Annotated in this window: 110 protein-coding genes, 4 tRNA genes, 1 pseudogene and 1 riboswitch (2 of these 116 cut by a window edge); of the genes and pseudogenes, 72 read left to right on the forward strand and 43 right to left on the reverse strand. The window is 38.2% G+C overall.

Features of this window, described 5'->3' with window-relative positions:
- From R2R28_RS02995 to R2R28_RS03040, 10 genes are all read left to right on the forward strand, one after another.
- On the forward strand, window positions 1-183 hold the 3' portion of the coding sequence (locus R2R28_RS02995; protein WP_316824230.1) for a Gfo/Idh/MocA family oxidoreductase. 1,272 nt of this gene lie to the left of the window's left edge; the window shows 183 of its 1,455 coding nt (coding positions 1,273-1,455); its start codon lies beyond the left edge, outside the window; its stop codon occupies window positions 181-183.
- Between the two features lie 112 nt (window positions 184-295).
- Window positions 296-1,378 carry a Gfo/Idh/MocA family oxidoreductase gene (locus R2R28_RS03000; RefSeq protein ID WP_316824231.1) on the forward strand — a complete coding sequence of 361 codons (1,083 nt, stop codon included), beginning with the start codon at window positions 296-298 and terminating at the stop codon, window positions 1,376-1,378.
- Between the two features lie 200 nt (window positions 1,379-1,578).
- Window positions 1,579-2,271, forward strand: a complete 693-nt coding sequence (locus R2R28_RS03005) for a YafY family protein (protein ID WP_316824232.1) — start codon at window positions 1,579-1,581, stop codon at window positions 2,269-2,271.
- 72 nt (window positions 2,272-2,343) lie between these two features.
- Entirely contained in the window at window positions 2,344-2,796 is a 453-nt protein-coding gene (locus R2R28_RS03010; protein WP_316824233.1) for a DUF1569 domain-containing protein, read from the forward strand.
- A 7-nt stretch (window positions 2,797-2,803) separates the two neighbouring features.
- Window positions 2,804-3,388: a YdeI/OmpD-associated family protein gene (locus R2R28_RS03015; protein ID WP_316824234.1), complete on the forward strand. Its 585-nt coding sequence runs from the start codon at window positions 2,804-2,806 to the stop codon at window positions 3,386-3,388.
- Window positions 3,389-3,831: 443 nt separating this feature from the next.
- Window positions 3,832-4,659 (forward strand): hypothetical protein, encoded by an 828-nt coding sequence (locus R2R28_RS03020; protein ID WP_316824235.1) that lies wholly within the window; start codon window positions 3,832-3,834, stop codon window positions 4,657-4,659.
- Window positions 4,660-4,662: 3 nt separating this feature from the next.
- The gene (locus R2R28_RS03025) at window positions 4,663-5,895 is read left to right on the forward strand and encodes a hypothetical protein (protein WP_316824236.1); all 1,233 of its coding nucleotides are present in this window, start codon (window positions 4,663-4,665) and stop codon (window positions 5,893-5,895) included.
- Between the two features lies 1 nt (window position 5,896).
- Window positions 5,897-6,817: a glycosyltransferase family 2 protein gene (locus R2R28_RS03030; RefSeq protein WP_316824237.1), complete on the forward strand. Its 921-nt coding sequence runs from the start codon at window positions 5,897-5,899 to the stop codon at window positions 6,815-6,817.
- Window positions 6,814-7,977 (forward strand): phenylacetate--CoA ligase family protein, encoded by a 1,164-nt coding sequence (locus tag R2R28_RS03035; RefSeq protein ID WP_316824238.1) that lies wholly within the window; start codon window positions 6,814-6,816, stop codon window positions 7,975-7,977. The genes R2R28_RS03030 and R2R28_RS03035 overlap by 4 nt, the downstream gene beginning before the upstream one ends.
- Window positions 7,978-8,080: 103 nt before the next feature.
- A complete protein-coding gene (locus R2R28_RS03040; protein WP_316824239.1) occupies window positions 8,081-9,112 on the forward strand; it encodes a S41 family peptidase in 1,032 nt (343 codons plus the stop codon).
- A 68-nt stretch (window positions 9,113-9,180) separates the two neighbouring features.
- Here R2R28_RS03040 and R2R28_RS03045 read toward each other — a convergent pair whose 3' ends face one another.
- Window positions 9,181-9,489: a helix-turn-helix domain-containing protein gene (locus R2R28_RS03045; RefSeq protein WP_316824240.1), complete on the reverse strand. Its 309-nt coding sequence runs from the start codon at window positions 9,487-9,489 to the stop codon at window positions 9,181-9,183.
- A 146-nt stretch (window positions 9,490-9,635) separates the two neighbouring features.
- On the opposite strand from R2R28_RS03045, the gene R2R28_RS03050 reads away from it, so the two are divergent.
- Complete coding sequence (locus tag R2R28_RS03050) at window positions 9,636-10,379, forward strand: SDR family oxidoreductase (protein ID WP_316824241.1); 744 nt, start codon at window positions 9,636-9,638, stop codon at window positions 10,377-10,379.
- Window positions 10,380-10,582: 203 nt separating this feature from the next.
- On the opposite strand, the gene R2R28_RS03055 is transcribed toward R2R28_RS03050, so the two are convergent.
- The 5 genes from R2R28_RS03055 to R2R28_RS03075 form a co-directional block, all read right to left on the reverse strand.
- Window positions 10,583-11,056 (reverse strand): DinB family protein, encoded by a 474-nt coding sequence (locus tag R2R28_RS03055; RefSeq protein WP_316824242.1) that lies wholly within the window; start codon window positions 11,054-11,056, stop codon window positions 10,583-10,585.
- 171 nt (window positions 11,057-11,227) lie between these two features.
- Window positions 11,228-11,299, reverse strand: a tRNA-Glu gene (locus R2R28_RS03060).
- Window positions 11,300-11,373: 74 nt separating this feature from the next.
- Window positions 11,374-11,449, reverse strand: a tRNA-Met gene (locus R2R28_RS03065).
- Window positions 11,450-11,831: 382 nt separating this feature from the next.
- On the reverse strand, window positions 11,832-12,845 hold the full coding sequence (locus R2R28_RS03070) for a hypothetical protein (protein WP_316824243.1): 1,014 nt from the start codon (window positions 12,843-12,845) through the stop codon (window positions 11,832-11,834).
- 616 nt (window positions 12,846-13,461) lie between these two features.
- Complete coding sequence (locus R2R28_RS03075; protein ID WP_316824244.1) at window positions 13,462-14,358, reverse strand: IPT/TIG domain-containing protein; 897 nt, start codon at window positions 14,356-14,358, stop codon at window positions 13,462-13,464.
- Window positions 14,359-14,688: 330 nt separating this feature from the next.
- Here R2R28_RS03075 and R2R28_RS03080 point away from each other — a divergent pair, with 330 nt between their 5' ends.
- Together R2R28_RS03080 and R2R28_RS03085 are read left to right on the forward strand one after the other, a co-directional pair.
- Complete coding sequence (locus tag R2R28_RS03080; protein WP_316824245.1) at window positions 14,689-14,910, forward strand: hypothetical protein; 222 nt, start codon at window positions 14,689-14,691, stop codon at window positions 14,908-14,910.
- Window positions 14,904-15,140, forward strand: a complete 237-nt coding sequence (locus R2R28_RS03085; RefSeq protein ID WP_316824246.1) for a hypothetical protein — start codon at window positions 14,904-14,906, stop codon at window positions 15,138-15,140. Before R2R28_RS03080 ends, R2R28_RS03085 begins: the two co-directional genes overlap by 7 nt.
- Window positions 15,141-15,325: 185 nt before the next feature.
- Here the strand turns inward: R2R28_RS03085 and R2R28_RS03090 are convergent, their stop codons facing one another.
- The 3 genes from R2R28_RS03090 to R2R28_RS03100 all read right to left on the reverse strand — a co-directional run bounded on the left by R2R28_RS03090 (window position 15,326) and on the right by R2R28_RS03100 (window position 16,064).
- Window positions 15,326-15,511 (reverse strand): hypothetical protein, encoded by a 186-nt coding sequence (locus R2R28_RS03090; RefSeq protein ID WP_316824247.1) that lies wholly within the window; start codon window positions 15,509-15,511, stop codon window positions 15,326-15,328.
- Window positions 15,512-15,841: 330 nt separating this feature from the next.
- Window positions 15,842-15,913: transfer RNA gene (locus tag R2R28_RS03095), tRNA-Glu, on the reverse strand.
- 75 nt (window positions 15,914-15,988) lie between these two features.
- Window positions 15,989-16,064 (reverse strand) — tRNA-Met (locus R2R28_RS03100).
- Window positions 16,065-16,178: 114 nt separating this feature from the next.
- Between R2R28_RS03100 and era the strand changes: the two genes are divergently transcribed.
- From era to R2R28_RS03120, 4 genes are all read left to right on the forward strand, one after another.
- A complete protein-coding gene (era, locus tag R2R28_RS03105) occupies window positions 16,179-17,075 on the forward strand; it encodes a GTPase Era (protein WP_316824248.1) in 897 nt (298 codons plus the stop codon).
- Window positions 17,076-17,091: 16 nt separating this feature from the next.
- Window positions 17,092-17,598: a TlpA disulfide reductase family protein gene (locus R2R28_RS03110; protein ID WP_316824249.1), complete on the forward strand. Its 507-nt coding sequence runs from the start codon at window positions 17,092-17,094 to the stop codon at window positions 17,596-17,598.
- Between the two features lie 155 nt (window positions 17,599-17,753).
- On the forward strand, window positions 17,754-19,055 hold the full coding sequence (der, locus tag R2R28_RS03115) for a ribosome biogenesis GTPase Der (RefSeq protein ID WP_316824250.1): 1,302 nt from the start codon (window positions 17,754-17,756) through the stop codon (window positions 19,053-19,055).
- 380 nt (window positions 19,056-19,435) lie between these two features.
- Window positions 19,436-19,945, forward strand: a complete 510-nt coding sequence (locus tag R2R28_RS03120; RefSeq protein ID WP_316824251.1) for a GNAT family N-acetyltransferase — start codon at window positions 19,436-19,438, stop codon at window positions 19,943-19,945.
- Between the two features lie 178 nt (window positions 19,946-20,123).
- Here the strand turns inward: R2R28_RS03120 and R2R28_RS03125 are convergent, their stop codons facing one another.
- The 4 genes and pseudogenes from R2R28_RS03125 to R2R28_RS03140 all read right to left on the reverse strand — a co-directional run bounded on the left by R2R28_RS03125 (window position 20,124) and on the right by R2R28_RS03140 (window position 24,332).
- Window positions 20,124-20,630, reverse strand: coding sequence for a GNAT family N-acetyltransferase (locus R2R28_RS03125; RefSeq protein WP_316824252.1), 507 nt, complete (start codon window positions 20,628-20,630; stop codon window positions 20,124-20,126).
- A gap of 127 nt (window positions 20,631-20,757) precedes the next feature.
- Window positions 20,758-21,357, reverse strand: a pseudogene (locus R2R28_RS03130) (short chain dehydrogenase); the annotation flags it as partial.
- 77 nt (window positions 21,358-21,434) lie between these two features.
- Window positions 21,435-22,568 (reverse strand): histidine decarboxylase, encoded by a 1,134-nt coding sequence (locus R2R28_RS03135; RefSeq protein WP_316824253.1) that lies wholly within the window; start codon window positions 22,566-22,568, stop codon window positions 21,435-21,437.
- A 153-nt stretch (window positions 22,569-22,721) separates the two neighbouring features.
- Window positions 22,722-24,332, reverse strand: a complete 1,611-nt coding sequence (locus tag R2R28_RS03140) for a S41 family peptidase (RefSeq protein ID WP_316824254.1) — start codon at window positions 24,330-24,332, stop codon at window positions 22,722-22,724.
- Window positions 24,333-24,521: 189 nt separating this feature from the next.
- Here R2R28_RS03140 and murQ point away from each other — a divergent pair, with 189 nt between their 5' ends.
- The 10 genes from murQ to R2R28_RS03190 all read left to right on the forward strand — a co-directional run bounded on the left by murQ (window position 24,522) and on the right by R2R28_RS03190 (window position 36,117).
- Window positions 24,522-25,325, forward strand: coding sequence for an N-acetylmuramic acid 6-phosphate etherase (gene murQ / locus R2R28_RS03145; protein ID WP_316824255.1), 804 nt, complete (start codon window positions 24,522-24,524; stop codon window positions 25,323-25,325).
- Between the two features lie 99 nt (window positions 25,326-25,424).
- Window positions 25,425-25,991, forward strand: coding sequence for a hypothetical protein (locus R2R28_RS03150; protein WP_316824256.1), 567 nt, complete (start codon window positions 25,425-25,427; stop codon window positions 25,989-25,991).
- Window positions 25,992-26,028: 37 nt separating this feature from the next.
- Entirely contained in the window at window positions 26,029-26,784 is a 756-nt protein-coding gene (locus tag R2R28_RS03155) for a Bax inhibitor-1/YccA family protein (protein WP_316824257.1), read from the forward strand.
- On the forward strand, window positions 26,784-26,957 hold the full coding sequence (locus R2R28_RS03160; RefSeq protein WP_316824258.1) for a hypothetical protein: 174 nt from the start codon (window positions 26,784-26,786) through the stop codon (window positions 26,955-26,957). Before R2R28_RS03155 ends, R2R28_RS03160 begins: the two co-directional genes overlap by 1 nt.
- A gap of 116 nt (window positions 26,958-27,073) precedes the next feature.
- A riboswitch (SAM riboswitch) is annotated at window positions 27,074-27,178 on the forward strand.
- A gap of 168 nt (window positions 27,179-27,346) precedes the next feature.
- The gene (gene metH / locus R2R28_RS03165) at window positions 27,347-31,051 is read left to right on the forward strand and encodes a methionine synthase (protein ID WP_316824259.1); all 3,705 of its coding nucleotides are present in this window, start codon (window positions 27,347-27,349) and stop codon (window positions 31,049-31,051) included.
- Window positions 31,052-31,193: 142 nt separating this feature from the next.
- The gene (gene metF, locus R2R28_RS03170; RefSeq protein WP_316824260.1) at window positions 31,194-32,147 is read left to right on the forward strand and encodes a methylenetetrahydrofolate reductase [NAD(P)H]; all 954 of its coding nucleotides are present in this window, start codon (window positions 31,194-31,196) and stop codon (window positions 32,145-32,147) included.
- Between the two features lie 169 nt (window positions 32,148-32,316).
- On the forward strand, window positions 32,317-33,708 hold the full coding sequence (locus R2R28_RS03175; protein ID WP_316824261.1) for a pyridoxal phosphate-dependent decarboxylase family protein: 1,392 nt from the start codon (window positions 32,317-32,319) through the stop codon (window positions 33,706-33,708).
- A gap of 45 nt (window positions 33,709-33,753) precedes the next feature.
- Window positions 33,754-34,056: a hypothetical protein gene (locus tag R2R28_RS03180; RefSeq protein ID WP_316824262.1), complete on the forward strand. Its 303-nt coding sequence runs from the start codon at window positions 33,754-33,756 to the stop codon at window positions 34,054-34,056.
- Window positions 34,057-34,135: 79 nt separating this feature from the next.
- The gene (locus tag R2R28_RS03185) at window positions 34,136-34,549 is read left to right on the forward strand and encodes a tail fiber domain-containing protein (protein ID WP_316824263.1); all 414 of its coding nucleotides are present in this window, start codon (window positions 34,136-34,138) and stop codon (window positions 34,547-34,549) included.
- Between the two features lie 143 nt (window positions 34,550-34,692).
- On the forward strand, window positions 34,693-36,117 hold the full coding sequence (locus tag R2R28_RS03190; protein WP_316824264.1) for a sugar MFS transporter: 1,425 nt from the start codon (window positions 34,693-34,695) through the stop codon (window positions 36,115-36,117).
- A 122-nt stretch (window positions 36,118-36,239) separates the two neighbouring features.
- Here the strand turns inward: R2R28_RS03190 and thrC are convergent, their stop codons facing one another.
- The 5 genes from thrC to thrA form a co-directional block, all read right to left on the reverse strand.
- Window positions 36,240-37,547: a threonine synthase gene (gene thrC / locus R2R28_RS03195; protein ID WP_316824265.1), complete on the reverse strand. Its 1,308-nt coding sequence runs from the start codon at window positions 37,545-37,547 to the stop codon at window positions 36,240-36,242.
- 81 nt (window positions 37,548-37,628) lie between these two features.
- On the reverse strand, window positions 37,629-38,609 hold the full coding sequence (locus tag R2R28_RS03200; RefSeq protein WP_316824266.1) for a homoserine kinase: 981 nt from the start codon (window positions 38,607-38,609) through the stop codon (window positions 37,629-37,631).
- A gap of 45 nt (window positions 38,610-38,654) precedes the next feature.
- Window positions 38,655-39,293: a LysE family translocator gene (locus tag R2R28_RS03205; RefSeq protein WP_316824267.1), complete on the reverse strand. Its 639-nt coding sequence runs from the start codon at window positions 39,291-39,293 to the stop codon at window positions 38,655-38,657.
- A complete protein-coding gene (locus R2R28_RS03210; RefSeq protein WP_316824268.1) occupies window positions 39,293-39,742 on the reverse strand; it encodes a DinB family protein in 450 nt (149 codons plus the stop codon). The genes R2R28_RS03205 and R2R28_RS03210 overlap by 1 nt, the downstream gene beginning before the upstream one ends.
- A 4-nt stretch (window positions 39,743-39,746) precedes the next feature.
- Complete coding sequence (gene thrA, locus R2R28_RS03215; RefSeq protein WP_316824269.1) at window positions 39,747-42,200, reverse strand: bifunctional aspartate kinase/homoserine dehydrogenase I; 2,454 nt, start codon at window positions 42,198-42,200, stop codon at window positions 39,747-39,749.
- Window positions 42,201-43,223: 1,023 nt separating this feature from the next.
- Between thrA and pckA the strand changes: the two genes are divergently transcribed.
- The 29 genes from pckA to R2R28_RS03360 all read left to right on the forward strand — a co-directional run bounded on the left by pckA (window position 43,224) and on the right by R2R28_RS03360 (window position 69,399).
- Complete coding sequence (pckA, locus tag R2R28_RS03220; RefSeq protein ID WP_316824270.1) at window positions 43,224-44,819, forward strand: phosphoenolpyruvate carboxykinase (ATP); 1,596 nt, start codon at window positions 43,224-43,226, stop codon at window positions 44,817-44,819.
- A gap of 297 nt (window positions 44,820-45,116) precedes the next feature.
- Window positions 45,117-45,947: a MotA/TolQ/ExbB proton channel family protein gene (locus R2R28_RS03225; RefSeq protein WP_025146310.1), complete on the forward strand. Its 831-nt coding sequence runs from the start codon at window positions 45,117-45,119 to the stop codon at window positions 45,945-45,947.
- 79 nt (window positions 45,948-46,026) lie between these two features.
- Window positions 46,027-46,641 carry a biopolymer transporter ExbD gene (locus tag R2R28_RS03230; RefSeq protein ID WP_316824271.1) on the forward strand — a complete coding sequence of 205 codons (615 nt, stop codon included), beginning with the start codon at window positions 46,027-46,029 and terminating at the stop codon, window positions 46,639-46,641.
- Window positions 46,642-46,644: 3 nt separating this feature from the next.
- Window positions 46,645-47,151 (forward strand): biopolymer transporter ExbD, encoded by a 507-nt coding sequence (locus R2R28_RS03235; RefSeq protein ID WP_316824272.1) that lies wholly within the window; start codon window positions 46,645-46,647, stop codon window positions 47,149-47,151.
- 18 nt (window positions 47,152-47,169) lie between these two features.
- Window positions 47,170-47,988 carry a TonB family protein gene (locus R2R28_RS03240; RefSeq protein WP_316824273.1) on the forward strand — a complete coding sequence of 273 codons (819 nt, stop codon included), beginning with the start codon at window positions 47,170-47,172 and terminating at the stop codon, window positions 47,986-47,988.
- 242 nt (window positions 47,989-48,230) lie between these two features.
- A complete protein-coding gene (locus R2R28_RS03245; RefSeq protein ID WP_316824274.1) occupies window positions 48,231-49,130 on the forward strand; it encodes a substrate-binding domain-containing protein in 900 nt (299 codons plus the stop codon).
- 87 nt (window positions 49,131-49,217) lie between these two features.
- The gene (locus tag R2R28_RS03250) at window positions 49,218-50,942 is read left to right on the forward strand and encodes a tetratricopeptide repeat protein (RefSeq protein WP_316824275.1); all 1,725 of its coding nucleotides are present in this window, start codon (window positions 49,218-49,220) and stop codon (window positions 50,940-50,942) included.
- A gap of 82 nt (window positions 50,943-51,024) precedes the next feature.
- Complete coding sequence (locus R2R28_RS03255; RefSeq protein ID WP_316824276.1) at window positions 51,025-51,396, forward strand: NADH-quinone oxidoreductase subunit A; 372 nt, start codon at window positions 51,025-51,027, stop codon at window positions 51,394-51,396.
- Window positions 51,397-51,625: 229 nt separating this feature from the next.
- Window positions 51,626-52,168 carry an NADH-quinone oxidoreductase subunit B gene (locus tag R2R28_RS03260; RefSeq protein ID WP_316824277.1) on the forward strand — a complete coding sequence of 181 codons (543 nt, stop codon included), beginning with the start codon at window positions 51,626-51,628 and terminating at the stop codon, window positions 52,166-52,168.
- Entirely contained in the window at window positions 52,168-52,668 is a 501-nt protein-coding gene (locus R2R28_RS03265; protein ID WP_316824278.1) for an NADH-quinone oxidoreductase subunit C, read from the forward strand. The genes R2R28_RS03260 and R2R28_RS03265 overlap by 1 nt, the downstream gene beginning before the upstream one ends.
- 3 nt (window positions 52,669-52,671) lie before the next feature.
- Window positions 52,672-53,886 (forward strand): NADH-quinone oxidoreductase subunit D, encoded by a 1,215-nt coding sequence (locus tag R2R28_RS03270; RefSeq protein WP_316824279.1) that lies wholly within the window; start codon window positions 52,672-52,674, stop codon window positions 53,884-53,886.
- Window positions 53,879-54,394, forward strand: a complete 516-nt coding sequence (locus R2R28_RS03275; RefSeq protein ID WP_316824280.1) for an NAD(P)H-dependent oxidoreductase subunit E — start codon at window positions 53,879-53,881, stop codon at window positions 54,392-54,394. The genes R2R28_RS03270 and R2R28_RS03275 overlap by 8 nt, the downstream gene beginning before the upstream one ends.
- Window positions 54,395-54,469: 75 nt before the next feature.
- Window positions 54,470-55,837 carry an NADH-quinone oxidoreductase subunit NuoF gene (gene nuoF, locus R2R28_RS03280; RefSeq protein WP_316824281.1) on the forward strand — a complete coding sequence of 456 codons (1,368 nt, stop codon included), beginning with the start codon at window positions 54,470-54,472 and terminating at the stop codon, window positions 55,835-55,837.
- A gap of 62 nt (window positions 55,838-55,899) precedes the next feature.
- Window positions 55,900-56,127, forward strand: coding sequence for an ORF6N domain-containing protein (locus tag R2R28_RS03285; protein WP_316824282.1), 228 nt, complete (start codon window positions 55,900-55,902; stop codon window positions 56,125-56,127).
- Between the two features lie 59 nt (window positions 56,128-56,186).
- Entirely contained in the window at window positions 56,187-56,438 is a 252-nt protein-coding gene (locus tag R2R28_RS03290) for a hypothetical protein (RefSeq protein ID WP_316824283.1), read from the forward strand.
- A gap of 75 nt (window positions 56,439-56,513) precedes the next feature.
- Window positions 56,514-57,524: a 2Fe-2S iron-sulfur cluster-binding protein gene (locus R2R28_RS03295; protein WP_025146330.1), complete on the forward strand. Its 1,011-nt coding sequence runs from the start codon at window positions 56,514-56,516 to the stop codon at window positions 57,522-57,524.
- Complete coding sequence (gene nuoH / locus R2R28_RS03300; RefSeq protein ID WP_132398863.1) at window positions 57,524-58,561, forward strand: NADH-quinone oxidoreductase subunit NuoH; 1,038 nt, start codon at window positions 57,524-57,526, stop codon at window positions 58,559-58,561. The genes R2R28_RS03295 and nuoH overlap by 1 nt, the downstream gene beginning before the upstream one ends.
- 2 nt (window positions 58,562-58,563) lie before the next feature.
- Window positions 58,564-59,067, forward strand: a complete 504-nt coding sequence (locus R2R28_RS03305) for a NuoI/complex I 23 kDa subunit family protein (protein ID WP_025146332.1) — start codon at window positions 58,564-58,566, stop codon at window positions 59,065-59,067.
- 112 nt (window positions 59,068-59,179) lie between these two features.
- Complete coding sequence (locus tag R2R28_RS03310; RefSeq protein ID WP_187592770.1) at window positions 59,180-59,683, forward strand: NADH-quinone oxidoreductase subunit J; 504 nt, start codon at window positions 59,180-59,182, stop codon at window positions 59,681-59,683.
- A complete protein-coding gene (gene nuoK / locus R2R28_RS03315) occupies window positions 59,683-60,012 on the forward strand; it encodes an NADH-quinone oxidoreductase subunit NuoK (RefSeq protein ID WP_316824284.1) in 330 nt (109 codons plus the stop codon). Before R2R28_RS03310 ends, nuoK begins: the two co-directional genes overlap by 1 nt.
- A 13-nt stretch (window positions 60,013-60,025) precedes the next feature.
- On the forward strand, window positions 60,026-61,927 hold the full coding sequence (gene nuoL, locus R2R28_RS03320) for an NADH-quinone oxidoreductase subunit L (RefSeq protein ID WP_410479155.1): 1,902 nt from the start codon (window positions 60,026-60,028) through the stop codon (window positions 61,925-61,927).
- A 20-nt stretch (window positions 61,928-61,947) separates the two neighbouring features.
- The gene (locus tag R2R28_RS03325) at window positions 61,948-63,411 is read left to right on the forward strand and encodes an NADH-quinone oxidoreductase subunit M (protein ID WP_316824285.1); all 1,464 of its coding nucleotides are present in this window, start codon (window positions 61,948-61,950) and stop codon (window positions 63,409-63,411) included.
- Between the two features lie 3 nt (window positions 63,412-63,414).
- Window positions 63,415-64,788 carry an NADH-quinone oxidoreductase subunit N gene (locus tag R2R28_RS03330; protein ID WP_316824286.1) on the forward strand — a complete coding sequence of 458 codons (1,374 nt, stop codon included), beginning with the start codon at window positions 63,415-63,417 and terminating at the stop codon, window positions 64,786-64,788.
- 47 nt (window positions 64,789-64,835) lie between these two features.
- Entirely contained in the window at window positions 64,836-65,489 is a 654-nt protein-coding gene (locus R2R28_RS03335) for a DedA family protein (protein WP_316824287.1), read from the forward strand.
- A gap of 7 nt (window positions 65,490-65,496) precedes the next feature.
- Window positions 65,497-66,048: an inorganic diphosphatase gene (locus tag R2R28_RS03340; protein ID WP_025146339.1), complete on the forward strand. Its 552-nt coding sequence runs from the start codon at window positions 65,497-65,499 to the stop codon at window positions 66,046-66,048.
- On the forward strand, window positions 66,048-67,475 hold the full coding sequence (locus R2R28_RS03345; RefSeq protein ID WP_316824288.1) for a hemolysin family protein: 1,428 nt from the start codon (window positions 66,048-66,050) through the stop codon (window positions 67,473-67,475). Before R2R28_RS03340 ends, R2R28_RS03345 begins: the two co-directional genes overlap by 1 nt.
- An 8-nt stretch (window positions 67,476-67,483) precedes the next feature.
- Complete coding sequence (locus tag R2R28_RS03350) at window positions 67,484-68,188, forward strand: 16S rRNA (uracil(1498)-N(3))-methyltransferase (RefSeq protein ID WP_316824289.1); 705 nt, start codon at window positions 67,484-67,486, stop codon at window positions 68,186-68,188.
- A gap of 122 nt (window positions 68,189-68,310) precedes the next feature.
- Complete coding sequence (locus R2R28_RS03355) at window positions 68,311-68,895, forward strand: DUF4159 domain-containing protein (RefSeq protein WP_316824290.1); 585 nt, start codon at window positions 68,311-68,313, stop codon at window positions 68,893-68,895.
- 3 nt (window positions 68,896-68,898) lie between these two features.
- Window positions 68,899-69,399 (forward strand): acetyl-CoA carboxylase biotin carboxyl carrier protein subunit, encoded by a 501-nt coding sequence (locus tag R2R28_RS03360; RefSeq protein WP_316824291.1) that lies wholly within the window; start codon window positions 68,899-68,901, stop codon window positions 69,397-69,399.
- A 251-nt stretch (window positions 69,400-69,650) separates the two neighbouring features.
- Here R2R28_RS03360 and R2R28_RS03365 read toward each other — a convergent pair whose 3' ends face one another.
- Complete coding sequence (locus tag R2R28_RS03365) at window positions 69,651-71,339, reverse strand: SUMF1/EgtB/PvdO family nonheme iron enzyme (RefSeq protein ID WP_316824292.1); 1,689 nt, start codon at window positions 71,337-71,339, stop codon at window positions 69,651-69,653.
- Window positions 71,340-71,594: 255 nt separating this feature from the next.
- Between R2R28_RS03365 and R2R28_RS03370 the strand changes: the two genes are divergently transcribed.
- The 4 genes from R2R28_RS03370 (at window position 71,595) to ispF (ending at window position 76,006) form a co-directional block, all read left to right on the forward strand.
- Window positions 71,595-72,368 (forward strand): hypothetical protein, encoded by a 774-nt coding sequence (locus R2R28_RS03370; RefSeq protein WP_316824293.1) that lies wholly within the window; start codon window positions 71,595-71,597, stop codon window positions 72,366-72,368.
- Window positions 72,368-74,059 carry an AsmA-like C-terminal region-containing protein gene (locus R2R28_RS03375; RefSeq protein WP_316824294.1) on the forward strand — a complete coding sequence of 564 codons (1,692 nt, stop codon included), beginning with the start codon at window positions 72,368-72,370 and terminating at the stop codon, window positions 74,057-74,059. The genes R2R28_RS03370 and R2R28_RS03375 overlap by 1 nt, the downstream gene beginning before the upstream one ends.
- A gap of 212 nt (window positions 74,060-74,271) precedes the next feature.
- Window positions 74,272-75,465, forward strand: a complete 1,194-nt coding sequence (gene porV / locus R2R28_RS03380; RefSeq protein WP_316824295.1) for a type IX secretion system outer membrane channel protein PorV — start codon at window positions 74,272-74,274, stop codon at window positions 75,463-75,465.
- Window positions 75,466-75,526: 61 nt separating this feature from the next.
- Window positions 75,527-76,006, forward strand: a complete 480-nt coding sequence (ispF, locus tag R2R28_RS03385; RefSeq protein WP_316824296.1) for a 2-C-methyl-D-erythritol 2,4-cyclodiphosphate synthase — start codon at window positions 75,527-75,529, stop codon at window positions 76,004-76,006.
- A gap of 70 nt (window positions 76,007-76,076) precedes the next feature.
- On the opposite strand, the gene R2R28_RS03390 is transcribed toward ispF, so the two are convergent.
- The 10 genes from R2R28_RS03390 to R2R28_RS03435 form a co-directional block, all read right to left on the reverse strand.
- Window positions 76,077-79,481 (reverse strand): glycosyltransferase, encoded by a 3,405-nt coding sequence (locus tag R2R28_RS03390; RefSeq protein WP_316824297.1) that lies wholly within the window; start codon window positions 79,479-79,481, stop codon window positions 76,077-76,079.
- A gap of 228 nt (window positions 79,482-79,709) precedes the next feature.
- Window positions 79,710-80,579, reverse strand: coding sequence for a pirin family protein (locus R2R28_RS03395; protein ID WP_316824298.1), 870 nt, complete (start codon window positions 80,577-80,579; stop codon window positions 79,710-79,712).
- A gap of 60 nt (window positions 80,580-80,639) precedes the next feature.
- Complete coding sequence (locus R2R28_RS03400) at window positions 80,640-81,170, reverse strand: YceI family protein (protein WP_316824299.1); 531 nt, start codon at window positions 81,168-81,170, stop codon at window positions 80,640-80,642.
- A 286-nt stretch (window positions 81,171-81,456) separates the two neighbouring features.
- The gene (locus tag R2R28_RS03405) at window positions 81,457-82,044 is read right to left on the reverse strand and encodes a Crp/Fnr family transcriptional regulator (protein WP_316824300.1); all 588 of its coding nucleotides are present in this window, start codon (window positions 82,042-82,044) and stop codon (window positions 81,457-81,459) included.
- Between the two features lie 12 nt (window positions 82,045-82,056).
- Complete coding sequence (locus R2R28_RS03410; protein ID WP_082458743.1) at window positions 82,057-82,215, reverse strand: FeoB-associated Cys-rich membrane protein; 159 nt, start codon at window positions 82,213-82,215, stop codon at window positions 82,057-82,059.
- 729 nt (window positions 82,216-82,944) lie between these two features.
- Window positions 82,945-84,132: a hypothetical protein gene (locus tag R2R28_RS03415; protein WP_316824301.1), complete on the reverse strand. Its 1,188-nt coding sequence runs from the start codon at window positions 84,130-84,132 to the stop codon at window positions 82,945-82,947.
- 388 nt (window positions 84,133-84,520) lie between these two features.
- The gene (locus tag R2R28_RS03420) at window positions 84,521-85,372 is read right to left on the reverse strand and encodes a glutamine amidotransferase-related protein (RefSeq protein WP_316824302.1); all 852 of its coding nucleotides are present in this window, start codon (window positions 85,370-85,372) and stop codon (window positions 84,521-84,523) included.
- Between the two features lie 7 nt (window positions 85,373-85,379).
- Entirely contained in the window at window positions 85,380-86,480 is a 1,101-nt protein-coding gene (locus tag R2R28_RS03425) for a carboxylate-amine ligase (RefSeq protein ID WP_316824303.1), read from the reverse strand.
- 29 nt (window positions 86,481-86,509) lie between these two features.
- Window positions 86,510-87,565, reverse strand: a complete 1,056-nt coding sequence (locus R2R28_RS03430) for a hypothetical protein (RefSeq protein ID WP_316824304.1) — start codon at window positions 87,563-87,565, stop codon at window positions 86,510-86,512.
- A 102-nt stretch (window positions 87,566-87,667) separates the two neighbouring features.
- A complete protein-coding gene (locus tag R2R28_RS03435; RefSeq protein ID WP_316824305.1) occupies window positions 87,668-88,375 on the reverse strand; it encodes an esterase family protein in 708 nt (235 codons plus the stop codon).
- Window positions 88,376-88,555: 180 nt separating this feature from the next.
- Here R2R28_RS03435 and R2R28_RS03440 point away from each other — a divergent pair, with 180 nt between their 5' ends.
- Window positions 88,556-89,368 (forward strand): alpha/beta hydrolase, encoded by an 813-nt coding sequence (locus R2R28_RS03440; RefSeq protein WP_316824306.1) that lies wholly within the window; start codon window positions 88,556-88,558, stop codon window positions 89,366-89,368.
- Between the two features lie 128 nt (window positions 89,369-89,496).
- Here the strand turns inward: R2R28_RS03440 and R2R28_RS03445 are convergent, their stop codons facing one another.
- On the reverse strand, window positions 89,497-90,174 hold the full coding sequence (locus R2R28_RS03445; RefSeq protein ID WP_316824307.1) for a TIGR02117 family protein: 678 nt from the start codon (window positions 90,172-90,174) through the stop codon (window positions 89,497-89,499).
- Window positions 90,175-90,304: 130 nt separating this feature from the next.
- On the opposite strand from R2R28_RS03445, the gene R2R28_RS03450 reads away from it, so the two are divergent.
- Window positions 90,305-90,766, forward strand: coding sequence for a VOC family protein (locus R2R28_RS03450; protein WP_316824308.1), 462 nt, complete (start codon window positions 90,305-90,307; stop codon window positions 90,764-90,766).
- Between the two features lie 17 nt (window positions 90,767-90,783).
- Here R2R28_RS03450 and R2R28_RS03455 read toward each other — a convergent pair whose 3' ends face one another.
- Window positions 90,784-91,143: a DUF4180 domain-containing protein gene (locus tag R2R28_RS03455; protein ID WP_316824309.1), complete on the reverse strand. Its 360-nt coding sequence runs from the start codon at window positions 91,141-91,143 to the stop codon at window positions 90,784-90,786.
- A 495-nt stretch (window positions 91,144-91,638) separates the two neighbouring features.
- Between R2R28_RS03455 and typA the strand changes: the two genes are divergently transcribed.
- The 6 genes from typA to R2R28_RS03485 all read left to right on the forward strand — a co-directional run bounded on the left by typA (window position 91,639) and on the right by R2R28_RS03485 (window position 98,631).
- Window positions 91,639-93,444: a translational GTPase TypA gene (gene typA, locus R2R28_RS03460; protein WP_316824310.1), complete on the forward strand. Its 1,806-nt coding sequence runs from the start codon at window positions 91,639-91,641 to the stop codon at window positions 93,442-93,444.
- 360 nt (window positions 93,445-93,804) lie between these two features.
- Window positions 93,805-94,365 (forward strand): Crp/Fnr family transcriptional regulator, encoded by a 561-nt coding sequence (locus tag R2R28_RS03465; protein ID WP_316824311.1) that lies wholly within the window; start codon window positions 93,805-93,807, stop codon window positions 94,363-94,365.
- Between the two features lie 63 nt (window positions 94,366-94,428).
- Window positions 94,429-95,007: an NAD(P)H-dependent oxidoreductase gene (locus R2R28_RS03470; protein ID WP_316824312.1), complete on the forward strand. Its 579-nt coding sequence runs from the start codon at window positions 94,429-94,431 to the stop codon at window positions 95,005-95,007.
- A 158-nt stretch (window positions 95,008-95,165) separates the two neighbouring features.
- Window positions 95,166-96,092 carry a lysophospholipid acyltransferase family protein gene (locus R2R28_RS03475; RefSeq protein ID WP_316824313.1) on the forward strand — a complete coding sequence of 309 codons (927 nt, stop codon included), beginning with the start codon at window positions 95,166-95,168 and terminating at the stop codon, window positions 96,090-96,092.
- 177 nt (window positions 96,093-96,269) lie between these two features.
- A complete protein-coding gene (locus tag R2R28_RS03480; RefSeq protein WP_316824314.1) occupies window positions 96,270-97,367 on the forward strand; it encodes a serine hydrolase in 1,098 nt (365 codons plus the stop codon).
- Between the two features lie 220 nt (window positions 97,368-97,587).
- Window positions 97,588-98,631: a hypothetical protein gene (locus R2R28_RS03485; protein ID WP_316824315.1), complete on the forward strand. Its 1,044-nt coding sequence runs from the start codon at window positions 97,588-97,590 to the stop codon at window positions 98,629-98,631.
- Between the two features lie 198 nt (window positions 98,632-98,829).
- On the opposite strand, the gene R2R28_RS03490 is transcribed toward R2R28_RS03485, so the two are convergent.
- The 4 genes from R2R28_RS03490 to R2R28_RS03505 form a co-directional block, all read right to left on the reverse strand.
- On the reverse strand, window positions 98,830-99,390 hold the full coding sequence (locus R2R28_RS03490; RefSeq protein WP_316824316.1) for a type 1 glutamine amidotransferase domain-containing protein: 561 nt from the start codon (window positions 99,388-99,390) through the stop codon (window positions 98,830-98,832).
- Between the two features lie 246 nt (window positions 99,391-99,636).
- Window positions 99,637-100,383, reverse strand: coding sequence for a glycosyltransferase family 2 protein (locus tag R2R28_RS03495; RefSeq protein ID WP_316824317.1), 747 nt, complete (start codon window positions 100,381-100,383; stop codon window positions 99,637-99,639).
- Window positions 100,384-100,386: 3 nt separating this feature from the next.
- A complete protein-coding gene (locus R2R28_RS03500; RefSeq protein WP_316824318.1) occupies window positions 100,387-101,478 on the reverse strand; it encodes a YhcG family protein in 1,092 nt (363 codons plus the stop codon).
- Between the two features lie 98 nt (window positions 101,479-101,576).
- Window positions 101,577-102,857, reverse strand: a complete 1,281-nt coding sequence (locus R2R28_RS03505; RefSeq protein WP_316824319.1) for a glycosyltransferase family 4 protein — start codon at window positions 102,855-102,857, stop codon at window positions 101,577-101,579.
- A 174-nt stretch (window positions 102,858-103,031) separates the two neighbouring features.
- Here R2R28_RS03505 and R2R28_RS03510 point away from each other — a divergent pair, with 174 nt between their 5' ends.
- The 3 genes from R2R28_RS03510 to R2R28_RS03520 all read left to right on the forward strand — a co-directional run bounded on the left by R2R28_RS03510 (window position 103,032) and on the right by R2R28_RS03520 (window position 108,635).
- Window positions 103,032-106,229 (forward strand): S41 family peptidase, encoded by a 3,198-nt coding sequence (locus R2R28_RS03510; RefSeq protein ID WP_316824320.1) that lies wholly within the window; start codon window positions 103,032-103,034, stop codon window positions 106,227-106,229.
- A 119-nt stretch (window positions 106,230-106,348) separates the two neighbouring features.
- A complete protein-coding gene (locus tag R2R28_RS03515) occupies window positions 106,349-107,098 on the forward strand; it encodes a class I SAM-dependent methyltransferase (protein ID WP_316824321.1) in 750 nt (249 codons plus the stop codon).
- Between the two features lie 7 nt (window positions 107,099-107,105).
- Entirely contained in the window at window positions 107,106-108,635 is a 1,530-nt protein-coding gene (locus R2R28_RS03520) for a rhomboid family intramembrane serine protease (RefSeq protein WP_316824322.1), read from the forward strand.
- A 5-nt stretch (window positions 108,636-108,640) separates the two neighbouring features.
- On the opposite strand, the gene R2R28_RS03525 is transcribed toward R2R28_RS03520, so the two are convergent.
- Window positions 108,641-110,092, reverse strand: coding sequence for an alpha-L-fucosidase (locus tag R2R28_RS03525; protein ID WP_316824323.1), 1,452 nt, complete (start codon window positions 110,090-110,092; stop codon window positions 108,641-108,643).
- Window positions 110,093-110,254: 162 nt separating this feature from the next.
- On the opposite strand from R2R28_RS03525, the gene R2R28_RS03530 reads away from it, so the two are divergent.
- Window positions 110,255-110,929 (forward strand): hypothetical protein, encoded by a 675-nt coding sequence (locus R2R28_RS03530; RefSeq protein ID WP_316824324.1) that lies wholly within the window; start codon window positions 110,255-110,257, stop codon window positions 110,927-110,929.
- A gap of 49 nt (window positions 110,930-110,978) precedes the next feature.
- Here R2R28_RS03530 and R2R28_RS03535 read toward each other — a convergent pair whose 3' ends face one another.
- The 7 genes from R2R28_RS03535 to R2R28_RS03565 all read right to left on the reverse strand — a co-directional run.
- Window positions 110,979-111,746 (reverse strand): ThuA domain-containing protein, encoded by a 768-nt coding sequence (locus R2R28_RS03535; protein ID WP_316824325.1) that lies wholly within the window; start codon window positions 111,744-111,746, stop codon window positions 110,979-110,981.
- 40 nt (window positions 111,747-111,786) lie between these two features.
- Complete coding sequence (locus tag R2R28_RS03540) at window positions 111,787-112,221, reverse strand: low molecular weight protein-tyrosine-phosphatase (RefSeq protein ID WP_316824326.1); 435 nt, start codon at window positions 112,219-112,221, stop codon at window positions 111,787-111,789.
- Between the two features lie 155 nt (window positions 112,222-112,376).
- The gene (locus R2R28_RS03545) at window positions 112,377-112,781 is read right to left on the reverse strand and encodes a hypothetical protein (protein ID WP_316824327.1); all 405 of its coding nucleotides are present in this window, start codon (window positions 112,779-112,781) and stop codon (window positions 112,377-112,379) included.
- A complete protein-coding gene (locus R2R28_RS03550; RefSeq protein ID WP_316824328.1) occupies window positions 112,747-113,361 on the reverse strand; it encodes a hypothetical protein in 615 nt (204 codons plus the stop codon). Before R2R28_RS03550 ends, R2R28_RS03545 begins: the two co-directional genes overlap by 35 nt.
- 504 nt (window positions 113,362-113,865) lie before the next feature.
- Window positions 113,866-114,672: a S1/P1 nuclease gene (locus R2R28_RS03555; RefSeq protein ID WP_316824329.1), complete on the reverse strand. Its 807-nt coding sequence runs from the start codon at window positions 114,670-114,672 to the stop codon at window positions 113,866-113,868.
- Window position 114,673: 1 nt separating this feature from the next.
- Entirely contained in the window at window positions 114,674-115,234 is a 561-nt protein-coding gene (locus R2R28_RS03560; protein WP_316824330.1) for a fumarate hydratase, read from the reverse strand.
- Window positions 115,191-115,343, reverse strand: the final stretch of a protein-coding gene (locus R2R28_RS03565; RefSeq protein ID WP_316824331.1) for a hypothetical protein. Its footprint extends 204 nt past the window's final position; only the last 153 of its 357 coding nucleotides appear in the window; its start codon lies off the right edge, out of view — the gene reads right to left on this strand; the stop codon is at window positions 115,191-115,193. The genes R2R28_RS03560 and R2R28_RS03565 overlap by 44 nt, the downstream gene beginning before the upstream one ends.

Genomic DNA, 115,343 nt, shown 5'->3' on the forward strand with positions numbered 1-115,343 from the left:
ATCGCCAATCTGGCCATCAGGGGAACAGATGTACAGCGCAGGGATACAGCAGGCAAAATCAGCTACCCGGGCAGAGACATTAAAATGCTTTGGGATAAGGTAAATATGAAAGTGACCAATTTTGATGAAGTAAACCAATTTGTAAAACGCGAATACCGAAAAGGCTGGAGTTTGGGCGTTTAACTTTAAAACTTTTTAACCTTAACTTTAAAATGGCAAACAGAATGATTTTATGGTTAAAGCTTATTTAGGGCCATTGCATTCAACATTTAAAACATTACAACTTTAACAATAAATGACAGAGATTAAGAATTTAAGGGTTTTAGTGGTGGGCTGTGGTAATATGGGCACATCCCACACCACCGCTTATCATAACTTACCGGGTTTTGAAATATGCGGATTGGTTTCTACTGGTGAAAGCAAAGAAATCCTTAACCAAAAACTAGGTGGGCAATACGATCTTTACTCTGATTTTTACGAGGCGCTGGCTGCTACCAGACCCGATGCCGTTTGTATTTCTACCTATCCCGATACGCACGAAGCCTACGCCATAAAATCATTCGAAAATGGCTGCCACGTATTTATCGAAAAACCTTTGGCCGATACCGTTGAGGGGGCAATAAAAGTGGCCGAAGCCGCGAAAAAAGCCAATAAAAAATTATTAGTGGGTTATATCCTTCGCTATCATCCCTCATGGGAAAAATTTACCGGACTGGCCCGTGAAATGGGGAAACCTTTAGTGATGCGCATGAACCTGAACCAACAGAGCCACGGCCCTAAATGGACCGTGCACCGCAACCTGATGAAAAGTTTAAGTCCGATTGTAGATTGTGCTGTTCATTATATCGATATCATGTGCCAGATGACGCGATCGAAACCCGTACAGGTAAGTGCCATTGGTGCAAGGCTTACCGACGATATCCCCGACTGGAATTACAATTACGGGCAGTTGCAAATCCGTTTCGAAGATGGTTCTATCGGCTGGTACGAAGCCGGCTGGGGGCCGATGGTAAGTGATAATGCCTTTTTTATTAAAGATGTTTTCGGTCCGAAAGGATCGGTATCCATTATGGCCAAAAATGCTGGTGCAGCAGGTAACTCTGATAATATTGATGCGCATACCAAAACCGAATCGATTAAATTACACCATGCCGATTTAGATACTCACGACGAATTCAGCAAAGCTGATGAGTGGATCGATCTGACTGATGAACCCGATCACCAGGAACTTTGTAACCGCGAACAACGTTATTTTTTAAAAGCCATAACAGAAAATATCGATTTAACCAACGCTACTGATGATGCGGTGAACAGCTTAAGGATTGCCTTCGCCTGTGATGAATCTGTTAAAACTGGCGAAATGATCAGGCTGGACTAAATTCTTCCTTACTCAACGGACGTCATTTCGACTGAAGCACCGCGGAATGGAGAAATCTTTTTACGGGTTTCAAAGATTTCTCTAAGATCCATGATGTAGTATACCAGAAAGTCCCGATTTTATGTATCATTGAATCACGAAGTCAGAAATGGGATTGCGCTATGGAAGAACTTCGTTAGTCTTAATGAAAAATCAGAACCATGAACGATAACGATACCAAACGGCTTTCGCGCTTAACCGCAATTTTAACCCAGTTGCAAACGAAAAGGCTTTTAACAGCACCGGAGCTGGCAAAAAGATTTTCGGTTAGTATAAGAACCATTTATCGTGATATTAAGGCCTTAGAGCACGCTGGTATTCCTGTTTTTACCGAAGAAGGAAAAGGCTATCGCTTGATGGAAGGTTACCAAATACCGCCCGTAATGTTTACCGAAAGCCAGGCCAATGCCCTCATTCTGGCCGAACAGCTGGTGTTGAAAAACAAAGATACCTCATTCATTAAAGACTATTTAGAAGCCATTGATAAAATTAAGGCCGTATTGGGGAATAAAGTAAAAGATAAAGTTAATCTTTTAACTGAACGCACCCGTTTTACCCAAAATTTTAATAACGAAAGAAACAGCAATAACCTCTCCGGTCTGCAGTTTGCCCTCACCAATTTTTATGTTACACGGATAGAATATTCCAATGAAGCCAATCAGGTAAGTAACCGTTTAATTGAACCTTTCGCCTTGTTAAGTACGCAAGAAAACTGGTTGCTGGTCGCCTGGTGTCGCTTACGCAACGAATTCAGGTATTTCCGCCTCGATCGGATTAAAAAACTCGAAATGCTTACCGAGCAATTTAATCCCCATAAATTGACGCTACAGGAATTTTTCGATAAAAATCATTAAGGATTTATACCCCTGACATAGGGCTGTCATTTAGCTGCATTAGTTTTGTTGCGTAAACATAAATTAATGAACATGAACAACCTTTTTAATCCGTCCGATACTTCAGCCATTTTAGCGCGGATAGAAAAACTCCAGCCAACTGCCCAAAAGCAATGGGGCAAAATGAATGTAAACCAAATGCTTGCGCATTGTAATGCATCGCTCGAAACCGCCATGGGTTTGCACAATCCCGAAAGACTGGGTTTTGTTGGTCGCTTTTTTGGAAAATTATTGAAACCGAAATTTTTTAGCGAAGTACCCTTTCCTAAAAACGGTGCAACCGATAAAAGTTACATTATAAAAGGCAATCCTGATTTCGAAACCGAAAAAGCAAAGGTAATCAGGCAGATTAAGTCTTTTTTAGCAGGTGGTCCGGCCAAATGCACTAAACATCCACAGGCATTTTTTGGCGAACTTACCCCCGAAGAATGGGCATTAATGCAATGGAAACACTTTGATCATCACTTAAGGCAGTTTGGAAACTAATCAGCAGATGAATCAGGAAAAAGAGATCGAAACTTTTTGTCCGGCAAGCCAGAAAGATTGGAGACAATGGTTAACCGAAAATCATTGTTCAAAACAATCCGTATGGCTTGTTTACCATAAAATAAAATCCAATGTGCCATCAATTTCGTGGAGCCAGGCCGTTGATGAAGCCCTTTGCTTTGGCTGGATAGACAGTACAGCAAAGCGGATTGATGATTATACTTTTATGCAGTTTTTCTGCAAACGCAAACCCAGAAGTGGGTGGTCGAAAATTAACAAAGCCAAGGTTAAACGATTAATAAACGAAGGATTAATGGCTGCAGCCGGGTTCGCCAGTATCGAAAAAGCAAAAGAAAACAATTCCTGGATCATTTTAGACGATGTAGAGGCATTAAAAATACCCAAAGATTTAATTGCCGCCTTTAAAACACAACGTGGATCAATGCCTTTTTTCCTGAATTTAAGTAAATCCGTTCAAAAAAGTATCCTGCAATGGCTTGTACTTGCAAAAAAAACAGAAACCAGGCAAAAAAGGATAAACGAAATAGCCCTGTTAGCCAGCCAGAAGCTTAAACCCAGACAGTTCAGATAGTAACTTGACACTTTGTATGTTTTGAGTTTTTTATAAATTCAAGTAAGTCATGATTGTATTATTAATTATTATATTTTGTAATTAATAAATGTATTTGTGTGTAATTTTAACATGTATTTGATGTATATATTTTTTATTGAAAATAAAGTCCGTATCTATGTGTAACTAAAAAATATCTCATCATCCCAAACATTTAACTGCTCATTAAAATGTAATACGCGCTATCAATGGTTATCCCGATTGTCATCATTTAATTTTTTTATATTTCTGTATATCAATAACTTGATTTTTATTTTGCATGTCGATATTACTTGCCACATCCAATAATTTTATTTGGTAATAACAGACTGATTTTTGTTTTGGCCTTTAATGTGCTTAAAACAAAATAAGAATATTTTAATCTGCATTTATTTACATTTTAATAGACCTTAAACCAAACAATTGTGAAAAATTTATTATCAATCATCATCCCTGTGCTCGAAGGAATGGAAGAATCTCCCTTAAAGCACCAACTTTTAACCTATTTTCCGCAACAGGCAGAACACTTCACCACCATCGAAGAAAGTTTTACTAAACTAACTGCAATTCCTCATGACAGGGAACATCTTAAACCCTTTTTTCATAGCTGGAGCCAAACCAATAATAGTGCAGTTACTGTAGCTGGCTTAAGTAACCGCATAACGATGCTGATCCATAAAAATGCACCTGTACCGGATGAAGCACAGCTTTTTAGATCAGTAGCAAGTTTAAACAGAATTGTGGATGAAGATTTAGCTGTTGTCGGAAAAGTATTGCATTCTGATCTCTTTTATACTATGGCAACCAATACTTGTGGTGATGATGGGTGGTTGTTAAGGCAATACCTTGATCCAAGTGCCCGTGCTTTTAAATATTGGAAAGACCAGAATTCGTTACGAAACAAAGATTTATTGATCGGCCTTTTAACCACATTGGTGCACGAAATTTATACACATGGCGAAGTAGAATTTATATTACCCAGGTTTACGCGTTGGCTGGAAGATGATTTTGGTTTCGATAAAGATACTTTAAAACATACTTTGGCATGGATTACCGTGCACTGTGGCCCCACAGAGAAAAACCATTTCTTTTATGCCGTAAATTCCATCAACTATTATGTTAAGGCCATGGATGTAAACCTGGCCGATTACGACTTAGGCGAAATTGTTGCCGATTATTTGAGTAAAAAAGCAGCAGTAATGGAAACCATTAGTGCAAGTTTAGAGCCGGTGATGGAGGATGAAATTGCATAAACTATGACAGGTGAACTTGTAGAAGGACAAACTATTTGCAGCAGAGATGCTTTAAATGAGTTGCTAATCAAACACCTGGGTGAAATACCCTGCAATGGTTCTGATTCGTTTTCTCCCATTCCTGTTGCCGTAAACCGTAAAGAAATAGCGCGGATGGAAGATTTATGCCGGGTATTGAACAAGGCTTTAACAAGCGTTGTAAATGCCTATTTTAAAGACGACAGGATACGTGCCATTTATAACTTTGATGAGCGGTTGAACAATATTTTGAACATTGCACAAGTACAACCTTACGAAGTTGGGATGTACCGCCCGGATTTTTTACAGGCAGCAGATGGCAGCATCAAAATTTGCGAAATAGGAGCCAGGTACCCCATTAACGGATGGATGTTAAGTTATTACCTTAATGTGATTACTGAAGATAGTGGCTTGCCCTTACTGGATGTAGTTCCTGCGCAGCGTGATTTTGTTGATGCCATCTTTAACCGGTTTAATGCCGCTGAGCCTATTGTGCTTTTGCATGATAAAGAAAAAGGGACCGAGGTATTTTATTTGTTAAATGAGTTTAGCAAACAAGGCCTGGATTACATTTCTGCCAGCCCCGCACAGTTAACCTGCCAAAATGGGGCAGTGATGTTGCATGGTAAACCCGTTAAGCAGTTTATAATGGAAATGGACCGCGAAGAACTGCGCAATTTTGATCCGGAAGTATTGAAGCAAATCATCAGTAAGGGTAACTACTTTAACGATGTACGTACGCTGATCCTGGTGCATGATAAACGCATACTGGCGGTTTTGTTTAACGAAGAAATCATGAAGGATTATCTTACTGAAGAAGATTATCAGTTTTTGCGATCGTTTTTAATACCAACTTATGCCCTGCATAATCCCGAAAAACGGGCAGAAGTAAGTAATTCATCATTAAACTGGGTGTTAAAACGCAATAGTGGGGGTCGTGGTATTGATATGTATATAAAAAATGATTGTGAAGACTCCGTTTGGACTAATATAATTGCCAAACAATGGCAAGCGTATATGGTGCAGCAATATGTGCCTCAACGTTGGTTTAAGTATAACGATGGTACAGCGCAAACACTGATCAACCTGGTAGGGATGTTATTATGTTACAACGACCGCTCGTTTGGTCCCGGCCTGTTCCGTGGTTCTGCAGAGAGTGTGGTTAATGTTCACCAGGGTAGGGGCGTAATTTTTCCCGCAATGATGTCTGAAAGTTAATATGACGCATGCTATCATAATTCCATTATTTAATAAGGCTGCTTATATCAGCCAAACACTTCATTCACTCATCCGGCAAAGTAAACTGCCGGATGAGTTGATTATTGTTGATGATGCCAGCACAGACAAAAGCTTGTCGGTTGCAAAAGATTTTTTGCGTGATCAGTTGTCTGCTTTTGGCAATTGCAGGATACAATTAATTCAACTTAGTAATAATAAAGGTCCAGGTAATGCCCGTAACATCGGTTTTGCTGCAAGCAATAGTGAATTAATCAGTTTTTTAGATGCCGACGACGAATATCATCCAAAGCTGTTGGAAATTGCCGCTAATGCATTCAAAGCACACCAGCTCGATTTTATGGTGCTCAATATTGCATTTATGCCCGGCAATGAAATATACCCCAATCTCGAACGATTAAAAAAGTACATCGAACCACTTGATGCCGATTTGTACCAGGTTAAAAACCCATTAATGGCTGTCAGCTCACCTCATTTTATCATGGGGGTCGGGAGTAACGTGATTACCCAAGGTAAATGGATTGCTGCTCACCAATATATGGCCGGAGCACAATTAAACGAAGGAATTGATTTTTGGTACCGAGTATTAAAGGGGATACTGGATAAAGTGCCCGGAAAAATAGCATTGCAAACCGGATGTTATCTTTATGTAAACGAGGTGCCGGGAAGTTTATCAAGAAAAAATTATACCCATTTTAAGCAGATTGAATTGCCACCGGTAATTTCGCGGTATAGCAACAGTAAAGATAAACACGATCGCCTGTTAATGAGGATGATCGGTAAACGCTGGTACAAACACGCCCTGCAGAATTTAGTATCAAACACTCAAAAAATGCGTTTTGTGTGGCATCATCGCAGCTTTTTGCCTCAATATCTTCGCTCCCTGCTCATCAAAAGATCATGATTAATCCTCTTCTCAGCAACTATTATCAAATTGTAAGGCAATCGGAGCTTTTCAAAACCTATTATCAGGGGTTCGAAGATTATCGGGATGCCCCCATAATGGGTAAAAAAGAATTGATTGCCCAGTTAAACAATCATTTTGATCTCCACAGTCAGGAACAGGGGGTTTATCTGGTGCGTTCCGGCGGATCTACACAAAAGCCATTGGTTTTTCCTGTTGATATTGCAGAAAATCTGGAACAGCGTGCAACACTTGCAGCCGCATTAAAATCTGCAGGAATATTTATTCCAAAAACAATTGCCCTTAACATGTTTGGGTATATGGATATGTACCGCACAGCTGCCATTATGGACGATTTGCTGGAAAGGTGCAGTGCAACAACCTTAGTAGCCAGCGCCGGTTTGCCTTATGAAGATGCCTGCCACATGGCTCAAAATTTTAAACCTAATTTATTGTTGGGTACACCTTCAAAATTATTTCTTTTTGCACAGTACCTTAAAAAACATCAGCTCAGTTTACCTATAAAAAATCTGTTATTCGGGGGAGAATTTTTGCCGCCATCACATATCAAGCTGCTCGGACAGGTTTTTGGAACCGAACAGATATACTCTTTATATGGTTCAGCAGAAACGGGGATATGGGCCTGGTGCAACTACAGTCAATCACCATCACTATTCAGGGTAATTGAAGGCCTTGTTGTTGAAGTAAACGAACCTGATACCGATGGTTATGGTCGCTTGTTGGTGAGTAACCTGTTTCGCAAACGGTTTCCTGTTTTCAGATACAATACCGGGGATATTGGGAAATGGGCTGAAATTGATGGACAACCTTATCTTGAATTAAAAGGAAGAGAACGTAATTCTTTTATGTTTAACGAGTGTAACTACGAACTGGATGATTTTAATGTAGTTCTTGCTGATGTTGAAAGGTTTCAGATACAGATTATGCCACAAGAAGGGCATACGGCAATAAAATTTATGCTAAGCATTGATTTAGCTGATAACGATAAAGCAGCCTATATCGAACTAAAACATCAGGAGCTATATCAGGTATTTGGCTATAAGGTGAAAAATTTAGAGGTTATAACAGGTGCCGATTTAAATTTTCATACCAACGTTATAACAGGTAAAACCCCTGCTATTGTCGATCAGCGCCTTTAGCTTCAATAAAATCCTCAACACTTGCAACCATTTTTTTAAGTATCTCGTCTTACCTGCAATACTTAATTTTTTGGCTGGGTTATCTTCCCCCTTAATCAATACAATGAAAAAAGCTATTTTAATATTGGTTATTATCAGTTTATCGACACATCTATATGCTCAGGACAAAAAAATGACCAACGATAGTATAACCGTATTTTATAAACAGGTTTTTGCTGCCCTAAAAAGTGACTATTTATTTAAAAGAACGGTAGATTGGAAAAATGTTGAATCGCATACCAGAAAAAATCTAAACCAATACAGCAATTTTGAAAACTCACTTATAGAAATCAGCAAACTTTTTGATAAGATAGGGGCTAACCATACCGCCATTTATTTTAAAGGGATAAAATATGCAGGGGCGGGGAATAAAATTTCAGAACCTCGATACAGCGATCAGTGGAAAAAGAAATATACTGCAAAACCTGGTTTTGAAGTGAAAATGATAAGCGAAAAATATGGTTATATTCTGGTGCCCGGTATAATATTCTTTGATGTTAGTTCTTCGAATATGCATAACATTGCCCAGCCATGGTACGATCAGATCGCACAAATTAAAAAAGAAAATAAGCCTGAAGGTTGGATTATCGATTTACGGCTCAATACTGGTGGAAATTCTACCCCGATGCTTTTAGCGTTATATGATTTTTTAGGTAATCAAAATATTTGGACATCACTAAATTTCAATAGAAGGGTAATTGATAAAATGGCATTGGATAATGGAAAATATGTTCTTAATGGTAAAACGATATCTTTTATCAATCCTGAAGGCAATTTGCTTGATCAGGCAAAAGTTGCAGTTATTACAGGCCCGTTAACAGCAAGTTCGGGAGAAGTTACCGCATTAGCATTTAAAGACCGGCCTAATACTGTCTTTATTGGCGAAACAACAGCAGGCTTTACAACCGGGAATATTTTTTACCCGCTCCCTTTCGGAGTAACAATGGCACTAACAACTACTTTCGATAGTGACAGGAACGGTATATATCACGAAAAGATTATTCCGGATGTTGCTGTTTCAAAGCAGGATAATTTTGATGATTTAATGTTGGACAAGAACATTGAAGAAGCCATCAAATTCCTGAGTGGTCAATAATAGGAGCTGTCTGTTAGGTTGTCCAATCCGGCGATTGCTAAAACGCTGCCCGTGGGCTATAATCAAATTTATTTACCAATAATAACCTTGCGGTGTTCCAATCCCCAGGCTGTAAGATCGTTGATAATGGTTTTCAGTGTCATGCCATATGCTGTTAGCTGGTATTGAACAGATATAGGCTGCGTGTCTAATACCGTTCGTTTTACCAATTTGTTAATCTCCAGCTCCTTTAATTCCTTACTCAGCATTTTGTTTGAGATCCCATGCACATCGTTCAAAATATCAGAAAATCTTCTCTTGTTGTAATAACAGATTGATGAAATGATGGAGATTTTCCATTTTCCACTCAGTACGTCCATCGCGTCGTGAACCGCCATGATCTCTTTTTTGTGCCCTAATTCACAATGGTTTTCAGTCATAAGTTACTTTGTTACCCGAAAGTTACTGTTACTTTCCGTAACAAAGTAACCAAAATAAATTGATTCATTTTAACTTTACAACTTAAAATAATAAAAAAATAATCATGGATTTTACAAATAAAAACGTTGTGGTTACAGGCGGCACCACTGGGATTGGGTTAGCAACAGCAAAAGCATTTATTAATGCCGGGGCAAATGTTTGGATAACAGGTAGAAAAGCCGAAAATCTCCAAAAAGCAAGCGCAGAAATTAATAGCACTAAATTAAACACTATTGTAGCCGATACTTCAAAACTGGCAGACATCTCTGTCCTGGAAAAAGCAATCGCAGAAAAGGGTGAGAAAGTTGATGTTCTTTTCTTAAATGCTGGGATAGCAACATTTGAGCCCATAGCAGATGTTACCGAAGCAAATTTCGATGTACAATTTAACACCAATGTAAAGGGGCATTTTTTTACCTTGCAAAAATTGCTCCCTCATTTGGCTGATGGAGCAGCGGTATTATTTACATCTTCAACAGTAGCAACTGCCGCAAATTTAGGCGCGAGCGTATATTCTGCAACTAAAGGGGCACTAAATAAAATAGCTCAAATTGCAGCAAACGAACTGGCGGGTAGAAAAATTCGCGTAAACATTGTTAGCCCTGGGCCAGTGGCCACACCGGGTTTAGAAAACGCTTTACCGGCAGAAGCAAAAGAAATGTTAGCAGGTGCAACAGCTTTACAAAGATTAGGCAATCCAGATGAAATTGCGAAAACGGTATTATTTCTGGCTTCTGATGCTGCGAGTTTTATTACAGGGACAGAGATTGTAGCTGATGGCGGTTACCTTAACTACGCGCTAAAATAGATCTTAATTATTATTGGGTACTTTTTAAGAAAAGCGGCAATTGCCGCTTTTTTTATTCTTAAATAATGATTCAGGTGTATATTTTAGTGAATTTTTTTTGCCGAAACAAACTGATCCAATCTAATTGATAAAACGATGTGCCTTGTAAGCATGGCAGTGGTTTGCCTAATTTTTATATGCGCATCCTTCGTTCATGTACTTTATTATTCTTTAACTAGCAGCTTCAAATAGGTAAGAATCTTCCCGCTATGCTCCGCTTCGTGATAGTTTGCGGCTTGCAGTGCCTGAATATGATTTCTTACTTGAAATCCAATGGGCAACTCAAAGGGCTCATAGTCGATAAATAATCTGGACTCCAAATCCGATTCAAGGTGATTAACTGTATCAATCAATAACTGTTTCACTTCATTAACATCTGGGGCAATTTTCCAAGAATCCGGAGATGATCCAATTTTAAAGGACTCCATAAATTCTTTAGATATATACATTGGTAATCCGCTACGCATATACATATGCCGTTGCTGAGAAGTGATACAATGACCAATTTGCCAAATTATATTATTGTTAAACCCCTCTGGAATTTTAAATAATATTTCGTAATTAATTGTTTCCATCAATTGCAATAGCCTGGTCCTGCTGGTCCTTAAAATTTCACATTCGAAACGTTCATTAATCATTTATGTTGGTTTAAATCCCTGGCTATAGAAAAAACTGTAAGGTTGTTTAAATCAAATTGATATCTCATTTTTCAGGAATTTGATATGCTTCACAAAGCATGTGTATTTATTTACTTTTTCAATTATCCTAAAAAGCAAAAATCCCGCTCTACTTATCGTAAAGCGGGATCGTAGCCCGTAGGGGAATCGAACCCCTGTTTCCAGAATGAAAATCTGGCGTCCTCACCCCTAGACGAACGGGCCATTAATCTGAGTTTTGACTTGAGGTATTGAGTTTGGAGAAACTCCCAACTTAACACTTTCAACTCCCAACTTCTTGGTAGCGGGGACACGACTCGAACGTGCGACCTTCGGGTTATGAGCCCGACGAGCTACCAACTGCTCCACCCCGCACTCTATTTCTTCAAATTTTCTTCGTTTGAAGGAGTGCAAAGGTAAGATTTATTTTGATACTTGCAAAGGCATTTGAGATATTTTTTAAAATATTTTTATCGGCCTTTTTAACCTTAAATCCATAGTTAATTGATGGCAATAAATTTCGAATTGATAATGAGCAAGTTGTATGTTTTTAATCATTATTTATCAAATTCTTTCTGATGAAACTTGGATAAATAAATTTTGTTCACTTTCTTTGTTTGTAATTAGTCTAAATAAAAATTATCATTTCCTGTTTTTAGCGCTAATATCAGTTCAATATATATTTGGTTAGTTATGTTGATTAAAGTCCTGTTTGCCCGCATCGTCATCAGATGCGGGTAAATCAGGCGCTAATACATTAATACTTTGGTTTCTCTATTTGAGCTTCATTATCTTTTACAACAATATTGGTAAAAGGAGCAGTCTGTCTGAAAGCTACCGTATCTGCCGGTGTATTGGCAACAAAAACAGCCAGTTTTCCATTGGTGAAACTATCGTTGTGTATCGTGGATGGTTTAATCACCAGCGCTGACCCATCAGCAGGAACCCTGAAAGTGGTAAATATAATTTTTGGATTGTCTTTTTCTGGATCTATAACCTCAATTTTACGGCCTAACGTTACTTTTGCTTCACAAAATACTTTTCCGTTTTCGTTTGGTTTGGGTAGAAAAATATGTGGGAAGGGATGGTGTTCAACAAACATACCACCACCACCAATAGGCGACATGGCATAATTACGGATGTAATCCGGTAAAGAGGTGTCGTATTCCATGCCAAACAGGGTGTCTTTAAAGCCCATGTAAAAAGGTTCCGCTGGTTTAAGTAGTTTACCCCCGTAAAAGGCCAGTGTTTCTTCATAATCCGGATGGCTTGGGTCCATTACAGGGAAGATTACAGCGAGTTCATTTACATATAACGAACCCGTTTGTCCAAATACATTTGCAGATGGATCGAGGTTAGGCAACCGGCCTCCATTATTGCTGCTCACCCAGTTGGAGTTAACCGTAACCGCGTTACCTTCTTTTGGAGTTTTTGCATTTCTGGCCAGGGCTTCCAGTTGATCGATCAGCGGTATTTCTGTTGCGTCTTTTGGGAGCACACTCACACCCGTTCCTTCACCAGGGGTTAAAACAACCTTATTGTCTTTGTGGATCGGCCCGTAAATTGCGCTGGTCGTCATCAAAGGAACGCCTTCTCTGCTTTGTCTTAAAACAACAGCATCGTTTAAAAACCAGATATTTTCTTTAAGGTCTTCTTCTGTAATTTTAATATCAACGGTTTGCCACTTTCTTTGGCCGGTAATTTCTTTTAATTTATCGTTGGTTACAGTTTCTGGATCCTGGGTATAGGATGTTCGGAATACGGAGCTCATGAATTGCGTTTTAGATGATGACTGGGATTTTGTTGTATGTTAAAAGTAGAATTATTTAATGGTATTTACCTGGCCGCTACAAATAATTAGTTTATGGATATTACTGAAGAATCAATCTCTATATGCTGCTTAACCGGCAAAATAAGCTGAATTAAGAGATTATGAAGAAATAATTTCCATCTTAAAAAAGAGGAAGTATGATGTTACAAAAGAGGATCTTTTGGAGATTTGTTTTGTTTTACCATCGTCAGCATATTCAGGTAGATATAAAATAAGATCAGGGAAGGCTCAATTGTGTATGATCCCGTATCGGGAGATTTTGAATTTAGCTATATTGATAAAAATTCTCTTGTCGATTTTTTGCCCCTTTCTATTTTATTAATCTTTTGCACATATAATTTTGGTAGGCTTGGTTTTGCGCTTCCTGTACTGTTAATTGCCGGGGTCTCGCGCTTCAGTTTTTTGTTTTACAAAAACGTAATAGGCAGGGAATTTATTAGTGATTTAAAATTAAAGCCTGATTATTCCTGGTAAATACATTGAGGTGGTGTATTATTGCATTGTTTATCAAGTGGTTATATTTATTTTAAATATAATTTAAACGGCTATGATGGGATTAATTTTCTTTGAGTTGAGAAATTTTTTGATTGCTGGCTTTAAAGGCGCTGATAAAATCATTTACTGTAATGTTCGTATTAAAATCAGTATCCGAAGAGAGTAGCAGCATGCCGGTACTATAGCTTATCACAGAAATCCGATTAGTGGCAATTTTATCCTTGCTGGCAATTTTAATTAAGGTTGGTGTATTTACATTGTCATTTCGGATATATGCGCGGTATTCTTTAATGGTTTTTGTGGCGTCATCCTTATGGGTGTATCGAATGTAAGGAATGGTTGTTGTATCGGTAGGATTCATTGTAGGGAATTTTGCAGTTATGTGTTTATTGTCGATGAAATCCAAGGTTGCCTTTTCTGCATGCATCAGCTCCGTTTGATAAATTTCTCCGGTAGCATCTTTATTAGTCGTGATTCTCGAAGCGGTGCTATTGATGTCTGTTGAGAGCAAGGTCGATTTATCACTGCTAACTATGGCGCTGCCAGCTTCTGTTGGTAGTCTGGTAACGGTTAATAAGTATTTTATTGTTAATGCTGTGCTGCTTTTTACAGTTGATATGACGCCGTTAATATTTATACTGATGGTGAAACTACTGGTAGTCATACCGGTCGGAACATCGAAAATTATTTCTGTTGGCATTACGGTTTTAGGCCTTAAGCTAATGCCATTGTCGAACGTAATGGTAACCAGGCTTACCTCTGTTCCAAAATTACTTCCGGTAATGGTTACGGTTTGACCTATTGTTGCTTCGGCCGGAGTAAAATTGGTAATTATCGGCGATTTAGATGCAGGAACTGTCTCGGGTTTAAGATCATCGTCTTTATTTGAACAAGAACTGCCCAATAAAAATATAATGAAAGTAATAAAATTAAAGAGATAAGAGCGTTTGAAATTCATAAAAGAGTTTTATGTTAGCTAAGATAATTATTTTGCCATACGGAGAATGGAATTATTCAAAAAAAAATAATGATTAGGGGTGAGTAATTGTATTTTAAAACACATAAAAGCAAAAATCCCGCTCTACTTATCGTAAAGCGGGATCGTAGCCCATAACTGTAAAAATATTCAATAGGCACGATGTTTGTTTTGATTTAACCTGATTGACAAATAAAATGGAGCAAAAAGGTGGATGAATAATTATTGTTAACGAATACGTAATGACTATTGATGTATTGCTTGATTTATATATGTCACTGTGCGATTCTACGACCGCAAAAAAAAATCAATTTGCCCGATCCTGGAAAAGTAAAAGAAAAACAATTAAAAAATACCTACGAAATAAGTTACGACAAACTTTGTTACACGACCGCCAATATAAAGAATGGTTTAGATTATCTTCCTGCTAAAAAATATGTGCGCCCTGTTGTTAAGCGTGTGCAGGTACGTGTAAAACTTCATCAAAGGATCATATATAATATCAATCAAAAGCTTGGAAATGACATTTGGTAGATGTAAGAGATGCCAGCAAGCTAATTGGACTATATGGGAAAGTAAATAAGATTGGCGGAACGGAAATTTATCTGAAAGAGACTTTTATACCATCAATTATTAAAGGTTTGGATAAAAATACGATTCCTCATGAGTTCGGGCATTCATTAGGTCTACCATGTAGACGAACCTTGGGTGTGGATAAAAAGTATGAGGGAACAGTGGAATATTCAAAAAATGATCAACAATAAGACGAATATAATGTTCGGAGGTGGTGGCGTATATTTAAATGACAGAACCTCCACAACAATTACTCCCGAACAGGTGAACACCATTATTGAAAATTATAAATTTGGCAGATTAAATCTAGGTTGATGAGTATATATACAAAACCCACGTTATTAGCTATTGCGGTTTTTATCGTAATAACCCTTATTTACTCAACATTTGAAGCCGAATCAGACGGTTTTACTTTAATCGGATTTCCTTTAACGTTTAACAAATACACATACGGCAAAATAAATCCCTCTGATATTGAATTGGCCCATATCGGCTTTAATACCAGTAATTTTCTATTAGATATGGTGGTGTTATTGGTATTCATTTGGGGATTTAATTTCATTTGGATAAAATATTTAAAAAACCCATAGTTTATGAAATTGAGGTGTTTTCGCAAATTGCCCAAACGCCAATACCAAAAGCGAGTGCACGCTACGGAATGGATGTTTAACAACATCCTTTCCAGCTTATCTATATCTGGTTGATGTTTGTTAATTAATTCCTGTATTTCTTCTTCCGTTCTAGTCACTATTGGAAAAAATCAGTTTTGACGGAGTGAAACATCGAACCGCTGGAGTAAGCGAGTCGCTTGATCTTATATTTCTGATTAACAGCTAATTAGAAGGCATAAAAAAAGGGAAAGAAGCTCGTTTTGAACCTCTTTCCCTTATCGTAGCCCGTAGGGGAATCGAACCCCTGTTTCCAGAATGAAAATCTGGCGTCCTCACCCCTAGACGAACGGGCCATTAATCTGAGTTTAGAATCTGAGGTATTGAGTTTGGAGAAACTCCCAACTTAACACTTTCAACTCCCAACTTCTTGGTAGCGGGGACACGACTCGAACGTGCGACCTTCGGGTTATGAGCCCGACGAGCTACCAACTGCTCCACCCCGCACTCTATACAACTCGTTTTTTCTATTGAATTAAATCCTTAACTCTGTTTCCGAATTGGAATGCAAAGATATAATTCGTTTCTTTGTGCTGCAAATTTTTTTTAAAAAATATTTTAATGGCGCATAAAGCAGGTTTTGTAAGTATAATAGGTAAACCAAATGTAGGTAAATCCACCCTCATGAATGTGCTTGTAGGCGAGCGGCTTAGCATTATAACTCCTAAGGCACAAACCACAAGACACCGTATTTTGGGGATCGTAAATGAAGAAGAATATCAGATCGTTTTTTCTGATACCCCGGGTATAATCAAGCCTAAATACAGTCTGCAGGAGAGTATGATGAGCTTTGTTAACGGATCTTTAACCGATGCGGATGTACTTTTATTTGTAACTGATATTAACGAAGAACACGATGAAGAAGACGTTTTGGAGAAAATCCTGAACCGTGATATCCCAACCATCGTATTAATTAATAAAATTGATAAGGCATTACAAGAGCAGGTTGATGAGAAGATTGCTTACTGGCAGGAAAAGTTAAATCCGGTGGCTATTTATGCAATTTCAGCCTTACATAAACACAATGTCGACGGATTATTGGATCGTGTGCTCGAAATGTTGCCAGAACATCCACCATATTACGATAAAGAAGATTTAACCGATCGTTCTGAACGTTTCTTTGTTTCGGAGATCATCCGCGAAAAAATCTTCCTTAATTACCAAAAGGAAATTCCTTACAGCACCGAAGTAATTGTAAAGAGCTTTAAAGAAGAGGAGATGAAAAATGGTAAAGGAGCAATGATCAGGATTACAGCAGAAATTGTGGTAGAACGCGATTCGCAAAAGAACATTTTGATTGGTACCGGTGGTAGTATGTTGAAAAAAGTGGGTACCGAAGCGCGTTTGGAGATTGAGAAATTTTTGGATAGCAAGGTTTTCCTGGAAATGTTTGTTAAAGTAATTCCGGACTGGAGAAGCAAAAAGAATTACCTGAAAAGCTTTGGTTACGATAATTAATTTCGATTTTTAGGATATGAAAAAAAGTTTGACGTTTATTTTGCTTTTGGCTGGTACAGTGGCTTTCGCCCAGGAATCTAACAATGGTAAAAAAATGTGGGCAAAATCTATCCTGAACGAAAAGGCGCCGGAGTTAGTTGTTGAAAAATGGATTTCGAAACAGCCCGATACCAAAGAGAAATTTGTACTGATCGATTTTTGGGCAACTTGGTGCGGACCATGCAGGGCCTATATACCAACTTTAAATGATCTGCAGAAAAAATATGCTGATAAGCTGGTAATTATCGGTATTTCTGATGAAGCAGAAGAAAAAGTTGAAGCTTTTGATAATCCAAAAATCAATTATTTTGAAGCCATCGATACCAAAGGTACAGTAAAAGAGCTGATTCAGGTTAAGGGCATTCCGCATGCTATTCTCATCGATCCGAAAGGAGTGGTGAGGTGGGAAGGCTTTCCTTTGTTGCAAGGGAATCAGTTAACAGAAGAAGTAATAAAAGGACTTTTAGATAAGTATAAAAATTAATATTAATGGAGGTTACGAAAAATAACCGTACCTTTGCAGCCCGAAATAAATCGGTTAGTAGTTGATAGTCAATGGCTGATAGCCAAATAGTTTGCGCAGCTTGCATAAACACCACGACCATTAACTATAAGCCATTAACTATCAATAGAACACCCATGAGTAATATTATAGCCATCGTAGGCAGGCCAAACGTAGGCAAGAGTACCCTTTTTAATAGACTAACCGAAAGCCGTAAGGCTATTGTAGATGATGCAAGCGGCGTAACCCGCGATAGGCACTATGGAGTAGGTGAGTGGACCGACAGACAATTTACTGTAATTGATACAGGTGGTTATGTAGCCAACTCAGAAGACGTTTATGAAGCTGCCATCCGTGAGCAGGTAATGATCGCCATAGAAGAGGCCAGTGTATTAATCTTTATGGTTGATGTAACCACAGGCATCACCGATCTTGACGATGACATTGCCCAGGTGTTGCGCAGAAGTAAAAAGCCGGTTTATGTAACCGCAAATAAGGTAGATAATACCGCATTGTATAACGAAATCCATACTTTTTATGGTTTTGGTTTAGGTGAGGTTTATCCATTATCATCAATGACGGGTTCTGGAACAGGAGAGTTATTGGATGAAATTGTTAAAAATTTCGAAGATATTCCTGAAGAAGAAAATCAATTGCCTAAAATTACCATTGCAGGTCGCCCGAATGTGGGTAAATCATCTTTGGTAAATGCATTAATTGGTAAAGAACGTAATATTGTTACTGCAAATGCAGGTACCACCCGCGATTCGATCAAAATCCATTATAACCAGTTCGGTCACGAGTTTATGCTGATCGATACTGCCGGATTACGTAAAAAAACAAAGGTTAAAGAAAACTTAGAGTTTTATTCGGTAATGCGTACCATTAAGGCTCTAGAAGAAGCTGATGTAGTGGTATTGATGATTGATGCTGTAGAAGGGATCGAAAGTCAGGATATTAATATCTTCCATTTGGCTGAGAAGAACAAAAAAGGTATTGTAATTTTGGTTAACAAATGGGATTTGATTGAAAAGAATACCCAAACCATGAAAGCTTTCGAAGAGCAGATTCATGAGCGTATCCGTCCTTTTACCGATGTGCCGATTGTATTTACATCAGTATTGAACAAGCAACGTATTTTCAAAGCAATTGAAGCTGCTTTAGAGGTTTACAAAAACCGTAGCAAGAAAATTCCTACATCTAAATTAAATGATGTAATGTTGCCGTTGATCGAGAAATTCCCACCACCGGCATTAAAAGGAAAATTCATTAAAATTAAATATATCACTCAAATTAATGCTACTTCGCCAATGTTTGCTTTTTTCTGCAACCTGCCGCAGTACATTAAAGATCCGTATAAACGTTTCATTGAGAATAAATTAAGAGAAAACTTCGATTTTTCGGGTGCACCAATCCAGATTTATTTCAGACAGAAGTAAGGTTGAGGGTTTTAAGGTGGAAGGCTCAGGGCCAATATGCCTAAAAACCAATGTTATTTAAAGCAGGGCTGCATTCCATAGCGAAAGCAGCCCTGTTTTTGTTGGTAAAGCATTGTTATGCTGAACGCAGTGAAGAATCTATATGGTGTTGTACCAATGTTTATGTCGTTACAGTTAAGGGTTCGGTGTTTCATCGGTTAGGGATTCTTCACTGCGTTCAGAATGACAGTAATTTTTCTGTTCGTTGAGATTTGTAATCTCGACGTTTTGTTCTCTGGATTTGAAATCCACTAGAGGTTGAGCTAACAAGATTATTGTATTTTCCTAATCTGTGTTCATCTGCCTAATCTGGGGTGAAAAAATACCCTTACCTTTACTGCATGCAATTACAAGTACAAAACAGCCTTTCAACCGATATCGATACCATTTTCGAATTTTATGATATGGCCATTGCTCATCAAAAGAAAGTATTTAACAAACATTGGCAAGGCTTTAGCAGGGCGATGGTGCAAACCGAGATTGATGAAAACCGACAATACAAAATTATTGTAGACGGAGTTGTTGCCTGTGTTTTTGCCGTTACTTTTAACGATCAGTTAATTTGGGGCGAACGCGATCATGATGCCATTTATATTCATAGGATTGTAACCCACCCTGATTTTAGAGGTTACTCTTTTGTGAAGGAAATTATTAAATGGGCAAAAAGCTATGCTGCAGAAAATACCATTAAATTTATCAGGATGGATACCTGGGCCGATAATGAAAAACTACTCGAATATTATACTGGTTGTGGCTTCGATTATGCTGGCATGGTAACCATGGAAAAAACCGAAGGATTGCCCAAACACTATGAAGGCATTAGTTTAAGTTTGTTTGAAATTGTGTTGTAAAGATTATCTTCCTCTTTTGCAACGAAGACTTACGAGTATGCCGATTGTATCGGCTTAACTGATTTGAACACATTATAAATGTGTATTTCATTCATCCTCTTTACAAACCAGGACGATAAATGCGAATATTATGCTGTAATTTCCGTGTCTCCACGGCAAATTAATCAGCGGGAGTAATTTATTTAAGTTCAATCTTCCAGCTCAACATATCATCAACTTCGCCGATATGGATAAAATTATTTTTTTCTAAAATAGAATAAGAGGCCACATTATCTTTCGTGGTGGCAGCAAAAACAGATTTTACTTTAGGCTGCTCTTTGGCCCACTCGATTAATCTGCCAACGGCTTCCGTCATAAAACCCTTCCCCCTGAATTCTTCATAAGTACCATAACCGATTTCAATTTCACCATTCGGATCAGGCTCACCTACGAAACAGATATCACCCACCATCCTATGATCTGGTTTTGAAATGATTGTCCATAAGGTATGGTAGAGATAATCTTTATCCTTATCAAAAACATTGGGTAAAATGGTTTCTTCCAGAGCGTCGTGTAACGATGGAGAGATATTTTTTTTAGTAGGCAACAGATCAAATTCTTTTTCGAGCGAGTGATCGTCTTTGATGTATTTTAAAAGTTGATTGTGTGTTAAAGGCTTTAAAATGAGGCGTTCAGTTTCTATCATATTGGTGATTATTAGATAGACTAATATAATGGTTTGGCTCTTGAATAAGCAAGATTTTAAAATAAGCTTTCGTTAAAACAAAAGAAAGCATCCGGTTTTTTTTCGAAATACCTGATGCTCCTAAAGACTAATAAACTTTTATAACCTGACCGGTAATTATCCCTAAAACGCTTTTTTCAAAGGCTTTAACCACTTTTTCCATGGTAACGGGAATTTCCCCGGGAAAAGAATCGAAGTAAGCTGGAGAATCTTCTACCACATTCGGACTAATCGCATTTATACGGACTTCGTTTTCGAGTTCAGGAGCTGCTGCAATTACAAAAGAATTTAAGCCTCCGTTTACTGCACTTAATACTGCTCCTGCAGCTATCGGATGATCTGCCAATATCCCGGAAGTTAAGGTAAAGGAGCCGCCCTTGTTAATGTAATGCTGCCCGATAAGCACCAGATTAACCTGTCCTAATAACTTATCGAGTAAACCGCTTTTAAATTTTTCGCCTGTCATTTGCTTTACCGGCACAAACGGGCCTTTTCCACTAGTACTGATCAGGGCATCAAAAGCACCGATTTTATCGAACATGGCTTTAATGGATGATTCATCGGTAATGTCGACCTGAACATCACCTTTGGTATTTCCTACGCGGATTACTTCATGTTTTTCAGCAAAGGCATCCGCAACTTTTTTACCTAATGTTCCTGTTGCGCCTACAATTATTATTTTCATGCTTTTATGTTTAAAGGTTTGATACTTGCTAAGTTAACATTGCTATTAAACATTAAGGTCATCTAAAAGTTTGTATTGTTTCAGTGCTGCAATACCATTTCGGCTTTCAAATCATTGATAAATAGATTGATATGAGCTTTTGTTACGTTTGGCATGCAAATGATATGCGAATTTCCCTGTTCGGACGCTAATTGCCATTTTTTGCAGGTTGCAGGTGGTGGAGTAGGGAAATTTACGGTAATGGCATTTGGGTTCCGCCATGCGGCTATGCCCATTTCCTTAAGTTTTTCTTCAGTATAAGCTGCGGTTGATAAACTGTGCATTGCCCGTTTTTTTAAACCTGTTAAGCCTAAACGTTTAATGGTATGCCATAAAAATAACGGACTATGTCCATTTCTGGATCCCGTAATGGTGGTATCTACACTTCCTATATAGGCTACTGAACGTGCAATCCGATCACGGTTCGATTTTTTGGCAACAACCACGCCACACGGCATTGGTGAACCGAAAAATTTATGTCCGCTAATGGCAATGCTGTCTGCTCCATCTTCAAAATCAAAAGCAGGCCTCGGCTCAATCAATGCGCTGTAAGTACCAGAAAGTGCAGCATCAGCATGGATATAATAATGTTGTATGGCCAATCTTTTTAAGATGGTTTTGATTTTAGCCACATCATCACGTGCCTCCGTCATGGTGGTGCCAATATTGGCCATAATAATTACCGGCATGTGGCGATTCATCCTAATGGTATGTTCCAGATCTTCGTAATCGATTTCACCATTTTCCTGGGTGCGGATTACTATATTGGACATGTTGAGCAAATGCAGGTTTTTTTGAACACTGTAATGCGTAGCTTCTGAGTAGTATACCATTCCCTTTGGATGAAGTTCTCTTGCGAGGTACAAACCGTACAGGTTGCCTTCTGAGCCACCGTTGGTTACATAACCCCACCAATTATCTGCTGGTGCGCGAAAAAGTTCGGCAAAAAACTGTACCACTTCTTTTTCCAGTTCACGCGATCCGACACCATAAGTAGAAGCAACAAAAGGATCGCCGAGGTTATTCATTGGGTATTTTAAGAAGTCAGATAATGCCTGATAGTCAAAATCTTTCGAAACCGGATAGCCGAGAAATAAATCGGTTTGTTCCCTAACTTTTTCCAATAGATTATTTAGCACTTCCTGATCTATTGCCTGTAATTTTCTCTCGTCCATAACTCATATAGTTTGCGGACAAAATTAGCTAAAACAAAATATAGTATTATTTTTTCTTTTAAAATAAGAATATTATATCGTTTGTTGCGTTTTGTTTAAAACTTAAGTCTGTTTTAGGCTGTTAATCTAGCCTTAGAGAAGTATAAAATATGGTTATTGCAGGTTAAGTAAAGCCTGCCTAACCGCATTATCAGTTTGGTTTGCCGCCCTGTAATAACCAACATCACCTAAATAATACCGGCAAAGCAGGGCTTTTAAATCATTCAGGATTACACTTTTTGCACTGTATAATTGAAGGCGGTCTATCGGTACATTTTTGCGTTGAAGAAATCCGATAAAATCTTTAAAATCATTATCGTTTATGGTAAAAATATTGATATTCTGTTCTACAAAGCTGGCATTATATTTTGAGGTTAATACATTAAATACGTAGTCTGACAGCACTTTTTTACTAACCAGGTTACTGTAGAATTTATTATAACCGGTAGTATCTAATTTTACAAATACATCCGGCTGGATGCCACCCAATGGCTTTATTTTTTTTGCCGGCTGAACATTTACGCCTTCCGTTTTCTCAATAGAATCCTGAAACGAAGTACGGTCGTCGCCGGTTAGCTCCCCATCTGTCATCCGTTCATCCAGTTCGTGTTTATAAGCATCGTAACCTTTTTTATATGATTTCTGGATGCTGCGGCCCGATGGGGTGTAATACCTGGCAATGGTTAAGTTTAGTGCCGATCCATCGCCAAAGGCAAATTGTTCCTGTACCAAGCCCTTACCAAAAGAACGGCGGCCAACAATAATACCCCTGCCTAAATCCTGAATGGCACCAGCTACAATTTCACTGGCAGAAGCTGTATTTTCATTAATTAACACCGCTAGTTTGCCATTTTGAAAGGCGCCTGTTCCTGTAGAAAAATAATCAGTACGGGGTTCGTGTTTGCCCTGCGTATAAACAATGAGTTTGTTTTCTGGTAAAAACTGATCGGCCAGGCCCGTTGCCGCGGTAAAATAACCTCCGCCATTATCACGCAAATCGAGAATCAGCTTTTTCATGCCCTTAGCCTTAAGGTTGTTCGCGGCAACAGAGAAATCGCTATCCGTGTTGGCGCCAAATTTACTGATGCGTACATAACCGGTTTCACTATTAATCATATAAGCTGCATCAATGCTGCTGATGTTTACTTTGCCACGGGTAACCATAATGCGGTTACTCTGCAGGGCGTTCGGATGTAAGAGAACTACACTTACCCCAGTTCCTGCCTTACCTTTAAAACGGCCGGTTAGCTGGTCTTTTGGTAAATTTCTTCCACTTACGGTTGCTGTATCAATGCTGAGGATTTTATCTCCCAGTTTTATACCGGCCTGATAAGCCGGTCCATCTTTAACCACCCCCGTAACCATCATGGTATCATTAAGCATGTAATACTCAATGCCCACACCTTCAAAATTTCCTTCCAGGTTATCAGTCATATCCTGCGCATCAGTTGGCGGCAAGTAAACGCTATGTGGATCGAGTTGGTGTAAAACGCTATCTATAGGTAAATTTTGAAGTGAATCGGTGTTGATGTCATCAACGTAATTTCCATTGATGATATGAAGGATTTCATTTAGCTTTTCGTCGCTGTTACTGGCCAGCTGTGGACTTTTTTTAACGCCAAATCCCTGATCTTTAATAAATTTTATACCCAAAAACATACCCGCTATTAAAATTACAGAATAGCTTGTAGCGATCAGTATGTTGTTACGGGTATTTTTTTTCATTAGCGTTAGGCAAATTTATGAAAATTAGCGGGTTGATATATTTTTTAACTGCATTTTCGTGTCTTTTGTTTCTAATTTTTAACATTAATTAAGACAAAAGAGGTGTTGGTTGAAATTTGTTCGATATATTTTTGATTTTTTAGGGTAGATTTTAGAAAGAATTTACCGAATTTTATCAAAATTAAATTTATGAACAGAGTTACCGAGCAAGAATCCAACTATCACCACATCGACCAGATGTCGGTTTTGGAAGTTCTGCAGGGCATTAATAACGAAGATAAAACGGTTGCTTTTGCCGTTGAAAAATCTTTGCCTCAGATCGAAAAATTAACAACAGCTGTAGCCGATAGAATGAAAAAAGGTGGTCGTCTTTTTTATATTGGTGCAGGTACAAGTGGACGTTTAGGCGTGGTAGATGCATCCGAGTGTCCGCCAACTTATGGAGTACCTTTTGATTGGGTTGTGGGGATTATTGCCGGTGGTGATACGGCCATTAGAAAAGCAGTAGAATTTGCCGAAGATGATGCTGAACAGGCCTGGAAAGATCTTCAGGAGTTTAACATCAACGAAAAAGATTGTTTGGTTGGTTTAGCCGCTTCAGGTACTACACCTTACGTTATCGGTGGGCTGAACACGGCACGCAAAAATGGAGTTTTAACCGGTTGTATTGTTTGCAATACCGGCGGACCTATTGCTGCAGAATCCGATTTTCCGGTTGAAGTGGTAGTCGGCCCTGAGTTTGTAACCGGATCAACCCGCATGAAATCTGGCACAGCACAAAAACTGGTTTTAAACATGCTGAGTACCACTGTTATGGTTCAGTTGGGCCGTGTAGTTGGCAATAAAATGGTTGATATGCAGTTAACCAATCATAAACTGGTAGATCGTGGTACGCAAATGGTTGCCGACGAACTGAACATTGGTTACGATGAAGCTGCAGAATTGTTAACCCGTTACGGAAGCGTGCGTAAAGCAGTAGAAGCAGGACATTAGAAATGAGAGAAGGATAGAATAATTGAATGTTGGAATGTGGAGTAACTAATCATTCTCTCATTCAAAACTCACTCATTCAATAATTATAATTAAAAAAGCATGCACGAGATTGAGCCTTATTACCAGTGGAGAGATGATTATATTTCGGCAGAAGATGAGCGTTCGCCATTTTACAATACCGAATATTCAGAACTTTACTTCGATAAGCAGATATATAACTTTCTGTTACATCCGCAATGGGATGAATTTGGTTCCAATACCCTTTACATGAAGGTATTATACGCCGATTACGACTGTGGTTATGCCATTATAGAGTTTATCGGTGAGTGGAACGATGCCATTAACAATGATATTATGTTGTTGAAACGCGATATTTTAGAACTGATGATGGACGAGGGAATTAATAAATTTATCCTGATCGGCGAAAATGTATTGAATTTTCACGCTTCAGATGACAGTTATTACGAAGAATGGTTTCAGGAAGTAGAAGATGGCTGGATTGTTGGGGTAAATTTCCAGGAGCATGTAATTACCGAGTTTCGAGATAATAACATCGATTATTACATTAACTTTGGTGGTGCCTTTGATAATTTGCCATGGCGGACGTTAAAGCCCCTACAGTTCTTTAAAAAAGTTGAAGAACTGCTGACAAAAAGATTAAACTAAATATTTATTTTTATATAGTTAATACACAAAATTTAAAATGGAACAACAAAATTTCGAATATCAAAAAAATAGTGTTTTTGTACAGGAAAACTCTGTTTCTAAAAAATTCTTTGCTAACGTTTTCTTATGGATGTTCGTGGCAATGAGCTTATCAACTGTAGCTGCGTATTTATTCGGTACAAATGAACAGTTAATGCAATATCTTTTAAATATTAATCCAGCAACGGGTAAAGTGAGTATGTCAATTTTTGGCTATATCGCGATGTTTGCTCCATTGGCACTGGTGATGTTAATGGGTTTTGGTTTAAGCAGATTATCATTGCCTGCATTAATTGGAGTATTTGTGCTTTATTCAGTATTAACAGGTGTAAGTTTAAGTTTTATCTTGCTAACCTATACTTCAGGTTCGGTCGTTAGCTGTTTTGCCGGTGCGGCAGGTATATTTGGTATTATGGCTTTTATGGGCTATACCACTAACATCGATCTAAGTAAATTTGGTCCGATTTTAATGGTTGGAGTAATTGGTTTAGTAATTGCCATGGTGATTAATATGTTTATCCAGAGCGAGCAATTCAGTTTGTTTATGGCTTTCATTGGTATCGCAATATTTACAGCATTAACGGCTTACGATGTACAAAAAATCAAAAGAATAGGCGAAGGGATCGAAGCGAGCGGCGAACAGGTTCTTCAAATCGAATCTAAGAAAATGGCTATTGTAGCTGCATTGTCTTTATACTTGGATTTCTTAAATATCTTCCTTTTCTTATTACGCATTTTTGGAAGCAGAAAGTAATGAATAAAGTTTTAGCTGTTATTGGTTTCATATTAGTTGGCGCATGCATTCAAGTGCTCATTAAGCTTTTTATTACCGAAAACATTTATGTGGTAGCTTTGGGCAGTGGGCTTTGGATGGGTTATATGGCTATTTGGTATAATAAAAAGTTCGGTAAACCAGCAGTTCGCTAATACGATAAAACAGAACAATATTCTTAAGGCTGCGCAGTTTTGCGTGGCCTTTGTAATTTTATTTGGCGGCAAAGCGATAAATTTTGGAATTGATGTAGCTTTGTTGCATTTTTGTATGCTTATTAAGAAAGACGGAGGGATTAGACCCAACGAAGTCTTAGCAACCTGTAACCTACAAGGTGCTACATTCTATCCCGAATAAATTCGGGACCAGATAAGTTTAGGATTACGATTCACGTACCAACTTTTTAAATAAGCCACATAAGTATTGGGTATTAAGCATCAAGTATCAAGACAGATTTGTTTATACTTTGCTTTTATCTAAAGTTAGTTCGATCTATCATTAATCTTGATACTTGAAACTAGCTGCTTGTTACTAATAACAACAGATGAGCATAAGAGAAGAATTAGAGAAACGTATTTTAGTGATTGATGGTGCAATGGGTACCATGATTCAGCGATATACCTTAACCGAAGAAGATTTTAGGGGAGAGCGATTTAAAAACCATCCCTGTGATGTAAAAGGCAATAATGATTTGCTTAACATCACGCGTCCGGATATTATAAAAACCATACACCTGGAGTATCTCGCGTCTGGTGCCGATATTATCGAAACCAACACGTTCAGTACCCAGCGCATTTCCATGGCCGATTACCAGATGGAAAATCTTTCTTACGAAATGAGTTTCGAAGGAGCACGTGTGGCAAAAGAAGCTGTTAACGAGTTTATGGCTGCAAATCCCGATCGTAAATGTTTTGTTGCTGGTGCCATTGGTCCAACCAACCGTACACTTTCCATGTCGCCTAATGTAAACGACCCTGGTTTTAGGGCGGTTTATTTTGATGAACTCGAAGAGGCTTATTACGAGCAGGTACGTGGTTTGGTAGATGGTGGCTCTGATGTATTATTAATTGAAACTATTTTTGATACGCTAAATGCTAAAGTGGCCATTGTAGCCATTAAAAAATATGAAGAAGTAATTGGCCGTAAACTGGAAATCATGATTTCTGGTACCATTACCGATGCCTCCGGAAGAACGCTTTCAGGTCAAACTGCTGAAGCTTTTTTGAACTCTGTAATGCATGCAAAGCCATTAAGTATCGGTTTTAATTGTGCATTGGGCGCAAAAGAAATGCGTCCGCATATTGAGGAGCTTGCTGCAAAAGCAGGTTGTTATGTTTCGGCCTATCCAAACGCTGGTTTACCAAACGAGTTTGGTGCTTACGATGAACAGCCGCACGAAACAGCACATTTGGTTGATGATTTTATTGCATCAGGTTTTGTGAATATTGTTGGCGGCTGTTGTGGCACTACCCCAGAGCATATAGGCTGTATTGCCAAAAATGCCAGAAAAGCCGAGCCGCGGAAAATACCGGTTCTTGAACCACATATGCGTTTAAGTGGATTGGAGCCTGTAACCATCACTCCAGAAAGCATTTTTGTAAATATTGGTGAAAGAACAAATATTACCGGATCTCCAAAATTCTCTAAACTGATTTTAGGTGGAGATTATGAAGCCGCATTGGCCGTTGCTTTGCAACAGGTTGAAGGTGGTGCGCAGGTAATCGACGTAAACATGGATGAGGGGATGTTGGATTCGGAAGCCGCAATGACCAAATTCTTAAACCTCATTGCCTCTGAACCAGATATTGCCAAATTGCCAATCATGGTCGATTCATCTAAATGGTCGGTTATTGAAAATGGCTTAAAATGTTTGCAGGGAAAAGGAATTGTAAACTCTATTTCACTAAAAGAAGGGGAGGAGAAATTCCGCGAGAGTGCCCGCAAAATTATGCAATATGGTGCTGCCGTAGTAGTAATGGCTTTCGATGAGCAAGGTCAGGCTGATAATTACGAGCGTAGAAAAGAAATCTGCAAAAGAAGTTATGATATTCTGGTTCACGAAATCGGTTTCCCACCAGAGGATATTATTTTCGATCCGAATATCTTAACTGTTGCAACCGGATTAGAAGAGCATAATAATTATGCTGTCGATTTTATAAATGCAACCCGTTGGATCAAAGAAAACCTGCCTCATGCAAAAGTGAGTGGAGGGGTTTCTAACATTTCTTTCTCTTTCAGGGGGAATAATACCGTTCGCGAAGCAATGCACTCCGCATTTCTTTATCACGCCATTCAGGCTGGTTTAGATATGGGGATTGTAAATGCAGGGATGTTAGAGGTTTATCAGGAAATTCCACCCGAGTTATTAGAAAGGGTAGAAGATGTACTCTTAAACCGAAGAGACGATGCTACGGAGCGTTTGGTAGAATATGCTGATACCGTAAAATCGAAAGGTAAAGAGGTGGTTAAAGATGAAGAGTGGAGAAAAGGCCCTGTTGAAGAAAGGTTATCACATTCCTTAGTAAAAGGAATTGTAGAATATCTGGATGATGATGTGGAAGAAGCCAGACAAAAAAATGCCCGTCCGATTCAGGTAATCGAAGGACCATTGATGGACGGGATGAACATTGTGGGTGATTTATTCGGTGCCGGAAAAATGTTCTTACCCCAGGTGGTAAAATCGGCAAGGGTAATGAAAAAAGCTGTAGCCTATTTATTGCCATTTATCGAACAGGAGAAGCTGGATAATCCCGATCAAAACCAAAGTTCATCGGCAGGAAGGGTATTAATGGCCACCGTTAAGGGTGACGTGCACGATATTGGAAAAAATATTGTGGGTGTGGTATTGGCCTGTAACAACTTCGAAATTGTAGATATGGGCGTGATGGTACCTGCACAGGAAATCATCAAAAAGGCCAAAGAAATAAAAGCTGATATTATTGGCTTAAGTGGTTTAATTACACCATCATTGGATGAAATGGTTCACTTTGCCAAAGAAATGGAACGCGAAGGGTTCACCATTCCCTTAATTATTGGTGGAGCAACTACTTCAAGAATCCATGCTGCGGTAAAGGTGGCGCCAAATTATTCAGGACCTGCTATCCACGTGTTAGATGCTTCCAGAAGTGTTACCGTTTGCAGCACCTTGATGAATCCTGAAACAAAAGACGATTATGTGGCAGGCATCAGGGCTGAATATGATAAAGCCCGCGAAGCACATTTAAATAAGCGATCGGATAAACGTTTTAAAACGTTAGAAGAAGCACGTGCAAATAAATTTAAGATCGATTTTAAAGAAAACTTACCAGTTCCGGAATTTACAGGGACAAGGGTTTTCGATAATTATCCCTTAGAAGAATTGGTGCCATATATCGATTGGACGCCATTTTTCCATACCTGGGAGCTCCGCGGCAGCTATCCGAAAATTTTCGACGATAAAAATGTAGGCGACGAAGCAAAGAAACTTTTCGATGATGCACAGACTTTATTAAAACGTATCCTCGACGAAAAACTGTTAACAGCGAGAGCCGTAATTGGTTTCTGGCCAGCAAATAGTGTTGGAGACGACATCGTTTTAGATGTAAAAGGTAAAATGGAAAATGGAACGGATCCATCGTCCATCTCACATCAACCATCTTCCGTTGTTATTCACACCCTCCGCCAGCAGGCCGAAAAAGTAGATGGACAGCCTTATTATGCTTTATCTGATTTTATTGCACCAAAAGAAAGTGGCATTCAGGATTATTTTGGTGGTTTTGCCGTAACGGCAGGTATTGGAATTGATGAGTTGGTAAATGAGTTCGAATCCAATTACGATGATTATAACAGCATTATGGCTAAAGCATTGGCCGATCGTTTAGCTGAAGCCTTTGCGGAACGTTTGCACGAACGTGTACGTAAGGAATACTGGGGTTATGCACAGGACGAAAACTTGAGCAACCAGGAATTGATTAAGGAGGAATATGCAGGTATCCGTCCGGCACCTGGTTATCCAGCCTGTCCGGAGCATACCGAAAAGGGGACTTTATTCCAGTTGCTCGATGCGGAGAATAAAATCGGATTACATTTAACTGAAAGTTATGCCATGTATCCAACGGCAGCGGTAAGTGGATTTTATTTCGCGCATCCTGATTCGAAGTATTTCGGTTTAGGTAAAATTACCAAAGATCAGATTGAAGATTATGCCATCAGAAAAAATATGCCGATTGAAGAAGTGGAGCGGTGGTTAAGTCCGAATTTAGCTTATTAATATAGCTTCCTTGTCATCCTGAGAGCAACGAAGGATCTCTGGAGAAAAGACATATAAATTGATGTTGCAGTCATCAGAAAATAGGAACTGCTAAATGTTGGAGATGCTTCATTAGCATTCAGCATGACAACCAAAACAGGTTATGAAGATCACAGACCATATAAAAAACGCAAAGGGTAAAACCTTATTCTCTTTTGAATTATTACCACCTGTAAAAGGACAAAGTATCCAATGGATTTACGATGCGATAGAACCACTATTGGAATTTAATCCTCCTTTTATCGACGTAACCTCGCTTCGCGAAGATTACATTTATAAGGAACAGGCAAACGGTTTGTTGCAAAAGGTATCTTACCGTAAGCGTCCGGGTACCATTGCCATTTGTGCGGCAATTATCCATAAATATAAAGTTGATGCCGTTCCACATCTTATTTGCGGAGGCTTTACCAAAGAAGAAACCGAAAATGCGCTGATCGATTTACAGTTTTTGGGTATTGATAACGTGTTGGCATTACGTGGTGATGCACGTAAGGCAGATGGTAATTTTGTTCCTACCCCAGGCGGACACTGTTATGCTACAGATCTGATCGAACACATTAAAAACCATAACGAAGGTAAATTTTTGCACGAAGACGTAGAAACCTTTAAAAGTGATTTCTGTATTGGCGTTGCGGGTTATCCTGAAAAACACTTCGAAGCACCTAACCTGAGCACCGATTTCAAATATTTGAAAAAGAAAGTAGAGGCAGGTGCTGAATTTATTGTGACGCAGATGTTTTTCGATAACCAGAAGTATTTCGATTTCGTAAAGAAATGCAAAGAAAATGATATCAACGTGCCAATTATACCAGGTTTGAAACCGATCAGTACCTTGTCGCAATTAAATGTGTTGCCTAAAATTTTCCACATCGATTTACCTGATGAATTAACCGATGCCCTATCGCATGCTAAAAATAATAACGAGGCAAAAGAAATCGGTACCGAAGCCATGATTAAACAGTGTAAAGAACTGATAGATTTTGGTGCACCTGTACTACATTTTTATACGATGGGTCGCCCCGAGCAGACTAAAAAGATTGCGAAGGCTATTTTTTAATGACTGACTGCTTAGTCGGGTGACTGGTTAGTCGGGATTTGCAATCCCGTCTTTGGATTATCTTTTAGTGGATTTAAAATCCACAGTACATAACGTCGAGATTACAAATCTCGACGATCGAAGAAAGATGCTGAAATGAATTCAGCATGACGGCAAATTGAAAATAACCATGAATAATTTAAATACCGACAAGCAAAACCTTGATGCCATACTTACAGCAGTTAAACAGCAGGGAGTTGATTATTTAAACCATATTCATGAACGCTCAACGGTGAACTCGGGCGAAGTGGAGATTATTGGCGATTTGAGTGAACAAGGTACTGGTACTGTTGAAGCCTTAAAACAATTTAACCAGCGTTTTGAGCCCATTATGGTGGCTTCTTCTGGCCCAAGGTACTGGGGTTTTGTAACGGGCGGAACAACTCCTGCGGCGATTGCCGGCGATTGGTTATCGACCATCTACGATCAGAATACACAAAGTGCTAAAGGTAACGGCGATATTTCTGCTATAATCGAACTGGAAACTATTCAGTTATTACTTTCATTATTTAACCTGCCTAAAGATTTTTTTTGTGGCTTTGTAACTGGCGCTACCTTATCTAATTTTACCTGTTTAGCCGTGGCCAGACAGTGGATTGGCAAACAGCTGGGGAAAGATTTTGCTAGGGAAGGGGTTTCTGGAAATGTGAAAGTATTATCGGCTACACCACATTCATCAGCTATTAAATCCTTATCGATGTTGGGTTTAGGTAGCGGTAATGTGATACAGGTAGAGGTATTGCCAGGTAACCGCGAGGCCTTGGATGTTGTCGATTTAGAATTAAAAATCCAAGCTTTAAATGGAGAAGCTTTCATTTTGATCTCCAGTGCCGGAACAGTAAATACGGTAGATTTTGATGATTTTGAAGCCATTAACCTGTTAAAACAAAAATATAATTTCTGGTGGCATATTGATGCCGCTTTCGGTGGTTTCGCGGCCTGTTCTTCTAAATACAGTCATTTGGTTAAAGGCTGGGAAAATGCAGATAGCATCACGGTAGATTGCCATAAATGGTTAAATGTACCTTATGAAAGTGCGGTGTTTTTTGTAAAAGAAAAACATCAGTTGTTGCAGGTAGAAACTTTTCAGAATGCTAACGCTGCTTATTTAGGTAACGCAATGGATAATTTCAGTTATTTAAATTTCCTTCCCGAAAATTCCCGCCGCTTAAAGGCTTTACCGGCCTGGTTTACATTAACCAGTTATGGAAAACAGGGTTATCAGGAAATTGTAGAAAGCAATGTTGAAACAGCTTTGCAGTTTGCGGATTTTATAAATGAAAATCCAAATTTTGAATTATTGGCACCTGTGCGCTTAAATACCGTTTGTTTTTCGTTGACAGATGAAAATTTAGTTCCATTATTCTTAACTAAATTAAATTCAACCGGAAAAGTATTTATGACCCCTACACTTTACAACGGGAAGAAAGGAATCCGTGCTGCTTTTGTAAACTGGAGAACAAAAAGCGAAGATGTTGATCTGGTTACTGCAGTTATGACAGAAATTCTTACAGAACTTTAACCATAATTTTATTGTTTTAGAAGCATACCGCTTATATTTGCAACAATGAAGTTTTATGCTTTTAAATACGTGATAATTGCCTGCATAGCGGTAACTTTTTTCTTAAAAGTGAGCCATGTGCTTTCGTATTTAAGTTATTCTGCCGATAATGTTGAGTTTTTATCTGTTAATGATGATGCAACGGAAAAGGAAGAAAAAAAGGTAGAGACTGAATATGCAGTATATCAGGTTGTATTTCATGAGCATGTTTATTTTCCACTGCAAACGTCAAAAAAAGTAATCATTCCCGATCATTCTTTTCAATTGGCTTACTTCCCCAAGGTATTAACGCCGCCACCTTCCGTTTAAACATATTTTTATATGTACCCCCCTTTTCCACGAAAGTGGAATCTATTGTCTATTAAAAAAAAAATATAAAATAACAGATATGAAACGAGCAATTTCATTTGTAGTGCTATTAGTCGCTGCTTCTTTTAAAATCAGCGCACAAGAAGTTGTGCAGAACAATGTAAAACCTGTAGAAAATGCCTTAAGTCTGGTCGCTAAACTTCAACCTGTAAGCTTTAATTACGATAAAACCTGGGCAGAGAAATTAAAATTATCTGCAAGGCCACAATATGGTTTTGTAGGGACAGATGCGAAAACCGCTGTTCCGGAAATTGTTTCGGTACAAGCTAAAAGCTATTCGTCGGGTAAAAATGTATTTAAAAATGCTACTATAACCAAAGTAGATTACGAAAGTTTAGTCCCGCTTTTGGTTGCCAGTATAAAAGAGCAGCAACAACAGATTGAAGAGTTAAAGCGTGAGTTGAAATCATTAAAATCGCAAAACGCAAAATAATAAAGAGTTCCGGTGAAAACCGGAACTTTTTTGTGCCAATATTAATTACTCAAAGTAAAAAAACAGTAACTAATCTGTGGTTATGGCCACTCAGTGTAATTATTGGGCTAGCTTTACCCGATTAAATAATTATCAATATATAAATGAATAACAAAATTGCCCAAAGCCAGTCTCGATCAAATTACGCCGTTCCCTTAGTTACCATTACCCTTTTATTTTTCATGTGGGGATTTATTACCTGTATGAACGATATTTTGATTCCATATTTGAAGCAGCTTTTTAAATTGAGCTTTTTTGAATCGATGCTGGTGCAATTTTGTTTCTTTGGTGCCTATTTTGTAGGGTCGTTAATTTACTTCTTAATTTCTTATACCAAAGGTGATCCTATTAATAAGGTAGGTTATAAAAAAGGAATTCTTTTTGGAATTGTATTGGCAGCCATAGGTTGTGTCTTGTTTTTCCCTGCCGCAACTTATTCCGTTTATCCGCTATTTTTGGGTGCATTGTTTGTACTTGGATTGGGCTTTACCGTTTTACAGATTACCGCCAATGCCTATGTTTCTTTATTAGGGCCTGAAGACAGTGCCTCAAGCCGTTTAAATTTAACGCAGGCTTTTAATGCTTTTGGAACCACGATAGCCCCGATTTTAGGTGGTCACTTGATTTTCGAATTCTTTTCAGAAGCTGATGGAAGTTTTAGCGCATCTGCCACCCGTATTCCATATTTAATTTTTGCAGGCATATTATTACTGGTGGGTTTACTTATTTTTTATGTTAAACTACCTTCTTTTCAACCCGAAGAAGAAGAGCAGGTGAAAGGTTTGGGTGTATTAAAATTTCCGCATTTAACCAGGGGGATTATCGCCTTGTTCTGTTACGTTGGAGCTGAGGTTGCTGTAGGAAGTTTTATCATCAGCTTTTTAAGATTGCCAGAAATTACCGGATTGGATGAAGTGGTGAGTAAAAATTACCTGTCTCTTTATTGGGGCGGGGCAATGATAGGCCGTTTTGTGGGATCAATTTCTCTTAATCATACATTAAGCCAATCGAAAAAGTTAATCTATATGCTTGGGGCAGCCATATTGGTGTTTGCACTGATTTATGGGATTGTTGATTTAACTTTTGCACAGATCAGCTTCTTCCTGGTATTTATTGCTCTAAATTTCTTAGGATTTTTAATCGGAAAATCAGCACCTGCCAGAACTTTGGCCATTTTCTCTGCCATCAATGTACTGTTATTAATCTCTGCAATGGTAAATAAAGGTGAAATGGCGATGTATAGTGTTTTGGGCATAGGGATTTTTAATTCGATCATGTTCTCCAACATTTATACCCTCGCTATTGCTAAACTGGGTGCTTATACCAGTCAGGGTTCTTCGTTATTGGTCATGGCCATTTTAGGGGGTGCTGTTATGCCGCTTATTCAAGGTGCTGTGGCCGATAAAATTGGTGTTCATCACTCGTTTATACTACCATTGGTATGTTACCTCTTTATCTTGTATTTTGGTATTTATTGCTCGAAAAGGTTAAAAGGCATTGAGCAGACGGGGATGAAATCGGGACATTAGTTTATGTTGGTCTGGATTTATAATCCAGACCTATTGTAATTTAATATCTATGAATCGCGGTAAAGGATTAAAAATCCTTAGTTCAGAAGACGGGATTGCAAATCCTGACTAACCGTTACCTACTATCCCTTCAACAAATAACCCTTAAACCCTTCAAAATCCACACCTAACTGATCAGCATGCTTTGGTTTACTTTCCAAAGCTTTTACCTGCTCTGGGATTTCGATTTTGGCTGCGATATCCACAGGGAAAATATCAGGGAATTTACAAGCATGTGCAGTGGATAAGAAAACGGCAGCGCTTTCGTCTGTAGGGTTTTCATTTCTGTATTTTTCAACTGCCAAATAAGCAATAGCGGTATGCGGACAAGCCACATAGTTTAACTTACTGTCGAGTTTTTTAATGCCCTCCAAAGTTTCGTCATCAGTGAAGCGATAAGAGGTTACCACTTTTTTAATCGCTTCTACATCCTGGTTAAATAAATCCATAATGCGTACCCAGTTACTTGGCGCGCCAACATCCATGGCGTTCGAATAGGTTTGTGTGGATGGTTTGGTTTCGTATACACCACTTTCTAAAAAGCGTGGCACTGTATCGTTAACATTTGTTGCCGCGATAAACTGTTTAACAGGCAAACCTAATTTGTGAGCCAACAAGCCTGCTCCAATATTTCCGAAATTTCCGCTCGGCACCGACAATACCACATCGTTTAATCCTTGCTTTTTAAGCTGGGCATAAGTATTGAAATAATAAAATGTTTGAGGGATTAACCTCGAAATATTAATCGAATTGGCAGAAGTCAACCTGAATTTTGCGTTCAATTCATCATCAGCAAAAGCCTGTTTTACCAAAGCCTGGCAATCATCAAATGTTCCTTTTACCTCAATTGCTCTGATGTTTTCGCCATTGGTGGTTAACTGGAGTTCCTGTATCGGACTTACTTTTCCTTCCGGGTAAAGGATCGTTACCCTGGTATTCGGTACGCCTAAGAAACCTAAAGCCACTGCTCCTCCGGTATCGCCTGATGTAGCTACCAGGACATCTAAAAGCTGTTCGCCGTCTTTTAAGAAATAGGCCATTACTCGGCTCATAAAACGGGCACCAAAATCTTTAAAAGCTAAAGAAGGCCCATGGAACAATTCGAGTACAAAGGTTTTGTCGTCCAGTTTAACTGCTGGTGCTTCAAAATTAATCGCATCATCAATTAAAGCCTTTAAGTCTTCAGCCGGAATTTCATCCTTTAATAAGGTTGAGGCTACTTGATAAGCAATTTCTGGCAAAGAATACTTTTCTATATTCTGAATGAATTCAGGATCAAGCTGCGGAATTACTACAGGCATATATAAACCTTTATCCTGCGGCATGCTGTTAAAAACGGCTTCTTTAAAAGAAACGCGTAAATTTTTATTGTTGGTTGAGTATAGTTTCATTTTGAGGTATAGGGTTTAGGGGTGTAAGGTTTAGGGTTATGGCGCCGAGTATAACCCTACGCCCTAAACCTTCTACCTTATTTACATCACTCTTGGTCCCTCAGCGTTAACCGGAGAAACAAAAGCTTTGCTGTTAATATTTATCTTGTGTAAGTGTTGTTGTTGCGATTTGGTTATTTTTCTGGCAGTTTCCTCGTCTTTGGTTAATGCAAAAACAGATGGACCAGATCCTGAAATTCCGAAACCTATTGCGCCGTTTTCCATAGCCAGTTTTCTCATTTCTTCAAAACCTGGGATCAGGATCGAACGCGTTGGTTCTACCAGGACATCTTTCATGCTTCGGCCAATCAGGTCAAAATCATTCATAAATAATCCGCTTACCAACCCGGCAACATTGCCCCATTGGGTAACAGCATCTTTTAAGGCAACTTTACTGCGGATCATTTGGCGTGCATCTTTCGTAGGTACATCAACTTCAGGATATACAATTGCCGCATACATGCCCGCTGGGGTTGGTAAAGAAATTACATCAAGAGGTTCGTAACTTCTTACCAGTACAAAGCCACCTAATAATGCAGGGGCAACGTTATCGGCATGACCGTAACCACAAGCCAGTTCTTCACCTTTCATCGCAAAAGGAACCAGTTCGGTAGCCGTTAATAAATCACCCATTAATTTGTTAATGGCAAATAAACCCGCAACAGTACTGGCCGAGCTTGAACCCAGGCCGCTACCGATAGGCATTTTTTTATGCAGTTCAATTTCTACACCCACATCCAAACGATCGATATGTTTTAAATAGTGCTGAACACTGGCACTTACAGTATTCTTTGCTGCATCTAAAGGCAAGCGACCATCATCGCCCGTAATTCTTTTGATCACTACCCCAGGTGCCTCGGTAAATCGCATTTCTACTTCATCACCCGGTTCGTTTACGGCAAAACCCAGTACATCGAAACCACAAACAACGTTTGCTACAGTTGCAGGTGCAAATACACGGATAGAAGTGCCAACTTCTGAACGTGGATGTGCTAGTTCATTATCATTTATATTCTTTTGCATCTTTTATACGAATTGCCTCGTCGGCTATTTTGTAAAACTTAAATATTATTTTTTGGTTAGGGCTATTTTTAAGCCCAACAAAATAAAAACTACTCCGGATGTTTTGTTCATCCAGTTTTCGATATTTTTATTTCTGTTGAAGTGTTTAGCAACATTGCTTCCTGTTAATGCTAAAAATGAACACCAGATTAAAGTGATGAAGAAGATAATAAGGCCAAGTAACAAATACGGAACCGGATTATTAACCTCCTTACTATTGATAAACTGAGGTAAAAAGGCAAGAAAGAAAAGTGCTATTTTGGGATTTAAAATATCGCTCAAAAGTGCCGTAAAAAACATTTGCTTCATTCCGGTAACCTTATTTGCAACGGGTTTTATCTCGATTTGCTCACTTTTGTTAGTTAAAGACCGGTAACCCAGGTAAATCAGATATGCTGCACCCAGGTATTTAACAATGCTAAAGGCGATAGCTGATTTCGACAAAATTTGAGAAAGACCAAATGTAGCTGCACAAGTATGTACCAGCAAGCCCAAACTTACACCTAAAGCAGAATATAAGCCCGAATTTTTCCCTTTTGAAATACTTCTCGTTAAAACCATTATGGTATCTACACCGGGTGTAATAACCACTATTACAGCAGTCAAGATAAAAGCACCTAAATTCTCGATTCCTAACATATTCATTATACTGTTATTTGGTTTAAATGATATTTTAAGTGCACAACATAATCTTCAATAAAATAAGTGAGTGTATGCAGTTCTGTTTTTCCTTTTCCAGTATCGCAGTTATTCTCAAGCTTTACTTCCGGGATGTTTTCAATTACTCTGCTGATCTGGTGGTTTAACAACTTCCAAAGCATTTTAACTTCACCGATATCAGTCCCCTGGTAATTTTGATAAAGCACCCATTCATCCTGATGATAAACGATTTTAACACCTTGTTCATATTGTCCAACAATTAAGCGGCGGATGTTATTACTTGCACTATCAATCAAATGACCCAATAATTCTTTTTTAGACCATTTTGATGGCTGTGGTTTATCATTCCATGCTTCTTCTGTAATACTTTCAAAATCAATCATGGCCTGATTAACTAAGCTTAAGATTTCATTTTTATGCATTACCAGATTCATCTTACTATTTATTTAAAGCACCTACATTGATAATGTCGGCAAAAACTCCGGCTGCGGTAACCTCTGCGCCTGCACCAGGGCCTTTTACCACCAATGGACGGGATTTATAACGATCGGTGGTAAACGAGATAATATTGTCACTTCCCGATAGCATATAAAAAGGGTGACTGTCATCAACCATTTGCAGGCTGATTTCTACATTACCATCTTCCAGTTTGCCAATGTAACGCAAAACTTTTCCATCGTTAGCAGCTGTATTTTTCAGGTTTTCGAAGTAAGCAGCATTGGCCTGCAATTCTGAATAGAAATCTTCTACAGATGTGGCATTCAAGCATGCTTCGGGCAAAATATTATCAATTTTCACATCACTGGCTTCTAATGGGTAGCCGGCATCACGTGCCAAAATCAACATTTTACGCATAAAATCTTTTCCATTTAAGTCATCGCGTGGGTCTGGCTCCGTGTAACCCAATTCCTGTGCCTCCTTAACAGTTTCGTAAAAACCAGCTTCGCCTTTAAAATTATTGAAGATATAAGAAATTGTTCCCGATAAAATGGCTTCAATCCGCGCTACCTTATCGCCGCTCATCATCAGCTCTTTTAATGTCCGTATAATCGGTAAACCAGCACCTACATTGGTTTCGTAATAAAAATCAACGCCGAATTTACGTGCGGTATCTTTAAATGATTTATACTGGGCATAATCGGCAGAGTTTCCTTTTTTATTGCAGGTAACCACCGAAATGCTGCTCTCAAAAATGCCCTGATAAAATTCAATTGGCGATTCTGCAGCCGTATTATCAACAAAAACGCAATTTGGTAGGTTTAAAGCTTTCATTTTAGCAACAAAACCTGCTAAATCTGCTTGTTCGCCGTTTGCATTCAATTCCGTCTCCCAATTTTCTAACGACAAACCGTCAGCATTGAAAATCATTTTTCGTGTATTGCTGATGCCTGTAATCTTAACCTGTAAATCGTTATTCGCCGCAAGGAAAGGCATCTGCTCTTTTAACTGGTTAAATAAAGTTTTACCGATATTTCCGGTGCCCAAACAAAATACATTTAATGTTCTTTTCAGGTCCGTAAAAAAGGCGTCGTGAACCGCATTAACCGCTTTCGATAAATCATCTTTGCTGATGATTACCGAGATATTATATTCTGATGAACCCTGTGCAATAGCCCTTACGTTAATACCATTACGTCCCAGGGCGCTAAACAAACGCCCGCTCATGCCCGGAGTGCGTTTCATGTTTTCGCCCACTATGGCCAAAACAGCAAGGTTGTTTTCAACTTCAGGCAGCTCTAATTTTTTTGCATCCAGTTCAAGCTCAAATTCTTTTTTGATTAAAGAAATTGCCTGCGCAGCATCTGTTGGTTTAACGGCGAAAGTAATGCTATGCTCTGATGATGATTGCGTAATCAATACCACGTTAATCTGCTCACGAGATAGGAGCGAGAATAACCTGCCGCTAAATCCTGCTTTGCCCACCATGCCGCTACCGGTTAAGTTGATGATGCTGATATGATCAATAGAAGAAATCCCTTTTATCGGTAAACTCGAAGTTTTTACATCACTTTTGATATACGTTCCGCCGAAATCAGGTTCGAAAGTGTTTTTAATCACAATCGGAATTTTTTTCATAAAAGCGGGGATCATTGTTGGCGGATAAATCACTTTTGCGCCAAAATAACTCAGTTCCATCGCTTCAGTATAACTTAACTCCGGTAAAGAGAAGGCTTTTTTCACAATCCGCGGATCAGCCGTCATCATACCGTTTACATCCGTCCAGATTTCTATTTCTTCCGCATTTAAGGCTGCACCCCAAACCGCTGCGGTATAGTCAGAACCACCGCGACCTAAAGTAGTAACCCTGCCTGCGGCATTACTGGCAATAAAGCCGGTTACAAAAAGTACCTTATCTTTATTTTCCTGGTAAAAATTGTTGATCAGCATCTCGGTCAGCTCCGTATCCACCTTAGCCTGACCAAAGTGGCTGTCGGTTTTAATCAAGTCAGATCCGTTTACATAAAGTGCATTACCAATGCTTTGCGAAGCAATGTGGCTGATCATAAAAGTAGAACAACGTTCGCCATAACTTACAATCTGGTCTTTCGTTTGCAAACTGAGCTCACGAAGATTGGTTACCGCCTGTAATAGGTCTTCCAGTTCGTTAAAAAAGATCTTCAAGCGCGTAAACACCGGGTTCTGTGCAGCCGCAGGTAAAAGCGAGCGAATTACAGCAAAATGTTTTGCTTCGATTTCTTTTAAATGTGCATCGTAATCTTCGCCACGCTCGGCCATTTCAGCCATATCGGTAAGCAAATTGGTTACACCGCTCATTGCCGATAATACAACTACCGGGCTGTTCTTCTGTTTTTCTTCGCCAACCAGGCGTAAGAGGGTTTTAATGTTCTCGGCCGAACCTACGGATGTGCCGCCGAATTTGAGTACTTTCATTAGTTTATATTGGGTTTAACTGTTTGTTGCTGTAACAATCTGTGGTTTAAAATGCTCGTTCGTACAGGTTTCATTCAGCATGGTTTTAAAAAAAAAGCGTCCCGATTTTCATCGGGACGCTTTCTGTGTTTTATGTTTTTTCAACTTACAACAAATTAGCCCCGCTGGTTTATACCGGTGGTAATAATAATCGTTGTAATAATTGAAGTGTTAAATTTCATCTTGCTCTTCGTGTACTTTGTACACCGTAAAGTAGAAGATTATTTTTTTAAAATGCAAATGTTTTTTCAATTTTATTTCGAAATTTCTATTAAAACGTTTAAGTAAATGAAATAGCCGCATTATTCTCCTCCTTTGGATAGGTGCCCGCAGGGCGGGGTGGTCTAAGCCACGATGGTCACTTGCTCATCTCAGGTTTTTTCTATAAATTACTGCAATCATATTTTTATTAGAAAATGTACAGTAGTAATTTTTCTGATGATGCAGCCCTGCTAACCGCTATAGTTCCGATGTAGGTGTTTTTTGAACGGGAATGGAATCGGTAGCTACCGCTTTTATCAGGTTTAGTTAACATAGGCTTGTGCTACTATTTAAATGGGTTACCTTTCCAGTGCATTGACAAAGCATTTATTCATATTTAGTTATTGTTTTATTGGCATGAATGAGCTTCGCTAAAGCTTCGGTTTTGCATAATTTGATGCCTCAAAAGTTTGATGCCGCCGCGGCATAGAGCGATGCGACCCAAGATGGTTAGCATTGTGTGGGTGAAGTAACCTATTTGTCTAAAATTAGCTTCCTTATAGCTGTCTGTTTCATAAGAATCTAAACATACTAAAACCATTTACCAATTTTACTTAGTGTATATTTTTAATTTTTTTTATGTTTAAATATTGGATGTAATTAATTGAATATTAACTTGTTAAGTGATAGTGTATTTGCTACAATATGTAAAAAAATACATTTTAAAACTCGTTTTTGTGAAAGATAAGTCTTTACCTTTGCACCACTAACTAACTTATTGTTATGAGCAAAAAGAAACTGCAAACGCCAGATTTAAGCTATTTAAATCTCGGCGGGAACATTGCTGTAAAGTACCAGTTATCTCCAAAAGAGTTAATTGATGATGCCTTATTAAATAATGAAGGTACAATGGCCGCTTCAGGAGCGCTGGCCATTGATACCGGGAAATTTACCGGACGTTCGCCTAAAGATCGTTTTATCGTGTGCGATGATGTAACCGAAAACCAGGTTTGGTGGGGCGATGTTAACATTAAAATCAATCCGGAAAAATTCGACCAGTTATTTGATAAGCTTACCAATTATCTTGGCGATAAAGCCATTTATGTACGGGATGCTACAGCATGTGCCGATCCGGATTATGCAATATCCATCCGAGTAATTACCGAAACGGCTTATCAGAATCTTTTTGCTCATCATTTATTTATCCGCCCTGATGAAGATGCTTTAATAAACACGCCAGAGTGGACCATTATTGCTGCGCCAGGCTTTCTGGCCGATCCTGCTGTTGACGGAACCCGTCAGGAAAACTTTTCCGTTATCAATTTTACCAAAAAAATGATTTTGATAGGTGGTACAGGTTATACAGGTGAAATTAAAAAGGGAATCTTTTCGGTATTAAATTTTATCCTTCCCGTATATAAGAATACACTTTCCATGCACTGTTCGGCCAATGTGGGCAAGGATGGAGATACCGCTATCTTTTTCGGTCTATCCGGAACAGGTAAAACCACATTATCTGCTGATCCCGAAAGAGGTTTGATCGGCGATGATGAGCATGGCTGGGGTAGTGATTCCGTATTCAACTTCGAAGGAGGCTGTTATGCAAAATGTGTTGATTTAACCGAAGAAAAAGAACCTCAGATCTTTAATGCCATTAAATTCGGATCTTTATTGGAAAACATCAACTTTTTTCCAGGTACAAAAGATGTTGATTATACAAACATTGATAAAACAGAAAATACGAGGGTTGCTTATCCTATAGATTATATTGATAATGCAATTTTACCTTCCATAGCCGGTGTTCCTAAAAATATCTTTTTTCTCACTGCAGATGCATTCGGGGTATTACCACCGATTTCAAAACTGAATGTAGAACAGGCCATGTTCCACTTTATGAGCGGCTATACGGCTAAAGTTGCTGGTACAGAGGCTGGTGTTACCGAACCTCAGTTAACCTTTTCTGCTTGTTTTGGAAAAGCTTTTCTTCCACTGCACCCATCAAAATACGCAGCTTTATTAGGAGAGAAGATGAAAAAACACCAAGTTAACGTTTGGCTGGTTAATACCGGGTGGAGTGGGGGAGCTTATGGCGTGGGCAAAAGGATGAAATTGAGTTATACACGGGCCATGATCAAAGCAGCTTTAAATGGAGATCTAAACCACCACCATTATAAACAACACCATGTGTTTAAATTAATGATGCCCTTAAATTGTCCCGGAGTTCCCGACGATATTTTAGACCCGTCTAAAACATGGAGTAATCAGGAAGAATATTTTTTAAAGGCCTATCAGCTGGCAGATGCCTTCGAAGAAAATTTTAAGCAATTTGAACTGACAAAACTACCAAAAAGCAGACACGAAGCGTTAAAATTATGTTAAATGCACTTTAAAATGCATTTTTTGAGCGAAAAATTTGCAATTCGATTTTTTTTTAGTTTTTATTGTGAAAGAATTGCCTCGGCTGGGGCAATTTTTTTGTTATACACCCTAGGTGGTTTACCGAAACTAAATTCTAAGTAACGATTTAATTGCTTATTGATTTATTAATTTGTAATTTAAAATCAATTTATAAATTTGTTTTTCGCAACAATTTCGGATATGAAACGTTGAGTGTATTACAAAAGAAAAAACAGCTAAAAATTAAAAACAAGAACTAAAACTAAAATTTCAAAAAAAATGGCAAACGCACCAAAACCAACAACTGTTAAAAAAGAGAGCTCTTCTAGTGCTTCAAACGTATTTGCAACATTCGTTATTCCAATCTGTATCGTTATTGGATTCTGTGTTTGGAGATTCGTATTCGGAGAAGGAAGTAACTTTATCGATGGTGACAGAGAGAAATTACCATTAGCTGGTAACTATCTTGGAACAGCTTACAAAGGAGGCCCGATCGTAGCAATCTTAGTTGGATTACTATTAGTGGTAATTGTATTCTCTATCGAACGTTTCATCGTTATTGGTAAAGCAAGTGGAAAATCTAGCTTAGATACTTTCATCCGCAAAGTACAAGGTTTATTAAGCGCAGGTAACATCGAGGCTGCAAAAGCTGAGTGTGATAAACAACAAGGTTCAGTTGCTAACGTAATTAAATCTGGTTTGAAAAAATACAGCGAAGTTGAAGCTGATACCAACATGGACGTTGAGCAATCAATTGTTGCTATCCAAAAAGAGGTTGAAGAAGCTACAGCTTTAGAAATGCCAATGTTAGAGCAAAACTTAACGGTTATTGCAACTTTGGTATCAATCGGTACATTAGTAGGTTTATTGGGTACAGTAACAGGTATGATCCGTGCATTTGCCGGTTTAGCAAACTCTGGTGCTCCAGATCAGTCAGCATTAGCGGTAGGTATCTCTGAGGCACTTATCAACACCGCAACTGGTATCTTGGTATCTACTGTGGCAATTATCATGTACAACGTATTAACTTCTAAAATTGACAAGTTAACTTACGCAATCGATGAAGCTGGTTTCAGCATCGTTCAAACATACGCTAGTTCGCATAAATAAGAATTTTGAAAAAATTTTTACCGGCTTTATGGAAAACCGGAAAAAAGATCATCATTATTAAAAACTAGTAAAAAATATTATGCCTAGAATTAAAGTTAAAAGAACGAGTACGGTAACGGATATGACTGCCATGTGTGATGTGGCATCATTGTTACTTACTTTCTTCATCTTAACTGCTACAGCAAGGCAACCAGAACCACTAGCCGTTTCTACACCTTCATCTACGTATGAGTTCAAGGTGCCGGTAGAAAACAATGCGATTTTAACCATTGGGCAGGGGAAAGTTTTCTTTGAAGTAGCAGGGGTCAAAGTGAGAGCGAAAACATTAGAACTAATGGGCGAACAATACAAAATATCGTTCACTCCGTTAGAAGTACAACGCTTTTCATCGATAGGAAGTTTCGGTGTTCCGATCCAGAGTTTAAAATCACTTATTGCCTTAAATGGTGCTGACCGTATGAAACCGGGTATACAGCCTGGTATCCCTTCAGATTCGACTGATAATCAGTTAAATTCGTGGGTACTGAATGCCCGTAAAGCAACTAAAGAGATTAATAATCAGGATATGCGTATCAGCATTAAAGGTGATGCGAAAGAAGAATATCCGGTAGTTAAAAAGATTATTGATGTACTTCAGAAACAAAGTGTAAACAAGTTTTTATTGGTTACCAACTCTGAAGCTAAAAAGAAATAAGAAATGGCAGAATTAAACACAGGCGGGAAGAAAGCCACCCCAAGGGTTGATATGACTCCAATGGTGGATCTAATGTTTCTTTTGGTAACATTCTTTATCTTAACTACGGTAATCTCTACGCCACAAGCGATGGATATTGCAAAGCCAGATAAAAACGAAAAGTTACCAGAAAACAGATTGGAACTTAAAGCAAGTAAAACAATGACTATTTTGTTGGGTAAAAGCGATAAAGTAGCATGGTACATGGGAGTAGCTGGCGAAACCGCACCAACGATAGAATCTGGTTCACAAATCGAAGATGCTATTATTAAAAATAGAAAAACAGCTGATGCTTCGGGTGTTGCTGGCGATTTCGTGGTACTGGTTAAACCAACATCAGGTTCTACATTCCAAAACTTTGTAGATATCATGGATGAGTTGGAAATTCTTAAAGTAAAGGTTCGTCAGATCGATGATGATAATATCCTTGACAATGAGAAACAGTTCATGAAAGAAAAAGGAATTTTATAATCAGTAAAACCAATAGTTATGTCGAAGTTAGATATATTCAGAAAAGAATGGCTTGAAGTGGTTTTTGCCGATAAAAACAAAAACTATGGTGCGTATCAATTGCGTAAAAGCAATGGTGCCAACACCACTAAAGCCTTAATTATTGGATCTATTATCTTCCTTGTATTATTTTTCTCTCCAAAAATCTATAGCCTTATCAAAGGTTCAATGGATCAGCAGGAAGATCAGGTAAAAGCACAGGAAGTAATTTTAGCTCCACCTCCACCCGTAAACCCCGAAACACCTCCACCGCCACCGGTAGAGCCACCGCCACCAAAGGTTGACCAGGTGAAAATGCCACCTCCAATTGTAAAACCTGATATCGAGGTTCGTGATGAACCACCTACAGTTGAAAAACTGAAAGAAGCTGATCCAGGTCAGAGAGATATCAAAGGTGATCCAACAGCAGAGATTAACATTGCTGAACCAGTAGGTGAAGGACCAAAAAGAGAAGCTGCAGTTGCGGTTGATGATAATAAAGTTTATGACTTTGTTAGTATCGAGAAACAACCAGAATATCCAGGTGGTATCGCTAAATTTTATAAATACCTGTCGGGAGCAATTAAATACCCGCCAATGGCACAAGAAAACAACGTTCAGGGTAAGGTATTCTTATCATTCGTTGTGGAGAAAGATGGTAAATTAACAGATATCCAGGTTACCCGCGGTTTGGGTAGCGGAACTGATGAAGAAGCTATCCGTGTATTAAAAGCGAGTCCACGTTGGAACCCAGGTATCCAAAATGGTAAGCCGGTAAGGGTAAAATACAACATCAACGTTAACTTTACATTGAACTAATAGTAGATGTTAAATTTTGATATTTTTAAGCAAAAATCGCCTAAACAGCGGTTTTTGCTCATTTTAGGCCTTGTCATGTTTGTGTTTTATGTGGTATTGGGCTTCGCATTTATATTTTACGAACCAATTGCCCTTCGTTTAAGCACTATTCCACAATGGGGCCGCATCGCAATAGGTGTCTTCTTGATTATTTATGCTTTTGTAAGACTTTTAAGCCTGGGTAGGCGCGACTAATCACTCCAATGAAAAATTTCCTTTTAATATTTTGTGTACTGGCTTTCCTTGTATCCTGCAAACGTAAAAACAAAGCGGATGCCGTTAAAGAAACCAGAACAAGCGGCACTTTAAAGATATTGGTTGATGAAAGTGTTGGTCCGATTGTTCAGGACCAGATTGATGTTTTTAGTTTAGACTATCCCGATGCGAAATTTCAATCAACAGTAAAACCAGAAGAAAAATTATTACCTGCATTTCTAAATGATAGTGTGAGGGTAATTGTTTTACCAAGATTATTAACCAAAGCAGAAGAAAAATATTATACCCAGCGTAATATTAAAATTAATACCTCGCGTTTTGCTGTCGATGGTATTGCTTTAATTACTAACCAGGGCAATATTGACAGTACAATTAACGTTAAAGAGGTTATTGATATATTACAGGGAAAGAAATCAGATAAGAAATTGGTCTTTGATAACGCTTATTCAAGTACCTTTCAATATTTTAAAGAATTGGCTCATATCAGTCAATTTCCAGCTACAGGTGTTTACTCTAAAAATTCGAGCAATGAAGTAATTAAACTTATTGCTGAAGATAAAAATTTTATTGGTATTTTAGGCGTGAATTGGATTACCAGTAAGAATACAGAAGTAAGTGAGTATCTTTCTCAAATAAAGGTGCTTGGAGTAAAAAATTTGAAGGGGGGAATAGGAGATGACCGGTTTTATAAACCCACTCAGGATAATTTGATTAATGGTGTTTATCCTTTCTTAAGAAATATAAATATTATCGATTGCGAAGGAAGAGATGGTTTAGGCACAGGATTTGCAACATGGTTAAGAAGTCAGAGAGGACAATTGATTGTACTTAAATCAGGACTTGGGCCGCATAAATTAATGCCCAGGGAAATTAATCTTACGAAGTAAAAATTAAATTAAAAATTATAAATTGAACCACGAAGTAAATCTAAAGAGACACTTCATTTTTATTAAATAAAAAAAACAGAATATCCGATGAAAATTTTAAAGAAAGCAATAACCTTAAATGTAGGTTTGGTGTTGATGGGTTCTGCAGTTTTTGCTCAAGATTTAAATGATGCGAAAAAAGCCATTGACGCTGAACAGTACCAAAAAGCATCATCAGTGCTTAAATCATTGGTGAGCTCAAAAGCATCAGATGGTAATAACTATTACAATCTTGGTTTGGTTTATTTGAAAACCGGTTATATCGACTCTGCAAGGGCCGTATTTACCAAAGGTGTTACCGCTGATCCTAAAAACAACTTAAACCTGATCGGTTTAGGCGAAGCAGATATGTTATCTAATGATGCAACATCTGCTAAAACTAATTTTGATAAAGCTGTTGCGCTGGCACCAAAAGATTACAAAACTTATTTGTATATCGGTAAAGCGTATTTAGCGCAGGATAAACCAAGTGATGATGTATCTAAACCGGATTATACCAATGCTTTAGCTAACATTACCAAAGCAGATGAGTTAGATTCGAAAGATAAAGATGCAGAAGTTTTCCTGGCGTTAGGTGATGCTTATGCTTTACAAAAGAAAAACTCTGAGGCTTTAGGACCTTATTTTCGTGTAAACGATATCGATCCTACCAATAGAAGGGCAAAAACCCAGATTGGAAAGATGTATAAAGAATCAAGAGCTTTTCCTGAAGGTGAAAAAGAATTATTAGACGTAATTGCAGCTGACGCAAACTATGGTCCTGCATACCGCGAATTAGGCGAATTGTATTTGCAATGGAGTAGCTTTGGTGTGGATAAAGAAAAAGCAGCAAAAGGTATTGAGAACTATAAAAAATATCTTGATTTAACTGATAAATCACTAGAATCTCAATTGCGTTATGCTCAATTCTTGTTTTATGCTAAAGACTTCCCTACTTTGGAACAAGTAGCTACAGCTATACAGGCTCCTGCTAATGATCCAAAAAGTGCTGTAGTATCTAGAATGAAAGGATGGGCTGCTTATGAGAATAAAAACTATCCTGCTTCTTTAACCAGCATGAATGAATTTTTTGCTAAAGAAAAAGATCCCAACAAAATCTTAGGATTCGATTATTTGTACTTGGGTAAAGCTCAGTTAAAGGCAGGACAGGACAGTTTAGCTTTGATTAACATTACAAAAGCTGTAGAAAAAGATTCAACAAATGCTGATGCATTGGCGGAAGTTGCTAAAAGTTTCTATGATGCTAAGAAATATGCTAAATCTGCTGAAATTTATGAAAAAGCAATAAAAGCTAATCCAAAAGGTAAAGGGTCGCTTTATAACTATTTTTATAATGCGATGGCAAACTATTTTGACTATGCAGCAAAATTAACGGCAAAACAAAATCCTTCAAAAGACATTTTGGTAAGAGCTGACTCTTCAATAGCAAAAGTAACTCAGATTTCACCTGAAACTTATGATGCTTATATTACCAGGGCTCGTATTAACAGCTTAATGGATGATGAAAAAGAACCTAAAGGTTTGATGGTTCCATATTATGAGGAATTTATTGCAAAAGTTACTGCAAAACCTGAAGTAGCTTCTTCGGGTACTTATCCTAAACGTTTATCAGAGGCTTATGATACTTTAGGTGGTTACTATTACTATAAAGACAAAGAAAAAGCTAAAGAATATTTTAACAAAAGTGTAGCTGTTTATCCTTCTGGAACTTTCGCAGCAGCTAAATTAAAAGAATTAGCAGCACCTGCACCAGCAAAAGGTAAAGGCAAATAATTTAAAAGTTAAATAATTTAGAAAAGGCAGAGTTTGGTTACTCTGCCTTTTTCTTTTACTTTTGCATCATAAAATAAATAATATGCAAGTGCAAAGTTCCTCTATAGATTTTTTACCAATTATATTTCAAGTAATTGTTGCTTTAGGCTTTGTGGTAACCACATTGGTTGCTACCCACTTATTAGGCCCAAAACGTAAAACAGCCGATAAGCTGGAAACTTTTGAGGCTGGTGTTAAATCAGTAGGTAATGCCCGTCAGCCTTTCTCTATCAAATATTTTGTTGTAGCCATCTTATTTGTGCTTTTCGACGTAGAGGTAATCTTTATGTATCCATGGGCAGTTAACTTCCGTGCGTTAAGAATGGATGGAATGATTGAGATGTTCATTTTTATGGGCACTTTGTTGTTAGGTTTTATCTACGTAATCAAGAAAAAAGTTTTAGACTGGAACTAATCAGTTTCGCAGTTATTGATTCACAATTGGCAGTTTTTAGTTCGTGTTTTAGAACTGGTAACTGCTGAATGGCGACTGTAAACCGAAATGTGTATCATATACACTATCTGATCCGACTTTTAGTTATTTAGAAAGGTTCTAAATCTGGTAAATCTAGTTCAATTGCCTTTAAAATATTGTAAATTTGTTGCTCATTCTGCAAAGGGATGAGCATTTTTTGTTTATAAACATGAGTGAAATTAATATAGTTGATGCGCCTCCAGGAACCGAAGGACCTGGCTATTTTGCCACTTCTTTTGATAAAGTGATTGGTTTGGCACGCTCAAATTCATTATGGCCTTTACCTTTCGCTACTTCTTGTTGCGGAATCGAGTTTATGGCTACCATGGGTTCTCACTACGATTTAGGTCGTTTTGGTGCAGAACGCTTAAGCTTTTCTCCACGTCAGGCCGATGTTTTAATGGTTATGGGAACTATTGCTAAAAAGATGGCTCCGGTATTAAAACAGGTTTATATCCAGATGGCAGAGCCACGTTGGGTAATGGCTGTTGGGGCCTGTGCAAGCAGTGGTGGTATTTTCGATACCTATTCGGTATTGCAAGGAATTGATGAGGTTATTCCGGTGGATGTTTACGTTCCGGGCTGCCCGCCAAGACCAGAAGCCATTTTAGATGGTTTTCAGCGTATCCAGGATTTGGTGAAAAATGAATCTGGAAGAAGGAGAAATTCTGATTATTACAAAGATCTTTTAGGTCAATACGGCATTAAATAATGGAAGAAACGACGCTAAATAATGACATCCATATTAAGCTGACTGAAAAGTTTGGCGAAAAAGTTACTGCAGTTTCTGAGCCTTATGGTTTATTAACTTTTGTAGCCTATAAAGATGTAATCATTAATGTGCTTACGCATCTTAAAGAGGAATTAAAATTCAATTTCCTTACTGATATTACTGCGGTTCACTATCCAGGTAAAGATCATGGTATTGCGGTGGTTTACCATTTGCATAACATGGTAGAAAAAGTGAGGATCAGGATAAAAGTTTTTATTTCGGAGCAAAATCCAACCATCCCTACCGCAACAACTGTTTGGAAAGGTGCTAACTGGATGGAACGCGAAACTTACGATCTGTTCGGAGTTAAATTTGAAGGTCACCCGGATTTACGCCGTATTTTAAATATGGATGATTTAGGTGTTCACCCGATGTTGAAACAATATCCATTGGAAGATCCAAACAGAGTAGATAAAAAAGACGAATTTTTTGGAAGGTAAACTATGAATCATAACCATCCGGTATTTACAGATAACGACCCGCAAAGTGAGCTGGTAACCTTAAACTTAGGTCCAACACACCCTGCAACCCACGGCGTTTTTCAAAATGTTCTGCAATTAGATGGCGAACGTATTGTAAGCGGCGTTTCTACTATTGGGTACATTCACCGTGCTTTCGAAAAGATTGCCGAACACCGCCCTTTTTATCAGATTACACCCCTTACCGACCGTTTAAACTATTGCTCGTCGCCTATTAACAATATGGGCTGGCACATGACGGTTGAAAAGTTGTTAAATATTCAAATGCCGAAACGTGTAGATTACCTTCGGGTAATTATTATGGAGCTTTCGCGTATTGCCGATCACATTATCTGTAACACGATTATTGGTCAGGATACCGGAGCAACCACCACTTTCTTATACTTGTTCCAATTCCGTGAGCACATTTACGAAATTTTCGAAGAAGTTTGTGGTGCGCGTTTAACTACAAATATTGGCCGTATTGGTGGTTTTGAAAGAGATTTCAATGATATCGCCTTTGCTAAAATCGATAAATTTTTAAAAGAATTCCCTAGAGCATTAAAAGAGTTCGAAAACCTGTTAACACGTAATCGTATTTTTATTGATAGAACGGCTGGTGTTGCAGAAGTAACGAAAGAAGCTGCTTTAGAATATAGCTGGACTGGCCCGCTTTTACGTGCTACCGGTGTAGATTATGATGTTCGAGTGAGCGATCCATATTCTTCTTACCAGGATTTCGATTTTGAAGTGCCGGTAGGTACAAGTGGCGACATTTATGATAGATATTTAGTGCGTAACGAAGAAATGTGGCAAAGTCTTCGCATTATCGAACAAGCACTTGTGAAGTTAAAAACAGAGCCAAAAGGAATTTTCCATGCTGATGTTCCTGAGTTTTACCTTCCTCCAAAACAAGAAGTTTACAACAATATGGAAGCATTAATCTATCACTTCAAAATTGTGATGGGCGAAATTGATGCTCCAAAAGCAGAAGTTTATCACGCTGTAGAAGGCGGAAATGGTGAATTAGGATTCTATCTGATTAATGATGGAGGCCGTACACCATATCGTTTACACTTCCGCAGACCAAGTTTTATAAACTACCAGATGTTTGCACCAATGAGCGAAGGCATGTTATTGTCTGATGCCATTATCAACATGAGTAGTATGAATATTATTGCAGGAGAATTAGATGCTTAAAGTAGAAGAACAAACACCTGTAGTGTTTTCATCAGAATTGCTGGCCAAATTTGATGAGGTAAAAAGCCGTTATCCGGCAGATAAGAGCAAATCAGCGTTACTACCACTTTTGCACCTGGTACAAGCTGAATACCTTTGGGTACCAACATCGGCTATGGATAAAGTTGCCGAATATTTAAATATTCAGCCAATTGAAGTGTACGAGGTAGCAACATTTTATACCATGTACTTTTTAAAACCACAAGGTAAATATGCTTTGGAGGTTTGTCGTACTGGTCCTTGTTGCCTGGTAGGTGCTGAAAAAATATTAAGCCACTTGGAAAACAAGTTAGGTGTTAAAGAGGGTGAAGTTACTGCCGATGGTTTATTTAGCTTTAGAGGAGTTGAATGTTTAGCCGCCTGTGGTTTCGGTCCGGTATTGCAAATTAGCCCGGAATATACTTTCTACGAAAACCTTACTGAGGCAAGTGTGGATAAATTGATTGAAGATTTGAAAAATAAGTCCTAAGTCGAGAGTCTTAAGTCGAGAGTCGTTGTGACTTAAGGCTATGGACTATGGACTACAGACTATAGACTAATTAAAATGTCTCGAAAACTGTTACTTGAGCATATAAACGTACCGGGCATCAATACTCTTGAAGTCTATCGCCAAAAAGGCGGGTACCGTGCTGTGGAAAAAGCCCTTAAAACTTTAACACCTGAAGAGATTGTTGAAGAAGTTAAGAAATCAGGCTTACGCGGTCGCGGAGGTGCGGGTTTCCCTACCGGGATGAAATGGAGCTTTTTAGCTAAACCAGAGGGTGTTGCACGTTATTTGGTGTGTAATGCTGATGAATCTGAACCAGGAACTTTTAAAGACCGCTATTTGATGACTTATATTCCCCATGCCTTAATTGAGGGAATGATTGTATCGAGTTTCGCATTAGGTGCTAAGGTTTCTTATATCTATGTGCGTGGCGAAATGATGCCTCAGATCCGCATTTTAGAAAAAGCAATTGCTGAAGCTAAAGCAGCAGGATGGTTGGGTAAAAATATTTTAGGAACAGGTTACGATTTAGAATTATACGTACAGCCAGGTGGTGGTGCTTACATTTGTGGTGAAGAAACTGCTTTGTTAGAATCGCTTGAAGGCAAAAGAGGTAATCCACGTATTAAACCACCATTTCCGGCAATTGCAGGTTTGTATGGTTGTCCAACAGTAGTAAACAATGTTGAGTCGATCGCTGCAGTAGTACCTATTATCAACGATGGTGGCGATGAGTATGCAAAAATTGGTATCGGTAGAAGTACAGGTACAAAATTAATATCAGCATCCGGTAATTTAGTTAAACCAGGTGTTTACGAAATCGAATTGGGTTTACCAGTAGAAGAATTTATCTATTCTGATGAATATTGTGGCGGTATTGCTAATGGAAAACGCTTAAAGGCAACAGTTGCAGGTGGTTCATCTGTTCCTGTTTTGCCAGCTAATTTAACGCTAAAGTATGCGAATGGCGAACCACGTTTAATGAGTTATGAATCGCTGTCAGAAGGCGGGTTTGCTACCGGAACCATGATGGGATCAGGTGGTTTTATCGCTTTTGATGAAGATCAGTGTATTGTTAGAAATACCTGGAATTTCGCCCGTTTTTATCATCACGAAAGTTGTGGACAATGCTCACCTTGCCGTGAAGGTACCGGATGGATGGAAAAGGTATTACACAAAATTGAACACGGCCACGGTAAAATGGAAGATGTTGATTTATTGTGGGATATTCAACGCAAAATTGAAGGAAATACAATTTGTCCGTTAGGTGATGCAGCAGCCTGGCCAGTAGCCAGTGCAATCCGTCACTTCAGAGATGAATTTGAATGGCACATTAAAGAACCTGTTAAAAGCCAGGGCCAGAATTACGGTATTGCTAATTATGCTACACCAATTGAGAAAGCTCCGGTAACAGAGGCGAAATAAAATCTTAAGGTCGCAAAATGCGACCTTATAAAATTTAACTTAACACAATGAAATATATGTAAATGAAAGAAGAAATATCACCAGCAATCATCCCCAACGAAGTAATAGTTAATAAAATATATCTTTTTAGAGGAGTTAAGGTGATGTTAGATTCTGATTTGGCAGAACTCTTTGGCGTTGAGACTAAAAAGCTGAAACAACAGGTTAGAAGAAATATAGAGCGTTTTCCGGAGCACTTTATGTTCGAACTGACAAAAGAAGAAAACGATGTCTTAAGTCACAATTTGTGACCTTAAGACATGGACAACACTCAAAGTACCTTCCGTTTGCGTTTAGTGAACATGGTATTTTGCAACTATCAAACGTTTTAAAAAGCAAGCAGGCGATAGAAGTGAGCATTAAAATTATTGATGTATTTGTACAGCTTAGAACGATGGTTTTAAGCAATACAGAAATAAGATTAGAAGTAGAAAAGATTAAAAAGAAAGTAGATAATCAAGATAAAAATATTGAAGTCATATTCAGATATTTTGATGAATTACTGGAACAGAAAGCACAACCAAGAAATCAAATTGGTTACAAAATCTCGAAAGAGCAGTAATAAATTGTAAAAAAGATTGCTTCGTACCTCGCAATGACGGTAGAAGTAGAAAAAATAAAAAGAATATCATTAACCATGAGTGAAAAAGTTAAGGTTACGATAGATGGGATAACAGTAGAGGTTGATAACGGAACAACCATTCTGAATGCTGCAAGGCAAATCGGAGGGGATATTGTTCCGCCAGCGATGTGCTATTATTCTAAATTACAAGGCAGTGGCGGTAAATGCCGTACCTGTATTGTAAAAGTGACTAAAGGTTCGGAAAAAGATCCACGTCCAATGCCAAAATTGGTGGCTTCTTGCCGTACCACGGTAATGGATGGGATGGAGGTGCTTAACATTACTTCTCCGGAAGTTTTGGAAGCGCGTGCTGGTGTTGTAGAGATTTTGTTGATTAACCACCCCTTAGATTGCCCGGTCTGCGATCAGGCAGGTGAATGTGATCTTCAGAATTTAGGTTATGAGCATGGTTTGCAAAAAACACGTTATGAGTTTGAGCGCCGTACTTTCGAACGTATTGATATTGGTGATAAGATCCAGTTGCACATGAATCGTTGTATTTTGTGCTACCGTTGTGTTTTTACGGCTGATCAGATTACAAACAAACGTGTTCATGGTATCTTAAACCGTGGCGATCATTCTGAAATTTCAACTTACATTCAACAAGCTGTTGATAACGATTTCTCAGGAAATGTAATCGATGTTTGCCCTGTAGGTGCTTTAACCGATAAAACTTTTCGTTTTAAAAACCGTGTTTGGTTTACCAAACCTGTTGATGCTCATCGCGATTGCGATCATGAAAAATGCAATGGTAAAGTAACACTTTGGTATAAAGGTGCAGATGTTTTACGCGTTACCGCTCGTAAAGACCAGTTTGGGGAGGTTGAAGAGTTTATTTGCAATACCTGTCGTTTTGATAAAAAAGCAACGGCTGATTGGGTAATCGAACACCCAACCCATATTGATGATACTTCGGTAATTGCATCAAACCATTACGAAACATTAAAACCTTTGCACGTCATCCAGCCAAATGAGGCATTACAGGCAGCAAATGAAATTGAATTACATAAAACAGTTAAATACTAATGGATAGCGCTTTTGTTATAGAAAAATTTATCCTGGTAGCTGTAATTTTCGGCATCAGTTTAGTTATTGCCATGTATTCTACTTATGCTGAGCGTAAAGTTGCTGCATATTTACAAGATCGTTTAGGACCAGACAGAGCTGGCCCCTTCGGTATTTTACAGCCACTGGCCGATGGTTTAAAGATGTTTATGAAAGAGGAAATCATTCCTACATCATCAAACCGGTTTTTATTTATCGCTGGTCCGGGTTTGGCATTGCTTTGTGCCTGTATTGGTACGGCGGTTATTCCATGGGGAAGCCCTGTTCTAATAGCAGGTAAAACAGTTTCGCTACAGGTTGCCGATATCAATGTTGGCGTTTTATACATCTTTGGCGTAGTTTCTTTAGGTGTTTATGGGGTAATGATTGGTGGATGGGCATCTAACAACAAATACTCTCTGTTGAGTGCCATCCGCGCAGCTTCACAAAACATCAGTTATGAAATTGCAATGGGATTATCTATTATCGCCTTGCTATTAATGACCAATACCTTAAGCTTAAAGGAAATTGTTGATCAGCAACATGGCTGGAGATGGAATGTTTTATATCAGCCACTTGGATTTTTAATCTTTATGGTGTGTTCTTTCGCCGAAACCAACCGCGCACCATTCGATTTACCTGAGTGTGAAACAGAATTGATCGGTGGTTATCACACTGAATACTCATCAATGAAATTGGGTTTTTACTTGTTTGCTGAGTATATCAATATGTTTGTATCATCGGCTGTAATGGCAGCTTTATATTGGGGCGGTTATAACTATCCGGGTATGGATTCGATGGCAGTATGGTTAGGACCAACCTGGGCACCACTTTTTGGTACTGCAGTTTTCTTTGCTAAAATATGCGCTTTCATCTTTTTCTTTATGTGGGTACGTTGGACAATCCCTCGTTTCCGTTACGATCAATTGATGAATTTAGGTTGGAAAGGTTTAATACCTTTAGCCATTGCCAATATTATAATAACAGGTGTTGTGATTGCGATTATTGAGAAGTTTTAATTATGGAATCATTAAGTAATAAGAAAAAAGTACTGGAACAAAAGCCATTGAGCTTTATGGAGCGGATGTACCTGCCTGCAATTGCTAAAGGTATGGGCATAACCATCAGTCACTTATTTAAAAAAGAGGCTACTATAAGATATCCTGAAGTAGAACGCGAATTCTCTACCAACTTTAGGGGAATGCATTCGCTTAAACGCGATGAGAATGGTAAAGAACGTTGTACTGCCTGCGGTTTATGCGCTTTATCTTGTCCTGCTGAAGCAATCACCATGATAGCGGCAGAACGTAAGCCTGAAGAAAAAGATTTATACCGCGAAGAAAAATATGCAGCAACTTATGAAATCAACATGTTGCGTTGCATTTTCTGTGGATTATGTGAGGAAGCCTGTCCTAAAGAAGCAATTTATTTAGATGGACCAATTGTGCCGGCTGATTATTTACGTAAAGATTTCATTTACGGAAAAGATAAACTGGTTGAGGCACCATTGGAGATGAAAAAATAATAGATCAGTCCGTCATTGCGAGGAACGAAGCAATCCTAATGCAATAGACGTAAAACTAATAAGATTGCTTCGTGCCTCGCAATGACGAGGAGTATAAAAAAATAATAAATTAATGAGTACACAAGTATTCTATTTCGTAGCCACATTAAGTATCATCTTTTCGCTGCTGGTGATTTTTGCAAAAAATCCGATCCACAGCGTATTGTACTTAATCCTTACCTTTTTTACCTTCACTGTTCACTATGTGCTGTTGAACGCACAGTTTTTGGCAGTGGTAAACTTTATTGTTTACATGGGGGCCATAATGGTATTGTTCCTTTTTGTACTGATGTTACTTAACCTGAACAATGAAACCGAACCAAGCAAATCTCCACTGATTAAAATCGTAGGTGTAATTGCCGGGGGGTGTTTGGTAATAACTTTAATTGGTTCTTTAAAATCGGCAAGTATTAACAGTCCGTTGATTTTGAAAAACCCAGGATTAGGATTGGTAGAAAATTTAGGTAAGGAGCTCTTTGGGCCATTCTTATTACCATTCGAATTATCATCTCTATTACTATTGGCAGCAATGGTTGGAGCAGTTTTATTATCTAAAAGAGATGAGGTAGAAGCATAATGGAAAATTTACTCACACAAGCAGCAGGCGTTCCGCTAAACCACTACATCTATTTAAGTGCCATTATTTTTTCTATTGGCGTAATTGGTGTACTTACCCGCAGAAATGCCATTGTAATTTTTATGTCGGTTGAGCTGATGCTTAATGCCGTTAATTTACTTTTAACAGCATTCTCGGTTCATAGCAATGACCCATCCGGTCAGGTTTTTGTATTTTTCATTATGGCTTTGGCAGCCGCAGAGGTTGCAGTAGGCTTAGCGATTATCGTAATGGTTTACCGCAATACAAAATCGATAGATATTAATGTTTTAAATCGCCTTAAGTGGTAAATATATAATAAGAATGACAATAGAACAATTGATTTGGTTGGTTCCATTACTTCCTTTTTTAGGTTTTGTAATTAATGGACTAGGCAGAAACTCTTTATCTAAAGGACTTGTTGGTATCATCGGAAGCGGGGTAATCCTGGCGTCCTTTATCATCAGCGTAGTTATTTTCTTTAGTTTACAAGGCGACACACAAAAAGCTCACGAAGTATTTTTATTCGATTGGATCAGTGCAGGTACATTGCACATTCCGTTATCTTTCCTGGTTGATCCTTTAAGTTCAATCATGCTTTTGATCATAACCGGAATTGGTTTCCTGATCCACCTATATTCTACCAGTTACATGCACGATGATGCTGGTTTTGGTAAGTTTTTCTCTTACTTAAACCTGTTTGTATTCTTTATGCTTTTATTAGTATTAGGGTCAAACTATATCGTGATGTTTATCGGTTGGGAAGGTGTAGGTTTATGTTCATACTTGTTAATCGGATTCTGGTATACCAACAATGCTTATGCATCGGCTGCTAAAAAAGCTTTTGTAATGAACCGTATCGGTGATTTAGGCTTTTTATTAGGGGTATTTCTAATCTTCACTACTTTTGGTAGTGTAGAATTCGCTAAAGTTTTCCCTCAGGCGGCTAACATGTTGCCAGGTAAAGATACTTTGGTTTTAATCACTATTTTGTTGTTTATCGGTGCCTGCGGTAAATCGGCACAGTTGCCATTGTTTACCTGGTTACCTGATGCGATGGCCGGACCAACGCCGGTTTCAGCATTAATCCACGCTGCAACCATGGTAACGGCTGGTATTTATATGATCGCCCGTTCGAGTGTATTGTTTGATCTTGCCCCACTTACACAACACATCATTGCCATTGTGGGTGCCGCAACCGCTTTAGTTGCAGCAATTATTGCTTTAACTCAAACAGACATTAAAAAAGTATTGGCTTATTCAACAGTATCGCAATTGGGATATATGTTCTTAGGTTTGGGCGTTGGTGCTTATACAGGTTCATTCTTCCACGTATTAACCCACGCATTCTTTAAAGCATTATTATTCCTGGGTGCAGGTTCGGTTATCCATGCCATGCACCACGAACAGGATATGCGTCATATGGGGGGATTGAGAAAGAAACTTCCAATAACTTTCCTAACCATGATGATTGGTACCATTGCCATTGCAGGTTTACCACCATTCTCTGGTTTCTTCTCTAAAGATGAAATTTTGGCACATGCTTTCCAGGCGAGTCCAATTTTATGGGGAGTAGGAGTATTAACTGCATTCTTAACCGCATTTTACATGTTCAGGATGATGTTTTTAACTTTCTCAGGAAAATACCGTGGAACACATCACGAAGAAAGCCATGTACATGAATCGCCAACAGCGATGACCTTGCCATTAATCATTTTAGCTGTTCTTGCCGCAATTGGTGGAGCAATCAACTTTCCACATATTTTTGGTGGAAACGAATGGTTGGCACATTGGTTATCAGGCGCAGGCGTTGCACAGCATGAATTAGATTTAAGTCATTCAACTGAAATAGGTTTAATGGCAATATCGGTAACTGCCGCTGTAGCAGCTTTATTTTATGCTTATGGCAGATATGTAAAAGGAGCACGCGTTCCTGTTGCTGATGAGGCGCCACGTTCAGCATTGGCAAAATTATCGTACAATAAATTCTATTTGGATGAGATTTACGATTTCTTGATCACTAAGCCATTAGATGCACTTTCGAGATTTTTCTATAGAATTATCGATAACAAGTTTATTGATGGAATTGTGAACGGATTGGGATGGAGTACAAATGAAGCCAGTAAAGGTGTGCGTTTGTTACAGAGTGGAAACGTAGGTTTCTATATATTTATGATGGTATTTGGTATCATCGCATTGCTTGCATATACATTTTATTACATATAAAAAGGGTTCAAAATTAAATAATGGAACAACTTTTACTACTTATATTTCTTCCGCTTGTAGGTGCAATTGTTACTGCATTTGCTGGTAAGTCGGCAAAAATATTTTCTACCGTATTTTCGGTAGCTTCTTTGGTATTGGCTTTGGTCATCGCCTGTAATTTCATTCCGAATGCAAGTACCCAGTACGAGGTAAATTTGCCATGGATTGCTGATTTGGGAATCAATTTCCACGCGGGTATCGATGGTATTAGCATGCTGGTGGTATTGCTAACCAATTTACTGGTTCCGATTATCATTTTATCCAGCTATAAACATGATTATAAAAATCCAGCTGCATTTTATGCACTGATTTTGTTCATGCAAACCGGGTTATTATTGGTGTTTACGGCATTAGATGCTTTCTTATTCTATATTGGATGGGAAGCTGCATTAATCCCTATTTATTTTATCTGCGCCATCTGGGGTGGAAAAGACAGGATCCGCATTAACATGAAGTTTTTTGTGTATACCATTGCGGGTTCTTTATTTATGTTGATGGGGATTATTTACTTATATCTTCAAAACCCGGCACATAATTTCGATATCCAGGCATTTTATGCTTTAAACTTAGATGGTGCACAACAAGGATGGATTTTCTGGGCTTTCTTTATTGCGTTTGCGATCAAAATGCCAATTTTCCCTTTCCATACCTGGCAACCTGATACTTATACCGCTGCTCCTGCACAAGGAACCATGTTGTTATCAGGTATCATGTTAAAAATGGGTATTTATGGCGTAATCAGATGGTTATTACCAATTGTTCCTACCGGAGTTCATGATTGGGGACAATTATCGATCATTTTATCAATTATCGGTATCGTTTATGCTTCATTAATTGCTTTTACCCAAAAAGATGCTAAACGTTTGGTAGCTTATTCATCAATCGCCCACGTTGGGTTAATCTCTGCAGGCATCTTCGCTTTCAACCAGCAAGGCTTGCAAGGCGCAATGGTGCAGATGTTGAGTCACGGTATTAACGTAGTGGGTTTATTCTTCGTTTTAGATATCATTTTCAGTCGCGTAAAAACAAATAAAATAGAAGAGTTAGGTGGTATTGCTAAAGTAGCACCTCAATTGGCCATCGCATTCCTGATTATTGTTTTAGGTACAGTAGCTTTACCAGGAACAAATGGATTTATAGGTGAATTCTTATTGCTGATGGGCGTTTACAACTACGGAATCTGGGCAGCTGCCATTGCAGGGTTAACCATTATCTTCGGAGCGGTTTACATGTTGCGCATGTATCAAAATGTAATGCTTGGCCAAACCAACAGTTTAACCATCACTTTTACCGATATTAAAGGAACTGAAAAATTGGTTCTTTATACCATTTGTGCATTAATTATTGTTTTGGGTGTTTATCCTAAACCAATTTTGCATTTAACAGAGGCATCTGTACAACATTTATTAGAACAGGTAAATCAAAAATTAAACACAGTAAATTAAGCAATGAATATTATTATAACCATTAGTATAACAGCTTTTATAGTGCTTTATGCAGGTTTGTTTAAGGCAAATAAAGCATTACTACCACTTACCGTTGTTGGCTTACTTACTGCATTAGGATTTACTTTTTGCGCATGGAATGGCAATGCCGTTCATTTTGGAATGATGCAGACAGATAATTTTGCCCTGGCATTTTCTGGAGTTTGTATCGTTGGTACGCTATTGATCTTTTTATTAACACAGAATTATTTTCACTCCAAAAGCGATAACATAGCCGAATATTATACCCTGATCCTTTTCGCACTTGCCGGAATGATCATGATGGTATCATATAAAAACATGGCCATGCTGTTTGTGGGTTTGGAGATCATGTCGGTGAGTTTATATATCCTTGCGGGGATTCGTAAAAAAGATTTTGCCTCTAACGAAGCTTCTTTAAAGTATTTCCTGATGGGAGCTTTTTCGACAGGCTTTTTATTGTTTGGTATTACGTTGATTTATGGTGCTACAGGTTCTTTCGATTTAGATAAAATCCAGGCTTACCTGGTTAACAATACCACTTCAGTCTCACCAATATTTTATCCTGGTGTAATCCTGATGATGATCGGTCTTTGCTTTAAAATTGGTGCTGCACCTTTTCACTTCTGGACTCCGGATGTATATGAAGGTTCTCCATCTTTAATCACTACTTTTATGAGTACCGTGGTTAAAACAGCTGGTTTTGCTGCTTTTTTAAGGTTATTTGCCGGTGCATTTGCACCACTTCACGATTTCTGGGTTGTACCTTTAACCGTTATCGTTTGTTTAACCTTATTTATCGGTAATGTAACGGCACTTTTCCAAAAAAACTTCAAACGCATGCTGGCATATTCGAGTATTTCTCATGCCGGTTATTTGTTGTTTTCGCTTATCGTATTAGCCAAACACTCAGGCAGTAATGTACTGGTTTATGCAGCAGCTTATACTTTTGCTTCTATCATCGCATTTGCAGTATTGATTCTGGTTAAACAAAAAACCGGTAGCGACAGCTTCGAAAGTTTTAATGGCTTAGGAAAGAAAAATCCTCTGGTAGCTTTATCACTAACCGTTGCCATGCTTTCTTTAGCTGGTATCCCGTTAACAGCTGGTTTCATCGGAAAGTATTTAATGTTTCTCAACGTAATGACAGAATACAAATCATTATTAGTTGGTTTTGCTATTTTAAATGCCCTGGTTGGCTTTTACTACTATTTTAAAGTAATTGTGGCTGTATGGTTTAAAGATGGCGCAGAAACAGAGCTTTCTACCCCTGTGCAATATAAAGTTGTACTATTGGTATCAGTAGTAATCACACTGCTTTTGGGTATTTATCCTGCAATTATTTTAAACCTGATATAGGTATGCTGTTGTTTAATAATTATTTGTAGTTTTACGAATAATTGAATATGCACGATTTTTGGAATAACCTGCATCAACTACTTGACCCCGAGAAATTATTGAGGGAGGGCGGTTTCTATCTCGTCATGTTTGTAATCTATGCAGAAACAGGCCTGTTTTTTGGTTTTTTTCTCCCTGGCGATTATTTATTGTTTTTGGCGGGCATGTTTGTGGCAACCGGCAAATTAGATGTTAATATTGCCGTGCTTTTAGCTGGTTTATGTATTGCAGCAATTTCGGGCAACTTTACCGGTTATTGGTTCGGGCGAAAAACAGGGCCAGTATTGTATACCAGAAAAGACAGTTTCTTTTTTAAGAAACGTTATTTAAAGGCTGCAGAAGATTATTATAACAAACAAGGTGCCTTTGCATTAATTATGGGCCGCTTTGTACCTATCGTTAGAACTTTTGCACCGATTTTTGCTGGTGTGGTAAAACTGGAGTTTAAAAAGTTTGCCCTGTACAACATTGTAGGTGGCGTACTTTGGATTTGCTCTTTAACTTTACTGGGTTATTTTTTAGGCAAAAGGTTCGAAAAAGAAATTACCGATTATTTATTATATATTATTATTGGCTTTATCCTTATTACAACTATACCATTATTAATTACCTTTGTAAAAAGTAAAGTAGTGAAAGGTCCGGAAGAGGATAAAACAGATTAAATTAAAAATGGCAAAAGACGATCATCACGCGTGGCATAGCGTATCCCCTGGGCATAACGTTCCAGAAATTGTAAACGCAATTATTGAAATTCCAAAAGGTTCAAAAGCAAAATACGAAATAGATAAAGAATCAGGTCTGATTAAATTGGATAGGGTTCTTTTTTCATCAGTAATGTATCCGGCAAATTATGGCTTTATTCCACAAACTTATTGTGATGATAAAGATCCGTTAGATATTTTAGTGCTTTGTTCAGTGGATGTATATCCAATGACATTGATAGAGGCGAAAGTAGTAGGCGTAATGCATATGGTGGATAACGGAGAGCAGGATGATAAAATTATCGCTGTTGCCGCTCACGATATGTCGGTAAACTACATCAACGATTTAGATGAATTACCTCCACACCAAATGAAAGAGATTGTTCGTTTCTTTCAGGATTATAAAGCATTAGAAGATAAAAATGTAACCATCGAACATTTACTTGGTGTTCGTTATGCGCATAAAGTAATTAAAGAAAGCATAGAACTTTATAACACAACATTTAGAGAATTAGCTTAATGGATTTACCCACGGTCTGTTTGTTTTTAAATTCAGCGTTAACAGCAATATTGCCACCAACCAATGTAGTTCTTGTAGCTTTACAAGAACCAGATACAGGCTCAGTTGGCTGGCGTTTGTTTTTCGCCTTGTTTTTGGTACTGTTAAATGGATTTTTTGTGGCAGCAGAGTTTGCCATCGTAAAAGTCCGCGCATCACAAATAGAAATTAAAGCAAAATCAGGCAGCCGTGTAGGTAAAATGGCCAAAGGGATTATCCACAATCTTGATGGGTACCTGGCCGCCACACAACTAGGCATAACGCTTGCATCACTTGGCTTAGGTTGGGTTGGTGAAGGCGTTATGCATACCATCTTTAAAAACCTTTTCGATAGCCTGCAATGGGGCTTAAGCGATGCGACCATTCATACCGCATCAACCATTGTAGCCTTTTCTTTAATCACCATCATGCACATTGTTTTTGGGGAACTTGCACCAAAATCATTTGCCATACAACGGCCAGTAGCCACAACTTTATTCGTTTCTGTTCCTTTACAGATATTTTATGTTGTGTTTAAGCCGTTTATCTGGACATTAAATAGCCTTGCTGCTATTATCTTAAAACCTTTTGGCATTGATACCTCTGCAGGACATGAATCCATTCACAGTTCTGAAGAGTTACAGTATTTACTCGATCAGGGTAAAGAAAGTGGTGCTTTGGATAATAATGAACATGAGTTGATTAAAAATGTGTTCGATTTTAACGAACGTGTGGTTAAAAACATCATGGTGCCGAGAACTAAAATTTCCGGTATCGAACTAACTTCTCAAAAAGAAGAAGTAATAGATACGATTATCAAAGAAGGATACTCGCGTTTACCCGTTTACGATGATATTATGGATAAAATCGTAGGGATTATCCACGCAAAAGATATTTTACCGTTGGTTGCCGCTGGTAATCAACATTGGACATTAAACGATATCATCCGCAAACCTTATTTCGTAACAGAAACCAAAAAAATCAACGATTTGATGAGCGAACTGCAAAGTAACCGCATACAAATTGCAATTGTATTGGATGAATTTGGAGGTACGGCTGGTATGGTTACTTTGGAAGATATTGTGGAAGAATTGGTTGGTGAAATCCAGGATGAGTATGATGAAGAAAAACCATTGGTAGAAAAAGTTTCTGATAATGAATTTATAGTAAATGCATTTGCAACAGTTTATGATGTAAACGAACATTTACCACACGATTTACCGGAAGATGAAGATTTCGATACCGTAGGTGGTTTGGTTTCGCACGTTTTCGAACGCATACCTGAAGTTGGCGAAAGCAACGAATCTTATGGTTACCTGTTTACGATCCTTAAAAAGACAGAGCAAAATATCGAAACCATCAAGTTAGAACTGGTCATCAATAAAGCAGACATGGTTGATAATCATTAATTTCAACAATGCATATTTTTTATACGCCAGATATAACCCAAAATACTTACACCCTTAACGAAGAAGAAAGCAAACATTGCGTTAGGGTACTCCGCTTGGGTGTTGGTTCAGTGGTAAACCTGGTTGATGGAAAAGGTGGTTTTTATACCGCAGAAATTACTTCCGATAATCCTAAAAAGGTTGCTTTATCTGTTTTAAATATTGAAACTGAATTTCATAAACGCAATCATTACCTGCACATTGCTGTTGCCCCGACTAAAAATATTGATCGGATGGAATGGTTTTTGGAAAAAGCCACTGAACTGGGAATCGATGAAATTACACCTATTATCACCGATCGGTCAGAACGTAGGGTGGTAAAAGAAGATCGCTTAACTAAAGTAATTACTTCTGCCGTAAAGCAATCCATAAAAGCTTATCATCCTAAATTAAACGATGCCATCTCTTTTGATGCTTTTTTAAAAGAACCTTTTGATGGAGAGCAGTTAATTGCCCATTGTATTGATAATGGAGAGAAACAATATATATCAAAATTGGTAACGCCTCATCAAAAATACCTTATACTTATTGGTCCTGAGGGAGATTTCACACCCGAAGAAGTTAATTTAGCTTTGAACAAAGGCTTTAAAGCATTAACTTTAGGTGATAACAGGTTGCGCACTGAAACTGCCGCATTAGCTGTTTGTTTTGAAATCAATTACCTTAACCGATAGTCAGTTTGAAGTTTTCAGTTTTTAGTTTTCAATTTTCAAAAGGAGCGAAGCTTTTAGCTTTCTGCTTTGGTCTTCTGTTTTTCAGCTTTTTGCTTTTCGCTTTCGTTCCTCCAACTTACAGGATGGCAAAACTGAAATATAGTGGCGGTGGCGATTGGTATGCAGACCGTACAGCCTTACCTAATTTAATTGCTTATTGTAATGCCAACCTAAAAACCAATTTTTATGCCGAAGAAAGCATTGTTGAAGTTGGTTCGAAAGAGATATTCAATTATCCTTTTGTTTATATGACGGGACATGGTAATGTGGTTTTCAGCGATCAGGAAGTGAAAAATTTGAGACAGTATCTCACTGGTGGTGGTTTTCTGCATATTGATGATAATTACGGTTTAGATAAGTTTATCAGGCCACAGATGAAAAAGGTATTTCCAGAGTTGAGCTTTGTAGAATTACCGGCAAATCATGCCATTTATAACCAGAAATTTAAGTTCCCGGCCGGTTTGCCAAAAATCCACGAACATGATAATAAACGTCCGCAGGGATTTGCTTTAATATATAAAGGGAGAGTAGTTTGTTATTACACCTATGAATGTGATTTAGGGAATGGTTGGGAAGACTTTGGTACTTACCCTGAAGACACACAAGAAACACGGACAAAAGCGTTAAAAATGGGTGCAAACCTTGTTCAATATGCCTTAACTCAATAAGCCATGCACAAAGTAAAAGTTAATGATCAGTTTTTATTTGAGGTAGAAGATAAAGATTCAGTTCTTTTAGTAAACGGAGAACCCATTCAGCTTGATGTGAGTGTACCTGGCCATAATAAAACAAATGTTCTATACCAAAATAAATCTTTTAATACAGAGCTTGTCGAACTGAATAAAGCTGAAAAAACCTGCAAAATAAAGGTAAATGGAAATATTTATCAGATTAACATAGAAGATCAGTTTGATGTTTTATTAAAGCAACTCGGATTGGACAATTTAACCTCCAATAAGGTTTCTGAAATTAAGGCGCCTATGCCAGGACTAGTGCTCAAAGTATTGGTTGAAGAAAATACTGAAGTGAAAAAAGGTGATAATCTGCTTATCCTCGAAGCCATGAAAATGGAAAACATCCTGAAATCATCAACAGATGGTGTAATTAAAAAAGTATTGGTTAAACAAGGTGATAAGGTAGAGAAAAACCAGGTTTTAGTTCAGTTTAAGTAGATAATATTTTACCATTAAGGAATAAGACGTTAAGGTTTATTTCGAGATAGTGAGGTGGTTTTCCTTAACTAAGGTCGTCATCTCGATCAAAGTGCAACGGAGTAGAGAGATCTATTTAGATAGATTTCTCCACTCCGCAACCGATGAAAAACCGATAAGCTCCTGTCGAAATGACGATTCCCGGCGGTTAATGTCTTGTCTACAAAATATAAGGCAAAAAAAAGTCCCGATAACATCGGGACCTTTTTAATTTATTTACCTCTGCTCACCCTGTAAGGTTTTTGAGGAGGATTTTTAAAACTTCTTTTTCCTGCAGTGCTAATCTCAGGAGCACCAAGCATCGTCATGGCACAACGGAAGCCAACTTCAGCAGATGATTCATCCTGTTGCATAAAACGGCGTGTTGCCGGGTTTAACCAATACGCCATATCGTTCCAAGAGCCACCTTTATAAACCCTCGATTTATCGTTTACTAAAGTTACACCTTCTTCGTTAAGTAAAGTGTTTTGTCTATCACGATAACCTCTCTGATCGGCTTGGTAAGTAGTTGATGCTGCTACAGAAGCCTGAGGATCTGTTGATTTCGAAATCGAATCAGAACGTTTAGCCTGCGCTTGTTTTTCTGCCCAGGTTTGTTTTCTGCCAGCATAAGCATTTTCCTTAATCGGATTACCATATTTATCCAAAGAAATTTTTCCACTCTGCGAATCCTCTAGTTTTTTGTTGGTAAAATAGTTACCACGGTAAGGATTAAATGCATCAGCATCAGTAAATGTAGCTGTTCTGTAAACATCATTCACCCATTCGTTAACGTTACCAGCCATGTTATATAAGCCGAAATCGTTTGGTGTATATTGAATAACTGGTACAGTTAAATCTCCTTTATCATTCAGTGAACCACCAACACCCATATAATCTCCGGGAGCTCTTTTAAAGTTGGCCTGGATCATACCCCTGGTTTTCTTTTTAGCCGAGCTCACACCCAAACCATTCCACGGGTAAATTTTATTCTGGTTAATGTTTTCATATTCAGTGTTACCAATTAAACCTAAAGCTGCATATTCCCATTCAGCTTCTGTTGGTAAACGATAAGGCTGCATAATTACACCATCTTCAAGTGTTGCAGTTCTTCTTGGTTGATTGTTCCTGCCTCCGGTTGCCGCAGCTGTGCCGCCGGCAGTTGAAGTAGCCGCACCAGATTGAGTATTGTAATCGATCGGCGCATTTTTACCTTTATCATCATACTGATTGTTCAAATATGCATCGGTATTAAATGGTTTAGTCGGTTTTGGAGTAGCTGCCGCAGTTGCATTGTTATTGTTTCCTCTTCCATTACCAGCTAAAGTTTTATAATCAGTTAAGATTCCTTTTTCACGTAAAATAAATTCGTTTGCTCTGGATGTTCTCCATTCACAATAACGTGAAGCCTGTTCCCATGAAACACCTACAACAGGGTAATCACGATAAGCCGGATGCCTTAAATAATTATCTACGTAAGGCTCGTTATATGATAATGCCTGGCGCCATACCAAAGTATCAGGAAGTTCATTATAATAATATTCGCGGTCTTCAGGAAAGTTATACCTGATCCAGTGTAAATACTCCAGCCAATCGGTATTCGATACCTCAGTTTCATCCATGTAAAATGATGGAACGGTAACCTGTCTTTTATAATTGTAGATATTTGGCTCAACACCCGGTACTTCAATGGCACTGCCGCCTACTACCAAAACTCCACCTTCAATTGGAATCAAACCTGGTCCCGGAGCTCTTTTGTACTTAGTAGCAACAGCAAAAGCACCAGACTGGTTGTTTTTGCTTTTCCTGTCTGCATAAGGAATACCCGTTTTGCTTGAGCTATTCCCTCCTTTTGAGCTACAACTCGAAAGCAAGGCGGCTAATGACAAACAGGTAAAAGAATATAGTAATAGTTTTTTCATATAATACTTTAAGAATATCGCCCCTTAAGCGATTCAGACGATAAAATTAAACAAATTTTAATCGAATATATAAATAATGTGACAATAAAATGCCGATTATATTTCTAAGCCTTAACGTATTATTTTATCTCCTATTGTGTCTATCTGATTTTTAGGTGATTTTTTTTTAAAATTCTATTAATAAGCGATATATAAATTGGTTCGTTTATTGTTTTATAGAACTACCAAACATTTTTTACTGTAAAGAGAGAAGCCATGCTGAAAAAGTTTTTTATTGCAATAGTTGCATTTTTTGTAATTCTAGTTGCCGTAGCCCTTGCCATTCCACTATTTTTTAAAAAGGAAATTAATCTAAAAATCAAATCTTTTATAAATGAAAAACTAAATGCAAAGGTTAATTTTGATCATTTCGATTTAAGTTTAATTACAACTTTCCCCAACCTGGGTATAATCTCCACAATATTGTGGTGGTGGGTACCGACAGTTTTGCTCATGATACCTTGGCAAATGTTAAAAAAAATACAGGTAAATGTTAATTTAATGAGTGTATTTAAGGGGCGCAAATATCAGATTGAATCAATTTACTTCGCACAGCCCAATATTTATGCAAAGGTTTTAAAAAGCGGAAAAGCCAACTGGGATATTATGAAACCAAGTCCAAAGTCTGTTGATACTGCCAAAACTGACTTCAAAGTTGCTTTACAAAAATACATCATCGAAAATGGAAACATTATTTATGACGATAAGTCTTTAGGTTTTTATATGGATTTGCATCAGGTAAACCATAGCGGGACAGGAGATTTTACACAAGATAACTTTACTTTAAAAACTCAGTCTGATATTGAAAAATTAACGGTTAAGTATGGGTCAATTGCTTATCTTAAAAATGCGAAGCTTAGTGCTGATTTGCCTTTAGAGGTTGATTTGAAAAAAATGAAGTTCACTTTTGGGAAGAATAAAGTGCTGTTAAATGAGTTAATTTTATCAGCTGTTGGTATCTCGCTTTGCCAAACGCGAATGACATGGTAATGGATTTTAAATTTGATGCCGGCCAGTCAGATCTCAAAAACTTTCTTTCGCTCATTCCAGCTATTGAACACGGAAAAATTAAATACCCTTCTTTACCTTCAGCAATCAATAATATCCGGGTAAAATTGAATGCAAATCATCCTGATGGAGTGATTGATCATACTATCGTAAATGTACCAGCTTTTCACTTCGAATTTGGGCAAATGCCAGTTGATGGGAGATTGCTGTTGAAAAATCCGGTAACCGATCCCTTTATTGATATGGCTTTAAAAGGTAAGCTGGACCTAAAACAGCTAACTTCTATTTTCCCGGTAAAGGAGATGACATTGAGTGGTATTTTAGACGCCGATGTAGCGGCTGCCGGCAAAAAATCATCCATTGATAAAGGCCATTATGGGGCTTTTAAAGCATCCGGCCAGGTGGCTGCCCGTAATTTCAATTATGCGTCGAAATCGGTACCGATGCCAGTGAGCATCCCATATGCAAAATTAGTTTTTAGTCCTGAAAATATAACTTTAAGTAATTTAACAGCAAAGGTTGGTAAAAGTGATTTTGCAGCTAGTGGTTCGGTAAATAACTATCTGAACTATTTTTTTAATAAAAATCAGGCACTTCAGGGAACTTTCAATGTATCATCAAATCTGGTTGATGTTAATGAATTGATGGGGCCTAAGGATCCAACTGCTAAAAACAAAGCCGCGGCAACAACTTCGAAACTTTCAGTATTTAAGGTGCCGGGAAATCTCGATTTTACCCTTGTTGCTCAGGCAGGAAGAGTATTGTACGATACATTTGATATTACAAATGCCAGCGGCGCATTATTGGTGAAAAATAAAACCGTAACCTTTAAGGAAATGGGGATGAACATGCTTGACGGACGTTTGAGCATGAATGGTTCTTATGCAACCACAAATCCTGGAAAACCTAAAGTGGATATTGATTTTGGAATCGAAAAGATGGATATTCAAAAGGCATTTAATGCATTCAATACGGTGAAGTTGCTGGCCCCGGTGGCCAAATTTACAAAAGGCTTATGTTCTACAAAGCTTAAGTTTAACTCCTACCTTAATCAGGATATGATGCCGGATTATGCTACAGTTAATGCAGAAGGATTAACCAATATCGTAAAAGCAGTTATTGATGGTTTTGAACCTTTAAACAAACTTGCAGCGGCATTAAACGCAGATAAATTTAAAAAGTTAGAGTTAAATAATGTAATAACTAAGTTTAAAATTGAAAATGGCCGGTTAAATGTTGCACTTTTTGATATTAAAAAAGATGGAGTTGCGATGAACGTAAAGGGTTCGAATGGTTTGGATCAAACAATGGCTTACGATTTAGTTTTAACTGTTCCGAGGGAAATGTTAGGTACAAAAGCAAATGAAGCTGCAAATGCAATGATTGCCAAATTGAATAATAAGGTTGGCACGAATGTATCGATGAGTGAAACTGTTAAAATTAATGCCGCTTTGGGGGGAACATTTTTAAAACCAACTCTTGCTTTAAAATATGGCGCCGGCGATTCGAAAACTGCAGCAAAGGATGTAGCAAAAAAAATAATTGATGAAAAAAAGGACGAATTAAAAACTAAAGCCCAGGCAAAAGTTGATACTTTGAAAGCTAAAGCAACCAAAAAAGTTGAAGAAACAATAGCCGATAAATTAAACGGGTTGTTCAAAAAAAGAAATTAATAATATTTATTGTTTTTAAGTTTTTGTTTAAACAGTTGATTTGTTGTTGTTTGTGAGTTGTGTAGTCACACCCGTATGTAAAAATAGTAGGTTTAATTAGTAAATAATTATAGAATTCGTAATTTGGTAAAATATAAATTTTGGTTTTACGTTACTGATTATGTTCTAAGTTTTGCTAAATACCAAGATCTAAAATTACGTACCTTTAAAGGATGAATTTCAAGTACATCAGTAAACTTGCTTTTTCTGCACTCTCAATGGCCTTGGTGTTTGGTAAAACAAATGCCCAAGTGGTTATAGGCAATAATACCCAACCCAATGGTAGTGAGCTAAACAATATAGTAACAGCAGTTCCTTTTCTGCTCATTACCCCCGATGCACGCGCCGGAGCGATGGGTGATGCGGGAGTAGCCGTTGCAGGAGATGTAAATTCTGCCAGTATAAATGCTTCTAAACTTGCTTTTTTGGATAAGCCCTATGGATTTTCTGTTTCTTACAGTCCATGGTTAAAAAGCCTGGTGCCTGATATTAATCTTGCTTATTTAAGTGGTTTTTATAAATTAGATGATCGCAATACCATTGGTGCATCATTAAGGTATTTTTCGTTGGGTTCTATTCAGCTTACCGATATTAACCAGCAGGATCTGGGTATTTCGAATCCAAGTGAACTTGCTTTCGATATTTCATTTGCCCGTAATTTTGGTGAAGAATTTTCATTGGGAACCTCTTTAAGGTATATCAATTCGAATCTAGCCTCTGGACAATTCTCCTCTTCAGGCCAGGTGCACAGTGGAAATGCGGTAGCAGTTGATGTTTCTGGATTGTATAAAACATCAACAACGCTTTTCGGTAAGCCGGCTATTCTTTCTGCAGGCGCCAATATCTCAAACATCGGAACAAAAATGAGCTATTCAGATGGAGGAGAAAACTTCTTTTTACCCACTAATTTTAAACTGGGTGGTGCATCTACCTTCACTTTAGATGATTTTAGCACTTTAACATTTGCGCTTGACCTTAATAAACTGTTGGTGCCCACACAACCGATATACGATTCGAACAATAATATTGTAAGTGGTAAAGATCCCAACCGTTCAGTACCTGCCGGTATTTTTGGTTCGTTTAGCGATGCTCCCGGTGGTTTTAAAGAAGAACTGAAAGAGGTAGGAATTTCAACAGGACTGGAATACTGGTACAACCAGCAATTTGCGGTAAGGGCAGGTTATAATTATCAAAGTCCGATGAAGGGCGATAGCCGCTACTTTACTTTAGGCCTTGGCTTAAAATACAACGTATTTAATATCGATTTCTCATATTTAATTGCAAATGCACAAACAAGTCCGCTTGCAAATACCTTACGTTTTGGTCTATTGTTTAACTTTGGCGACAAAAAGATTGTTAAAAGGTAATTTAGCCGTCTGGGCTACATAACCATTTAACGCGTTTAAACAATTATTAACCAAAATTTCCATGAAAATTAGAGTAGGTTTCGGGTTCGATGTACATCAGTTAAAAGATCAGCATCCTTTTGTTGTTGGTGGGGTTACATTAGATCATCACAAAGGTGCCTTTGGCCATTCTGATGCTGATGTTCTGCTTCATGCCATCTGCGATGCACTTTTAGGTGCAGCCAATTTACGCGATATTGGTTTCCACTTTAAAAACACAGATGATCGGTGGAAAGGAATCAGCAGCATTATTTTATTAAAAGAAACTGTTAAATTATTAACTGAAAAAGGATGGCAAGTTGGTAATATCGATGCGATGTTATGTTTAGAAGCTCCAAAAATCAATCCGCACATTCCTGCTATGCAACAGCATATTGCTGACGCTATTGGCATTTCTACCGAAGAAATTTCAATTAAAGCAACCACCAACGAGCAAATGGGTTTTATTGGTAGGGAAGAAGGTGTTGTGGCTTATGCAGTTTGTTTAATAGAAAAGAACTAGCTAAAAATTTTGCTGACTTCCGAAGTTTGCCTTTACTAAGGCCTTTTAAACTTCGGAAGTCAAAACAATTTTAACTCACCTGCTCTTTCACGTTTCCTGTTCTTTTTAATGTTCCCCAGGTTTCCAGTTCACCTTTGATGGCTTTTCTGAAAGAACGGAATAATACCACATACATTAACTGTCTCCAGAAAAAACGTTGCGGAAAAAGGTAAAGTAAATTAATGTATTTTTCTTTTTCCATACGGAAAGCAATGGCTGCAAAAAACATATCTACTACAATAAAGATGATGTAGTAAAACAGAACCTGACCAAAGCCGTTATGTAAGCTTAAAATGCCTGAAAAGCCCGTTAATGTTAAATTATTGATGGCACTTAATGAAAATAGGCCACTGATTAAAGAAATTAACATAAAAAGATCGGCCAGTGGAGAAAATAACGGCAAAATGATCTGATAAATCAAGATATTAGGCATTCCTACCATCCCAAAATAGCCATATTTTTTGTTTAACAGGGTTTTTCTATTTTTCCAGAAACTTTGCATAACCCCAAAACTCCAGCGGAAACGTTGTTTTAACAACATATTAACGGTTTCGGGAGCTTCTGTATAAGCAATGGCGCTATCACAGTTTTTAACCCTGTAGCCAGCTTTTAAAATACGCATGGTTAAATCGCAGTCTTCGGCGAGTGTATCAACCGTAAAACCACCAACTTCTAGAATCACATTTTTTCTAAAAGCACCAATCGCACCAGGAACAACAGTAATAGTGTTTAACAGGTCGAAAGCCCTTCTATCCATATTCTGAGCCGTGATGTACTCAATAGACTGCCATTTGGTGATGATGTTGTTGGCATTTCCAACTTTTACTGTTCCGGCTACAGCAGCTATTTTATCGCTGTAGAAATAACGCATCAGTTCGGTAACCGCATCATCTTTCAATTGCGTATCTGCATCAATACAAATTACAAACTCAGCACTGGCTTTTGAAATACCATAATTTAAGGCCGATGCTTTTCCCCCGTTTTCTTTTCTGAAAACCTTTACCTGGGGATGGTTGCCAAAATTTTCGTTAATAATTTCAAAAGTTTTATCCTTTGATCCATCATCCACAAAAATCAGCTCACAATTAGGATATGTAGTTTTTAAAAGGCTGTTAATGGTTTGCACGGCGGTAACTTCTTCATTATAGGCCGGAATAATAATACTCACTTTCTCCGAAGGATTTGCAATTAATTTGCCCACATTGCGTTTCGCCCTTTTTCGCTGACGGATAGCCAGATAAGCAATGAAAACAGTTCTTAAAATGGCCAGTACGATCGCTACTGAAAAAATGATATTTAAAATCATGTTTCCATAGTAAAAGAAATTGATGAAAAAATAATCACCTGAGCCTGAAAAACCACTATTTGCGGTTGATTTAACCGCAGGCATTAATTCTGATCTTTTTTTACCCATTAAATCGCCAACGGTGGTAAAAGTGTATCCTTTGGCTTTGAAGAATTTGATAATCCTGGGTAATGCAGCAACAGTAGCTTCACGATTTCCACCGGCATCGTGTAATAAAAGGATATTTCCATTGTCCTGCTGTTTTACCACCTCATTAAAAATCTGATCGGCAGTTTTTCCGGGTTCCCAATCTTCCGGATCAATATACTCTCCGATGTTGATATAATTCTCTTTTCGGCTTTGTGCAACCGGCAAAATTTCGGAAATATTTTGCGGCTCGGCATCGGCATTAAAGGGTGCGCGGAACAAAATGGTGCTATGGCCGGTAACGGCTTCAATTAAGCGGCGGGTCGCATTCAGTTCAAATTTTACGCGTCTTGGGCCAATGGCCGACATGTCAGGATGGAAAAAAGTATGGTTCCCGATTTCATAACCATCATTGTATTCCTGCCTTAACAGTTCCATATTTTGCTCGGCCATAATACCAACCACAAAGAAACAGCCGGGCACTTTTTCTTTTTTTAGGATGCTTAATACTTGTGGCGTATAAACCGGATCTGGTCCGTCATCAAATGTTAATGCGATTTTTTTATCTGCCTCTCCAAATCTCTTAATTACATATTGCTCAGGAAGGCGGATGTATTTTTGATCTGCAATAGAAAAATTATCTTTATTTAAAGTGAATTTTACGCTGCCTGGTGTAGGGGTGGAAATTAAATCCAATATTTCGCCATCACCCAGGTAAGAAATGCCACCCATGTTTAACGAAGAAATTTTACGCAAATCGAAGGGTTTTTTCTTTAAGGTATCAAGACTAAGGTCGTTTGAAATGAAAGACCATAAACGTTTATCTTCAGAACCTAATCGCCATAAGGCAATACCTGCAATATCCCAATCATCCGCTTTGCGGATTAGATTAAAATAAGTGGCAGCATCGGTAAAATATACTTCGTGTTTAATGCCGCTTCCATCACTATAGCTATAATTTAAATTAGCGGATTCAGGATTATAATTGATTTTGCTTTTGTAATTAACCGCTTTAATCATTGCCTCCTCATAGGTAACGGGTTTACCAATGCTATTTTTTGGCCAATCGTAGCCATAACAGGCTAAAGCAAGGATTACCTTATCCGCATCAACCTTGCTGCAGATATCGTCTAATTTTTCTTCCACCCATTCCTGGTGCGAAATGTCGCCAGCATTACTTTGGTCGCTGTGCTGATCATAAGCCATCAAAACGATGTAATCATTATAATTTTGAAGGATTTCTGGTTTATAATCGTCGTTTTCAGGCGAAATATCCTGCGAAACAATCAGTTTTTCTGCATGAAACTGGGTGTAAAGGTTTTTCATGAACGCGTTGAAATTATCGCTGTTTTCGAGGTTAAGCTCTTCAAAATCTATATTAATACCGCTATAGCCATATTTTTTGGTGATTGCGATCAGGTCATAAATTAACTTTTGCTGTGCTGGTTGATTGTTTAGCAAACGCCTTACCGCTGCACCATCCCAATGATCTTTATTGAAGTTTGAAACCACTGCGATAGCCGATTTTTTACCCGAATGAATAACATGTAAAGCAGCAGTATCTACTTTATCCACAATAGAATCGCCGTTTAAAAAGAACGATTCGGTAGCCACCATGTCTAAATGGCTGATGTTGCGTTTTAAATCTGATATAGACGCTTCTTTACTTGCTGCCCAGCTTACATAGAAAGCCATGTTGATGCGTTTGCTATTGCCGCGATGGGTTAAAATGCGGTGCTCACGGTCTTTTTTGATTTTTTGAAGTTTCGATTTTTCGATCGTAAAATCTTTGTATTGTTGCGATTTCTTTAACTTTTCTAACTGTTTTTGCGTTAAAGGTGTATTTGTATCAATAAATGGCAAATTGGGGGCCTGTACCGATGATAAGGTGTACACTACGCAGATGATTGCGCCAATGAAAACTAAAAAGAATGTACGGCTTACCCATGTAAAAGTATTCCAGCGTCTTTTAGTCTCAGTTTGAAATATTTGTTTTCCGGACATTTTTCTGTTCTGATTTATAATCAAAAATCACTAACGAATATGAAGATTGGATGAATGATCTGGATGAAGCGCTTAGATGATTGATCGTAATTTACTCCAAGATACTGTTTTTTATGGCTGTATTTCTAAGCAGACAAGAAAAAGCCGGCAAATTTTCAATAAAAATGCCGGCTCAATATTTTAAATTTTTGTAGATGCTGAACAAGTTCAGCAGGGCGTTTGCTGTGATTACTCTTCTAAATAACCAAACCTGCCCTGGTTATAATCTTCAATGGCCTGGTGGATTTCAGCTTCGGTATTCATTAAAAACGGACCATACTGCACAATTGGTTCATCAATCGGTTCTCCGCTTAAAATTAACACCACACTATTTTCTAAAGCTTCCACTTTAATTTCTTCACCTTTGTTTTCGAAATAGATAAAGCTATCCACCGGTACAATTTCAGTTCCGTTAATCCTAACCAATCCTTCAATCACCATAAATCCGGTATTAAAGTTTTCGGGGAAATTAAAATTGGCCGTTCCTCCTTTATTTAACCTTGCGTTGTAAAGTTCAATGGGTGTAAAGGTGGCCGCATTACCTTTTATGCCAGTATAATTTCCAGCTATAATTTCAATCTTCCCTCCGTTTTCGGGTAGATCAAAATGGGCCATGTCAGCTTGTTTAATGGCCTGGTATTTTGGCCTGCACATTTTATTTACCGCAGGTAAATTAACCCACAGCTGAATCATTTGAAAAGGACCGCCTGTTAAACTGTAATTTTCTTCATGATATTCTTTATGCAATACACCGCCGGCGGCAGTCATCCATTGTACATCACCCGGATAAATTACCCCACTATTGCCCGAACTATCGTGATGCGCAACAGCCCCGTGATAAGCAATTGTTACCGTTTCGAAACCCCGGTGCGGATGAACACCAACGCCACGTGGTTTTTTCCTTGCAGAGAACTCGATTTTTGACCCATAATCCAATAAAAAAAATGGACTCATTTCGATTTCATAACCGCTCGGGAAAAAATTGTGTACCCTAAAACCATCACCAACCATATGAGGCGCGGGTGCTTTAAGTACGTTTTTTATTTTTTTTGTTTCCATTATCGGAACCTTTTGTTATGCGTTTGGCGTGCATTACGCTAATCGCCAAACGCCTATCACTTATACGCTTTTCACAAATTGCAACTCACCTAAAATGCGAACTTCTTCACTTACCATTACACCGCCGGTTTCTAAAGCAGCATTCCAGGTTAAGCCAAATTCAGAACGGTTGATTTTTCCGCTTAAGGTAAATCCAGCTTTGGTATTTCCCCATGGATCGGTTGCAATGCCACCAAATTCGGCAGTTAATTTTGCTGGTTTGGTTTCGCCTTTAATGGTTAAATCGCCTTTAACAATATAATCACTGCCGTCTTTTTCTACCGAATTTGATTTAAATTCGATGTGAGCAAATTTTTCAGCATCGAAAAAATCACCGCTTTTTAAGTGATTATCACGGTCAGTATTTCCGGTATCAATCGAATCGATATCGCCTTTGAAAGAAATTTCTGCATTTTCGAATTCATCGCCTTCAGATGTTAATTCTGCAGAGAAAGATTTTAAGCTACCGGTTACAGTAGTAATCATTAAGTGTTTTACTTTAAATTGTAATTCGCTGTGGGTTGGATCTAATGTCCATTTTGTAGTTGCCATATCTTTTGTTTTTTTGAGATGTTTAATATTTACAACACAAAAGTACAGCGCATGTTTCGACTTGGGATTGATGTATGGTAAGTAATGATGGGAGAGGGAAAATGATTGGATGAGAGAAGGATAGGGCGGTTGAATGAAAGAATGATTGAGTAATAGAATGTTGAAAAGTTGGAATGTTGAAAGGTTGGACTTCGCTAGACATTCAAAACCCACTCACCCACTAATTTATTGAAAAGTTATGCTTAGCGAATCATTCGTTCATTCAAAACCCACTCATTCAAAATTACTATGGTCTAAAATGCTTATTGGCCAGTTCTTTTCTCACGCGGCTGAGCGATTCGGGAGTGATGCCCAGGTAAGATGCAATCATCCATTGGGGTACGCGGAGCGTAAGGTTTGGGTAGAGTTTGATGAAATCGAGGTATCGTTCTTCAGCTGTTGCACTTAAAAGCATGTTGATCCTTTTTTGCATAAAACGGATGGAATTATGAAGCATGGTTACATTTAAAGCTAACAGGCACGGAACCTTCCGGGAGGCATCACTCATGAAATTATCAGGAACGATTACCGCTTCAGTAGCTTCTATGGCTTCGATAAAAAAATCAGAAGGTTCGTTGTGCATTTGGTTACGGTCGGATACGAACCAGTTTTCGGGAGCAAACTGAATAATATGTTCTTTGCCTTTAGAATCAATGGAATATGACCGTAAAAGACCTTTACCGACAAAAAAGCCATATTTTAAAATATCACCTTTATATTGAATGATCTCGTTCTTTTCAAATTTCTTGACTTTTAATGATCCTGAAATACTATCGAACTGTTCATCAGTTAATTCTATTTTTGACTGAAAGTAATCTTTGAACTGATGGATCATAAAGGTTGGATGTTATTTTTTTACGGGCTTAATATCGGAAAAATCTACACCACATTTGCAATTTCCACCACATCCATCTTTTTTTACCTGTAAAGATTTAAAAACCAAACGGCCAACATATACCAATGCTACCGCAAAAAGTAAAAAGACTAAAATCGTTTGAATATCCATGATACAAATATAAGGGCTTTTGGTGCTTTGGTGTTCAGTTGAATGTAAATATATTGGACAATATTTAACCGCAAAGTACGCAAAGCTTTTCGCGAAGGGTGCTAAGTAAAATGGATTTTTTACCACAGAGGACACCGAGTGTTGCACCGGGAATACAAGCACAGATTTAATGTATTTGGCCACGGATTCTCAGAAAACACAGATAGATTTTATTCTGAGTATTGGTAGTTGAGTGCGTTATTTTTATAGATCGAAAGCCTTTTATTGGTTCGTGGAGACGGAAACCAGGGCTTAAAAGAGAGGGTTATTGCAACGGATCGACAGAAAGCAAGGAAAGATTATTCTCTGCGTACCGCAGTGCCATTTCTCCATCGCCTAGGTTCGTGTCTCCACGAACCATTATTTTTTATTATCTAAAGCTTTATTCTGCTTATCCTAAAGCTTTATTTCTTGGTTCGTGGAGACACGAACCATGGCTTAAAAAGAGGGGATTTATTGCCACGGATTCACCGAAAGCACGGAAAGATTATTCTCTGTGTACCGTTGTGCCTTTTCTCCATCGCCATGATTCGTGTCTCCACGAACCGTTATTTTTTATTATCTAAAGCTTTATTTCTTGGTTCGTGGAGACACGAACCATGGCTTAAAAAGAGAGGATTTATTGCCACGGATTCACAGAAAACACGGATAGATTATTCTCCGCGATCTCTGTGGTTAAGAAAACGAGAATTATCCCTCCATAAATCCTATTGTACCCCCAACCCAATCGAAATCAGCATTATAACGTACACCGATCATTTTTCCTCTGCTTAATCTTGCTAAGCTAATGCAGAGTTGAGGTTCGCCGTTATCAGGCCATAAGTACATCATTCTGATTTCTGCTTTTACACCACCATCAGGTGCCTGGACAACCGGCTCATAGATTACTTTTCTTTGCAAAATCCAGTTTTCAGGATCTTTTATATCGGTAATGTCTGTTTCGCTTACATCGATAATAACCCCCATACCTGCGAAAGAGAATAATGGCTTTAGTACATAGTTTTCCAGATCAGCCGGAATAATTTCTACTTCGCTTAGAAACCGTGTTTCGGGTACAAATTCACTTTTCAAAAATGGCATGGTGTACTTGCTAATCCGGTAGAACCAATTCGGGTGTGTTACCCATTCGATATCCAAATCTTCACGCGGATCGAAACTGTTTTTGAAAATTTCGGTATTATCGGCAACTTCATCAAAAATAAGGCGGTTGTAGATTCTTTTTAGCTGAATCTGTTTGCCGTTTTCTTCGTAAAACAATTGTTTGCCTGCCTTTTTGATATCTTCTAATGCCAGAATTTTGATGCCCAATAATTTTTGAGTTACAAAAAAATCGATGGCTGTTTTTTGGTTGGGTGCATCAACATCCATTAAAGCTACTTCTTCAGGTTGGTGTTTGCCAATAATCACTTCTTTTAGCAACTCAATATATTTTTCTTCGTTAAAACCATTTAAAAAATAATTCACCGAATCATCCATTTCAAAACTGGATTTAAAAGTTTTAGCCAAATGGTGCTGAAAACCATATAAAGAAGGGAAACCCTGCATTTCGATCAACATCGGCGTGAGTTCGCCGGCTGCATTTTTGCAAATCCCGAAATCGAAGGTTAAAAAGTGCGGCTGCTCATTTTCGTTAGGAACGTTCCAGTTTGTTGGAATTGCTTTTTGAGTAAGTGCCTTAAAGTTGGGCTGCTTAATCAGTTTTATGATTTCTTCTCCTGCAGCAATCAATTTTTCTTTCAGTGCCTGTGGGACAAAAACGGGAGTTTCAGCCACCCTAAACGGAATTTCCGGATAACCTAAGCCAAGTTTCGCTAAAAATGCCTGATACTTTCCTGTAGTAAACTGTTGGTTATATTTTTTGCGTTGTGCAGGTATCATAGGTTTTTATTTAAACGTATTTTATAAAGAAATCGGTAGAATTCGCATTCCAGTATAATTGACTTTGTTTTGTAGTTTTTTTTAACGAGTGACTTGAGTTTCGTATTTATTTACATCCAGCTAAGCCCTAGCACCAAATCTCCGTTTGACTTAAAACCGGCCTAACAAATTTTTCGGACTCCACTGACCCGGCCAACCCACTAACTTCCAAAGAAAAATTTTCAGCCGGCATTTTTTGTTTCTTTTTGATGCCAAAAAGAAAGAGCCCATCGGCGGCGGCGAGCCGAGGCAAGATTGAGTTGGCGGTAAAAGAAAATCAATAAGATACTGCATTCATATTGATTTTTAAATAATAAATGGCGAAAGATAGATTGCTTCACTCGCCCGCTCAATCCACTTCTTCGGTTCGCAATGACGATTTTTGAAGGTTCCCGACTGCTTTCTGTAAAAAGTTGGGTAAAATAATACTTTGTGTAAGTACAATCCTTGCCGGATCGTCTAAACTGTTCAGCATATCAAGATATTTTTGCTCCCCGTGCAGATCAACAATGGCTTTTTTCTTTTCCTCTTGAAGCAAATACATTTTCATACCTACCGGATCGGCTTCTGGATGAAATTGTGTGCCGATGATTTCATCAGAAAAGCGGATCGACATCATGCAGCGTTCTAAATCAACATGTTTACGCTCTTTTTCGATGGCCAGTAATTTTGCGCCTTTTTTCTCAAAAGCTTCAAAATCAGGCTCAATCACCTGCCAATCGCGGCTATCTACCGAAAAGAAAGGGTTGGTGATGCCTTTAAAAATTTCGTCTTTTTCGCCGTCTTCAGTTAAAGTAATGGGGAAAATGCCAAAAGCATTCGATCGCCTTTCGGTTACATTGCCCAATTCATATTTCCTGCAGGCCAACTGAAAAGAATGGCAGATTAAAAAGGCATATTTTTTTCTGTCTTCGTTTATTTGGTTAAAAGTCTCAATCTGATCGAGCAGGTTAAAGAAATCATTTTCCCATTTTTCCCCTTTGCTTTCAATCGGGCTCCCCGGGCCACCGCTCGAGATATAAGCATCATATTCAATGCCAGGTATCTCACTTTTCTGCCTTAAATCAAAAATATCAAAGGTTAAATCGATATTGTTTTCATCTCTAAAACGGGATAAAATCTCCTGAATCCCCCGCATGCCCTGATTTGGTGCGCCATTATTCATGTCGATAACAGCCACCTTTAAGCCTTTTTTATCCATTGTAAAATTACTTTGCGCCTATAAGTGTTTGAGTGGTAATGTAATCTACCACAGCTTCAAAGCTACCTGTTTGCTGGTAAACAGCCAACTGCCTGTCGGCACCTGTGCCATGCTCAAGGATTTTATGTACGTAATTGATGTCTTCGCGGCAACCTAAATCATCCACCACATCATCTACGAAATCCAATAATTCTAAAACGAGATTCCGGCAGTTTACTTCCATTTCTTTACCGAAATCGATTAAATTTCCGTCAATGCCATAACGCGCTGCCCGCCATTTATTTTCGTTAATTAAGGCTCTGGAATAACTGATGAATTCCATATTCTGCAAACGCAGTTTATACAATTTAGCACATAGTGCCTGAAATAATGCCGTAAAAGCCATCGTTTCATCAATCAGCATAGGGCAATCGCAAATGCGGAATTCAACGGTATCGAAAAACGGATGTACGCGGATATCCCACCAGATTTTCTTTGCATTATCCATGCAATTGGTTTTAATCAGCAGTTTTACGTAATTATCGTAATCTTCGATGCTGTTGAAAATATCAGGAATACCTGTACGTGGAAATTTGTCGAAGATTTTAGTCCTGAAAGATTTGTAACCGGTATTTCTCGATTCCCAGAAAGGCGAATTGGTTGATAAAGCAAAGACGTGTGGTAAAAAGTACCTCACCTGATTGGCAATATGAATGGCCAGCTCGCGGGATTGAAAACCCACATGTACATGCAGGCCAAAAATGAGGTTAGAGCGGGCAGCTTCCTGCAGCTCGTTAACAATTTCATTATAGCGGGGATGCTCGGTAATTAATTGTTTTTCCCAATGCGAAAATGGGTGGGTGCCTGCCGCCCCGATTCTTAAACCCTGTTCTCCGGCAAGCTGTGAAACGGTATAACGCAGTTGCGAAATCTCTTTACGGGCTTCAGTAGTAGTTTTGCAGATGCCTGTACCCACCTCAACAACGGCCTGGTGCATTTCTGCCTTTACCTGGTCTTTATGTATTTTTTGTGCGGCCTCTACAATTTTTTGGTCATGCGAAGTCAGTTCTCTGGTAACGGGATCAATTACCATGTACTCTTCTTCTATGCCCAGCGTAAACTCGTTCATCCTAGTTTTAATTAAAATTTAAATCCCAATTATTTTTTTGCTGCAGCTTTTTTAGGTTTTGCAGGTGCTTTTTCTGTTGTGGTCACTTTTTTTGGTGTTGTGGTTTTAGCCGCTTTTGCTGCTGCTGGTGCAATTAATGGTTTGCCACCAACAGAGGCTTTTATATATTCGCCCCAGGTTAAATTATCCTGACCATCTTTTTGTGCTTTAGCCCTTTCTATGGCATAATTAGCGGTGGTTTCTACTACCCAATCAAAATTTTCCTGACCAACGCTTTTAATATCGGCATCGGGTGCAGGATTACAGAAATCAATTGCAATAGGCACCCCATCACGAACTGCAAATTCTACGGTATTAAAATCATAACCTAAATACTGGCATAATTTCAGCGTATATTCTTCAACGGTTTTAAGCAATTTTGGATCTGGTGATTTGCCCTCGGTGGCATAACGCAAATGGTGTGGGTTGCGCGGATCGTACTGCATAATGCGCACATGTTTGCCGCCAATGCAATAACACCTGAAATATTCTTCAAAAATGATTTCTTCTTGTAAAAGCATCACCAGTTGCTGTGTGCCGCTATGTTTGTCGAAAAAATCTTCTTTATCATGTAGTTTGTAAACGTCTCTCCAGCCGCCGCCATCATAAGGTTTCATATAAGCAGGGAAACCGGTATACTCAAAAATGGCATCCCAATCCAATGGCATGGCAAGGTTAGAAAAAGATTCGCCCGTGGTCCCGCTAGGGTGCTCTCTGGAAGGAATTAATGCTGTTTTGGGTACGGGCACCCCAATCTGCTCTGCCAGTGCGTTATTGAAAAACTTTTCATCGGCACTCCACCAAAATGGATTGTTGATTACGGCGGTTCCGGTAATGGCAGCATTTTTTAAAGATGCACGGTAAAATGGCACATCCTGCGAAATCCGGTCGATGATAACCGAATAGCCTAATGGTTTATTCTGAAATATTTTGTCGATTTTAACAGCTTCGGCGGTGATGCCATTTTCTGCTTTTTGATTGATCCTTTCGATTACGGCTTCAGGAAAAGAACGCTCCTGCCCGAATAAAATCCCTATTTTTTTCATTGGTAAGTTTTAGTTTAATTGTTTAACTGGTTAATCGGTTAATTGTTTGACTATTATAGTTTAATCGACTTAGGACTTAGCACTCGGGACTCAGGACTAAGTTTATAGCTGTGCAATATAATTTGGGAACATCTCTCTCCAGATGGGCCAGTCGTGATCGGCATTTTGCCTGATATCCAGCCAATGGTCAATCCCTTTTTTATTAAAGATTTCCGACAAACGTTCGTTATCCGGGCGGCACATATCGCGGTCGGTTGTACCCAATACGATTTTCATGTGATGCAGTTCGGGGTTGCTGTTGTTTAAAAGATAATCAACAGGGTTATTGAAATAAACATCGTCGTTGTAAAAACCATCGAGCTGACCAGAAATATCGAAAGCCCCACTCATGCTAAACATATGGCTCACCAGCCATGGATGCCTGAAAGCGAAATTTGCTGCGTGATAGCCTCCAAAACTACAACCGGCTGTAATAATTTTGCTGTGTCCGGTTTCATGTCGGGCTAATGGAGCAACTTCTTCCAGTAAATACTTGTCGTACCAGATGTGGTTCTTCACGCGATCGGCAGGATGGATACTTTTGTTATACCAGCTCAATTTATCAACGCCATCAGGACAATAAATCTTAATTTTTCCTTCATTAATAAACCCTTCAACAGAATCTATTAAATTGAAATCCTTATTTTCGAAATATCGCCCCATGCTTGTTGGGAACAGTAGAATAGGGATACCACCGTGACCAAAGATGAGCATGTCGATTTCGCCACTTAAATTCGGGCTGTACCATTTCTTATGTTCTTCTTTAACCATAATAAAAATTGAATGATTTAAGGTATAAAATTAAATCTGTAAAAAGAATAGTTTAAGTCCTAAATTGATGTAAATCAAAGCGTATTGTAAAAATTAACCTATGATAATTAATAGTTTAGCAAGATTTGTACCTTTGCCCCGAAATTCTGAGGCGATTGCCATGTGATAGGGGATTTGAATATGATGTACACAACAATTTTATCGGTAAAAGTTAATATCAACAACTTTAAAATTCCATCCGCTTATTTAAAGCACGAGGTAGAAATAGATATTTATACGCCTGAAGGCATTTTAGGAAATGAGAAAATAGAGCTTTTATTTTTAAATGACGGACAGGATGTGGCCAAAATGAATTTTAAGCGGATTTTGGAAGATGCCCACCATGGTAAAAGAAACCACAGGTTAATCGTTGTGGCCATTAAGGCATCAGAAGATCGTTTAATGGAATATGGTGTAGCAGGTGTACCCGATTTTAAAGGGCGTGGCGCAAAAGCCCAGCTTTACAGCGATTTCGTTATTAAAGAATTACTGCCTTTTGTAAAAAAGAAAATTGCCATGCCAATTACCGGTAAGGTTGGTTTTGCAGGCTTTTCTTTAGGCGGTTTATCTGCGTTCGATATCGCCTGGAATAATCCTGCAGCTTTTGATGCCGTTGGTGTTTTTTCTGGCGCATTTTGGTGGAGGAAAAAGGATTTAACCGCAGGTTATACCGATGCCGACCGCATTATGCATGCTAAAATTGAAAATACGACTACCAAACCTGATATGAAATTCTGGTTAATGACGGGAACAGAAGATGAAAAGGCCGACCGGAATAAAAATATGATCATCGATTCGATTGATGATACGATTGATGTTGTAAAAATCTTGCTGAATAAAGGTTATAAAAGACCTGAAAATGTATTTTACTACGAAAAAGTAGGCGGTAAACATGATGTACCAACCTGGGAAAGTGTAATGCCGGCTTTTTTGGATTGGGCGTTTGAGGTTTAGGACTCCTCTAAGTTACCGTCATTTCGAGCGGAGTGAAGCGAAGTCGAGAAATCCATCTCGAGATAGATCTCTCTCCCGAATATTCGGGACATTCCAGTGGAGATAACTGCAGTCTATAAAAACACCGTCTACTCATATTTCAAAAAAATACCGGTATCGAAAATGGTCCATAAGCAACTCCGCTGACCACAACTTTTTAAAGCGCCGTTGGCCCAGGTATTGCAGGTTTTAAAAATGCTATAACTGCCTTTAGCTTCGTAAAAAGCATCGCCAATATCATAATGAATGTTCGATTTAATATTCACCACCTGCCCGATTTCATCTTTTGTAAAACTATTTAAAATATAATCAATTAATAAAAGGTACTGGGCTTTACTGATCATGATTTTTTTACAATTCGCATCTTGTCCGATGTTTTTGTAATAAGTGGTATGCATGGCCGATGTACTCAAGCCGGAAATTGCCCTTAAACCATTACTAAGCTTTAAATCTGAAAATTCGGGTGTTTCGAGGTAGAACCTTTTATCGCCCCAGCCTATGGCCAGGTATTGATAGGTATTATCGGCTTCTAAAGTGTTTTGATAACTGATTTCTTTAGTCCAGTTTATTTGTTCGGTAATGGCGGGTACTACAATGTCGGTATGTATGCCATTCGTCATGATGTAAATGGCAATTTCTTTTGGATTTGCAGGATTGGCGTTTACCGTTATTCTTGAGCAACAAAAAGCAGTAAGGAAATAAACCGCGATCAAAGTGATAAAAACGATACAAAATCTACCTGTATATTTTAAAAGCCTTTTATTCATGTACCCTGGTTATTTATCTTTAATACAGCATGGGGGTTTTGGTAACCCAAAAAATAGAAATCGATTTTATTGATAAGCATATCGAAAAACATGATTTTTTACGACCGGAGGATATACCTACTTTCACCGCATGATAAAAGGATTATTTGAAACACATATATACGTATCGGATTTAGAAAGATCGATCGATTTTTATAGTAATGTTTTGGGCTTAACACAATGTCATTACGAAGAAGAACGCAGGATTGCCTTTTTCTGGATCGGGAAACCACAAGAAGCCATGCTGGGGATCTGGGAAAAACCAAAAGACGAAATAGACATTAGGCATTTTGCTTTCCGTTGTGATGTGGATGATGTGCTGCATAAATCGGTTCCATTTCTCGAATCTAAGCAGCTCCAACCATATAATCGGCTTAATAGTGGTAGTAATGAGCCAATGGTTTTTGCCTGGATGCCCGCTGTAGCCATTTATTTTAATGATCCGGATGGGCATGCATTGGAGTTTATTGCCATACTGGATGGTGAAGCCAAACCAGCGTTAGGGGTGATTTCTTACCAGGATTGGATAAGTAAATCAATCCCAGCCTTATAAAAAAGAATACACATTCATTAACTGGCTAATTTTTCAAGTGCTTCGGCTGTTGACGTCAGAAAATTAATGTGTTTACCCTTATTGCTTTCATAAATAAAATCTTTGATGCTTTGGTTTTTGTATATGCTAAAATCGCCGGTTATAGCCAGACTTACCCGGTAATTCGAAAATTTTTGAAGAATTTCTCCTGCCATCCCATTTTTCAGATCAAAGAAATCAGGGGTGATGTTTTGCGTGTTGATGATGATTTTATCAAAACCCTGGTAATACAAGTTTCCTAATAAGTCTAATCCATCTTCTGCATGCTTAATGATTATTTCTTCTGAAATAATTTCTGCGATGTTAATATTGTTTACAGTGTGGGTTTCAATTTTCATCTATAATAGATAGGAGGATTAGCGGTTATATCTGTTTTCTAACGGCTAATATAAACATTATGCTTTGGGATGGGGTTGCCTTATTAAGGAATCTTCTTTTCGAAACTGAAAATCTTAATACCTGTAATTTGTTTAAAGCAAGGTGATTAATGAAAGGTATTAGAGGTAAAAATAAATTCACCCATTTTTTTGTAAAATAATTGTGATGTAGAAAAAAACAGTGGTAATTTATGTTGTAAAATCAAGATGAGTGACAGAAGGACTCGTCGAAAAACCTGCCATAAACAGGATAAGGTTTTCGGGAGGCTCAACGTGATAAATTTTTTAGAGAAACATGTTTTATGATACAACCTCTTTTTTAGTAAGCATTCCTGCCGCGCTCTTTTAAACTAAAAATGAGATAATTGCAACATTATCATCGTATTAAATAGTGCGCGATATAGTAGAAAATCCATTTCTAAACACTATCTTTGCGCCAAATTTGAGGCGCATTTTATGCAAAAGATTAGAAATATAGCTATTATAGCACACGTTGACCACGGTAAAACGACGTTGGTTGATAAGATTTTACACTCTTGTTCTATTTTTCGTGACAACGAACAAACAGGAGATTTGATATTGGATAACAACGATTTAGAGCGCGAGCGTGGTATCACGATTGTATCTAAAAACGTATCTGTTCAGTACAAAGATGTAAAAATTAACATTATTGACACTCCTGGTCACGCGGATTTCGGCGGTGAGGTAGAGCGTGTTCTGAAAATGGCAGATGGTGTACTTTTACTTTGCGATGCTTTTGAAGGTGCAATGCCTCAAACACGTTTCGTAACGCAAAAAGCTTTAGCCCTTGGTTTAAAACCGATCGTGGTAGTAAACAAAGTGGATAAAGAAAACTGTCGTCCTGAAGAAGTTTATGAGCAAATTTTCGAATTGTTCTTTAACCTTGAAGCAACTGAAGAGCAATTGGATTTCCCGGTAATTTACGGTTCATCTAAACAAGGATGGATGAGTACAGACTGGAAAGTACCAACTACTGATATTTTCGCTTTATTAGATGCTGTTGTGGCTAACATTCCACCGGCACCAATTAACGAAGGTACTTTACAGATGCAGATCACTTCGTTAGATTATTCATCTTTCGTAGGTCGTATCGCAATCGGTCGTGTTCACCGTGGTACAATTAAAGAAAACCAACCGGTAACTTTAATTAAACGCGATGGTAAAATCGTAAAATCAAGAGTAAAAGAGTTATATACTTTCGAAGGTTTAGGAAAAATCCGTACCACAGAAGTAAGCTCCGGAGATATTTGTGCTGTTGTAGGTATTGATGGTTTCGATATTGGTGATACTATCTCTGATTTTGATGCACCAGAACAATTGCCGGTTATCAGTATTGATGAGCCAACAATGAATATGTTGTTTACCATTAACAACTCTCCATTTTTCGGTAAAGAAGGTAAATTAGTAACCTCTCAACGTATTAAAGAACGTTTATACAAAGAGATGGAGAAAAATCTGGCTTTAAAGGTTATAGAAACCCCATCTCCAGATTCGTGGTTGGTTTACGGCCGTGGTATTCTCCATTTATCTGTATTAATCGAAACGATGCGTCGCGAAGGTTATGAAATTCAGGTTGGTCAGCCACAGGTTATCGTTAAAGAAATCGACGGTAAAAAATGTGAGCCAATTGAAACATTAATTGTTGATGTTCCGGGAGAAGTTTCTGGTAAAGTAATCGAATTGGTAACTCAACGTAAAGGTGAGTTGTTAATTATGGAGCCAAAAGGCGATTTACAACACTTAGAATTCGAAATCCCATCACGTGGTATCATCGGTTTACGTAACAATGTTTTAACTGCTACAGCAGGTGAGGCGATTATGGCACACCGTTTCAAAGCTTACGAGCCTTGGAAAGGTACAATTCCTGGTCGTTCAAACGGCGTATTGGTTTCAATGGATAAAGGTCAAACTACAGCTTATTCAATCGATAAATTGCAAGATAGGGGCCGTTTCTTTGTAGATCCGGGAGTTGATGTTTACGAAGGTCAGATTATGGGTGAGCATATCCGCGATAATGATTTAGTAGTGAATATTGTTAAAGGTAAAGCATTAACGAACATGCGTGCATCTGGTACAGATGATAACGCCCGTATTGCTCCAGCAATTAAATTCTCTTTAGAAGAGGCTATGGAATATATCCAGGCTGATGAGTATATCGAGGTTACACCTGCAAGCATGCGTTTACGTAAAATATTCTTAACAGAACAAGAACGTAAAGTTAAAGGGAAGCAGTTCGCTTAAACCCCTAAATCCCCTAAAGGGGATTTAAAATACATATCACTAAAGCCCCGATGTAAATCGGGGCTTTTTTGCGTTTTAACATTAAAGGTTGCTAATTGGTTTACCACCCGGGCCACCTAAGAACATTTGAGCTGGGCACATAATTTATTTTTTATTATTCTAAATAGAACTCAGGTGGCTTAGATAGTCGAAAATGATAAGAAAAGCAATGGTGTGGCTTTTTTTAATGTTAGTCCTTCTTTTTGCTAAATCCCCGATGAAGAATCGGGGGATACCGCTGCAATAAGGTTTAGGGTCGTTGGGGTTGCGGTAATAGGTTCCTTAAGATTTTACCTATCTTTCCGCAACAATATAGTACCCATGCAAAGTTACCTTCAATCCTTTAATATTCTTTCGCCTGCAGAAATAGATACATTTATGGCAAGTGCTACGCAAAGAACATTAAAAAAAGGAGAATTCTTTATTACTGAGGCCAAGGTTTGTAAAGAAGTTGCCTTTATCAAATCGGGCATTCTGCGTTCTTACTATACGTCTGCCAGCGCAGAAGAATATACCTATTGCCTTACCTTTCCCAATCAGTTTATGACGGCTTATTCATCGCTGATTACCGGAAATCCAACGGTCGAAAATATCCAGGCCATGAGTGATGTCGATTTATTGATTATAAAAAAAGAAGTGGTTGATGGTTTGGCCGAATCGAGTATAAATGGTTTAAGGTTATTAAAAACCATCGCCGAACAACAATACCTGCACTTAGAAAAACGGGTTTTCATGTACCAGAAAGATGCCGCTAGAGCGCGTTACCTGGAGCTTTTTAAAAGTTATCCCGATTACATCAAACAGATTCCGGTAAAATACCTGGCTTCTTTTTTGGCCATTACGCCTAGGCATTTAAGCAGGTTGCGAAGAGAAATTATTTAAGGACATTTGTCTGCCTGTTCGGTAAAAAATCGAAGTTAGTTTTGTGTTGTAAATAAAAACAACATGAAAAATATCTTAATCATTAATGGTCACCCGAATAAAAGCAGCATTAATTTCGCCCTCGCAGAAGCCTATTATAACGGGGCAAAAGCTGAGGGTGCAACTGTTTCATTCATTCATATAACCGATTTAACTTTTAATCCCAGCCTTGCTTTCGGTTACCGGCAACGCATGGAGTTAGAACCTGATTTGTTAAGCAGTTTAGTAAAAATTAAAGCTGCCGATCACCTCGTTTGGATTCATCCGGTGTGGTGGGGTGGTATGCCAGCCATCATGAAAGGATTTATCGATCGATTATTTCTTCCGGGAATTGCCTTTCAATACCGAGAAAATAGCATATGGTGGGATAAGCTCTTTAAAGGCAAAACAGCTAGAATCATCACCACACTAGATCAGCCTTCATGGTATTATCGCATTTTTTTCGGCAGGCCTAGTGTTAACCAGTTAAAGAAGAGTGTACTCCAGTTTTGTGGGATAAATCCTGTTAAAATTACTTATATAGGGATTGTTAAAAAATCTACAGAAAAACAGAGATTACAGTGGCTTAATACAGTATCCGAACTGGGAAAGAAAATGAGATAAGTTGTTGTTTGTCAGTTAAATTGTTAATCAGTATAGTTGTTTTTTGTCAGCGATTTTTCATAAAACCTGTAGGAATAAAAAACTAACAATTAAATGGCAATTGATTCTGGTTTCGTCTTTAATTTTACATTTTATAAGCAAACTAATCGTCCCACATCATGATTAATAAAGGGTTATCCAAATTGGGTATATTTTTATTAAATATGCTCTCTCTTTTGCCGCTATTCATTTTATACAGGGTGGCAGATGCTTTTTATGTTTTAATCTTTTATGTTTTTGGCTACCGTAGAAAAGTGGTTAAAGAAAACCTGGTTAATGCGTTTCCTGAAAAAAACACTTCCGAAATCTATGCGATAGAAAAACGGTTTTATAAATTTCTGGCTTCGCTTTTTGTCGAAGTGATCAAAATGAAAAGCATTTCTAAAAATGAACTCAATAAAAGGGTGAAATTTAAAAATGTAGATCTGGTTGAGGCTTATCTTAAAAACAACGAAAGTGTAATCTTTTGTTCATCTCATTATGGTAATTACGAATGGGTTTGTATGGCTATAGGATTAAATTTCTCAGGCAAACATTATCCGATTTATAAACCGTTAAGCAGCGAATCTTTCGATAACTGGTTCCTTGATATGAGGAGTAAATTTGGCAACCATATGGTATCAATGCGTCAAACTTTAAGGGCTATTCAATCTAGTAAAAATGAAGCCACCATGTTTACTTTTGGAAGCGATCAGGCACCTTCAAAAGATGAGTCGAATTATTGGACAATGTTTTTAAACCAGGAATCATCAATCCAGCTGGGGGTAGAAAAAATTGCCCGTAAAACCAATCGTCCGGTCTTTTACCTTAAAATAAATCATTTAAAAAGAGGCTATTATGAGGTTGACTGTGTGCCGATCTGTTTAAACCCAGCCGAAACCGCTGAGTTTGAAATTACGGAAATGCATACCCACTTTTTAGAGGATATGATCAAAGAGGCACCTGCTTATTGGTTATGGAGTCATCGGAGATGGAAATATAAACCAGAGCCCAAAGAAACGAAAGTTGCTGCAGAGAATCAAAATATCATGGATGCAATGGCTTAAGGTATTTAACTTGTTTTAGCTGTGATCTAATATTGCATGGTGTAATTTTTAAAAATTTTATATTTACGGACACAATAGCGACCGATGAAAATCTTTAAAAAAGCACTCTTAATTCTGATCTATTCATTTTTTTTATCACTATTTGCCTTATTTCTTTGGAAGCCCTATTTAATCCGGGTGTTAAGATATAGAACACCAGGGGCCGAAACTTATAAAATCTTCCCGCAGGAGATTTCGCATAAAAGTGATTCAGTTTTTCATTTTATCAAATCAGGTAAACAACGGAACGACTTGGATACGCTTCATGTAATGGATGGAGGCAACCGATCTATTCCATTAAAAACCTATTTACAAAATGGAAAAATCAATGCTTTTATCGTCATCAGGAACGATAGCATTTTATACGAAAAATATGATAAAGGTTATAGCGATAGTACCTTAAGCACGATATTTTCAGGAGCCAAAAGCATGATTTCGATTATGATAGGTCAGGCGCTGGCCGATCACAGTATTAAAAGCTTAAGTGATAAAGTAACGGCTTATATTCCTGAATTAAAACCAAATCCCGCTTTTGAAAACATCACTTTAAAAAATCTTTTAGATATGAAATCAGGACTTGAATTTCAGGATGCATTGGGTGGGATTGTAAAAGCATTTTTTTCTGATGAGGCCAAATATTATTATACCGATGATATGAAAGCCCAATTAATGAAGGTTAAACTGGTTAATAAACCGGGTACCGTTTGGGTGTACAAAAGTATCGATCCGATTTTATTGGGTTGGGTGTTAAAAAAAGCAACAGGTACATCTGTAGCGCAATATTTCGAAGTCAATGTATGGAAACAGATCGGTACACAATATAATGCTACCTGGGGATTAGATCAGGTAAACGGTTTAACAAATACCGCAAGCCGGTTTCAGGTAACTGCTATAGACTTTGCCAAAATAGGTCGTTTATACCTGAATAAAGGTAGATACAATGGCAAACAAGTAGTTCCGGAGGCCTGGGTTAATCAATCGGTAAATATTGGCATAGAAAAACCGGCTTCGGCAAAAGGCTGGCAAAAATCGGCACATCATTATCTTTGGTGGATTCCGCAGGAAGGAGATAATGGAGATTATGCTGCCGAAGGCATGCTCGGCCAAAGATTGTATATCGATCCGAAAACAAATACCATTATTGTCCAATTTTCCGATCACGGCGCGGGCAATTATCCTTACCGTAAAATCAGTAGGTATTTGAGCGGTTTGCCATTTAGCTATCCAAAAGGGTAATAACCACTGAGCACACCGAGCTTTCACAGAGAAAATGAGTTGTTAGCGTATTTAATTTGCTCCAGGCACTCATAAATAGGTCATATGTCCGGGTACTCAGTGCTTCTGTGCACATATATATAACTTTTCGACTATCCTCTGTTTCCTCTCTGATATTTCTTCGTGAACTTTGTGGTAAAAAATTTATACATATTTCTATAAAACTGTACATTGCCATTGCATGGAAAACAATGATGTAAAAATTTCAAAAAAGAAGCCTATTTTTCCGGTTACGCCTGCTTTACAGAAATACCTGCGTACCTATCAGCGCGAAGCGAAATTGCCTATCGGTTATCAAGACCTGATGCAGTTTAACGAAGCATTCCCGTTAATGGATAAGTTTGGTAAAGATTCGCTGTGGGAAGGACCCATTTATGCACAAGATTTAATCGGCCCCTTACATGAGGGTTTAAAAGAAATTTATGCGAACCTAAAAGCATCCGGCAACCTGCGGATTGTGGAGCATAAATACATTGATAAAATTGAATATTGCACCTTTGGGAATACGCATCCTTTCCGCATCAGGATTGTAAACCGTTTAAATGATGTTTACGATTATTTCTACATTAAAAAGGCCGATGCCTCGCGTATATATGGTTTGGAAATGGAAGAAATCCTTTCTCCCAATCAGGTAAATTACCTGGTAGATGGCGATACTCTGGTGGAAGAACATATTGCAGGTATCCCGGGTGATGTTTTTACAAAAGGCCAGTTATATACCCCTGAATTTAATCCTACACGTATTGCAAAAGAGTTTGTAAAGTTTAACGAGCGCTGTTTAATTATGCTTTTGGGCGATATGCGGGCTTATAACTTTGTGGTGCAAATTACCCCAGATTTTGATGATATCCAGTTCCGTATCAGGGCAATAGATTTTGATCAGCAGTTTTACGAAGGGAATTTAAGGGTTTACCTGCCCCAGTTTTTTAAGGAGAATTTACCTTATGTAAAAATGAGTATGGAGCAATTGACCGAAAAAACGGTGTTGCAATATCAGCAGGAAGAACGCTCATCAATTGTACACCGGGTAAGAAGTGAGCGCCACCGTTTAACAGATCTCCGCGATGTTTCGAATAAAGAAGAACTCACCACACCCGAAAATATTGCCTTACTAAAACAGGGGATGAGTGATTATTTTAAGGATACAAATTATTTGCGTTGTAAAACCATGACGGATATCATTGAACTGAACATTAAAAATATCATCAGGCAGGTAAAGTTATAAGTGGTATAAGATGTTGCTATGGTGCTGGATGTTACCATCCGACACAGCAAAAAGGTTTTGCCAAATAACTTTATTTTATTGAGGATAACTCTCCGTCAGATGGTAACATCTGACGGCACAAAAAATAGTCTAAAAAAAAAACGGCCGGCAAATTGCCAACCGTTTTTTGAGTGAATCTAGAAAGAGCGTCCAAAGTTTTTAGGCGTGCTGCCCTTCATGAACACCTTCGGCAAATTCCTCTACAATTTTATCGTTAAAAGCTGGCAGGTCTTTTGGTGTACGACTGGTAACCAAACCTTGATCCACCACTACTTCTTCGTCTGACCAAATGGCACCAGCGTTGATCAGATCCTGAGAAATGTTTTTTACTGAAGTTAATTTTCTGCCCTGAACCACATCGGCATTGATTAAAGTTTGTGGGCCGTGGCAAATGGCTGCAACAGGCTTTCCATCGGCAAAAAAAGATTTTACAAAAGCAAGTGCGTCTTCATTAACACGTAACTGATCGGGATTGATTACGCCACCTGGTAAAAGCAAACCATTATAATCATCGGCATTTGCTGCCGAAATGGTTTTATCAACATCAACTTCTATCGACCAGTGATCGTGATCCCAGGCTTTTATTTTTCCACTTTTTGAGGAGATAATGTGAACGGTAGCTCCTTCTTCTTTTAACCTTTTTACTGGTTCGGTTAATTCTACTTCTTCAAATCCGCTTTCTGAAAGTACAGCAATAATGCGGTTACTTAATTGTCCCATAATCTTTAATGTTTTTAATAGGTGATATATTAAAGACAGTTGGGGAAAATTATTGTTTTTAGAAAATTGAGATTAGGGTGGTATCTTGTATAGTCCAAACCATTTAACAGATTCCAATAGAGGGATTGTCATCTCGACTGAAGTGCAACGAAATGGAGAGATCTTTAGACTAGATTAATTTAAATAGATTTCTCGGCTGCACTCGAAATGACGATACTTCGATAATTAAAATATCAGGCTAAATACCTAATCGTTCGTTCTACGGTGTTTTACAAAATATAAAGCCAGGTTGCCTGCAATAACAATATGATTGAAAATATTGGGCAACAAACCATAATATTTGGTAAAGATTTTAAAGCGTTCTTTTAAGCTTTCGCGGTGTTTTTTCTTGCTCATGCCACCAACCAGATATTTGGCCACATAACGGTGAACGTTTACAATATTAGAAGCTTTTTTTGCCGCTTTGATAATCCAGTCGATGTCAGAGCTGTATTTATAAGTTAAATCGTAAGGGGTAATGATGCTTCGGCGGATGTAGATGGCCTGGTGACTGATGTTCATACCATATTTAAAACTGGTCCAGTCGAATTCTTCAGGCGCTTCATGTCTTCTGCGGCCTAAGTTTTCCCAGCTGTCGTTATACATTTCAGTTTCCCCATAATAAATATCGGCACCTGGTTCAGAAGCGAAAACATCTTCTACGGTATTTTCGTCGTAAATCTCATCACCGGAGTTCATAAATAAAACATAATCGCCGGTAGCCAATGCCAAACCTTTATTCATAGCATCGTAAATGCCTTTATCGGGTTCGGAAACAATTTTTGAAATGCGATCTTTATAGCGCTCAACAACCTGTAGGGTGCCATCGGTTGATGCGCCATCTATTACGATGTATTCAATTTTTTTATAAGTCTGTTTAAGGATAGACTGGATGGTACGTTCGATATCGCGAACGTTATTGTATACAATGGTGATGATGGTTAATTTGGGCATGGGTTAGTCCATTAATTTTTTAAAGGTTTCTGCATCGGGGATTAAACCTTTAAACGCTTTTGGTAATATTTTACTGGTTGTGTAGGTTGAAACACCCATCGCTTTATTAAAATCGCGGAATGAAAATTCTACAATTTTGTTTTTCTTTTCTTTACAGAGTATGATGCCTATTGATGGTTGTTCGTGTGGTTGTTTAACATATTCATCCAAAGCCGATAAATAGAAGTTCATTTTTCCTAAATACTCGGGTTTAAATTTTCCGGTTTTGAGTTCGAATGCAACCAAACACTGTAAACGGCGGTTAAAGAATAAAAGATCTAAAAAATATTCTTCATCTTCAACAATCAATCTGTACTGATTGCTGATAAATGCAAAATCGGTTCCTAACGACATTAAGAACTTTTTGATGTTGTGTACTATGCCACTTTCTAAAACGCGTTCGTCCTCTTCATCTGGCTCTTCTAAATTAATGAAATCCAACAGGTATTCATCCTTGAATGATTGGAGCGCTTTATTCCTTAATTCCTCGTTAGAAATCGTTTTTAGGAAGTTGTTCGGTAAACTGCCTGAGTTACTGAATGATTTGTTTTTGAGTTGATGTTTTAGGGTACCAACACTCCAAAATTCGATAGCTGCCTTTCGGATATAATATATTCTTTCCTCTGCCGATTGCGAGTTTTGTAAAATTTCGATATGGTGGGTGAAACTTATATTGAAAAATGTTTTTTCCAATTGGTCCGTCACTGACGGTCTAAATTCAATGTGCTCAATATCAATTAATTGTAATTGGTCCGTCAGTGACGGACTAATTAACACATGCTCTTCCCACGATTCGAAAAAGAATCTCATCCGTTTAATATTTGTGCCTGAAAATCCTCTTAAGCCTGGTAACTCTAACTGTAAATCATTAGAAAGGTTATCTATCACTTTGGCGCCCCATTTCTCTTTTTCTACCTTCTCCGAAATGAATTTACCTACGGTAAAATAGAGCAGCAAAAGTTCTTTATTTACTAAAGCAGCAGCTTTATACCGGCTCGATAAAATAGCCGATTTTAATGCCTTAATACTTTCAGAATAATTTACAATGCTTTTCATTTAACAGTTCAACCGCTATAAATTTAATAAAGATTGATCAATTTTTGGTTGTGGGAAAGAAAATATGGCTTTGCCAGCTAAATCTTAAAGCGCTTATGTTATTTCGGTTGTAAATCAATCAGTGTTTCATACAAATGGATATGCTCGGCAGCGATAACTTCTTCAGCGAAATCTGTTAGGATACTTAATCGGGCTGCTTTTTGGATTTCTTCTTTATTGGGGCGGTGATATAACCATTCGATGCCGTTTGCCAAGTCTTCTGCATTCTGATATTCGGCCAGGTAGCCGTTTTGCATGTGTTTAACCATATCCGGTATGCCTCCCGTGGTAAAGGCAACAACAGGCGTAGCGCACGATAAACTTTCCATTACGGTATTGGGTAGATTATCTTCTAGAGAAGGGGTAATAAAAGCATCAGCAGCAGAATAACATTTCGCTAAATGTTCATCTTTATTAATGGTGCCTAAAAAAGTGGTTTTGAAAGGAAATTCAGGCATTTCTGCATTTTCCTTGTTCCCGAAAATAACCAGTTCAATATTTTCTTTTTGTATTCCACTTCTTCGCGAAAGAATTTCCAAAGCTTCAACCAGGTAGGGCGTTCCTTTATGTTTATCATTTTTTGAAGGCATAAAACCACTCATCAGCACAAATTTATCAGGATTGATCTTCAGGATCTTTTTGGCCTCCGATTTAACATAGGGTTTGAAAATTTTTGTTTCGATGGTATTCGGGATAACCGTCGCTTTTCTGGTTCCTAATAAACTGCTGAATTTAACCGATGCGGCCATCCATTTGCTCGGTGCCACAATGTGAAAATTTAATTCGGTATAAGCTTTTTGCTTGCGTAGCCAGGTTTTGTGCGAAATATCATTTTTGCCACTGATTTTTAAAATCGGGCAATTGCCACATTGATGATGAAAGTTTTCACAGCCATACCGCACATGGCATCCTCCCGTGAAAGCATTGCTATCGTGAAAAGTCCAAACAATCGGTTTTTCCAGTTCATCAAGCTCTGCTAAAAACTTAGGATTAAGAAAGCCATGGTTTACCCAATGTAAGTGGATCACATCAGCATTTTTAACATCCGGGTGGTTAATTACCGAGCGGCCAAACCATTGAAGGCTAAATGGTGTTTTTACCGATTTGCTCAGCCATTTGGCAAAATATCTTTCCGATAAGATATTATAAACGGCCCTGGCTTTTTGAATGGGCGATTTGCTAAAGGTATCTATCTTTTGGTTTTGGCCAAATTTGTAGTAAACCAATACTTTCGAATCGATTCCACTTGCCTTTAAGGCATCACTTAAACGCAAACAGGCACGTCCTGCTCCGCCATTTCCATCGTAGGTATTTAGGTGTACTACTTTCAAATCAATCAAAAATACATTTTATTGTTTACGAATATAAAATCTGTTGTGTATTTTCATCCTAATATTTTTTATTGCTTTTTAATTGTAGGATGGAGCCTTTGATGTTTAAAATAATCATACCTGAATTTAATGATTATTTTAAACAAGCCCGGTTCAGGCATCCAAAACCAAACAAAATAAATCATGATCAAATCCCTGTTAAAATCGCTAACAGCATTAGCTTTTTTGTTGCCCATCCATTCTTTTGTCCAAGGCCAAACTTACTTTGCAACATACCCTGCTTTAACGCCTGATGCACAAACAATAGTATTCAGTTACGACGGCGATATTTGGAAAGTGCCGGTTAAAGGTGGTGTAGCATCAAGGGTTACTGCCATGCAGGGCGAAGAAATTAACCCTAAAATATCTCCTGATGGTAAATGGATGGCCTTTTCTTCTAACCAGTTTGGTAATTATGATATTTATGTGATGCCCTTAACAGGTGGAGATATAAAACAATTAACTTTTAACGATGCTTCGGATGAAGTGGATAACTGGAGCTGGGATTCGAAAACAATTTATTTCACCTCGGGCCGCTATAACTCCTTTTCGAGCTATAAAGTGGGTGTAAATGGGGGTACCGCTATGCGTTTGTTTGATAATTATTTTAATACTACACACCATATCGCCGAATCGCCAACAGGCGAACTTTTTTTTAGCGATACCTGGGAAAGTTACCGTTTCGCTAACCGGAAACATTACAAAGGAGCTTATAATCCAGATATTCAATCTTATAACCCAAAAACGAAAAGTTATAAACGTTATACAGATTATATCGGAAAAGATTTCTGGACGAGTGTTGACCAAAAAGGCAATATCTTTTTTGTATCGGATGAGGGTAACGACGAATATAATTTATACACTTTTATCAACGGCAAAAAAACAGGTTTAACCAGTTTCGATACTTCCATTAAACGTCCTTTTGTTTCTGCAAACGGAACTACCGTGGTGTTCGAAAAAGATTACCAGTTGTATACATACGATATAGCCTCTAAAAAAACAGAAAAAATTAATATCAATACCTCACGGAACCAGGTATTAAGCAAAGAGCAGGAGTATGATGTACGGAGTAATATCTCCGCTTTCGATGTGGCTACGGATGGTAAAAAGATGGCATTTATTTCGCGTGGAGAAGTATTTGTGAGTGATGCTGATGGAAAATTTATCCGCAAAATTACCAATAGTGGCGAACGTGCTTTAGAATGTAAATGGCTGGCCGATAACAAAACAATTTTATTCAGTCAAACCGCTAACGGCTATCAGAATTGGTTTACCATTACCGGCGATGGAAAAGGATCTATAAAGCAGCTTACCAAAGATAAAGCGAATGTACGCGATATCACTTTGAACAAAACCAAAACCATGGCCGTGTATCTGAGTGGTAGAAACGAACTTAAACTAATGGACCTTAAAACTTTCGAAGCCAAAACGTTGGTAACCGATGAGTTTTGGGCCCTGCAAAGTGCTGCACCGAGTTTTTCGCCCAACGATGAATACGTGCTTTTTACGGTGTACCGCAATTTCGAGCAGGATATTATGGTGCATAACATTAAAGGCAATAAAACCATTAATTTAACCAATACGGGGGTTACCGAAACTGGTCCGGCATGGTCGCCAGATGGTAAGTATATTTTCTTTACCAGTGCCCGTACCAAACCTTCGTACCCAACTGGTATGCAAAATTCGCACATTTACCGCATGGCATTGAACAATTATGACGAGCCTTACCGTTCGGATAAGTTTGATGATCTTTTTAAAGAGACGAAACCAGCCCCTACAGATGTTAAACCAGTGGTACCCGCACCTAAAAAGGATAAAAAATCAAAAACAGATACCATTAAAAAGAAAACTGATGTTAAACCTACTCCAAAACCTGCAGATGTAATCACTATAAATACACAGGATATTTTAGACAGGGTAGAGTTGGTTAGCCCTTCTTTCGGTGGCCAGTATGGAACCGATGTTTACGCCAAGGGCGATAAAACCTATGTGTTTTACTCATCAAACCACGAAGGTGGCGCACCAGGACTATACCGCACTACTATAGAGCCTTTTGAAGCCAATAAAACCGAAAAAGTTGCTGATGGTGGCGATTATTCAATTATCTCTGCCGGTGATAAATTTTTTGTGTTATCGCGGGGTACAATCAACAAATACAGCTTAGAAGGCAATAAGCTTGATCGGGTAGACCATGGTTATAAATTTACCAGAAACCTGAATGCCGAATTTAACCAGATGTTTTACGAAACCTGGGTAGGTTTGGATGAAAATTTTTATGATGAAAAATTCCATGGTGTAGATTGGGATAAAATGAGAATGCGCTATGCCACCTATTTACCATATGTAAATAATCGTAGCGATTTAAGGATTTTATTAAACGATATGCTGGGCGAACTGAATTCGTCGCACATGGGCTTTAACAGTGCAGGGGCAGAAGAACGTAAAAATTTAAACTACATCACCAATGAAACGGGCATTATTTTCGATAATGAAAATTCTTTAAAAGTAGAGCGTATTGCTGCGAAGAGTAATGCCGCCCGCACGGGGACAAACATTTTGGCAGGCGATATTTTAACAGAGGTGAACGGAGTTAAGGTAGATGAAAAAATAGACCGCGATTATTATTTCAGCAAACCATCTTTGGATCGTGAAATGACTTTAACCTTTAAACGCAATGGAAAAGATATTTATGTAAATGTACATCCTGAAAGTTCTGGTACTTTGCGTGGAAACCTTTACGACGAGTGGATCACCAAAAACCATCAAAACGTAGATAAATGGAGCAATAACCGGATCGCTTATTCTTATATGAAAAATATGAGTACGGGTGAACTGGAAAGTTTTTTATTGGATATGGTGGCACAGGAAGAAAATAAAGAGGCCATTATCCTCGATTTACGTTACAATACCGGTGGAAACGTACACGATGATGTATTGAAATTCCTTTCGCAACGCCCTTACCTGCAATGGAAATACCGCGGTGGTAAAATGGCGCCACAAAGTAATTTTGGTCCGGCAGCGAAGCCGATAATATTGCTTATTAACGAACAATCGTTAAGCGATGCAGAAATGACCGCCGCAGGTTTTAAACAATTGAAACTGGGCAAAATTATCGGTACGGAAACCTACCGATGGATTATTTTTACTTCTGCCAAAGGTTTGGTTGATGGTTCATCTTATCGCTTACCATCGTGGGGTTGTTATGCCATGGACGGCAAAAACATCGAAAAAGAAGGCGTAAAGCCAGATATTTTTGTGAAAAACACCTTTGAAGACCGCCTGGCAGATAAAGATCCTCAATTGGAGAAAGCAGTAGCAGAGATTTTGAAAGACTTGAAATAGGTTAAATTGGTTAATTGAGGCGGATAGTCATCATTATAAATCCGCTAGGATTAACCTGACATTTTTATAAATAACTTCTCGATTTTTTCCGTTTCTTTGGGATTGGAATTATTTAAAACATGGCAAATTTATTAACCGACAGGGCTTTTTGGGTAAATTATTGGGAAAGTAAAAAAGGACTTGCAGTCCAGCTACCTTCAAATTATTTATTTCATGGTCAGCTGGCAGAGGTGATCCAAAAAGATAACGTTAAAACAGCCATCGAGCTGGGTGGTTTCCCGGGTTATTATGCCGTATTCCTGAAAAAGTATTTTAAACTTGATGTAACCCTTTTGGATTATTTTGTTCATCCACCTGTGGTTAATGAACTTTTAGAAAAGAATGGTTTAACTGAAAAGGATATCCATATTATCGAAACCGACCTTTTTAATTATACCCCCGAAAAACAATATGATTTGGTGTTAAGCTGCGGTTTGATTGAGCATTTTAACGATACTGCCGATATTATTAACCGCCACATTGCCTTTGTAAAACCAGGCGGAACCTTGTTTATCACCTTGCCAAATTTTAAAGCGGTTAATGGCTGGTTCCAGAAGAATTTTGATCGGGAGAATTACGACAAACACAATATCGATAGCATGGATCCGGCATTGCTGAAATCCATTTGCGAACAGGCGGGACTTAAAGAAGTAAAATCGGGTTATTTTGGCCGTTTCAGTGTTTGGTTGGAAAACGAAAGCCAAAAATCTGTTGGCGTGCGTCTTTTCAAAAAAACAGTTTGGCTTGCAGGTAAAGTATTTACCAAAATTATTCCTTTCGAGAGTAAAAATCTTTCGCCTTATATTATCTTAGAGGCGAAAAAAATCTAAAAGCGCTATGTTAATCAGTTGGGGGTACTCGCCTAAAATTGAAAAGTATATTCCATTGGCCGGTTTCCCAGCTGATAAATATTTAATTGTTGCCAAACAAGCGGTCGAAAACATTGGCTGGAGCTTGAGCCATATTTCCGAAACCGGTTTAATTGCTTACACACCAATATCCTTTCAGTCGTACAGCGAAGAAATATCCATCCGTATCCATGGCAACTTTGCCGTGGTAAAAAGCGAATGCGTGGGCATACAGATGCTTTTTAACGATTACGGCAAGAATAATTTAAACCTCGAAAAGTTTTTTCATGAATTTGAATACGTCGAATTTCACCTGAAAGATGTTTGGGAAGAAAGTTTGCATAAATTTCACCAGTTTATTGCCACACAAGACGATCATTATTTCGAAAAAGCACCTCTGGCGACAAAAAATAAGATCAAAAATGTACTGTTCTTGTTGTTTCCTCAAAAAGGCTATACGGTAACACCAATTTTGGTACTCCTAAATATTTTTTATTATATAGCGCTTATTTTTTTCACGATAGTTTACCTGAGGTATAATTTTGTGAGAAGTGGAAGCATTTATGATCCCCGGTTTGTGGAAGAACTAAAAGGGATGACGTTAAATTTTGGGGTTAATCAGCGTAATCTTGTATTGGGTGGCGAATACTGGCGTTTAATTACTTATCAGTTTATTCACGGATCTAAATCGCATTTATTTTTTAATATGTACGCCCTGGTTTACCTGGGTTTAATGATCGAAAATAAACTGGGCTGGAAAAAATACCTCTTTATTTATTTGGTGAGCGGTATTTGTGGTGGCCTGGTGAGTTTGATTTTTCATCAGGAAGGCATGATGATGGGCGCTTCCGGAGCAATTATGGGTTTATATGGCGCTTTTATTGCTTTGCTGATTACTAAATCTTTTGAACAAAAAGCAACCAGGGCCTTGTTGGTAAGTACCTTAATTGTTTCCTTACTGGTGCTAATTAACGGTGCTTTTGGCAAAAGGGTAGATAATGCTGCACACATCGGTGGTTTTATTTCAGGCTTTATTTTCGCTTACCTGCTTACGTATAAATGGGATACGGCTTTCGAAGTTAAAGGCTGGGCAAGATATGCCGTTTCTACACTTTTATTTCTGATATTCTTTAGCGGAGTGCTTCATTTTAGTCCGAAGTACGGGACAGAAGAATACCGCAAATTAAGACTTACCTTTAACGATAACCTAAGCTCGCTTAACAACATTATGAATTTAAAAATATCCTTACCAAAGGATGTTAAGCTCATTTCGATTAAACAAGATGGTATTATACCAAGTGAGCATAATCTGGTTGTGATTAAGCAAATGCAGGCCTTGAATTTAAAGCCTGAAGATGCTAAAGAACGTGAGGAAAAAATAAAATTGAGCAAAGCCTCTTATCGTGCTGTAATGCTGATGTACCGCGATATTAAGGCCGATAGCACTTATCGATATAGTAAACAGACTTCTACTGCCCTTGGGCAGGTGTTCGAAATCCTTTATAAAGTAAAAGAGTAGTTTGCTTATCCGGCTTTTTTGTACAGCCCGATTTCACTTAATGTGATACAAACCGGAGATTTGGTAATGTTTATTTTTACTTTATTGGTGGTAACAGGACTATCCAATTTAATCAAACGTTTTGCGCCTATACTTGTGCCGTCGTAAACTTTTCTCCAGGCATTGTTTTCAAATACTTCTATGGTGTAAGCCTCAATTCGTTGCCCTAAAGGAATATATTCCTGTAAACTAATAATGTCAAAGGTTTTAGTGGTTTTTAAATCTATCTCCAGGCTTGCTGCATGCACATCATCTGCGGTAGCCCAATAAGTTTCGCTGTTATGATCGAGTAGCGTAATCGCATCATATTTTTTACCACGGCTATCGCTAACTATGATCTTTGCATTTTTTGCCAAATTATTTTCGAAGGTATGTTTAACCATGTCGCCAAAAGTTTTTAGGGCAGCCACATCATCCACATGGAGTTGTCCCCGGGTATTGGGCGCTAATCCAAGATCTAAACCTGCACCGCGGCCAACACTCTTTAAATACAGGTCGAATAAGGTTTCTGGTGTTTTAGGTTTTTCGTTGGCATGGTAAAACCAACCTTTTCTTAAGGGAACATCGCATTCGGCCGGCATCCAGAATTTACCATTTCTGATTCCTCCAGGACTTTGCGGGTAGTTTGCCTGTCCGGGAACAGCTTCGCTTTTTCCATCGGGTGCCATAGGGGTAAAGGTTGCCCATGAGGTTTCTGCCGCATGACCATCTTCATTACCAACCCAACGGATATCTAAACCGATATCACTAAATATATTGGCCATTGGCTGCATTTTACGTGTAATGCCCCAGGTATTTTTCCAATCGTAGTAAGTGGTATTATCGATCGAACGTTTTTCTTTTGCGCCTCCGTAGTAGCCATCGCCACCGTTTGCACCATCGTGCCAACTCATAAAAAGTTCGCCAAAATTGCTGTAAAGTTCTTTTAACTGGGCCTGGTAAATGGCGAGATACTTATCTGTACCATATAGTGCATTATTTCTGTCCCATGGTGAGCAATACACACCAAACTTTAAACCGTTTTTACGTACGGCTTGCTCCACTTCTTTAACTAAATTTCCTTTTCCGCCTCTGAACGGGCTTTTACTGATGTTATAATCCGTTGTTTTGGTTGGCCACAGAGCGAAACCATCGTGATGTTTTGCCACCAGAATTATACCTTTTAATCCGCCAGCTTTTGCCGCTTTAATAATCTGATCGGCATTAAAATCGGTTGGGTTAAATGTTTTTGGGTCAGCATCACCAAAGCCCCATTCTTTATTTTCGAAGGTAGTTGGTGTAAAATGGATTAAACCATACACTTCAATATCGTGCCAGGCCAACTGCCTTTTTGATGGTGTTGCGCCATAAGGTTTAGGTGGCGTTTGGGCATAAACTGCTGTTGTTAACAGTAAAAAAAGAATCCATAAACATTTCATATCATTATAGCTTAGATCTACCTAAAGTACAAAAAATACTGCCAGAAGGAAAAGAGTTAATCAATATTTAACCTGTTGAACATGTAGATAACAGATTATTTTTCCATCTTGATCGTTACATAGGTTTATCAAACATTTAATTTAACCTTACGTTATTTAATCATGAGCGCTTTTACCCAGAACCCACCAGATGGCGGTACCATGTACACCGAAACCAATCTAAGCCAGCTGTTTCCTGAGCCTCTTAATACCATAACAAGTTGCTTTTTTCTTGCTATTGCAGTGTATTGGACTATTAAACTATGGGGTAATTTTAAGCAACATACTTTTTTGAGTATTGCGTTGGTACTGCTTTATATCGGGGGGATTGGCGGCACTACCTACCACGGATTAAGGCGCTGGCCGGTTTTTATTTTGATGGACTGGCTGCCGATTATGCTCTTGTGCCTTTCGGCTGGGATATACTTCCTGTCTAAATTAACCAGGTGGTATTTTGCCGTTTTAATTGTAGCGGTTTACGCTTTCTTTCAGTTTTATGTGCGCCGGCTTTTTAGCAATGGCGATTTTCAAATCTTTATTAATATAAATTATGCTTTTATGGCCGCATTGGTATTATTTCCGGTATTTGGTTACCTCATTAAAACGGAGTGGAAAAATGGAAAATGGGTAGGCTTTGCCTTAATTGCTTTCATATTTGCCTTAACCTTCCGCATTGCGGATAAGTGGGATATTTTAAGCATCGGTACGCACTTTTTGTGGCATACCTTTGGTGCTGTAGCTTCTTTCTGTATGCTTAATTATATTTATTTGGTCAATTATAAAAAAGTACAGCAATAATTAAACATTGAGCTTGCTGATTGATGACCTCAACAAGCTCAATATCATTTTAGAATTTTGAATGGGCCTTGCTATAGTCTAGTTTTTTTTGCCCGCCGATGGCGTATTCAATACCTCCCCATAAATGATTCTGGAATTTATCTTCTGCCCAACCTTCTTTAGTATGGCCCATACAGGTGTAAAAAGCCCTGCCACCATCAAAATTATGGTACCAGCTAAAAGGGTGGAAATCGCCATTTTTACCACCGGTATACGATTTTTCGTCTAAAGTGATCAACACTTTAATATCAGGGTTGATATCTTTAAAGTTATATAGCTCATCTTTTCTCATCCATACCGAATCGGTAAAGAACTTTGTTGACGGATGTTTCTTGTCTTTAATGATAAATTTAGCTTCCTGTACTGCAGGGTGGCTGGTAAAATAAGCGCCTGCTAATTTGCCGTACCATGGCCAGTCGTACTCCGTATCAGTTGCGGCATGAACGCCTACATAGCCGCCTCCTGCCTGGATATACCTTTCGAACGCTACCTGTTGTTTATTGTCGAGTACATCGCCTGTTGTATTTAAGAAAATAACAGCAGCATATTTTTTAAGGTTATCTTCTGTAAACAGATCAGCATTTTCGGTCGTATCTACTTCAAAATGATGCTCGGTTCCTAATTTTTGGATCACTTCTTTTCCGGTTTCAATAGAATTGTGCCTGAAACCTTTTGTTTTGGAAAAAACTAAAACCTTAGCCGATTTTTTCGCTACGGTATAACTTTGGAATAAAAAAACAGTGGCAATCAATAGACATATAGAAAGATACTTTTTCATTTTTTTTAACTTGGTTAGTGATGTTTAATGTGCTTTAAATTTAAGAAAGTTGTTTGATAATTTCCTTACATCTTTCTTCAACCTGACTGCAAACGGGGCTAAATAAGGCATTATCCCAATATGGGTCTGTAACTTCGCCGTTATCAAGGAAAAGTTTAACCTTTTTTCGGTCCTCAACGGTTTTGGCAAGGCTTTGCACATCGGCCAAATTGTTGCGGTCCATTACCAAAATCAGATCGTATTTGGCAAACATCGAGTGATTAAATTGCTGTGCGCGCTGTTGGCTGATGTCGTAACCTAATGCCTTAGCGGCAGCAATGCTCCTGTGATCTGGAGCTTTGCCAATATGCCAGTTGCCTGTTCCTGCCGAAGCAATTTCCCAGTTTAAGTTTTGTTCATCCGCCAGATGGCGCATAATGCCTTCAGCCAATGGCGAACGGCAGATATTACCCAGGCAAACCATTAAAATTTTCAATATTTTATGTTTTAAGCGTATATAATACAGGTAACATTTAATTTTTTAATAATGACAACATTTGAATTGTTTTTTCGTTAGTTTATATACGCTAACATTAAGAATAATAACAAAATATCTAAACTTAGCTTTATTGTATTTGAAACCATAACATTTTATTGGCTAGGGGTAGCAATATCTCTGCCTGAATCTTTTATGTAACGGATTACACTTTTTATTTCACAGTCACTTAATGTATCCATCCTGGATGCCTTAAATGTTCCGATCGTACTATACCAGCCCTTGTGTTTTTTTTTAAAGGCGTAATTAATTAATTTTAAGCTATCCATAACTGATATTTCTCTGAATGTAAAAATATTCTTGTCCATTCTATCACCATAAGGGACATGGCAGTTCTGGCAACCCAAATTGGACACAATTTGGTGAGCATCATACCGATAATATTTACATGTGTCTTGATTTGAAGCTTTATCTTTCCTATTTTCAGTCCTGGCATTGCATGCTATAAGAATAACAAGGATTATGCTACCTAAATTTATTTTTATTGTATTTAAAGCCATTAGTTGTGTCTCTAAGAAAAAGTCTTAATTTATTTATTGTATTTAAACTCGCATTATTATAAGATGATTTTTCCATATCCTTTAAGTTTCTCATAATAAAATTCATTATAGTTCCTTTTTCAGTATCAGATAGCGAATGCCCAATACTATCGCCCAAGTGATACATTAATCTATCCTTTTTGCCAGCATCTTCAATATCATCTAAATTAAGTGTATGAAAAAATTCATGAACACCTATGTATTTATCTTTTAACCAATTACTGTAGCTGACAACTGCTGGACCACCACCATCACTACCTTGAGTAAGTCCTGCTGAATTATTTCGTCTCCCATATTGGTCGGTAAATTGATATCCAATACTATCAACTACGGCGAGTACAAAATCATTCCCTTTTAACTGGCTTAACATATTAATCTGTTGTACATTTACCGTAAAATTAAAGTTATAACGTATAGAGTAAGTCCAGGTTTTACTGGTATCGAATGCTTTTTTTATAGAATTATATTTTAAAAAGTTAACCCCACTTCTATACCCACCGCCGCGTAATTTATTTGAAATTACCTGTTGGGTAAAAGTCATTAAGCTGTTCAGGTTCGGTGCTCCGTTAGTGGTTAAATCAAATACTTTTAGGGTAATGGTAAAATCGCCGTAGAGGCTGAGTTCGCCGCTACCGTTATCGCTAATGCGCAGGTTTTTGGCTATTATACCCGCCGGTTAAGGGTTGGCTTTGTAATATTGCAAAACGCATTCTAAGTGTATTAATGAGGTCATTCTCCATAGTACAAGCTATAATTGCTCAACAGGGAGATTGGGCATTAATTTTTGGTTATAATTTACTGAGCTCAGGATAAATCAATAATCAAGTTAGGGATAAAAAATTAAAAAACAAGGATTAATTTCATGATAACACTGGTTAAATGGTGATTTTTATAGTCATGGTAAGAAATTAACTTACTCTGGAATTATAATTTAATGGTTTAGTATTAAAAACCCTCCTGGAAGGGTAGATATTGCCCCGCCAGCACAAAAAAAATACCCCAAGCCTTGGTAGCGTTGGGGTATTAACATTTTAATCGAGAATGTTTATCCGTAAATATCGTTTAACATTTTGGCGAGGCGAACACCACCTTTTAGTAATTGCTCGTTAAGGGTATCTACCCATTCAAAATTATAACGGTAGCTTAATTTCGAATCTGGTTTAGTGGTATCGTAAATTTTGTTGCAAACACCATAGGCCTCGTAAACGCAATCTTTAAGGCTGGTATTTTGCCAGTTGTAAAGTTGTATGGCCGAAGCATGGTTAATTGCTTTTGCGTATTCAGTGTAGCTTAATTGTTGGTATTCAATCAACTGTTCGTCCCAAACCCTGTGGATGTTCGATTTTTCGTTAAACCACAATACCGAAATACGGTTACCTCCTAAATCTTCTTTACGGGCAACGTGCATGGGCTGGCATAAATCGCCGGCTAAGTGCACCAACATGCGTAAAGCCAGTTTCTTTTCTGCAGGGGTACTGCTTGCTTTCTTTAAAACAGCAATTAAATCCGGGATTTTGGTGTAAAGACTTGGCGATTTTTCTGTTTCCAGAAAGTTGTAAACGCCATCTTTGTTCAATCCTGCGGGAAGATTAACAAAATGCCAGTTGTACATGTAGTTGTAGGTAGAATCTGATTTGATAAAATCGCCCCAGTTGGCGCTCATGGCCAGGGTTTCGTAACCCAAAATATCCTGAATGGCTTTACGTGTTTTAGCTTTTAAATAGCTGTCGGCAATTTCGCCAACTACACGGTGCCCTATCGTACCCCAGGCATTAGCCTGAATAGGGAGATACGCTAATAAACCAATGGTTAAAGCAGTGGTTAATTTTTTTTTAATTGATGTGATGATCATTTTATAATTCTTTTTGTACGCAGGTGATTTTCTGTTTGAGGATTAATTTAATTTCGCGCTGATCGCTCAAACTTTCTAAAGATAAGGTATCTGCCGATCGTTTTTTAATCAGGAAATTCTTTTCATACCGGCCAATACGGTAACAGCCTGATATTTTTTGTTTGTAATTGGCATGTGTAAAAGTGGCACCAACAAACAGCGTATCGCCCTTTACTACATAAACCCCTTTAGCATATTCTTTCCAGATTCCGTTTTTATAACAAGAATCTTCGTATAAATTAATCTTGCTATGGGTAACCATATCAATATAAACCGAATCGCAGGTAAATTTAAAGTGGTGTTGGGTATAATTACTTAATTTATTGCTAAAAGCAACCGAATCTTCATTCCATACCCCTTGTAAAAAATCTTCACCTTTGCCCTGGATATTAGGCCTTGGACTACAAGCTGCAATTAAAATGGATAATGTAAAAAGGATGATGTAGAAAACCCTTAACCCCGGATGCAATTGCTTCATTCTATTGGTAATCGTTGCTTTTAGGAAACTGATCGTGGAAAACATTATTCTTTTTAATGGCATTGATAATCAGGATTACAAAACCTGCAGCGAAACACATGCTGGCTATAAAACTGATGATGCCTATAACGCTGTAATATTGAGAAACCTCGGT

This window comes from Pedobacter miscanthi (genome assembly GCF_032678605.1).
Classification (GTDB): Bacteria; Bacteroidota; Bacteroidia; order Sphingobacteriales; family Sphingobacteriaceae; genus Pedobacter; species Pedobacter miscanthi_A.

What these genes read in the sequence shown, in the direction of transcription:
- der (WP_316824250.1), top strand. Translation starts at nt 17,754, where the DNA reads ATGAGTAATATTATAGCCATCGTAGGCAGGCCAAACGTAGGCAAGAGT.
- R2R28_RS03035 (WP_316824238.1), top strand. Translation starts at nt 6,814, where the DNA reads ATGATTAATCCTCTTCTCAGCAACTATTATCAAATTGTAAGGCAATCG.
- R2R28_RS03225 (WP_025146310.1), top strand. Translation starts at nt 45,117, where the DNA reads ATGGCAAACGCACCAAAACCAACAACTGTTAAAAAAGAGAGCTCTTCT.
- thrC (WP_316824265.1), bottom strand. Translation starts at nt 37,547, where the DNA reads ATGAAACTATACTCAACCAACAATAAAAATTTACGCGTTTCTTTTAAA.
- R2R28_RS03045 (WP_316824240.1), bottom strand. Translation starts at nt 9,489, where the DNA reads ATGGCGGTTCACGACGCGATGGACGTACTGAGTGGAAAATGGAAAATC.
- metH (WP_316824259.1), top strand. Translation starts at nt 27,347, where the DNA reads ATGAGCATAAGAGAAGAATTAGAGAAACGTATTTTAGTGATTGATGGT.
- R2R28_RS03055 (WP_316824242.1), bottom strand. Translation starts at nt 11,056, where the DNA reads ATGATTAATGAACGTTTCGAATGTGAAATTTTAAGGACCAGCAGGACC.
- R2R28_RS03155 (WP_316824257.1), top strand. Translation starts at nt 26,029, where the DNA reads ATGGAACAACAAAATTTCGAATATCAAAAAAATAGTGTTTTTGTACAG.
- R2R28_RS03495 (WP_316824317.1), bottom strand. Translation starts at nt 100,383, where the DNA reads ATGCCCAAATTAACCATCATCACCATTGTATACAATAACGTTCGCGAT.
- R2R28_RS03005 (WP_316824232.1), top strand. Translation starts at nt 1,579, where the DNA reads ATGAACGATAACGATACCAAACGGCTTTCGCGCTTAACCGCAATTTTA.
- R2R28_RS03355 (WP_316824290.1), top strand. Translation starts at nt 68,311, where the DNA reads ATGGCAAAACTGAAATATAGTGGCGGTGGCGATTGGTATGCAGACCGT.
- porV (WP_316824295.1), top strand. Translation starts at nt 74,272, where the DNA reads ATGAATTTCAAGTACATCAGTAAACTTGCTTTTTCTGCACTCTCAATG.
- R2R28_RS03075 (WP_316824244.1), bottom strand. Translation starts at nt 14,358, where the DNA reads ATGAATTTCAAACGCTCTTATCTCTTTAATTTTATTACTTTCATTATA.
- R2R28_RS03110 (WP_316824249.1), top strand. Translation starts at nt 17,092, where the DNA reads ATGAAAAAAAGTTTGACGTTTATTTTGCTTTTGGCTGGTACAGTGGCT.
- R2R28_RS03410 (WP_082458743.1), bottom strand. Translation starts at nt 82,215, where the DNA reads ATGGATATTCAAACGATTTTAGTCTTTTTACTTTTTGCGGTAGCATTG.
- R2R28_RS03335 (WP_316824287.1), top strand. Translation starts at nt 64,836, where the DNA reads ATGCACGATTTTTGGAATAACCTGCATCAACTACTTGACCCCGAGAAA.
- R2R28_RS03530 (WP_316824324.1), top strand. Translation starts at nt 110,255, where the DNA reads ATGAGCGCTTTTACCCAGAACCCACCAGATGGCGGTACCATGTACACC.
- murQ (WP_316824255.1), top strand. Translation starts at nt 24,522, where the DNA reads ATGAACAGAGTTACCGAGCAAGAATCCAACTATCACCACATCGACCAG.
- R2R28_RS03295 (WP_025146330.1), top strand. Translation starts at nt 56,514, where the DNA reads ATGAGTGAAAAAGTTAAGGTTACGATAGATGGGATAACAGTAGAGGTT.
- nuoK (WP_316824284.1), top strand. Translation starts at nt 59,683, where the DNA reads ATGGAAAATTTACTCACACAAGCAGCAGGCGTTCCGCTAAACCACTAC.
- R2R28_RS03210 (WP_316824268.1), bottom strand. Translation starts at nt 39,742, where the DNA reads ATGAATCTGGTAATGCATAAAAATGAAATCTTAAGCTTAGTTAATCAG.
- R2R28_RS03245 (WP_316824274.1), top strand. Translation starts at nt 48,231, where the DNA reads ATGAAAAATTTCCTTTTAATATTTTGTGTACTGGCTTTCCTTGTATCC.
- R2R28_RS03365 (WP_316824292.1), bottom strand. Translation starts at nt 71,339, where the DNA reads ATGAAAAAACTATTACTATATTCTTTTACCTGTTTGTCATTAGCCGCC.
- R2R28_RS03030 (WP_316824237.1), top strand. Translation starts at nt 5,897, where the DNA reads ATGACGCATGCTATCATAATTCCATTATTTAATAAGGCTGCTTATATC.
- R2R28_RS03275 (WP_316824280.1), top strand. Translation starts at nt 53,879, where the DNA reads ATGCTTAAAGTAGAAGAACAAACACCTGTAGTGTTTTCATCAGAATTG.
- R2R28_RS03265 (WP_316824278.1), top strand. Translation starts at nt 52,168, where the DNA reads ATGGAAGAAACGACGCTAAATAATGACATCCATATTAAGCTGACTGAA.
- R2R28_RS03520 (WP_316824322.1), top strand. Translation starts at nt 107,106, where the DNA reads ATGTTAATCAGTTGGGGGTACTCGCCTAAAATTGAAAAGTATATTCCA.
- R2R28_RS03425 (WP_316824303.1), bottom strand. Translation starts at nt 86,480, where the DNA reads ATGAACGAGTTTACGCTGGGCATAGAAGAAGAGTACATGGTAATTGAT.
- R2R28_RS03510 (WP_316824320.1), top strand. Translation starts at nt 103,032, where the DNA reads ATGATCAAATCCCTGTTAAAATCGCTAACAGCATTAGCTTTTTTGTTG.
- thrA (WP_316824269.1), bottom strand. Translation starts at nt 42,200, where the DNA reads ATGAAAGTACTCAAATTCGGCGGCACATCCGTAGGTTCGGCCGAGAAC.
- R2R28_RS03360 (WP_316824291.1), top strand. Translation starts at nt 68,899, where the DNA reads ATGCACAAAGTAAAAGTTAATGATCAGTTTTTATTTGAGGTAGAAGAT.
- nuoF (WP_316824281.1), top strand. Translation starts at nt 54,470, where the DNA reads ATGTCTCGAAAACTGTTACTTGAGCATATAAACGTACCGGGCATCAAT.
- R2R28_RS03260 (WP_316824277.1), top strand. Translation starts at nt 51,626, where the DNA reads ATGAGTGAAATTAATATAGTTGATGCGCCTCCAGGAACCGAAGGACCT.
- R2R28_RS03050 (WP_316824241.1), top strand. Translation starts at nt 9,636, where the DNA reads ATGGATTTTACAAATAAAAACGTTGTGGTTACAGGCGGCACCACTGGG.
- R2R28_RS03240 (WP_316824273.1), top strand. Translation starts at nt 47,170, where the DNA reads ATGTCGAAGTTAGATATATTCAGAAAAGAATGGCTTGAAGTGGTTTTT.
- R2R28_RS03415 (WP_316824301.1), bottom strand. Translation starts at nt 84,132, where the DNA reads ATGATACCTGCACAACGCAAAAAATATAACCAACAGTTTACTACAGGA.
- R2R28_RS03525 (WP_316824323.1), bottom strand. Translation starts at nt 110,092, where the DNA reads ATGAAATGTTTATGGATTCTTTTTTTACTGTTAACAACAGCAGTTTAT.
- R2R28_RS03015 (WP_316824234.1), top strand. Translation starts at nt 2,804, where the DNA reads ATGAATCAGGAAAAAGAGATCGAAACTTTTTGTCCGGCAAGCCAGAAA.
- R2R28_RS03135 (WP_316824253.1), bottom strand. Translation starts at nt 22,568, where the DNA reads ATGGACGAGAGAAAATTACAGGCAATAGATCAGGAAGTGCTAAATAAT.
- R2R28_RS03330 (WP_316824286.1), top strand. Translation starts at nt 63,415, where the DNA reads ATGAATATTATTATAACCATTAGTATAACAGCTTTTATAGTGCTTTAT.
- R2R28_RS03305 (WP_025146332.1), top strand. Translation starts at nt 58,564, where the DNA reads ATGGAATCATTAAGTAATAAGAAAAAAGTACTGGAACAAAAGCCATTG.
- era (WP_316824248.1), top strand. Translation starts at nt 16,179, where the DNA reads ATGGCGCATAAAGCAGGTTTTGTAAGTATAATAGGTAAACCAAATGTA.
- nuoH (WP_132398863.1), top strand. Translation starts at nt 57,524, where the DNA reads ATGGATAGCGCTTTTGTTATAGAAAAATTTATCCTGGTAGCTGTAATT.
- R2R28_RS03345 (WP_316824288.1), top strand. Translation starts at nt 66,048, where the DNA reads ATGGATTTACCCACGGTCTGTTTGTTTTTAAATTCAGCGTTAACAGCA.
- R2R28_RS03070 (WP_316824243.1), bottom strand. Translation starts at nt 12,845, where the DNA reads ATGAGCTCCGTATTCCGAACATCCTATACCCAGGATCCAGAAACTGTA.
- R2R28_RS03120 (WP_316824251.1), top strand. Translation starts at nt 19,436, where the DNA reads ATGCAATTACAAGTACAAAACAGCCTTTCAACCGATATCGATACCATT.
- R2R28_RS03025 (WP_316824236.1), top strand. Translation starts at nt 4,663, where the DNA reads ATGACAGGTGAACTTGTAGAAGGACAAACTATTTGCAGCAGAGATGCT.
- R2R28_RS03185 (WP_316824263.1), top strand. Translation starts at nt 34,136, where the DNA reads ATGAAACGAGCAATTTCATTTGTAGTGCTATTAGTCGCTGCTTCTTTT.
- R2R28_RS03465 (WP_316824311.1), top strand. Translation starts at nt 93,805, where the DNA reads ATGCAAAGTTACCTTCAATCCTTTAATATTCTTTCGCCTGCAGAAATA.
- R2R28_RS03375 (WP_316824294.1), top strand. Translation starts at nt 72,368, where the DNA reads ATGGATTTTAAATTTGATGCCGGCCAGTCAGATCTCAAAAACTTTCTT.
- R2R28_RS03340 (WP_025146339.1), top strand. Translation starts at nt 65,497, where the DNA reads ATGGCAAAAGACGATCATCACGCGTGGCATAGCGTATCCCCTGGGCAT.
- R2R28_RS03440 (WP_316824306.1), top strand. Translation starts at nt 88,556, where the DNA reads ATGATGTACACAACAATTTTATCGGTAAAAGTTAATATCAACAACTTT.
- R2R28_RS03200 (WP_316824266.1), bottom strand. Translation starts at nt 38,609, where the DNA reads ATGCAAAAGAATATAAATGATAATGAACTAGCACATCCACGTTCAGAA.
- R2R28_RS03490 (WP_316824316.1), bottom strand. Translation starts at nt 99,390, where the DNA reads ATGGGACAATTAAGTAACCGCATTATTGCTGTACTTTCAGAAAGCGGA.
- R2R28_RS03450 (WP_316824308.1), top strand. Translation starts at nt 90,305, where the DNA reads ATGATAAAAGGATTATTTGAAACACATATATACGTATCGGATTTAGAA.
- R2R28_RS03560 (WP_316824330.1), bottom strand. Translation starts at nt 115,234, where the DNA reads ATGTTTTCCACGATCAGTTTCCTAAAAGCAACGATTACCAATAGAATG.
- metF (WP_316824260.1), top strand. Translation starts at nt 31,194, where the DNA reads ATGAAGATCACAGACCATATAAAAAACGCAAAGGGTAAAACCTTATTC.
- R2R28_RS03370 (WP_316824293.1), top strand. Translation starts at nt 71,595, where the DNA reads ATGCTGAAAAAGTTTTTTATTGCAATAGTTGCATTTTTTGTAATTCTA.
- R2R28_RS03550 (WP_316824328.1), bottom strand. Translation starts at nt 113,361, where the DNA reads ATGACTTTTACCCAACAGGTAATTTCAAATAAATTACGCGGCGGTGGG.
- R2R28_RS03500 (WP_316824318.1), bottom strand. Translation starts at nt 101,478, where the DNA reads ATGAAAAGCATTGTAAATTATTCTGAAAGTATTAAGGCATTAAAATCG.
- R2R28_RS03040 (WP_316824239.1), top strand. Translation starts at nt 8,081, where the DNA reads ATGAAAAAAGCTATTTTAATATTGGTTATTATCAGTTTATCGACACAT.
- R2R28_RS03255 (WP_316824276.1), top strand. Translation starts at nt 51,025, where the DNA reads ATGCAAGTGCAAAGTTCCTCTATAGATTTTTTACCAATTATATTTCAA.
- R2R28_RS03420 (WP_316824302.1), bottom strand. Translation starts at nt 85,372, where the DNA reads ATGGATAAAAAAGGCTTAAAGGTGGCTGTTATCGACATGAATAATGGC.
- R2R28_RS03090 (WP_316824247.1), bottom strand. Translation starts at nt 15,511, where the DNA reads ATGAAATTAAATCCCCAAATGAATACCAATAACACCACCATATCTAAT.
- R2R28_RS03350 (WP_316824289.1), top strand. Translation starts at nt 67,484, where the DNA reads ATGCATATTTTTTATACGCCAGATATAACCCAAAATACTTACACCCTT.
- R2R28_RS03435 (WP_316824305.1), bottom strand. Translation starts at nt 88,375, where the DNA reads ATGGTTAAAGAAGAACATAAGAAATGGTACAGCCCGAATTTAAGTGGC.
- R2R28_RS03400 (WP_316824299.1), bottom strand. Translation starts at nt 81,170, where the DNA reads ATGGCAACTACAAAATGGACATTAGATCCAACCCACAGCGAATTACAA.
- R2R28_RS03140 (WP_316824254.1), bottom strand. Translation starts at nt 24,332, where the DNA reads ATGAAAAAAAATACCCGTAACAACATACTGATCGCTACAAGCTATTCT.
- R2R28_RS03470 (WP_316824312.1), top strand. Translation starts at nt 94,429, where the DNA reads ATGAAAAATATCTTAATCATTAATGGTCACCCGAATAAAAGCAGCATT.
- R2R28_RS03175 (WP_316824261.1), top strand. Translation starts at nt 32,317, where the DNA reads ATGAATAATTTAAATACCGACAAGCAAAACCTTGATGCCATACTTACA.
- R2R28_RS03190 (WP_316824264.1), top strand. Translation starts at nt 34,693, where the DNA reads ATGAATAACAAAATTGCCCAAAGCCAGTCTCGATCAAATTACGCCGTT.
- R2R28_RS03000 (WP_316824231.1), top strand. Translation starts at nt 296, where the DNA reads ATGACAGAGATTAAGAATTTAAGGGTTTTAGTGGTGGGCTGTGGTAAT.
- R2R28_RS03250 (WP_316824275.1), top strand. Translation starts at nt 49,218, where the DNA reads ATGAAAATTTTAAAGAAAGCAATAACCTTAAATGTAGGTTTGGTGTTG.
- R2R28_RS03150 (WP_316824256.1), top strand. Translation starts at nt 25,425, where the DNA reads ATGCACGAGATTGAGCCTTATTACCAGTGGAGAGATGATTATATTTCG.
- R2R28_RS03395 (WP_316824298.1), bottom strand. Translation starts at nt 80,579, where the DNA reads ATGGAAACAAAAAAAATAAAAAACGTACTTAAAGCACCCGCGCCTCAT.
- R2R28_RS03475 (WP_316824313.1), top strand. Translation starts at nt 95,166, where the DNA reads ATGATTAATAAAGGGTTATCCAAATTGGGTATATTTTTATTAAATATG.
- ispF (WP_316824296.1), top strand. Translation starts at nt 75,527, where the DNA reads ATGAAAATTAGAGTAGGTTTCGGGTTCGATGTACATCAGTTAAAAGAT.
- R2R28_RS03405 (WP_316824300.1), bottom strand. Translation starts at nt 82,044, where the DNA reads ATGATCCATCAGTTCAAAGATTACTTTCAGTCAAAAATAGAATTAACT.
- R2R28_RS03515 (WP_316824321.1), top strand. Translation starts at nt 106,349, where the DNA reads ATGGCAAATTTATTAACCGACAGGGCTTTTTGGGTAAATTATTGGGAA.
- R2R28_RS03535 (WP_316824325.1), bottom strand. Translation starts at nt 111,746, where the DNA reads ATGAAAAAGTATCTTTCTATATGTCTATTGATTGCCACTGTTTTTTTA.
- R2R28_RS03010 (WP_316824233.1), top strand. Translation starts at nt 2,344, where the DNA reads ATGAACAACCTTTTTAATCCGTCCGATACTTCAGCCATTTTAGCGCGG.
- R2R28_RS03325 (WP_316824285.1), top strand. Translation starts at nt 61,948, where the DNA reads ATGGAACAACTTTTACTACTTATATTTCTTCCGCTTGTAGGTGCAATT.
- R2R28_RS03205 (WP_316824267.1), bottom strand. Translation starts at nt 39,293, where the DNA reads ATGAATATGTTAGGAATCGAGAATTTAGGTGCTTTTATCTTGACTGCT.
- R2R28_RS03285 (WP_316824282.1), top strand. Translation starts at nt 55,900, where the DNA reads ATGAAAGAAGAAATATCACCAGCAATCATCCCCAACGAAGTAATAGTT.
- pckA (WP_316824270.1), top strand. Translation starts at nt 43,224, where the DNA reads ATGAGCAAAAAGAAACTGCAAACGCCAGATTTAAGCTATTTAAATCTC.
- R2R28_RS03445 (WP_316824307.1), bottom strand. Translation starts at nt 90,174, where the DNA reads ATGAATAAAAGGCTTTTAAAATATACAGGTAGATTTTGTATCGTTTTT.
- R2R28_RS03390 (WP_316824297.1), bottom strand. Translation starts at nt 79,481, where the DNA reads ATGTCCGGAAAACAAATATTTCAAACTGAGACTAAAAGACGCTGGAAT.
- nuoL (WP_410479155.1), top strand. Translation starts at nt 60,026, where the DNA reads ATGACAATAGAACAATTGATTTGGTTGGTTCCATTACTTCCTTTTTTA.
- R2R28_RS03230 (WP_316824271.1), top strand. Translation starts at nt 46,027, where the DNA reads ATGCCTAGAATTAAAGTTAAAAGAACGAGTACGGTAACGGATATGACT.
- R2R28_RS03555 (WP_316824329.1), bottom strand. Translation starts at nt 114,672, where the DNA reads ATGATCATCACATCAATTAAAAAAAAATTAACCACTGCTTTAACCATT.
- R2R28_RS03485 (WP_316824315.1), top strand. Translation starts at nt 97,588, where the DNA reads ATGGAAAACAATGATGTAAAAATTTCAAAAAAGAAGCCTATTTTTCCG.
- R2R28_RS03310 (WP_187592770.1), top strand. Translation starts at nt 59,180, where the DNA reads ATGAGTACACAAGTATTCTATTTCGTAGCCACATTAAGTATCATCTTT.
- typA (WP_316824310.1), top strand. Translation starts at nt 91,639, where the DNA reads ATGCAAAAGATTAGAAATATAGCTATTATAGCACACGTTGACCACGGT.
- R2R28_RS03160 (WP_316824258.1), top strand. Translation starts at nt 26,784, where the DNA reads ATGAATAAAGTTTTAGCTGTTATTGGTTTCATATTAGTTGGCGCATGC.
- R2R28_RS03235 (WP_316824272.1), top strand. Translation starts at nt 46,645, where the DNA reads ATGGCAGAATTAAACACAGGCGGGAAGAAAGCCACCCCAAGGGTTGAT.
- R2R28_RS03455 (WP_316824309.1), bottom strand. Translation starts at nt 91,143, where the DNA reads ATGAAAATTGAAACCCACACTGTAAACAATATTAACATCGCAGAAATT.
- R2R28_RS03545 (WP_316824327.1), bottom strand. Translation starts at nt 112,781, where the DNA reads ATGGCTTTAAATACAATAAAAATAAATTTAGGTAGCATAATCCTTGTT.
- R2R28_RS03270 (WP_316824279.1), top strand. Translation starts at nt 52,672, where the DNA reads ATGAATCATAACCATCCGGTATTTACAGATAACGACCCGCAAAGTGAG.
- R2R28_RS03180 (WP_316824262.1), top strand. Translation starts at nt 33,754, where the DNA reads ATGAAGTTTTATGCTTTTAAATACGTGATAATTGCCTGCATAGCGGTA.
- R2R28_RS03125 (WP_316824252.1), bottom strand. Translation starts at nt 20,630, where the DNA reads ATGATAGAAACTGAACGCCTCATTTTAAAGCCTTTAACACACAATCAA.
- R2R28_RS03430 (WP_316824304.1), bottom strand. Translation starts at nt 87,565, where the DNA reads ATGAAAAAAATAGGGATTTTATTCGGGCAGGAGCGTTCTTTTCCTGAA.